Genomic DNA, 115,343 nt, shown 5'->3' on the forward strand with positions numbered 1-115,343 from the left:
ACTAATCAAAACGGTCAAGAAAAGGTAAAGCTTGTCGTGCAAATCGATAAACCCGACAAGTCCGATGTAAACCGCCAAATTATCGACAAGCTCGTCGGCGATTATATGAAAGAGAATCCGAATGTTACCATTGAGTTAGATACCTTGAATACGGATCAACAAAAATTGAAGCTGAAGACACAGGCGGCGGCTAATCAATTGCCGGATATTACGACCGTATTTCCCGGAGAGCAAGTGAAGCCGTATGTGGACGCCGGCTTGCTGGAGCCGCTGGATGACATTTTGGACAAAGATGGACTGAGAACCCGATTTATCCACGGCATGTTGGAGGCCTCCACCTTCGATGGAAAAGTGTACGAACTTCCGGTTAGCTCCGTATTCACAACTGTCTTTTACAACAAAAAATTGTTTGAACAAGCGGGAGTGCAGCCCCCTGCAACATTCGAAGAGCTGCTGGATGTGATCGGCAAACTGAAAGAAAAGAATATTACGCCTATGGTGATCGGTGAAAAAGAACCATGGACAGGCTCCTTGTTATTCATGCAGATATTGGCAAGAACAAGCGGCGGGACGAACTTTTTACAGGATCTAAAGGAAGGCAAAAAGTCCTTCACGGATCCGGGTTTTGTCAAGGCTGTTGATGCCTTACAACAATTGATTCAGGCCGGGGCTTTCCAAAGCGGTGTAACCTCGACGGATTACCCTACATCAAACACGATGTTCAAAACGGGCAAAGCGGCCATGATTTATGATCTCACATTTTTCTCCAGCCAATATGACACCGATATGAAAGGGAACATTTCCGCATTCAAATTCCCGACTGTGGGCGGACAAGGTGATCCTAATGAAACTTTGAGCGGTGCCAGTAACGGATTTGCAGTAGCTAAAAACGGAAAACACAAAGATGTGGCCAAAGATTTTCTTCATTATTACTTTATGCATTTGCCGGAAGTTGATTTCGAAATGAATAATGCGGGCAACAGCGCACAAATCATCGATAAAACGGAAGACGAGCTCAAGGCGGCCGGATATTCCGACTTCATTATTGAGCTAATGAAAATTCGGAACGGATTGAAAAAAGGATTTGGAGCTTTCGACACTACGATTGAACCGACGACCACACAGGTTCATTTGAACAGCCTGCAGTCCTTATTCGTGAAACCAATTGATTCTGAAGAGATCGCAAAACAGCATCAGGTAGCTTGGGAACGGTTTTTGTCCAGAAAAAAGTAAAGCCAGCTATTAAAGCTATGTATGAAGGGGGCTTCTCCCCCTTCGATTATTTAGCGAAACGGAGTGAACCTTAAGTGAACGGTGTGCTTAAAGTATCAAGAACGACGCTTGTTGTATTTATTGTCCCTTGTATGCTCTTTTATGCAGGATTGGTTCTTTATCCAATCGCAATGTCTTTGTGGTATTCCTTGCTCGACTGGAACGGGATCGGTACAGGCGAATTTATCGGTTTGAAGAATTATCAAGAGGCACTTATGAATGATCCGATTTTTTGGAATTCGCTCAAAAACACGCTCATCTACGTGGTTACAGCCATGGGGCAAGTGGCATTCGCATTGTTTATTGCGATTTTGATGAGCTTGTTTGTGAAAAGATCGAATTTCCTTGTATCCAGTTATTTCATGCCGGTTATCTTGTCGGTCGTGGTTATCGGCCAGCTGTGGAAATCAATCTATAACCCTGCTTCATCCGGAGGCATGCTGAGCAGCCTTTTGTTAAGTATGGGGTTGGATAGCTGGGTTAAAGATTGGCTCGCGGATTCGGCAACGGCTACGTATGCACTTGCTTTTGTGTTAGTTTGGCAATATTTCGGTTATCATTTGTTGATTCAGTTCACGGGCTTGCAAAATGTTCCGGAGGATTTGTATGAAGCGGCCAAGATCGACGGCGCCAGTGGATTTCAGACGGTTCGGAACATTACGCTTCCGCTCATGATGCCGGTGATCAAGATCTCCGTTGTGCTCGCGACGATCGGTTCGCTTAAGTCCTTTGAACTTGTCATGGCGATGACTGGCGGGGGACCGGCCAATTTGACCGAAGTGCTCTCCTCCCATTTCTACAACGTTTCGTTCCAGACATTCCGATCCGGCTACGGCAGCGCGATCTCGACCATTCTGATTATATTGTGTTTTGCTCTTACGTTTCTCGTTAACCTCTCGTTCAGACGTTCCGAAAAAGCGTTATCCTGATGCACCAATCAAGGAGTTGACTTTCAATGGAGAAAATATTAACCAAGCCGTTATCCAATTCCTCCCAAAGCTCACAACCATCTTTGAACAGATGGTCAAAACGGCTCGGGAGAACGTCGGTATGGCTGTTGTTCGGCATCCTCTTCGTCACACAAATTTACCCGCTGATTTGGCTGGTGATTTATTCGTTCAAAACGACCGACGAAATATTGGGAGGGACATTCTTTGATCTTCCGCAAGTTTTGCAATGGGTGAACTATAAAGATGCGTTTTCGTCCGGGAATTTCTTTACGTATTTGTTGAACAGCGTTATCGTGACAGCGATGACGTTGGTAGCGACGGTGGTGCTAAGCGGCATGGTCTCCTATGCGATAACCCGTTTTCGTTTCCGCTACGGAAATGCACTGCTACTTATCTTTCTTCTCGGCATTATGATTCCATACCAGTCAACGATGCTCCCGCTTATGGTCATGTTCAAAAAGCTGGGCATCCTGGATACGCATGTCTCTTTGATTCTGCCTTACATCGCTTACTCGTTGCCGGTCGCAGTCTTCATCTTTTGCGGATTTATGAAGAGTATTCCATACGACATTGAGGAATCGGCATTTGTCGACGGGGCGTCGGTATATCGGATATTCATGCAGATTATTCTGCCGATCATTACTCCGCCGATGATGACGGTCATCATCCTGACCTTCATTTCGATTTGGAACGAGTATATTATGGCGGCCACTTTTATTTCATCGGACATTCTCAAAACATTGCCCTTCGGCGTGTACAGTTTCTTCAGCCAGTATTCGACAAATTATGGTGCCGTAGGAGCGTTTCTCGTTCTTAGCGCCTTGCCGGTTGTTATCTTATATTTCTTCATGTCGCAGAAGATTACGAAAGGGATGGTCGCAGGCGCCGTTAAAGGTTAAGCAATTTGCAGAATGAGAGGATGAAAGAATATGAAACCAGATATCCAAGAACTGATTACTCAGATGACGCTGGAAGAGAAGGCCAGCCTTTGCTCCGGGCTTGATTTCTGGCATACGAAAGGAATCGAGCGGCTGGGCATCCCTTCGCTGATGTTGACGGACGGTCCGCACGGGTTAAGGAAACAGATGGATGGTCCTGATCACTTGGGGTTTAACCACAGTGTTCCGGCTACGTGCTTTCCATCGGCGGCCGGTATGGCCGCTTCATGGAACCGCGAGCTGATGGGCCGGATTGGTGAAGCACTCGGCAAAGAGTGCCAGGCGGAAAACGTCGCGGTGCTGCTCGGGCCGGGAACAAATATCAAGCGATCCCCGCTTTGCGGGAGGAATTTCGAATATTTCTCGGAGGATCCTTATTTATCTTCAGAAATGGCCGCAAGTCACATCAAGGGTGTGCAAAGCCAGGGTGTAGGTACGTCTTTGAAGCATTTCGCCGCGAACAATCAGGAGCACCGCCGCATGTCAGTTGATGCTGTTATCGATGAAAGGACGCTGCGGGAGATCTACTTGGCGAGCTTCGAGGGCGCCGTTAAGCAGGCACAGCCTTGGAGTGTGATGTGCTCTTATAACAAGGTGAACGGGGAATACGCAGCGGAGAATGAATGGCTGCTAACGAAAGTGTTGCGCGAAGAATGGGGATATGAGGGCTTCGTCGTGTCCGATTGGGGGGCCGTAAATGAGCGGGTTAAAGGGCTTCAGGCAGGCCTGGAACTGGAGATGCCGAGCAACGCAGGCAATTGGCACTTCCAAGATTATCGAAGCTGTGCGCAGCGGACAGTTGTCCGAGCAGACGTTAAACCAGGCGGCCCAGCGGTTGCTGAATTTTATCTTCAAGGCGGCTGAAAATCGGCGGTCTGACGCGACATGTGACACTGATGCACATCATCGTTTGGCACGGGAAGCCGCACAGGAAAGTATGGTCCTGTTGAAAAATGAGGATGGAATCCTGCCGCTTCAAAAGGCGGGGACAATCGCCGTTATCGGAGAATTTGCCAAAAAGCCGCGTTATCAAGGCGGTGGCAGTTCCCATGTTAATCCAACGAAACTCGACGATGCGCTTGAAGAGATGATAACCGTTGCAGGGGAGGAAGCCCGAATTGTATACGCTCAGGGTTATAACCTGGACAGCGACGAGTCCGACACCCTGCTTGAGCAAGAGGCAAAGAATGCGGCGGCCCAGGCGGATGTTGCGGTGTTGTTCATCGGCTTGCCGGAGCGATACGAATTTGAGGGCTACGATCGCACGGATCTCGCGATTCCCGCAAACCACAGTTCTCTGATAGACGCCGTAGCGGAAGTGCAGAGTAATCTTGTTATCGTGCTTTGCAATGGCGCGCCGGTCGAGATGCCTTGGATCAGCAAGACGAAAGCCGTGCTGGAAGGCTATCTGGGCGGTCAAGCATTCGGAGGTGCAGTGGCGGATTTGCTGTTCGCCCACACAAGTCCGAGCGGTAAGCTCGCGGAGACGTTTCCGGTCAAGCTCAGTGATAATCCGTCCTTCCTGAACTTCCCGGGGGAGGGCGATAAAGTCGAGTACCGTGAAGGCCTGTTCGTTGGCTACCGCTATTATGATGCCAAAGAGATAGAGCCGCTCTTTCCGTTCGGCTTCGGACTTAGTTACACGCAGTTTTCATACAGTGATCTTAAAGTGAACCGGACTTCCATGAAAGACACGGAGACGTTAACCGTTCAGGTTACAATAACCAACACCGGCAAGTTTACCGGTAAGGAAATCGTACAGCTCTACGTGCGTGACGTCGCAAGCACCGTCATTCGACCCCGGAAGGAGCTGAAAGGCTTCCATAAAGTAGAGCTGCAGCCAGGGGAGAAAAAGACCGTAGATTTCGTGCTGGATCGCAGAGCGTTCGCCTACTACAATATCGAGCTTGGCGATTGGCACGTGGAAAGCGGCACCTTTGAAATTTTGATCGGCGCTTCATCGAGTCAGATTTTGCTGCAAACAACGGTCGAAGTCGAAAGTATCACGGCTCAACCGATCAGATATCATCGTAATACGCTGATCGGTGACTTATTGGATAACCCGCAGACGACCGAAATGGCTAACTATTTTATAGGGAAATACGGTTTGGCTGATCTACTCGGTGATTACCCGGAGTTGCTTATCATTAGTATGAAGTATACACCGCTGCGACAGTTAATTGCTTTTGGGCAGGGAGACTATACGGAGGAGATGCTGGCTGAGGATTTGGCGAAGCTGAACGCATTGGAGACAGAGGCAGTCTGATACAAAGGCTCAATGCTCGATTGCGGTGCTGTATAATATATCATTTCAGTTAGGAGAGATAGTACATGTCAGCAAAGAATGAAAAAACCCTTCGGTTATTGTTTCCACAATGGCAAGGAGGAGGAAACAACCCTCCCTATATACTGGGAGCTCACTTATTAAACTGGCTTGCTCCCAAGTCAGACGGTCCCTTTGAAGAAGTACCTGTAGATTTAACTCTTGACATGGAAAAAGTGGATGGAATAGTCGCCAAGAGCACCGTGCTGAAGCAAGCTCGAGCTGCCAAGGAACTCATTCATAAGCACAATCCTGAGCGAATTGTCGTCTTGGGGGGAGATTGCAGCGTAGAACTTGCTCCTTTCGCATATTTAAACGAGAAATATAATGGAGATACATCCATATTATGGGTTGATGCTCACCCGGATGTATACATTCCTGAAGATTTCCCCAACCATCACGCTATGGTCCTTGCGAATTTACTTGGAGTAGGGGATAAGGAATTTGTAGCTGAGGTCCCTCGTATTTTTAACCCTGAACAAGTGTTATATGTGGGATTAAATGATCTGCTGGACTCCCTTAATTCTGAACCAATGCGAAACATGAAACTGGATAGCCTGGGGCCTGACGATATTAAACAAGATAGCTCGAAGGTACTTCAATGGTTGAGTGAACGAAAACCTTCAAAGGTCATCGTTCATTTTGATCTGGATGTACTGGATATGACGGAGTTCCGTTCGCTCTTAGTTTCCTATTATAAAACATATGAGGAATACAAGGATAAATTTCCGCGAGGTGTAAGCATGGAAACGATTATCCGGGTTTTACAAGATGTAGCTAAATCTTATGATGTAGTGGGTTTGGGGATTACCGAACACTTCCCTTGGGACTCCTATTTCCTGCAAAATATGTTGTCTCGCCTGCCTCTTCTTGGCGATATCAACAATGAACAAAGACCTTCTTTTATCGCGCTTTGAAACCAAATAACTTTACGTAAAGGTGGTTAAATGTATGAAAGGTGTTAATGTATATCCGGAAAATGGACATAGCATCGTGGCTGTCATTCGTAGAAAACCAGGGATGACGCTTGAAGAGTTTCACTATCATTATAAGAATATCCACGCTCCTCTATCTGCCCAATTACCAGGTCTCCTTTCTTATCGTCAGCATCCTACCCGAAAACCAGGACAAGGCGATGGACAATATATGCCTGACGAATTGCTATATGATGCTGTTTCTATATACATTTTTGAAAGTGCTGCTGCAGCAGAAGCGGCATGGCTCTCGCCGGAAGGTCTGTTACTGGATGAGGATACAGTGAAATTTATTGATACCGATACCCAAATTATTCTACCTGTTATTCCTCGTCAAGTTGTTTGAATTCATATGACAGGCATTCTATACTCGTTGCTGGCCGGCGCTATCCTCGCCATCCAGATCGTGTTCAACGCGAGAGTAAGTGAAAAGGCGGGGCTGTGGCTGACGAGCGCTCTCATGAATGGCTCCGGTTTCCTCGTATCCTTGATTTTACTCTGCTGGATTCGCGAAGGTCACGCAGGTAAGTTGCTCGAAGTAAACAGGCTGTACTGGTTAAGCGGGACGCTTGGAGTGCTGATCGTGTATTCTGTCACTAAAGGCGTTGGTGCGCTCGGCCCAGCTTATTCGATTACACTTTTACTTGCCGCCCAGCTTTTTGTCGCATTTCTGATCAACAGCTTCGGCTGGTTCGGCGTCGAGCCTACGCCCATCTCCTGGAGCAAGCTGGCCGGAGTCGGAATCCTGATCGCAGGTGTCCTGGTTTACCAGTGGAAGTAAATGAGTTACTCGAGTGTTGCAAAATATCGTTAGGGAAGCGAGAAGGGGACCTGTCAGGCGGCAGGTCTCTTTTTTATAAGGATGTTGCTAAACGAAACCCCAGCTTCTTCATTCGATATTCCTTTAGAGTCATTGACATATATTCATATAACTATATCAGCGGATGAAGCTGTCCATTTGCACAAGCTATTAGCTCACTTGTTCATAAAATATAGTATCTGACAATGAAGGAGCGAAAGACTAATGGCAGAGCTTCTGGATTATGCTTCGAATGTGCCTAGTCTAAATAGTGGTGACAATATGGATGCGTTAATGGAGTGACAAATTTATTGGTACATGTAAGGGGGTGAATGAAATGCATAAAGTAATAATCACCGGAGCAAATGGATTTATTGGTAGTTCATTAACGAATTTTCTTGCGAAAAAAGGAGTAACCATATTTGCTGTAGTCAAAAACAAATTCTCTAATGTTGAACCAATACTGAAACATGAAAACATTAATATCATCTACTGCGATCTTAATCATGCGGAGCAGTTACAGTATTTAATAGAAGATAGAGATATTGATGTGTTTTATCATCTTGCTTGGACGGGTGCGTCTGGACCGGAAAGGGCAAACTATAAGGTTCAAGTGGATAATGTATCCAACTCCATGGAGTGTGCTAAGCAATCAAAGCTTATGGGATGTAAGAGATTCATTGCAATAGGTACTATTGGAGAGTTCATGGCAGAGTTGGCACTAAAAAATAATATAATTTCAGAGCATTTCACCTATGCTATTAGTAAGAGCTTTTATCACTCCTTGTTAGACATATATTGCTATAACCATAACATTCCCTACACGTGGTGCACTTTCCCTGGTGTATATGGGATTGGGGATCGAACCTCAAATATTATTAATTATACAATCAAGAAATTATTACTTAAAGAATTGCCCGAATATACTAAAGCGGAGCAATTATTTGATTTCATTTATATTGATGACTGTATCAAGTGTTTGTATGAAATTGGATTAAAAAATGATTTAAAAAAATACTATTTTGTTGGAGGCCCTTCTCCGCAACCTTTGTATAAATTTATTGAAGCAGCTAAAAATGTAGTTTCTCCTGACTCACAATTAGGGTTAGGACTAAGAAATGAAGATGGAATTGTGTACAAGAAAGAGTGGTTTACAATGGATGAAACTATAAAACATTTGGGTTTTAAACATGAATACTCTTTTGAAGAAGGTATAAAATTAACTGCTGAATGGATCAAATCAACGGGCATCTAGGTATATAAATATCAGCGGATGAATTTGTTCATCTGCACAAGCCATTGGCTCACTTGTTCATAGAATACAGTATCTCACAATGAAGGAGTATTCCAGAACAAGGAGGCTCGTCTAATATGATTATCGGAACAGCAGTGGGCGCTTCGGGATTGCCACAAGCCAGGCTGATGGCGGCTTCGGTCAAGCGGGTAATGCCTCTAACAACGGTGGTCGTCTGCCTGGTGGAGCAATTTCCGATAGAACCGCAGCCGGATATCGACTGGATTTTTACGGCCAGAGATATCTCGGCTTATATAGGATTCCACGATTTTGACGGTTATATATTCAAGTTTGGCTCCCTCCAATGCGCCACGGCGATGAAGGCTCAGCTGACCGCTTACCTGCTCAAAGCCTTCCCGGAGGAGGAGCAGATTGTTTATCTCGATCCGGAGATGTACGTAATGAGGCCGTTCGATGAAATATGGGGAATGCTTACCTATTATGATGTGGTGCTGACTCCCCACCATCTTGAGCCCTCGCCCCCCTGGGATTGTTTCCGCGAAATCGGGACGCTGCAGGACGGGACCTATAACAGCGCACTGGTAGGCGTTAGAAACAGCGACGGGGGACGTCATTTTGCGGACTGGTGGGTGAAGATGACTTCAGGTGATTTTTACGGACAGCCGAAAGGACTGTATAGCGAACAGCCTTATCTGAACTTCGTTCCCACTTTTTATCACACAGGCATTCTTCGTCATCCCGGCTACAACCTGGCATTCTGGAACCTGCATGAACGCTGCAGAGAACTCTACTGGGTAGAAGATCAGTATGTTTTGACCGACTGGACTCCGCTTCGCTGCGTGAACTTCAACAATACGGCCGGGCTGCTAGACAGCTGCATGAACGCCTTCATTCCGGACAACTGGGTATATGCACAAATGTGGCAGAACTACAAGCAGGAACTGGAACCATTGCTTCCCTGGCATTCACCTTCCTCCTGGAGTTATGACTTCTTCTACAGCGGAGAGAAAATATCGGATGAGACCCGATTACGCTACCGAGAGGCCAAAATATACCGTTCAATAGAAATTAATCCCTTCACACTTTCTAATGAAAGTAAATTCTGATTACCGAATGAAGAGGAGGACCCGCCATGATCATCTGCTCGGTGACCTGTGCAGACAATCTGCATGAGGCTAAAGTGATGGCCAGAAGGGCAAAAGTTCAAATGCCATATGCCCGGGTTGTCATATGTCTATTGGAGAGGTCGATGCATCCGGCAGCGCTTAACGTTCCGTGGTTTGACGAAGTTATTTTGGCCAAGGATTTGGGAATCCCCGAATTTGAAACCAATCTTCTAAAATACCGACTTTATGAGGCGGTAACCTCCATTAAGCCGGCTTTTCTCCATTTTCTGTTTGACCGGTATCCGGATGAGCTCAACATCGTATTCATGGATACGGACGTCATCCCTTACGCTCCATTCGACGATCTGCTGTTTGCCCTGGAATATCATAACATCCTGTTGTTGCCTCACCTGCTGGAGCCGTGCGAAGATCCGTGGAGTTATTTATGGGTGGGCGCCTTTAACACCGGCTTCGTGGCGCTTCGGCGGTCGGAGGAAACTATGCGTTTTCTGGAATGGTGGAAAGAGCGGCTGTACAGCTACGGGTATTACCAAGCACCCTATTATTGTGATCAGAAATGGATCGATCTCGCGCCAGCTTACTTTAACGTTACAGTATGGGATCACCCGGGATACAATGTCGCCTACTGGAATCTGCACGAGTCTAGCCGGAAGATCATTTCGGCCGGGGAAGGGCGGTATTGGCTTGAAGGCGGCCTTCCATTCGTCTGCTTTCACTATTCCGGATTAAACAGGGCTCTGCAGTACCATTTGGGGATATGCATTCCCGATCATACGAATCCGCTGTATGAGCTGATCGGGCTCTTTCAGGAAGAACTGGAGGTTATGGGAAAAGAGGAGTTTTCCCAGATCCCCTGGAGCTATGACTATCACCTAGATGGCACTCCTATCACAGCGGAAGAGAGAAATAGCTATCGCTGCTGACGGATTGTCAAGCTAAGTGCGACTATTGTGGAGGATGCCGCCTCAGCTCTTTGGCAATAGCTCGGCTGGACCATCCTAGCCGGACTGGGCTGGGAGTTCTAGTTGACTGCGTTCGGTTATGAACCTCAAAAAATTCGACAATACCGGGGAAGACATGGAGGATTTAATCTCCATCGGGACAATCGGGCTCATCAAGGCCATTGAAAGCTACCGCCCCAATTAAGGAACCCAATTGGCTACGTTTGCAGCCCGCTGAATCGAGAACGAGATTCTGATGCACCTGCGCTTACTCGAAAAAACGCGTAAGGACGTGTCGCTACACGACCCGATCGGAACGGATAAAGAAGGAAATGAGATCACGTTGATAGATATCCTTGGCTCCGAGACAGACGATTTCCTTAAAGAGGTGGATCTCAAGATTGAGAAGAGCAAGATCTACCGCAACCTGGATATTTTGGATGACCGGGAAAAAGAAGTTGTCGTTGGCCGCTTCGGCCTTGACACGGGCGGTGAGGAGTGGACGCAGCGAGAGATCGCGAAAGAGCTGGGCATCTCGCGCAGCTACGTGTCACGGATCGAGAAGCGGGAGCTGGTGAAGCTGTATCATGAGTTTTATAAGCAGAAGAAGTGAAGAGATGAAAAAGACCTGCCTTCCGGCAGGTCTTTATTTGAACGATAAAGCGAAGACAAAATAGATAACCAAGCAGGGTCCGCTTGTTCTTGAGCATTAAGAGCAGTTAATAAGATTATGGCGTTGTCTCTAAAAATGAAGTGGTGAGACGAGGTGTGTTATCAGGTATGGTTCTTGCCTTAGTCGCTTGCTCAAAGGAATAGGCAAGATTTATTAAAGACTGTTCGCTGTAAGCCGTTCCCAAGAAGGAAATGCCTACAGGCACCTTAGCCTTCGTTACGCCAGCTGGAACCGTAATCTCAGGATAGCCTGTCGCAGAAGCAACATACCCTGCGGCGTAAGTATCAGATGCGTCGCATGCGTAGGTCGGATCCTGGATATCGAAACGAGGAGAGGCAGGGCAGGACATCGTAGGAAATACAATCGCATCCAGATTGTTAACCTTCATCAGCTTTTGTACCTCTGCTCTTGCAGCCGGAATATCTTTGCTTATGATCGATTTATAGCTTGCCGATCCTTTCTGGCTTGCCGCCTTGATTGCGTCTTTCATTCCTTCAAGGCGCGCAGGATTGACAGGTGTAGCCGAGCCCAGGACCTCCGGTGATTCACTGATCTGAATAATCTCCTCTAAAGTTTTTGGTTGATCTTTTGGGAGGAGGGAGAGATATTTCTCTAACTGAACCTTGAAGTCAGCATCGCCGATTGGTCCAAGAATTGGCGTCCACAAATACTGCGTCTTGTCAGTGAACGATACCGATACGAATTGAGCACCTTGTTTTTTCATAGCAGCTATAGCCCGTTTGGTTATCGCGTCAACCTCACGGTTGTCGCCAAAGAAGTCACCCGCAATACCGATACGAGCGGTTTTAAGTGCATCGGTACTGAGTGCTTTACTATAATCCGGCACAGCGAGTTTATCCGACATTCTTGTTGAATAATCATTCTTGTCCGTACCGGCCATATAGCTGAGCGCGATAGCTGCATCCTTGACACTCCGTGCCATTGGTCCGGTTGTGTCAAACGCCAGAGAAGAAGGGATGACGCCGCTGCGGCTGGTTAGACCAAGCGTAGGTCGAATTCCGACGAGGCCGGTGACGTTCGCCGGTCCGCGAACTGAACCTGAAGTATCCGTGCCGAGCCCGAAAACAGCAAAGTTGGAAGCGACAGCGGCGGCGGAACCGCTGCTGGAGCCCGATGCGTCGCGATTAAGATTGTACGGGTTCAACGTCAGCCCCCCGAGGGAACTATAGCCAAGTCTGCCGTAGGAAGCAGCAAATTCGGACATATTCGTCTTGGCAATCACGATAGCTCCGGCATCAATCAATTTCTGGACCACAAAAGAATTTTTAGAAGGATATGCGTTTTTCAGAGCAACAGAGCCGGCCGTAGTCGGCATGCCCACCACATCATAATTATCCTTAACGACGATTGGGATTCCGTGAAGCTCGCTTCTGGGGCCTTTCAACTTCCGTTCCTCATCCAGCTCCTTGGCCAATTCAATGGCTTTAGCGTTTATTGTAATGACCGCATTTATTTTTGGCCCCGCTTTGTCATAAGCTTCAATTCGATTCAGATAATATTGAACTAATTGTTCGGATGTGGTTTGACCACTATTCAGTGCATCCTGAATTTCCTCAATACTTTTCTCAAACGGGTCGAACGTATGTACCTCCGTCTCTTGCGCAACTGGTGTCGCTGTTTCCGCAAGAGCGGAATCGGTTGCACTTAAGCTGACCACGATCATCGAACCTACCATTATTGAGATCGATAGTACTAGCCTTGTCCATGTTTTCCTCATGCTAAGACCTCCTTGATGATGTTAATGTCATAATATCTATCATAGATTAAATCAATCACTCAAAATAATCAATGTTAAAAATTTATATATCAGGATAATGGGATTTAGCCTGAAGATAAGATCTATAATCATACTCTTTTATGCATCAATGTGATTTTATACTATGTATTATGATATGAAATATGACATGCTCAAATGCGCCTATAACCGGTCAAGAATTCATTATTGATGACGGCAAACATGTGTTACTTTGCGGCACGCTGTATCGAGAACGAGATTCTCATGCATCTTCGCTCACTTAAGAAAACCAAAAAGGACGTCTCACTGCACGATTCGATTGGGACGGACAAGGAGGGCAATGAGATTACCTTAATTGATATCCTCGGCTCCGAAACGGACGATGTGATCAAGGAAGTCGATCTGAAAATTAGAAGAGCAAGATCTACCGCAATCTCGATATCCTGGATGACCGGGAAAAGGAAGTCGTCGTCGGCCGCTTCGGCATTGACACGGCGGGGAGGAGCGAACGCAGCGAGAGATCGCTAAAGAGCTGGGCATCTCGCGCAGCTACGTGTCGCGGATCGAGAAGCGGGTGCTCATGAAGCTGTATCATGAGTTTTATAAGGCGAAGCGGTGAAATTGAAGAGAGGAAATATGACCAGATATTAATGGATATATGATAAACCCGCCTCAATGCGCAAGCGGCTGTATTCCCTCTTGAAGGGAAACAGCCGCTCGCTTTTTACTCGTCCGGGCGCTCGTCTATTCAGTCTCCGCCGCCTCCGCCGCAATCACCGCCGCCTCCGGCATCGCCGCCGAAGCTGTCTCCGCCGCCGTGGGAATGGCCTCCAACGTCGCCGAATCCGCCGGAATGATGCGTTCCCCCGCTATGCCCGCTGCCGCCATGTCCATGATTGTGAAATCCGTTATGATTACGGCCATCGTCGAAATTAGAGCCTCCATGATGATGCTGATGATTCCGCCCATGGGAGTCGCTAGGGGAAGAATGCCGGTTTTCGTCCTGCGAATTGTTGATCAGATCCGGGTTGGATAGCGCAAACAGGGAGGGGTCGTAGCCGTCGCTTCTGCCGGGGGGATTTCTGTGTTTTTCTTTACGGAATATATTGCCGACAAGAATAAAAGCTAATACAACAATAAATATAAGGCCAATGCTCATAAAAGGCATTCTCTCCTTACGATTGAAATATCTAAATTATACCAGCAGTGAAGGAAGATAGGAAGCCTGAATGAAGCACAGCTTAAAGCGCTGATAAGAATTACTGAAGGCAATGACTCTAATCCGGTGCGGCGGTTTGGCGGTTCTTCGGGAAAATATGGTATGCTTGCCGTAGTCCATACGAATCTGGAGGGATGATAATGATTGAACTGGCCAAAGACGCACTGGATTACATGAACAGTCAGCTAAATAGCATCGAAACAAGCCTGCTGCTTGTGTCGGATGAGCAAGTTTGGACAAAAATAAATCCTGGCATGAGCAGCATCGGTAATTACTGCCTGCACCTTGCGGGCAACGAATATCAGTATTTCGTAACGGCTGTTGGCGGCAGGCCGCTTATTCGGGAGCGCTCCAAGGAATTTACCACAGAGGGCGGCTTATCCGGGGACGAGCTCATAGCCAAGCTTAAAGAAGTGAGAAGTCAATCGGAAGCGGTTCTCTCTACCTTAACGGAGCAGGATTTGAACCGTGAGGTTACCGTTCCTTATGATCTTGGGGACTGGAACCGGATGAAGGGCGGTCAGGCTTCCGAAGGAGACGCCAAGGACGTCAACATCATTCGTACTCTTTTATTGAGGATATCGGCGCATTACGGCTATCATACCGGACAGATCGTTCTGTTGGCCAAAATTTTGTCCCGGACGGAGAAGCATATATCGGGAAAGTATCATTAAGAAAAGAGGCGCATACCGGTGAACAACTCCGTTAATGATGCGGGCAGAGCCGAAATCGAAGAGGCCAATTCCCGCAGCCGGATATCGCTACCGGATGGAGCCACTGTACCCCGAATCGGTCAGGGAACCTGGAATATCGGGGACAATGCTTCCCGCCGGAAAGAAGAGGTGGAGGCGCTCAGGCTGGGTATCGAGCTCGGGATGACTCTGATCGACACCGCTGAGATGTATGGGGAAGGACGCTCCGAGACGGTGGTGGGAGAAGCGGTGCAAGGCATCCGGGACAAGGTTTTTCTTGTATCCAAGGTATACCCGCATAACGCTGGCCTAAAGCGGATCGCCAAAAGCTGCGAGGATAGCCTAAAGCGACTGCGGACCGACCGCCTGGACTTGTACCTGCTGCACTGGAGAGGCCGCGTTCCGCTGGAAGAAACGGTGGAGGGCATGGAGCGGCTGGTGCAGCAGGGGAAAATTGCAAGATGGGGCGTATCCAATTTCGATACGGACGATATGGAAGAGCTGTTCCGGCTTGCCCGGGGAACACATTGTGCAACGAACCAGATCCTGTATCATTTGGGATCGCGCGGGATTGAGTTCGATCTGCTCCCCTGGCAGCGTAAGCGGCAAATGCCGATTATGGCGTATTCGCCGCTTGCCCAGGCAGGGGCGCTGCGGAAGGGTCTTATTCAGAATGAAGCAGTAAAGGAAATTGCTGCTGCACACGGCGCCACTCCTCTGCAGATTCTCCTTGCCTGGTGCATACGGGCAGGGGATGCCATTGCGATTCCCAAAGCTTCATCCCGGGAACATGTGCTGCAGAATGCAGCTGCGGGATTAATCACTCTGAGCGGGAAGGAGTTGCGGCTGCTCGATGAGGCGTTCCCCGAACCGGCCCGGAAAATGCCGCTCGACATCATTTAAACTCCATGGAGGAATGGATCGATGAAACCTACAGCGATTATATACAGCAAACTGCCCGAAGAAGTATTGGAATACGTTAAGGAGCACTGTGACGTGTCATATTTCGATGCTCCTGACAACTCTCCCGGCTCTCCATTCGCGGAGGCGCTTAAAGAAGCGGAGGGGCTGCTTGGATCCGGACTTAAGGTGGATGCGGCATTGTTGGACCGCGCCCCTCGGTTGAAAGTAGTGAGCAATATTTCCGTCGGTTACGATAATTTGAATATTCCTGAAATCAGCCGACGCGGCATAATGGCGACCAACACACCGGGAGTACTAAACGATACGGTAGCCGATACCATCTTCGGCCTGCTGGTGGCAACGGCGCGCCGGATGCCGAAGCTGGACCGGTATGTCCGAAATGGACAGTGGAAGGATTCAAGAGATGATGTCCAGTTTGGCCTTGATGTGCATCATAAGACGCTCGGCATTATCGGACTTGGCGGTATCGGAGAGAAGATCGTTCAGCGCGCCCGGTTCGGCTTCGATATGGATATTATTTATCACAATCGTTCGCGTAATCCGAAGCTGGAGGAACAATACGGTGCGGTCTACCGCACACTCGACGAGCTGCTGGCGGAGGCGGATTTTGTGTGCCTCATGACGCCGCTGACGCCGGCGACCCGGGGGATGATCGGTGAACGTGAGTTTAAGCTGATGAAGAAGAGCGCTATTTTTATAAACGGATCAAGAGGAGCCACAGTCGATGAAGAAGCGTTGATCGAAGCGCTGCGCAGCGGAACCATCTGGGCGGCTGGCCTCGATGTGTATGTGCAGGAGCCTCTTCCGGATAATCATCCGCTTCTTTCGCTGGATAATGCCGTTCTGCTGCCGCACATCGGTTCGGCTACACGGGAGACTAGGCTGAAGATGGCCTGGATGGCGGCGAGAAATCTGGTAGCCGGGCTTGAAGGCAAGACGCCTCCGAATCTGATTCAGGCATAGCAAGTACGAAGCAGACGTAATAACGAAGCAGACGCGAAAAATGCCCCAAAAGCCATTCGACGATGGCTTTCGGGGCGTTTTTGTTCATTGGCGCATCTTACACGCGCCCGCGATGCTTAAGATAATTGACGCCGGTTCGTCTCGATGCCGCCTGAACCATCCGGAGAGCCGCAACCCCTGCGGCCTCGGCAATCCGTTCTTCCTCGATATTAGCGAGCCGTCCGTCCTTTACGACAATCCGTCCGCCGACGACCGTCATATCCACGTTCTGGCTAATTCCGGTCACGACCGGCAGGGCCGTGTCGTTAAACAAAGCACCGGCATACTCCAGCCTGCGAGAGTCGATCATGAACAGGTCGCCCGCTTTGCCGACCTCTAGAGAACCGATCGCATCCTCCCAGCCGAGTACTCTCGACGATCCGACCGAACCGAGCCATAAGCTTTCTTCAGCCGTAGGGCCTGCACTTCCGGCGGTCAGCTTATGCAGCAGGTAGGCTTGACGCGCTTCTCCAAGCAGATTGGACGCGTCGTTGGACGCCGAACCGTCTACGCCAAGTCCGACGTGAACGCCCGCCTGCAGCATGCTCCGCACGGGGAATACCCCTGACGACAGCTTCATGTTGCTGCTCGGACAGTGGGCAACCCCGCAGCCGCAGGCGCCCATTCTGTGAATTTCATCGCCGCTGAAATGGATGCCGTGCGCATACCATACATCGCGTCCGACCCACCCCGTCTTTTCCATGTATTCGAGCGGACGCAGCCCGAGCTTCGCCAGACAGAAGTCTTCCTCATCCTTCGTCTCGGCCAAGTGGGTATGCATCCGAACGCCGTAGCTGCGCGCCAGGCGGGCGGATTCCCGCAGAAGATCCTCGGACACCGAAAAAGGCGAGCAAGGCGCGACGCCGACGCGAACCATGGCAAACTTCGAGGCGTCATGATAGGTTTCTATAACCCGGCGGGTGTCCCTCAGAATGACCTCGGCCGACTGCGTTACCTCATCCGGCGGAAGCCCTCCTTGCGACCTGCCGAGATTCATGGAGCCACGCGTCGGGTAAAATCGGATGCCGAGCTCTCCGGCCGCGCGGATTTCTTCATCGATCAGCTCGCCGCTGACACCTTCCGGAAAACAGTAAAAGTGATCGGAAGCGGTCGTGCAGCCGGTCTTGAGCAGTTCGCTGAGTCCTACCATAGCGCTTAAGTATACATCCTCCGGCCGCATATGGCGCCAAATCTCGTACAGCGTCAGCAGCCAGTCGAACAGCTCGCAGTCCTGAGCCCAAGGGATGTTCCGGGTGAAGGTCTGATATAAATGATGGTGAGTATTGATCAGCCCGGGATAGACGATCTTTCCAGCCGCATCTATGACGGTGTCAGCTTCTTCATAGGGGATGTCCGTCCCAATAGCTTTAATTTCCTGATCTTCGATGAACAGGCTTCCTCCCGGGTAACAGCGGCGCTCCGCGTCCATGGTGATAATATTGCGGGCATTCTTGATCAGCATTGTGCTCATGATGTACCTCCCTTGTTGATATGAAATGCAAAAAATCCCAACCGCGAGCGCAATATAGTTACATATTGCGTTCGTAGTTAGGATTTTACGGACCCCAGTAGAGCCCCCGAACCGATTATCGGGGTTATACGAACAATCTATGAAGTTGCTATAAGTATAAGTAGAACCTCAAAGAGATGTCAATCACTGCTCTTAAATCTTGTCAACAACATTCATGACGAAACCGTGTTTACAATTTGGTGACAAAGAAAGCGCTTCGATTTATGATGTGTTCATAGGAAATAACTTTCCTTCAAGCCTATTGAAAGGCTTTACATTCTATTGATTTAGGGAGGAAAAATACATGGCTACACTGGCAACGAAGCAATCTGCATCCGGCGGTGCCCGGGTAAAGGTACAGCAGCTCGGCCGTCTGTTAAGCGGTATGGTCATGCCGAATATCGGCGCATTTATCGCTTGGGGATTGATTACCGCTCTATTCATTCCGACAGGATGGGCGCCTAACGAGCAATTGGCCAAACTGGTAGGGCCGATCATCACTTATCTGCTGCCGCTGCTGATCGGTTACACAGGCGGAACGATGGTTCACGGTAAGCGCGGCGGGGTGATCGGCGCCTTGGTCACAATGGGCGTAATCATCGGCTCGGATATCCCGATGTTCCTTGGCGCGATGCTTGTCGGCCCCTTGGCCGGCTGGGTGCTGAAATGGTTTGACCGTATGGTGGACGGCAAGATTAAAGCGGGCTTTGAAATGCTCGTCAACAACTTCTCACTCGGTATCATCGGCGGGGCTTTGGCTCTGGGAGCTTACACAGGCGTTGGGCCCTTTATTCAAGGACTGACGAATATCCTGTCCAGCGGGGTGGAATTTCTGGTCAACAATCACCTGCTGCCGCTTGTCAACATTATCATTGAGCCGGCCAAGGTGCTGTTCCTGAACAATGCGATCAACCACGGAATCTTAAGCCCGATCGCCGTTCAGCAGGCGGCCAGCACAGGCAAGTCGATTCTGTTCATGCTTGAGTCGAATCCAGGTCCCGGTCTTGGCATTCTGCTGGCTTACTGGCTCGCAGGCAAGGGTTCGGCCAAGACATCCGCTCCCGGCGCTATCATCATTCATTTTCTGGGCGGTATTCACGAAATTTATTTTCCGTACATTCTGATGAATCCGCGTCTGATCCTGGCGGTTATCGGCGGCGGTGTGACAGGAACCTTCACCTTCCAGCTTCTTGGAGCAGGCTTGTCTGCTTCCCCTTCCCCGGGCAGTATTTTCGCCTATATCGCCATGACGCCTAAAGGTGGATATCTTCCGATGATTGCCGGTGTTATCGCAGCGACGGCCGTCTCCTTCTTTATTGCCTCGGTGCTGCTGAAGACCGTTAAGGAGAGCAAAGAGGAAATGGATCTGGAAGAAGCATCGGCCAAATTAAAAGGAATGAAAACGGCAGGCGCAGCGCCTCAAATCGCAACCGCTCAATCCGTTACAGCTCAAAATGCAATCGTTTCCAATACATCCGGGGCCATCCGCAGTAAAGGTGAAGTGCGAAAAATCGTGTTCGCTTGCGACGCGGGCATGGGTTCCAGCGCCATGGGCGCCTCCGTTCTAAGAAAAAAATTGCAAAATGCCGGTGTTCAGGTGACGGTCGTCAATTCTCCGGTCAGTGAAATTCCGGCCGATGCCGACATCGTGGTTACGCAGAAGACATTGACAGACCGGGCAATCGCGAATAATCCGAAGGCCGAGCATGTTTCAATTGATAATTTCCTGAAGAGTCCGAAATATGACGAACTGGTTGAACGCTTGAGTTAAGGCCTATGCAGGAGGGTTCGCAATGATAAGGAAGATTACCGCCAGACAGCGGCAGATGATTCAGCTGCTTCTCGACAATCGCGAGGAAATAACCGCTGCAGAAATCGCCGGGAACATCGGCGTCAGCGTGCGAACCGTCCACCGGGAGATGGAGGATACCGAACACATCCTTCAGGATTTCGGGCTGACATTAAGCCGCAAATCCGGCAAGGGTATCCAAATGAACGGCCCGGAAACCGGACTTGGGCAGCTTAGGCACTTTTTGCGGGCGGAAAAACCTGCGGAATATTCCGGAGAGGAACGAAAAATATTCGAGCTGTGCTCGCTGATTGAGACGGAAGAGCCGCTAAAGCTGTTCGCCTTGGCGCACACCTTGAAAGTAACGGTAGCTACCGTCAGCAACGATCTGGATGAACTGGAGCCGTGGGTGCGCAAATTTGGACTTCAGCTCGTTCGCAGAAGGGGATATGGCGTCGAAATCACCGGCGCCGAAGCCGACAAGCGGCGCGCACTGTGCAGGCTGGCAGCCGAGCATCTGGATCAGTCGGACCTGGTCGGCCGGGGGCCTCAACCTGAAGGGGAGGGAAGTCCGGTCTTCCGGAAGCTGCTCGCCGCTGTCGGACAGAGCAGACTGCTGAACGTGGAAAATCTCCTGTGGGATATGGAGTGGAACTGGACGGCTGAACTGCCTGAGAGTGTCTACATGGAGCTGCTGCTCGGCCTGTCCGTCGCCGTAAGGCGCTGGGAAATCGGAATGGTTATCCATGGCTCCGAGGATGCGGCCTATCCGCGAATATCCGATCACCGGAATATTTCCGGCGCGGAACAGTTCGTCAAGCGGCTGGAGAACGAGATGAACCTTGCGCTTCCGACAGCGGAGCACTTATACATCGCTGAATGGTTTGACAGGGCGCAGGAGTCTGGCGCGTCGGATGATTTTGTGCATGGGGACATCGGACTGATGGGGCTGGTATACCGTCTGACAGAGCAGGTCGTCAAGCGAACCGGGTTTCCGTTCCACAGCGACCGTATTTTGAGGGAGGGTCTTCTTGAGCATGTCGAGCAGGCGCTCAGACGAATCCACGAGGGCACCCGCATCCGTAACCCGCTGCTCGGACCGATCCGCAAGGATTACCAGTATCTGTTCCGCATGATCCGGGATGCGGTGGAGGAATTGAAGCTCGATCTGACCGTACCTGACGAGGAGATTGCTTTTCTGGTCATGCATTTTGGAGCGTCTACGGAGCGGCTGAGTCAGCTAAAGCGTAATGTGCGGGCAATTCTGGTCTGCGCGAGCGGTCTAAGTTCCTCCCGGCTGCTCGGGGAGCGGCTTAGAAAGGAAATGCCCCAGCTTGAGATATTGGGCAATGTCTCCTGGTACGAGGCGGCCCGGATGCCGAAAGAGGATTACGACCTAATCATATCGACAATCGATCTGCCAATGGAACAAGACAAATATATCCGAATTAGCCCGCTGCTGACGGCGGAAGAGACCGACAAGCTTCTGCACTTCATCCAGGACAAGGCTCTGGCGGAAGATGGAAGCGTTTCTGCCGGCGAAGAAGGCGAGCCGGTGACAGGGGAATCCGTTATAGGCAGATTAAGGAGCTATAAGGGACTGCTCGATGAAATTGATGGGCTGGTCGAACGCTTCCGGTACTATTTACTGAGCAATGAAGGGATGAATCTGGAGGATACCATCGGCGCGATGTTGGATAAGCTGCAAGGCAGCGGCGTAACCGATGATCCCAAGACGCTGCGGAATCGACTGCTGGAACGGGAAAAAATGGCCAGCCAGGTTATACCGGATACCCGTCTTGCGCTGTTTCATACCCGCAGCAGCCATGTGCTTATGTCCTCGCTGACGCTCTACCGGCTCCAGTCGCCGCTTATTCTGGACGGAAATACCGAGGTTAGCACGATTCTGCTGATGCTTGCCCCGAAGGTGCTGCCTAAGGAAAGCTTAGAGGTGCTTAGCGAGATCAGCGCGATGCTGTTGAATACGGAGCTTATGCGTCTGCTGGAAGAGAGGCCGGAACAGGAAATCCGAACCTATTTGTCCGCCGAGCTTCTCCGTTTTTTCGAAAATAAAAGATAAAAGAGGGAGAGACCCAATGAGCATACTGTCAGAAAATAAAATTATGATGAACGCCGCCGCCAAGGACAAGTACGAGGCCATTGCAATCGCCGGACAACTGCTGGTGGAGGGGGGGCATGTCACGAAGGATTATATTCCGAAGATGCTGGAGCGGGAAGAGGTCGTATCCACATACATGGGAGGCGGACTCGCCATTCCCCACGGAACAAAGGATGCGAAGCCATATATCAAATCCACGGGGCTGTCCATCGCCCGGTTTCCGGAAGGCGTCGACTTCGGAGGCGACGAGCCGGCGTTTGTGGTAATCGGCATAGCGGCCGCAGGAGAAGAGCATATGGAAGTCCTCACCAATGTGGCTATGATCTTCACTGAGGACGATGCGATCGAACGGATTATGAACGCCGCAAGCCCCTTGGATATTATCGGGATTTTTGAGGGAGGTGTGCAGGTATGAAGGCTGTTCATTTTGGAGCCGGCAATATCGGAAGAGGGTTCATCGGTCTGCTGTTGTCGCAATCGGACTATGAAGTGACCTTTGTGGATGTGAACGAAGCGATGGTTCGTGAGCTGCGGGAACGCGGCGAATATACCGTTACCCTGGCCAGCGAAGGACGGGAAACGGTGACGGTGAACCATGTAACAGCGCTCAGCAGCGCCTCCCAGGAAGAGGAGGTGATGCTGGCTATCGCCAATGCACATCTTATAACAACGGCAGTAGGTGTTTCTGTTCTGAAGCATATCGCGGGTGTTATCGCCCGGGGTGTGGCTCTTCGGGTGGCGGAGTCATCCGAACCGCTGCATATCATCGCCTGCGAGAATGCAATAGGCGGCAGCGAGCAGCTTAAAGAGCTTGTCTACGCGAGGCTTGACGAGGAAACGCGAAGCAAGGCTGATAAAATGGTCGCTTTTCCGAACGCCGCAGTGGACCGGATCGTACCGATACAGCAGCATAGGGATATTTTAAAAGTAGTTGTAGAGCCGTTTCATGAATGGGTCGTGGATTCCTCACAAATGATTCCGGGCTATAAGCAGATTAAGGGAGTCCATTACGTTGATAATCTGGAGCCATACATCGAGCGCAAGCTGTTCACGGTGAATACCGGACATTGCTCGGCGGCTTATCTCGGCTATCTTCGCGGTTGGGAAACGATCCAGCAGGCGATGGAGGATGAAGAGCTTACCGCCTCTGTGCGGGAAGTGCTCGAAGAGACCGGGGAATTATTGGTGCAAAAGCACGGCTTCGACCGAAAAGAGCATGGCCAATATATCGATAAAATTCTGGAACGCTTCCGAAATCCGGCGCTGACGGATGAAGTGGCCAGGGTCGGGCGTTCCCCGATCCGCAAGCTTTCACCGGGCGACCGTCTCGTCTCGCCTGCGATGCAGGCTTATGAGAGGGGCCTCAGCTTCTCGGCGCTGGCAAGGTCAATGGCGGGGGCCCTGCTGTTCGATGTGATGGAAGATCCCGAAGCTGCGGAGCTTCAGGCTTTCGTGGACAAAGCCGGAGCCCGCGCGGCAGTGGCAAAGTATACGAACATTCCGCCGGGACATAAGATTCATGAAGCGGTCTTGAAGCATTACGATGAATTGAACCGGGTTAACGAATTGAAGCTGCTAAATGTATTGAAGCAAGCTTAAGCTCCGCAAGCGGCTGCCAGGGAACTGAATAGGGTGCAGATAGGTAACTTCCTGGCATAATATATGATAAAATCATTATATGAAAAATTCATAATAATTGAATTGTATTAAAATTTCTGCCTTAATTGTGCGCTATGCAAGTCGACAAAAAAGGGGGTGTCCCATAAGCCATAGAAGGGCTAATGGGATACCCTCTTTTTTTAGGTGAGATTTAGGTAGGTGGAAGGTGGACGGGGCCACCCGAATGGAAGCGGGGGATTCTTCTTCAGTTTAGAGGTGTGAAGTAAATAATGCAGAAAACCTGAAATTGTGCATCTTTTGGTCGACTGAGAAAACCTATGTATAACACGCCTGCAAAAATGCAGGTTTGTTCCCATTCATCCTCAAATTCAGTCAGAACAGCCTAAAATCCCTGCATAAAAAAATCATAACAACCTGACCTGTCCTTTGATGTTAGAGCGATTGCCCTAAATCCTAACTTGGTTTGATGGAGGAATTGCCCAATAGAAAAGCAAAAGCCAGCAAGTCTCCAATAACCGAAAGACTTGCTGGCTTCTTAACTTTTTTAGGAAGGCGGCCGTAACGCCAGGTATATTAACTTATGGGACAGCTCCAACTGTTAGATCGGCATGTGTTCCAGTGCCGCCGACCCTATGACCTTAGCTGCGCTCAATAATGGTCTGCAGCGTCGTATGGTCAAGTCCTTCCACCAGCTTGATCAGCAGTTCTCTGGCCGCGTCGATATCGTCGGTATGGATCATGGATGTGGAAGTATGAATGTACCGCGAGCAGATGCCGATTACGGTGGAAGGTACGCCGATTCCGCTTACGTGAACCTGGCCTGCATCCGTACCCCCCTGGGAGACAAAATACTGATATTTGATCCGGTGCGTATCCGCCGTATCCTGCACATATTCCAGCAGTCCGCGATGGGTAATCATCGTCGGGTCTAAGATGCGGAGCAGCGCGCCATCGCCAAGCCGCCCGAACGCCTGCTTGTCCCCGGTCGTATCCGAGGCGGCGCTTGCGTCAAGTCCGAAGAAAATATCCGGCTGAAGAAGGTTGGCTGCCGTCTGCGCCCCCCGAAGCCCCACTTCTTCCTGCACGGTAGCGCCGGCAAAGACGGTGTTCGGCAGCTTTTTGCCGCTGAGCGCCTTGACCAGCTCAATGGCAAGCCCTACGCCGTAACGGTTGTCCCATGCTTTGGCCAATATTTTTTTCGGATTCGCCAGCGGGGTGAAGGGACAGACGGGAACGATTTGCTGGCCGAGAGCTGCGCCGAACTCCATCGCTTCCTTCCGGCTTTCCGCGCCGATATCGATGAACATCGCTTTGATGTCCCCGCCTTTTGCTCGCTCTTCCTGGCTGACCAGATGGATCGGCGTACTGCCGACGACGCCCGTAATCGCTCCTTTTGGCGTAATAATTTGCAGCCTCTGGGAGCTGACCGCCGAAGCGAGCCAGCCGCCAAGCGGCTGAAAACGGATCATTCCGTTATCGGTTATTCCGGTAACCATAAAGCCGACTTCGTCAAAATGACCGGCTACCATAATTTTCGGCCCGTTTACATCGCCGCGAAGCACACCGAACAGGCTGCCGAGACGGTCATGGACAAATTCATCGGTATACGGAGCCATGGCTTCTTTTACAAACTTGCGCAGTTCACGTTCGAAACCAGGGGCGGAAGGGAATTCGGTAAGGGTTTTGAACATATCAAGTGTTTCTTGGTTCATCTTGCCATCTCTCCTTTACTACCGTATAGTATGAACTTTCGCTAACGGGTTGTCCATTGGACCGGGGTCATAAAGTACCCTGGAACGCTCCGCACATAGGCATCCGATCTTTGAATATGCGTTTAGCATAGTTCATAAGTGCACACCCAGCGGGGAGGCGGGGAATATAATGCTGCCAGAGGCGTTAAAATGGCGGGATAGCCCTGAAAAGGAGCGGGAGAAGGATGAATAAATCTGAAGCGGAGCGGGAAGTTATTCTTATTTTGGCGCTGTTTTTGCTGCTTGTCATAGTGCTGCTGTATTTTTCCTGAATCTTAAATGTCATAAGGAAAAGCCGGACGGCGAACAATAAAGGAAAATCTTCTATGCGAAGCCGGTTGATCGTCCTGACTGCGTATTTGCGCAAAGGGACTTAAGTCTTCGCCAAACCTTTAGGAGGTGCCTTCATTGCCGGCAAAGACCAAACGTTCGGGGGTCAAGCTGCAGCTTGATTCCCTGAATAACCAAGTTTACAAGCAGATTGCCAAAAAACACGAACCTTCCAGGCCCGTACTTAAAAACTGCTTTCGCGCTTTCTTATCGGGCGGCCTGATTTGCGTGATTGGACAGGCTATTCAGGAAATGTTCATGGCTTACTTTCACATGAATGCAAAAGAGGCGGCCAGCCCGACCGTCGCGGTGATGATCCTGCTATCCGTCATTCTCACCTGCTTCGGCGTATATGACAAGCTGGCGCAGTGGTGCGGTGCCGGGACGGCAGTTCCCGTAACCGGCTTTGCCAACAGTATGTGCTCGGCTGCGATTGAACATCGTGCCGAAGGGATTGTGCTGGGCGTTGGAGCTAATATGTTCAAGCTGGCGGGCTCGGTCATTGTTTTCGGTGTCGTGGCCGCCTTTATTATCGGCATCGTCTACATCTTCCTTGGCCATGGGGGAGGACATTTATGAAGCAGCTGGGCAAGCAGACGTGGCAGTTCACCTCCCGGCCCGCCATCCTTGGCGCTTCGGCGGTAGTCGGACCGGAAGAAGGCGAGGGGCCGCTCGCTTCGGATTTCGACTTCGTGTACGATAATCTGAAGATGGACGAGAAGACCTGGGAGAAAGCGGAGCGGCGGCTGTTTGAAAAGGCGATCCGTCTCGCCTTGATCAATGCGGGAATTAAGCAGGAGGACTTGGAGTTCTTCGTAGGCGGCGACCTGATGAACCAGATTATCAGCGCTTCTTTCGCGGCCAAAAAGCTCGGCACTCCGTATCTCGGCGTATTCGGCGCCTGCTCCACCTCCATGGAAAGCCTGGCGGTCGCATCCATGATCGTGGATTCCGGAGGAGCGAAATATGCGCTGGCCGGAACCGCGAGCCATAACTGTACGGTAGAGAAGCAATTCCGCTATCCCACCGAATACGGCTCGCAAAAGCCGCCAACGGCGCAGTATACCGTTACGGGCTCCGGCTGCGCGGTGATTACCCGGAACGACGGAACTCAGAGCGGTCCGTTTGTTACTGCCGCAACCATTGGCAAAGTTATGGATTTTGATATCAAAGATCCTTTTAACATGGGCTCTGCCATGGCTCCCGCTGCGGCGGATACGATCACGGCGCATTTTCGCGATACGGGGTTGTCTCCGGGTTATTACGATTTGATCGTAACCGGCGATCTTGCCTCAGTCGGATTGCCCATAACAAAGGAACTGCTTGCTAAAGAAGGCATTCCGATGGAACAGACCGAATTCACCGACTGCGGCCTGCTGATCTACGACCGGGAAAGCCAGAAATATGTCATCGCGGGAGGCAGCGGGTCCGGCTGTTCGGCGGCCGTCACCTATGGGCATATCTTGAAACGGATGAAAAAAGGACAGCTGAAGCGCGTTCTCGTCGTTGCCACAGGAGCGCTGCTCTCGCCGCTGACGTATCAGCAGAGTGAGAGCATTCCCTGTATTGCGCATGCGGTTGCGCTGGAGAGCGGAGGTGAGCAAGCATGATTTATGTGTGGGCGTTTCTGGTTGGCGGCCTGATCTGTGTAATCGGCCAGCTGATGTTGGATGTAGTCAAGCTGACTCCGGCGCATACGATGAGCACGCTCGTGGTCGCCGGGGCGATCGCGGATGCGGTCGGAATATACGATCCGCTCGTCAAGTTCGCCGGCGCGGGCGCATCCATACCGATTACCAGCTTCGGCAACTCGCTGGTGCATGGCGCGCTTATCGAGCTGGAGCAGGTTGGCTGGATCGGTGTAGTCACAGGCATCTTCAACATTACGAGCGCCGGGATATCAGCGGCGATTGTGTTTTCTTTTCTGGCTGCGCTCGTTGTGCGGCCAAAGGGCTGACTGTTTGCGAAGAACCCGCCGGATGGTTTCGGCGGGTTCTTTTTACCAAAAAAGCTTTATCCTAATCTGCCTCGTTAACGCCGCCGCTTTAGCTTGCTTTTGATCCGCACCGCTTTGTTCAGGTGGACGAAGTTATGCCGCGATGCGGGCATCAGCATCAAACCGCCTATCGTTTTTCCGCTCCAGTAGTCGGTCAACCAGCCAGCTTTTTCCGTAACCGCCCCTTGATCCCGGACAGCCTTGATCCGGCCCGCATCCACTTTCTGTCTGAATTGTCCCGGCTCCATAGAAGCTATAATTTCATTTGTCCTCCGCCCGACCGCCCGCCGATAAGCAAGTAGACCCTCAATCGCGATTCCCGCGCTCAGCTCCGTCATTTCCTCCTCGGTCATCTCGTTGCCGGAATGGAGGAACCGGATATTCAGTCCCTGAGGCATTCCGTCTGTATCCAGAACCTGCCCCGTCTCGGCGACCAGCATGTTCATGGTGATATCTTCGATCCTGGCGCTGTGCCACAGATGCCAAACGATGGAATTCCGCGTATCGGGAGAATGGACTGGATAGCATCGCAGCGTCTCCTCCCGCTCGTTGGGGCGAACGTGTCAGCCACCTTCACCGAGCGTCCATACCATTCCGCTTTATACAAAATCTGACGGGCAAATTCACCCCAGGACGCATCGGCGATGGATTTGGCCAGCCGGTGATTTTTGAGCATGTTCGCCACGCTCAGATTTTCGATGCTGATCGTTTGGTTTTCACGAATCAGCTTCGTGGTGAGTTGATGCAAAACATCATGGCGGCTGCCCACGATCTTCTCATGGATTTGGGCAACCTTCTGTTTGGCTTTCTGCCAATTGGAGCCCCCTTGGTTACGGCGAGCCATGCGGCGTTGCCAAAATGCAAGTTTTTGTTCATATTTGCGAAACACTTTGGGATTGGCAACCCGCAACCCATCAGAGCAGACCGCTAATTCCTTGAGTCCAAGGTCAATGCCGATCTCCTTATCGGTCTGCGGCAGAGGATTCATTTCCACTTCGCAGAGGATGGATACAAAATATTTGCCTGCCGCATTTCGCCGCAGGGTAGCCGAAAGAATGCGGCCTTCACACGCTCTGGAGTTGGCAAAGCGAAGCCAGCCAAGCTTCGGAAGTTTAAGTCGGTTTCCGTCAATGGCAATATTGTCATTAGTGTATTTGGTGGTGTAGCTTTGCAGAGGATGCTTGCGGCTTTTGAAACGTGGAGCCTGATTTTGTTTCTTGAAGAAACGTTCAAAGCTGTCTGCCACGTTTCGCACCGCCGATTGCAAAGCAATGCTATCTACCGATTTCAACCATTCAAATTGCTGTTTGAGTGCAGGAAGCTGTGTGGCACAGGTGTTATAGGATAACCCTTTGCCGGTTGCCGCATAGGTTTCGTTCCATTTGACCAAGAAATGATTGAAGACAAAACGGCAACAGCCAAACATTTGATGGATGAGTTGTCGTTGTTCCGGGTTGGGATAGATGCGATATTTGTAAGCTTTATGCACCATCATGCCACAAAGCCTCCTTTCGTACAGGATAGTTTCATAATAGCACATATGTTCGCTTTAAGGCAAAAAAAACCGCCGATTCATCTCCTCCCTATAGAGGAAGGAGTCTTCTCGGCTTTTTAGATAAAACGGACAATCCGTATCTATGTACTCATCTTAACCGTTTTCATAACCGCACCGAATGTACTTTGTCCCTCTTAATCATGTAAAATAGTAAGTATACTGTTTATTTTGACTTAGGAGGTTTTACTCTATATGCCCGCAAGCCACGAATCGATGCAAATCGTAAATGCTGTCCGCGCCAATCTGGAATCCTGTATTCTAGGAAAAACATTTGAAATAGAGCTGCTGCTGACTGCATTGCTTGCAGGCGGCCATGTCCTGATTGAAGATGTCCCGGGAACGGGTAAAACCCAGCTGATCCGCGCGCTGGCTAAATCCATCTCCGGAGACTACCGCCGGATTCAGTGCAATCCGGACATTCTCCCAAGCGATATTACCGGCGTATCGGTGTATCATCCCCGGGATGAGATGTTCCACTTCCGTCCGGGACCTGTGATGACGAATATCCTGCTTGCCGACGAAATCAACAGAGCTACGACCAAGACGCAGTCCGCGCTGCTGGAGGTCATGGAGGAGCGCAACGTAACGGTGGACGGGGAGACCTATGAGCTTCCGCATCCGTTCATGCTGTGCGCTACACAGAACCCGATCGACTTTGAAGGCACGTACACGCTGCCCGAAGCACAGCTCGACCGCTTCATGCTGCGAATCAGCCTTGGCTATCCCGATGCGGCCACGGAAAAAAATCTGCTCCTGACCCATCAGGAAGGCCAGCCGGTGAATAAGCTTCAGCCGGTAGCGGGGATGGAAAGAATAGCGTCCATTCAAGAGGAAATCCGCGAGGTGTATATCAGCGAGCCGGTTCTAAGCTACCTGCTCGATATTGTCCGCGGCACCAGAGAGCACCCGCTGGTCCTGCTTGGCGCCAGCCCCCGTGCGGCGCTGTCTTATATGATGGCATGCAAGGCCTTCGCCTTCATGCGGGAGCGTGATTATGTGCTGCCGGATGATGTGAAGTCGCTGGCGCCATACACGCTCGGCCACCGAATTCTGCTGCGTCCCGAGTCCCGTCTGGACAACGTCAGCGCGGATACACTGCTGAACAATCTTCTGCAAAGTATCCAGGTGCCCGTGACCATGAGGCAATAAGATGAGACGGTATTTATCCGCAGCCGCCGTGAGGCTGCCGGCCAAGCTGGCCGGTATTGCCGCAGTTTGGTGTGTTACCCTGCTGTATGTGCTGTTTCAAGGCGGCAAAACGTCGTTCATGCTGTTCATTATGGTGTCGGTCCTGATGGTATATCTGCTCGCCGGCGGATTTACCGGAGTGCGTAAAGCCCGGGGCACCCGCACCCTTTTAACCGAAGGAGAGAAATCCGATTTGCTGTATGCCGGAGGCCACCTGCGTGTCAAGCTCGAAATAGCGCTCCCCGGCCTTCTGCCGATTCCTTTTGTTGTTGTTCGTGAAATGCTTAAAAGGCATAATGGAGAGTCCTGGATTTTTGAGGAAAGCCTGGTTCCGAACTTTAAAGGCCAGGGGGAACTCAGATTCCAGACGCCGCCGCTGGAACGGGGCCGCTATTCTTTTTCCGAGACGGGAATTTCCAGCGAAGATATTTTCGGACTGGTGGAGCATAAAGGAAGCTTTCTCGCGCAGGGACAGTTCCGGGTGCTGCCGCGTGTCGTCCACATCCCCAGATGGGTGCTGTACGAACGGAATTCGCGGCTTTCCGGGCCCCAGGTTTCGCTGGCTCAATCCCGGCGGGAGACGACGCAGATCAACGGCGTCCGCGATTACGTGTACGGCGACCGCTTAAGCCGCATTCACTGGAATGCGACGGCCAAGACCGGGGCATGGAAATCCAAGGAATTCGAGCATGAATCGCTGCCCAAAACGATGCTTGTACTCGACGGAACCGCCTCGGCTTACGCCTCTTCCGCGCAGTTCGAGCTTGCTGTCTCGGCAGCGGCCTCCCTGCTTGGGTTCGGGGTGCGGGAACGGATAGGTATCGGACTGTGCTGCCTCGACAAAAATACCAAAGTATTCGCCCCTGCGGAGAGCGCTGCGGAGCGGCAGAAGATGGTTCAATATCTGATCGACATCAACGGGGAGGGCAGAGGACCGCTTGTTCCCCGGCTGGAAAAAGGATTCCGCATGTTTCCAAAAGGAGTCTACTTCGTGCTGATCAGCCCGCAGACGGGCGGAAATGTGCTGCAGACACTGCAGTGGGCCGAGAGCAGAGGGATGACCCCCTGTCATATCCATATATTGAACCCTGCGGGTCCGCGGCGCGGCGATGAATGGTCCAGCGAGCTAAAATCCCGCGGTATCATGGGGCACAGGGTAAGCTTGCTTGGCGAGCTGCCTGCAGCGATTGGGGGGGATGGACGATGAAGAACTGGTGGAACCTAATGAAATCGTCCTGGCACCGGTCTTTTAGTCTGCTGTGGCTGATTATCATAGCTTTGCAGTGGCTTTCTTTCACCGAGCCGATCTGGCTGCAGCAGACGAGCGCTGCGGTATTGATCACGCTTGCTGCCGCAGCAGTGATTGAAATTTTGCTGCCGATTTCGATCCTGTACCGCATCGTAATTGAAGCGGCAGCGGTTCTGTACATCGTATACCGGACCATTCAATATTACGGACTTTATATCCCATATCCTTCGGCGCCGCTGGCCGAACGGCTGGCCGATACTTTTTCACAGATGACGCCGTATCTCTGGTTCGCTCTCGGTGGTTGGGCGATTATGCTGTCGGCCTCCTTGCTGGTGACGACCAAGAGCCGTATTTTACTGTTTCTCGGCATGAATATCGCGGCATTCGCGGCACTGGACTCTTTCACGCACTCGGTGCTCTGGCAGGAAGTCGCCTGGACGGTGTTCGCCGGGCTGGGTTGGCTGGTGAGCAATCATTTAAAGAGCTTTCAGCTGCGTTATCCCCGGGGTTGGAAATATCTAATTGATTATCCGCTAAAAATATCAGTGAATATCGCCGTTATTTTTGCGCTGGTCATTCTTACCGGCGTGAATGCGCCATCGGTCAAACCTACGCTTACCGATCCGTATACGGCCTGGAGGGAATGGAACGGCGGCAGTGCGCCGCAAATTAATAACACGGACGATACCGGAACCGAAACAAGCGGCACAGGCTCGTCCGGGACGGCTTCCGGATACAGCCTCAATGATAATAATCTCGGAGGAGGCTTCGCTTTTGACTACTCTCCGGTGATGTCGGTCACCTCGAATTCGCGCATTTATATGCGCGGGGAGACAAGAAGCGTATATTCCGGCACGGGATGGAGCGACAGCCTCCGCCGCAAACAAGGCAGCCTGGAGCCGGCGGAGGCGGGGGAGACGCTGGAGAACGACTATGCGTCGTCTACTCCCACTCAAGAGCTGCAGTATACCGTCCGCATGCTCAGCAATAACCGGTACCCGGTGCTGTTCGGCGCCTATTCCATTTCCAGAATCGATTCTATTAATGGTGAAAAAGAAGCCGGCGGGTTGTCGTGGCGCAGCCGGGACGGCGAGTTGTTGATTGATGGAGCCGAGTCCGCCCCATACCCGAAGTCGTATGTGCTGACTTCCGAGCTGCCCGTCGTTCCGGTTCAGGAGCTGAGCGCAAAGACCTTTTCCGACCTGTATGGCGGAAAGGATATCCCGAATCAGTTCCTTCAGCTTCCGGATAATTTTCCTGTAAGAGTGCGGAATCTGGCCCGTGAAATTACGTCTCAGGCGCAGACGCCGTATGAAAAGACGATGCTTCTGCAACAATATTTACAAGAAACGTTTCCGTACACCAATGAACCCGACCTGTCCCGCAAAAATAGCAAGGATTTTGTGGAAGGCTTTCTGTTTGAGATTAAGGAAGGCTACTGTGACTATTATTCCACGGCTCTTGTGACCATGGCCCGTTCGCTGAATATTCCGGCCCGTTGGGTTAAGGGCTATGCTCCGGGAGAACAGTCCCAGCTTCCCGACAGCCTTGCCATGCGGCAGGGAGAGGCCGTGAACAACAACTATACAATTACCAATGCCGACGCCCATTCCTGGGCGGAGGTATACTTCGGAGACTACGGCTGGATTCCGGTAGAGGCGACGCCCGGCTTCAATGCCTCGCTGCTGACGCAAAGCGAGTCCGATCCCCAGCCTGAAGCATCCGAAGCTCCGGACGTGAATACGCAGGACGAACAACAAGCTGCAGGTACGGGTTCCGAAGAAAGCAGCTTGTCCGTGGGAACATGGGTCGTTGCCGCTGCCGCAGTTATTGTGGCCGGCTGGGCGGCGTTCCTGCTGTGGCAGCACCGGTCCGACCTGCGCTTTCTGCTGCAGAGAATCCGCAGCGGACGGCCGCTGTCTTCCGCCGAGAAGATTGTGGCTGAGACAGAGCGCTGGATAGCGTTCATGCGCCGGAAAGGCTTCTCAAGAGACAAGCATGAGACGCTTAGAGAATCGGTTTCCCGGTGGAGAGGCGAGCGTCCGGGCGCGTCGGACAGTCTATCGGCGCTGCTCGGCTGGTTCGAGAAGGCAAAATACAGTCCCGAAGTAATTGAAGACAAAGACTGGCAAGCCGTGTATACTGAAGCTTTGCGGCTGCGCAAGAGTCTGAAGCTGACGAAATGAACGGCGGATAACCGACGATTTCTCTATCTAACAATCATTTCCGAAGAGTTAAGATTATGATATAGTTTGTCGTATGAAATCGAGGTGAACGTATGTTTGAAAGGCTTGTCCCCAAGCTGCGGGTAAATACGGTATTCGATATTAATCTCGAAGGTCTGTATTTGCAGGGTTACAGGGGGATCATTACCGATCTGGACAACACGCTGGTCGGCGCCAAGGCGCCGCTGGCTACGCCGGAGCTGGTGCTGTGGTTCGACAAAGTGAAGCAGCTCGGCTTTAAGCTGGTGATCGTGTCCAATAATAATATGAACCGGGTATCGCGATTTGCGGCGCCGCTGAATATCGAATTTGTCCATAGGGCGCGTAAACCGAGCAATGCTCCTTTTCACAAGGCGATGAAGCTGATGAATCTGGAACCGGAGAAGACGATCGTGGTCGGTGACCAGATGCTTACCGACGTATACGGAGGCAACCGGCTGGGTCTGTTTACCGTGCTGGTGCTGCCGATCTCCCTAGAGGATGAAGGACTTGGCACCCGCATCAACCGCCGGATCGAGCAGATTGCGCTGACCAGATTACGCAAACGAGGATTGTGGCATGAGGAGGAACAACAGGAATGAACGAACAGACTGAACGGCAGCGGCCCATAAGCTGCAGCGGCTGCGGCGTTAAGCTGCAGACCGTGCACCGGGACCAGCCGGGATATATGCCGGAGGCGGCTTATGACCGTGACCCTGTCATCTGCCAGCGGTGCTTCCGCATTAAGAATTATAACGAGGTCTCCTCGGTCTCCGTGGACCAGGACGAATTTCTGCGTCTGCTCTCCGGAATCGGGGAAAAGAACGCGCTTGTCGTCCATATTGTCGATCTTTTTGACTTCGAAGGCAGCCTTATCTCCGGACTCCAGCGGTTTGTCGGCAGCAATCCTGTCATTCTGGCCGTGAACAAATGCGATCTGCTGCCCAAGGTGACCAACTGGAACAAGCTGCGTAATTGGGTTCAGCAGCGCAGCAAAGAGCTTGGACTGAGAACTGCGGAAATCGTGCTTTGCAGCGCTAAGCGGGGACAGGGCTTCGACCGGCTGCTCGATTCGGTGTCCTCGCTTCGCGGCCAGCGCGATGTGTATGTTGTAGGCGCAACCAATGTCGGCAAGTCGACGCTGATCAACCGGCTCATTTCGGATTATAGCGATCTGGAGCAGGAGCTGACGACGTCCCGGTATCCCGGCACGACGCTGGATAGCGTCAAGATTCCGCTCGACGACGGCCATTTCATCATTGACACACCGGGGATCGTCTATCCTTGGCGGTACAGCGAATTGGTTGAGCGTCAGGACCTGGACGCGGTCATGCCCGCGAAGCCGCTCAAGCCTGCGGTGTACCAGCTCAATGCGGGACAGACCCTCTTTTTCGGCGGCTTGGGCCGGTTCGATTTCGTGCAGGGCGAACATCAGTCGTTCACCTGCTTCATCAGCGGCAGCCTCAAGATTCACCGCACCAAGCTGGAGCGGGCGGACGATTTGTACCGCGATCATCGCGGTGAAATGCTGTCCCCGCCTGCATCTGGCGACGTGGATAAGCTTCCGGCCTGGCAGCGGCACGAATTCAGAATAGCCAGAGGAAGCCGCAGCGATGTATTCATCTCCGGCCTGGGCTGGGTCAAAATGAACGGAACGGAAGGCGCGGTTGTGGCTGTCCATGTCCCTCGCGGCGTGAAGGTGCTGGTTCGCCCTTCGCTGATCTAGATAGAAGGAGGACAATGATGACGGCTTCAACGGAAACCTGGTCTTCGGCGAGCGGAAGTATTCTTTTAGGGGTAATAGGCTGCCCCATTTCACATTCCAAATCGCCCGTCATGCATAACGCGGGCCTGCAGGCGCTTGGAATCCCGGGAGCTTATGTTCCCTTGCACGTCAACCCCGATAAAGTTGGAGAGACGATCCGAGCCATACGGACACTGAATTTTCGGGGCATCAACGTGACCATTCCGCATAAATTGGCAGTAATTGAGCATCTGGACAGAGTAGACCCGGCAGCGGAGGCCATTGGGGCGGTCAATACGATTGTTAACGACAACGGGATTTTGACCGGCTACAATACCGACGGAATCGGATATGTGCGTTCTCTGAAATCGGAAGCGATCTCCGATCTCTCCGGACACAGGATTACGGTTATCGGTGCAGGCGGCGCGGCAAGGGGCATCATCGACGCGCTGCTTCAGGAGAATCCGGCCTCGATTCTTATTGTTAACCGCGATGAGGAGAAGGCGAAACAGCTTGCAGGAAGCTGGAGCAGCCGGGGCGATATCAAGGGTATTGGATTTGATCAGATTCGGAGTTACATCGGCGGTACGGATATTCTGATCAATACAACCTCGGTAGGAATGCATCCGAGTGTAGATGAAATGCCCGTAGACCCGGATATCATTCCGGAAGGGATCGTGGTCAGCGATCTGATCTACAACCCGCTGCATACCCGTCTGCTGCTGGAAAGCCGCAAACGCCGGGGCTGCATTATTCACGGCGGCGTGGGAATGTTCCTGTACCAAGGGGCTTACGCTCTCGAATACTGGACGGGAATGCCCGCTCCGATCGATGTGATGCGTGCGGCTCTGCTGAGCAGTCTAGGCGCCGATGAATCATCAGGAAGCAAGTAGATTTTAGGATAATCGGGTAATAATAGTTCATAAATAAGGAGTATGCATACATGACGTTAACCGGCAAACAAAAGCGCTATCTTCGCTCGCTTGCCCATCACCTTGATCCAGTGTTTCAGGTCGGGAAGGGCGGCGTTAACGAGCATCTGATCCGTCATATCGAGGAGGCGATTGAAAAGCGCGAGCTGATGAAGGTCAGCGTGCTGAATAACTGCGCCGAAGATCCGAAGGAGATAGGCAGCGAGCTTGCGGAGCAGTCCGGCTCCGAGCTTGTACAGGTCATAGGCAAGACGATTATCCTGTACAAGGAATCACGCGACAACAAGACGATCGAGCTGCCCAGATAAGATCAATATCCCGGAAGCGGATTAGGCGAAGCCGCTTCCATAAGTAAACAGTACGTAGTCAAGGCCTCAGGCGAGAGAGGCAAATTTGCAAGGAGGTGGGAGTGTGAAGGTCGGCATTATGGGCGGAACCTTCGATCCCATTCATATCGGCCATATGCTGGTGGCGGAGACGGCCAGGGATGCCTTCGGGCTGGAACAGGTATGGTTCATGCCTTCGCATATCCCGCCGCATAAGCATGCGGCAGGAGCCTCCGGTGAGGCGAGGCTGGCTCTGGTGAGCGAGGCGATCAAGAACGATGGATCTTTCCGCATTCTCGATTGGGAGATTGTGCGCGGAGGAGTATCCTATACGATTGAAACGGTGCGGCAGCTGCAGGAGCGTTATCCGTCCGAAGATTTTTATTTTATTATCGGAGCGGATATGGTGCAGTATTTGCCGAAATGGAAGGATATCGACGAACTGGTGCGGCGGCTTACCTTTATCGGTGTGGGACGTCCGGGCAATTCTCTTAATCTTGCGACGCTTCCGGTCAATATCGCCGAGAAGGTACTGTTGGCGGACATGCCGATGGTCGATATATCGTCTACTATGATCCGGGAGCGGGCTGCATCCGGGAAGTCGATCCGGTATATGGTGCCTGAAGCGGTATACGACTACGTGCAAAGGAGTGAGTTGTATGGGGTTCAGCCGCGAAGCGCTAATTGAGTCGGTATCCTCGCAGATGCCGAAGAAGCGCTGGAAGCACACGCTGGGCGTGGTGGAATCGGCGGGAGCGCTTGCTAGGAAGTATGGCGGCGACCCGGAGCGCGCCGAGCTGGCGGCGCTACTACATGATGTGGCCAAATATTGGCCGGTCGAACGCCAGCGCGAAATTATTGAACAGAATCACCTCTCGCCTGAACTGCTGTTCTATGACAAGCAGCTGTGGCACGCGGAGGTGGGGGCCTATGTGGCGGAAAAAGAGTACGGCATCACAGATACGGATGTGCTTGATGCCATCCGCTACCATACTTCAGGCCGGGTGGGCATGACCCTGCTGGACAAAATCGTCTGTCTGGCTGATTATATTGAGCCAGGTCGGGATTTTCCAGGTGTCGACCGTATACGCAAACTTGCCGCTTCCAATCTGGAAGAAGGACTTATCGCCGGATTCGATTCTACGATCAGCCTGCTGCTGGAGAAGCGGCGGATTGTATTCCCGCTGACGGTAATGGCCAGAAACGATCTAGTAAAAATATTGGAGGAAAATGAATGACCATACAATCCGAAGAGCTGCTTCGACTGACGCTTGAAGCAGTTGAAGATAAAAAAGCGATGAACGTCGTAGCCCTTGATTTGCGCGGCATTTCGCTGATCAGTGATTATTTCATTATCTGTCACGGCAACTCTGATACCCAGGTGCAGGCAATCGCTACCGAGGTTCGCAAGGTTGCGCAGGGAGCGGGGGCGGTTATCCGTGGCATAGAAGGAATGGACGCAGCGCGCTGGGTGCTGATGGATTTGGGCGATGTGGTCGTCCACATCTTCCACCGGGATGAGCGCGAATACTACAATATCGAGCGGCTGTGGTCCGACGCGAAGGTTGTGGAACCCGTATGAGCCTAATAGCCGGAAGCGTAGTAACGCTCGAAGTGGCGAGAGAGGTTTCACCCTACGGTTATTTCTTGAGCGCGGGCGATCAGGACGTACTGCTGCATTATACGGAGCTTACGGATAAGGTCAAGCCGGGAGACAAGGTCGAAGTGTTCCTGTTCTACGATACGGAGGACCGCCTTGCGGCAACGATGAAGAAGCCGTATCTCACGCTTGGCGAACTGGCCTTGCTGGAAGTGGCGGACGTTCATCCGCGGCTGGGCTGTTTTCTTGAAATGGGACTTGGGCGCCAACTGCTTCTGCCCATCCGCGAACTGCCTGAACTGAAGGAACTGCATCCGCAGGTGGGTGACCGTGTATTTGTCATTATGGAACATGACAAGCAAGGACGGCTGCGGGCCAAGCTGGCGGGCGAACAGGAGCTTGCCCCGCTGACGTTCCCTGCCCCTTCCAGCTGGAAGGGGCAGTGGTTGAAGGCCCGGGTGTACAAGCCTCTTCAAATGGGTACTTTTGTCATTGTGGATGGAGGCGTGCTCGGCTTCGGGGCAATCGGCATGATCCATTCCTCCGAACGGCCGAGGCTGCTTCGTTTGGGCGAGGAGTTCGAAGCCCGTGTAGCGTTCATTCGGGAGGACGGACGCGTCAACTTGTCCATGGCCCAGCGCAAGGAAGTGGGACGGGATATGGATTCCGCCAAGATTCTGGAATTTCTACAGAATCGTCCGGGCGGCGGAATGCCTTATTCGGATGCGACGCCGCCGGATATTATCAAGCAGCGGTTCGGAATCAGCAAGGCGGCGTTCAAGCGTGCGCTCGGCAAGCTGATGAAGGAAGGTCTCATCACCCAGAAGGAGAGCTGGACGTATCTGGCTCAGGGAGATAAGCCCGGTCAAGCTTCCGGCGAACAGAGCGGCGGCAGCCGCGGAAACTCTGCCGATTAGGACGGCTATGGAAAGTGCGGTGTTGTCAGTGTCCTCCTATGGGAAATTTGCATATGTCTACGACGAGCTAATGGCGGATATGCCGTATCCGCAGTGGCTCGCCTTCGCCGAAGCCGCGTGGGAGCGGGTGGGGAAGCCGAAGACCGTAGCCGAGCTTGGCTGCGGCACCGGCAGCCTTACCATTCCGCTGGCTGAGGCGGGATATCATATGACGGGAATTGACCTGTCTTCGGATATGCTTGCCGTGGCGCGCCAGAAGATGGAGGATCGTCCCCGGGGACGGCGGTTTATGCGGGAAGGCAGCGTCCATTGGATCAGGCAGGATATGAGGGAATGGGAGCTACCGGAGCCGGTGGACTCCGTGATTTCATTTTGCGATAGTCTGAATTATATCCTCGAAGAGAGCGATATTTCGGCCGTGTTCGAGCGTACCTTCAAGGGACTGAAGCCCGGGGGCAGCTTTCTCTTTGACGTTCATCATCCCCGCACGCTGATTCGTTATGAGGAGGAGCAGCCCTTCATCATGGATGATCTCTCGGTGTCTTACATTTGGACCTGTGAAATGGATAGGCCAAGAACCGAGATTGAGCATCATCTCTCCATCTTCGTCCGCGAAGAACCAGGCAGCGACCGGTATCGCCGGTTCGAGGAGACCCATGTGCAGCGCGCTTACGATCCGCAGTGGATGGAGGAAGCGCTCCGGAGAGCCGGATTCAGCGAGGTAAAGGTGTATGCCGATTTTGAATGGAGACCGGCCGGAGATGAGACGCAGCGGCTGTTCTATGTGGCTGTAAAGTAATTGGATGCAAAAAGGATATTCCTAGGGCCGCGATTGCAGCCTTCGGAATATCCTCTGTTCTCCTGCCCCTTAACGGTGCTCAATCAGGTCGATGGCGCCAAGCACAATATGGGCCAGACCGAAGCCGAGTACTCCTGACGCAACCAGCTTATATCTGCTGCCAAGCAAGGCGGCTCCTGAAGCGGATACGACGGTACCAAGAATGGTAGGAATCAAACCTTCGCGCATTTGAAACACTCCTTCTCGTTGGTTTGGGAGACGAGGATTAGTGTGTGTTCGCATTAGGGGAATTATGCGATAGCGGTAGCCTTCGGCAAATAACGGTTATAAGCAAACAAACGCTCCAGAAGGACGGATATTCCGTCTTTCTGGAGCGTTTTGGCATAAAGCTGTCGTCTTGTTTAGTCACCGCCTGGTCTAGCCTGGCTTAAACCGTATGAACCTCTTTGGCCTCGCGGACATCGTACAGCACGCGGGCCAGAAGATCCTGGCTGTAATTGCCGAAATGCTTGCCGTATATCGTCAATCCGCGCTTGTTGGCCGGCTTGTCGGTAACAGCGATGCGGAAGGCCAGCTCGCTTTTGTAATTCAGCTTCATATCATTTAGAGTAACATCCGAAATGCGCGAGCCGTCGATAAAGCTTCCTTCATCATTAATCCGGATCAGCTTCAGCATTCCGTACTGATTCAAATGGGGAGGCCACCAATCCGGGCTGAATGTACCGCGTGTATCGCCGAAATCACCGGGGCTTGTCCAGAAGCCGAGCTCCACGCCGTTAAGGTAAAAGTAAATATCCGAAGGATAATGATCAGCGCAGCCAGGCGCTTCCGACCCAAGCTCCAAGGAGAGTTGGATTTCACGGAAGCTCTGATTTGGCTTTAAATAATTCGGAATCCTGTATTCGAGAAACCCATCGGCTATCCAGATTATCTCCGACTTAATCCGCTGCGGATCGGCAAAATAGCGCGGTTCGTCGAACTCCCCGATAATGCTGTCCTTCGTCGCAAGACCGCACGTTGGAACAGCCGCATAGTTACTGTAATGTCCGACCGGAATCTCCACCTCATACAGATTACCGATATCCTTGCTGCGGAGTTCGACCATCAGCCGGTCTTTGTTCAAGTAACATACCTTCTGAATGCCATGCTTCCCGACGGAAGTATAAATTTCAATAAGACCGCTTTCTTCAAGCTTTTTAATATGCATTGTGATCGCGCCATTGCTCAGCTTCAGCCGTTTGGCGATTTCATTCAGGTTTAGCTGCGGGTTGGAGGCTAACATTTCCAGAATTTGTATTCTTATTTCGGAACTGAGCGCTTTGAAAATATCAATTCCGCTCTTCAAATCTTTAATATAGATCATGTTCAGCTATCTTCTCCCAGTGGCTTTGTGGAAACAATATTTTAGATCATCATAAACTTATTTGGGTAAAAAAGAAAGCTGCGATCATCGGTAGTGATATCTGGCTGCAAGCAGACGGACAGACGAAAAACGGGCCGAAGAGGGATGCCCCCTGTTCGGCCCGTTGTGTATATTGATTAATCCTGAAGAGAGGGCTTAAAACTCTCCTGTTTGTCACCGTGTTTTTTTTCCCACATCGCTTCAATTTCTTCAAGGGATTTGCCTTTGGTCTCCGGAATGACTCTCCAAGTAAAGAGGAGTGTAAACAGGGAGGTTGCGGCAAAAATCCAGAACGTTATAGCAGGTCCTGCGGAAGAAAGCAGCGGCGGGAAGGATTGGGAAACCGCGAAGTCGGCCCCCCAGAGAGCCATTGTGGCGACCGCCGTAGCAAGGCCGCGAATCCGGCTCGGGAAGATCTCGGACAGGATTACCCAAACGACGGCCCCGAGTGAAATAGCGAAGGCCGCAACATAGACCAGAATGCAGATCAGGACAATCGGGCCGTCCGTACGCCCGGTATGAAAAGCAAAGCCGATGATCGCCAGGCTGACGGTCATGAAGAACGAACCGGCCAGCAGCAGCACCTTGCGGCCCAGCTTATCGACAAGCCAGAGGGACAGCGCGGTGAAGATTAAATTAACAAGTCCGACCATAATGGTCTGAGTAAGAGAACCGCTGGCTCCCGCACCGGTCTGGCGGAAGATTTCCGGCGCATAGTACATTACGGCGTTGATACCCGTGATTTGCTGAAGCATGGCGACGATAATGCCTACGATCAGCACGGTGCGCAGGACCGGCGTCAACCTCCGACCGGAGGCAGCCTTGGCTTCCTCGTCCTGAGCAAAGCTCTGCTTGATATCAAGCACTTCTTTCTTGGCCAGTTCTTCTCCGTGAATCTTCAGCAGAATAGGCAGCGCCTCTGCGGCTCTTCCTTTCTTGATCAGCCATCTCGGGCTTTCCGGAACCAGGAACAGCAGAGTCAGGAACAGAAGTCCCGGCACGATACCGGTTCCAAACATGATGCGCCAGCCTGTGGAAACGTCCCATGCGTCATTGCCCATACTGGAAACGCCCAAGGCCAGAAAGGAGCCGAGAAAAATACCGCTAACCGTCGCCATCTGGTTCATGGCGACCAGCCGACCGCGAAATCTGGCGGGGGCGATCTCCGCATTATAGAGCGGGCAGAGCGTCGAGGTGATACCGATGGCGAGACCCTCGATCATGCGGGCTGTGATGAACATTCCCAGCGTTGGCGAGACAGCGGAACCGAAAATTCCGGCGGTGTACAGAACCGCAGCCGCAATCAGCACTTTTTTTCGGCCAAAACGTTCACCTATCGAACCGGATATCGCCGCGCCGGCCATACAGCCGATGATCAGGCAGGATACCGTCCAGCCAAGCATAAAGTTGCCGAGTGCGAACCGGGCACGCAATAATCCGTTAGCCCCCGACATTACCGCCGTATCGAATCCGAATAAGAAACCGCCCAGGGCCGCGACCATGGATACAAGCAGAACAAATTTTATACTGGTCTCCGACTCTTTGGCCGGATGTTGCAATAAATCACTCATATCATTTTCCCCTTTCCATCTGTACGCTAACAGCGGATACCGCCATCAAATCAGCGCAGCAGGTGTTTCTACTTAAAATTATAACATCACCTCTCTGTTCACAGAGGAGCTATCCCCTGCACGATTTTGTCCTCTTTTGCGCATTTCTTTAAGATGGGGAGGGAATGGCGGTGGGGAATGCCGATACTAGTACTATCTTGTCCTCGAGGCACAAAAAAATCCACGCCTGACGGCATGGACTGTATTAATGAATCTGTTCGCGATATTCGCTTGGAGTAACTCCGGTCACCTTCTTGAACACCCGGCTGAAGTAATTCGGGTCCTTGTATCCTGCGAGATAGGAGACTTCCTTAAGACTGAGATCTCCCTCTGCAATCAGTTCCTTGGCTTTGCCGATCCTTAGGCCGGTGAGATAGTCGATAAAGGTTGCCCCTGTTAACTGCTTAAAGATTTTGCTGAAGTAAAAAGGATTCAGATGCACATGATCAGCAACTTCTTCCAGCGAGAGCTCCTCCGTAAACTTTAAACCGATATATCGTTTCGCTTTATCCAGCACGCTCATCGTCTGCTGTTCCCGTTCTTCTCGTATACGCTCAAGCGCTGCGACGACATAGGAACGCTGGCCCGCCTGGCTGACCGCCGCAGGATTCCTGTCGGTAAATGCGAAGTCCTCCTTCTTCAAATCGCCAAAGTGGCAGATTTCTCCGTTTCGCGCGCCGAGAGTGGAGGCGAACACGGCTTCAAAGTAGGATTCATGAAGGCCTTCCGCGCCATCGCGAATCGTACCGATCCCAATTGCCGCAGAAAGGCCGAAGTGCTGCTCCACATGGGAGCGCAGCTTCTCTCCGTACTGATGCACTTCATCGTTGAACTCCGTTTCGGGCATACCCGGCGGCATACGCAGGAATACGGCGACATGGCGGTCGATGATCGAGCTGGAAATCGAGCTGCCGAAGGTTCTAAGCAGGCTGTGAATGACATTGTACACTTTCTGTCTTCCGATGTTCATTTCGTCATGGAAAGCCACGACGAGTCCGAGTCCCCGATCAAGCGGAAAATCAAGCCATTCCGAAAGCTTCTGGCTTTCTTCATCCGCGGCTTTGTTCATCATCAGCAGCAGAGCAAGCTCGTTCTCGGCGAGCGGCATCAGTTGGGACATCCGGTCGCGTATTTCCAGCTCTTCCTCGCGTCTCGCTTTTTCCTGATCCAACTCGTCCACCAGTCTATGCAGCAGGGACACCAATTCCTCCCGCTTGGCGGGCTTTACGATATATTCCTCTACTCCGAGCGAGATGGCCTCCTTGGCATAGGCGAAATAATCATAGGCGGTCACCAGCACCAGCTTGGCGTCCGGCATCCGCGCTTTGATCTCCTTGAGGGCCTCCAGTCCCTGAATGCCTGGCATATTGACATCCATGAAAATAATATGGGGCCGGTGCTCCTCGGCAAGTCCGATCGCCGTTCTTCCGTTCTCGGCGTGAATAATCAGGAAGGTATCCGGCATCGCCCGGCGGATAATCCACTCCAATCCCTCGCGCTCAAGCGCCTCGTCATCTGCTATCATCAGCCGATACACTGCTCATCCCGCTCCTTCCCGCCGGAATATTTAGCACTACGGTCGTTCCTTTTCCCGGTTCGCTCGTAATTTGAACCAAATCCTTCCGCCCGTAGACCAGTTCCAGTCTCCTGAACACATTACGGGTGCCAAGGCCGGTGGAGCGCGTCTGAATCGGCGTCTCTGCCGGCGGCACTTGCGTGTGGTTCAGCAAGGACGCACGTATATTCTCAGTCATCCCCATGCCGTTATCTTGTATAACAATCTTCGTAACCGAGGGCCCGCCGTGAATGGAAAGAGAGATGACAGCTCCGCTCTCCATATGACCGATGCCATGGATAAAGGCATTCTCGATTATAGGCTGTATGGTCAGGGAGGGAACCCTTACATCGAGCGCTTTTTCGTCGATATCGAGCTGGAACGACACCCGGTCACGGAACCGGGTCTGCTGCAGTCTGATGTATTCCTTTACATGCTCCAGTTCATTGCGTAAAGGCACCTGCCGATCCAGGTTCTGCAGGTTGTATCGCATAAAGTTTGACATCGAGACAATCAGATCGCTGGTTCGTTCCGCTTCTTCCAGCAGAGCAAGCTTCGATAAAGCATTAAGCGTATTGTACAAAAAATGAGGATTGATCTGGCTCTGCAGCGCCTGCAGCTCCAGAGTCTTGACCAGCCGTTCCTTCTCGGCGATATCCCTGTCTTTTTCAATAGATTCTTTCAGACCGGCCAGCATCCCGGTAAAGGCGGCGGACAGGGCGGCGAGCTCGTCCTTGCCCCCAGCGGGAAGGGGAGGGTCCAGATTTCCCCTGGATACGGATTTCGCCGAGCGGACGAGCGCGCTGACCGGAACCGTAATGCTGCGGGAAATCCAGACCGCAACCACGAGGCTGAGCGTCGTGCCCAAAGCGAATACGGCGACCCCCAGCTTGTAAAGCCGCGCATTTTCCGCCTGAATATTCCGGAATACCGGACGGTAATGATCCAATTCGCCTTCAACCAGCCGCTGTCCCTCGCTCCGGATAAAGGAGACGGTCTTTTCGGCTTCGAGATAATGCCCGAACGCATCCGAAGATCTGCCGTTCTCCGCGGCGGCGAGCGTCTGCTGCTCAAGCGACAGCAAAGTTCGAATCATATTCCCATACCCGGTTAAAGAGGAGGTCAGGGGCGGCGCGGAGCCCGTATCCATCAGGGTTGAATGAAGCCCCGACAGGTAAGTGATTGTCTCTGCCGCCTGCGTCTTTGAGTCTTCCGCCGGGTGAAGCAGATATGCGTACACTGCCTTGAGGCTGTCCTCGGAGGCTCCGGTGGTCTCTTTGTATTTGAGAATCCGGCCCATAATCAGGTCATAGCTATCCCGAACAATGGTCCCGCTTTGAAATAAAAAGTAAGTTACCAGATTCATCAGCAGAACGAGCAGGGGGATGAAGATCAGCAGTTTGCTTCGAATACTCATGGCGCACCCTCCCCGTCAGGCTTTGCAATGCCGCTGTCTCCAATCAAGCGGATAGATGTATAGCTGACATTCGGCACGGTTTTCCCCTGAAAATAATCATGGAGAAGTGTTATGGCTGTGCTGCCCATTTCCAGCGGCTGCTGGACAAGGGTTAGCTTAATTAGCCCTTTTTGCACGGCTTCCTTTGTCTCGTCCAAATCATCGAAAGCGAATAACAGCCGGTTTGTCCTCAGTTGACGCACCGCGTCCAGCGCTCCAAGGCCGTCCAGGGAGCTGAATCCGACGACCGCTTTCAGGTCCGGATGAGCGGCAAGCAGGCTTCGGGTCTGCTCGGAGGCCTGAAGCCGAGATATATCGGATGTCCGAACATCGGCAATGTTCATATCCGGGTATTTTGCGATAATGCTGCGCAGGCCCTCCAGACGGAGACGCTGGCTGTCGGCTCGGGCCGTGCCCAGCAGTACGCCGACTGTTCCTTTGCCGTTCGCGGCTTCCGCCACCAGCCGGCCCATCTCCTCGCCTGCCGCAAGATTGTCGGACCCGACGTAGAACAGCCTGCGGCTTCCGGGCTCATCGGCATCGACGGTCACGACGGGAATGCCCAGCGCCATCGCCCGGTCTATCAGCCCCTTGGAGTCGGCTCCGCCGGTGCCCTGCACAATGATGGCGCTGGGCCGTGAAGCGATTGCCTGCTCCAGCAGGGAGAGCTGTTCTTCCGGATTAATCCGCAAGGGCCCGGTATATTCGAGATCCATACCGTACTTGCCGGCCGCTTTACGGGCTCCTTGCTCAATGGACTGCCAGTAAGGGTTGTCGAGTTCCTGGGATATAAGCAGGATCCGGCGGGAAGGGACCGCTTGAGCCTGTCCGGGGAGCAAGTTATCCACCTGATGCTGCAATCGGTTCGTAGAGAGAATAAACTGGACCAGGGTATAAAGAAATCCGCCTAATAATATCAGTAGGGCAATGCTCCATTTCCGGTTAAACATCCAAGTCTCCTTCAATTAAGTTATCATCCATTTGCCTGACCCTTATTATACCGGAGAACGTGCTGACTCCCAAATGATAAATTATTGATCATTGGGGGGCGTAAACGCAAAACGGCCTGCAGGGAGAGCTCGTGTAACAGAGAGCTCTTCTGCGGGCCGATGTTAGACTTGAGATTTTCACTTAAGTTAAGGAATATACTGCTGAACGATAGCGGTCACTTTGCCGTCCTGAACCGTAATGTGATAAGGGAATTGGCTTAGATCCACCACATCCGTATCGCCGAACTTGTTCAGGAACGTATTCAAATCGACTGCTTCGTTCCAAATAATATCCAAATCGCCGGGGATTCCGGTATGGTCAAATATTTGCGTCTTGATGTCCACATGCTCAGCCAGCGGATACTCGGTAAGCGTATCGCTGTCGTTCACGATATAATAGCCGTCCGGCACGCCGTCAATCTCTTGCGCGGCTTCCGGTTCCCGCTGCGCAAAGACGCGGTCGGCTTCGGCTCCTTCATACCAATTAATCTCATCCGCCGTCAGAATCACTTTGTTGCCGTCAGGCTGCAATGAATGAATATATACGGTCAATTGCTGCGCCGGCCCGATGCTCTGGGCAACCGCCCGGGTTAAGGTTGTGCTTGCCGTACTGATGAGGGAAAGGAGCAGCAGCACAAGGACAGGCATTACAAAAGTCTTTTTCAACAACATGATCAATCTCCCCCTTGACTCTATAAAGCACAGTATAAGGCTATTTACCCTCTGGGTTATTTCTCAAACGATGCTTTTACTACAATTAACGGATTAGACGAAAAAAGGTTGCAAGGACCCTGCGGATCTTGTTCAGGCGGCCCTGGAAACCGAGAATATTTTTCCTTGGTTGAAGCATATTAAGCTTTTCTGCTGCTTCCCGCAGTTATCTGAAAAAATCTTTGCCCTTTGCCGCCGCGCTGAATTATTATCAATACAGATTAGATTAAAACGTAAAGGTACGGGAGACGTCATGAAACTTTATCTGGAGATTCCGGAGCTTGACAAGCATTTTCCGTTTCGCAGCTTTGTAAATAAGGGGAACCGGCTGTGCTACCCGCATTGGCATAAAGAAATCGAGATCATCTATATGGTTAAAGGAAGCGTGGACCTTGGGATCAACGATGTGCCCATCCATATGCGGCAGGGGGAAATCCAGTTTGTGGGTGGCGGGGACGTACATTATTTTCTGGCTTCGCCCGATAGTGAGCGGCTGGTCATTCAGTTCGATTTGAGCTTTTTTCAGGAAGTTTCGGTTCTGGACGCCAAGGAGCATTCGCTCCGCGACGCCTTTGCTTCGATGGAGCAGTCCGGGTGGAAATGGCCCGAAGTGCTGGCGGATAAAATGCGGGGGCTGATCGAGAGCATCCACGAGGAAAATGTCCGACAGGCGGAAGGGTACGCGTATCTGATCAAAGCCCGGCTCTTTGAAATGCTGACCTTGATTCTTCGCGAGGTACCGAGAAGCGGCGTGCATCGGCAGCCCAAAATTTCGGAGGAGTCGGCCACCAAATCCAAGGAAACGCTGGAGAAGCTGGAGCGGATTTTCACCTATGTCGAGGAGCACTACCGTGAGGCCATAACGCTGAAGGAAGTCGCGAAATATATGGGCTTCAGCCCGTACTATTTTACCAAGCTGTTCAAACGCAACACGGGCATGACTTTTGTGTCCTTCCTGAATGAATACCGGCTCAACAAGGCCAAATGGCTGCTGCTTAACGAGGACGCGCCGATTACGGCGGTTGCCGAAGCTTCGGGCTTTGGAAGCGTGAAGACATTTCATCATTTTTTCAAGGAAGCGACCGGCGTCTCGCCGATGAAATACCGGAGGACAATATACGGGAATAATTCAGCTAGAATGTAGGAAGAAAGCGCCTTCCCTGAATTGTATGATAAGGATGGTAAACGATTAACTTGGGGACAGGAGAGAGAGCAGTATGGTTAAAGTAACCGTATGGAATGAATACCGCCATGAGCGGAACGACGACAAAATCGCTGCTGTATATCCGGAAGGCATTCACGGTCAAATCGCCAGCTTTTTGAAAGACGCGGGCTTGGATGTCCGCACGGCGACCCTGGATGAGCCGGAGCACGGGCTGACAGAGGAAGTGCTGAACAATACGGATGTCCTCGTCTGGTGGGGCCATGTTGCCCATAAGGAGGTACGCGACGAGATCGTGGACCGCGTCCATCAGCGCGTTCTTCAGGGTATGGGGCTTGTGGTGCTTCATTCCGGGCATATGTCGAAGATCTTCATGAAACTGATGGGTACGAGCTGCGATCTGAAATGGCGTGAAGCCGGTGAGAAGGAACGTCTATGGGTCATGAATCCGAGCCATCCGATCGCGGAAGGCATCGGCGAATATATAGAGCTTGAGCATGAGGAAATGTACGGTACGCACTTTGATGTGCCTGCGCCGGACGAACTGATCTTTGTCGGCTGGTTCGAAGGCGGGAACGTCTTTCCGAGCGGCTCCACCTACCGGCGGGGAAACGGCAAAATCTTCTACTTCCAGCCGGGGCATGAGTCTTATCCGACTTATTATCATCCGGAGATCCAGAAGGTTATCGTCAATGGCGTAAATTGGTGCGAGCCGACAAAGCGCGCTTATCCGGTTTACGGCAGATCGCAGGAACTGGAGACGATTAAAAGGGAAGTGCTGCTGTAAGGAAAGCCGATTTGGAGAACAAAGGAGCCGGCCGGGGAAACTCCCTGGTGCGGCTCCTTTTTGCTGTTCATATCCGTGTGAAGCTTCATTTAATCTCTCCAAGGCGGTGCCGTAAGCGGGCGGACGGTGTTATACTTAGTTGAATCTAACATATATTTTGAAAAAAAACAGGCAGGTGTGTATCATTGACTCTTAAAGCTTCTAAAAATAGATGGCGCGCTGACAAACTGTCGAGTCTTGGCTCCTCCATCTTTCAGGAGGTTGCAGGCTGGAAAGCCGAAGCGGCAGCGGGCGGCCTTGAGCTTATCGACCTTGGCATCGGCAGTCCGGATCGCGGACCGTCTTCTGAAATTCGGCGCGTACTCAGCGAGGCCGTATTAAAGGAAGACAGCTATTCGTATCCGTCCTCCGAAGGCGGACTGGCGTTCCGCAGCAAAGCGGCAGCCTGGATGAAGTACCGGTTCGGAGTAGAGGTCGATCCCGAGACAGAGATGCTGACGCTGATGGGCTCCCAGGACGGACTGGCGCATCTGGCGCTGGCGGTCTGCAATCCCGGCGATGTGGCGATCGTACCCGATCCCGGTTACCCGATTTATTCCGGTGCTCTGGCCATTGCCGGCGTTACGCCTTGGCCGCTGCCGCTGAAGGCGGAGAATGGCTTCCTGCCGGATCTTAGCTCTATCCCCGAAGAAGTGCTGGAGCGCGCCGCATTTATTCTGCTGAATTTTCCCGGCAATCCGGTCTCCGTAAGAGCAGACTATGCGTTCTTTGAGCAGCTGATCGGCTTCGCCCGGCGGTGGAACCTGCTTGTCGTGCATGATCTCGCTTACTCCGAGATGGGCTTTGACGGATACCGGCCGATCAGCATCCTGCAAGTACCGGGCGCGCGTGAGGCGGCGGTCGAATTTCATTCCTTCTCCAAGAGCTTCAACATGGCCGGCTGCCGCATCGGCTTCCTGGCCGGGAACGCTGATGCTATAGGCGCCCTGCGAAGCCTCAAGGGCAACATCGACTACGGCGTCTTCGAGCCTGTGCAGGAGGCGGCGATTGCCGCGCTGGAGCAGGCGATGGGCGCGGACGCAGGCGAAGGCGTCGGCCCGCTGTACGAGCGGCGGCGCGATGCCTTCATCGGCGCGCTGCGCGGGGAAGGCTGGGATGTGCCGAAGCCAGCAGCGACAATGTTTGTGTGGGCGCCGCTGCCCGCTGCGGCGGCTGCGGGAGGCCTTGACTCGCGCCGCTTCGCCCGCGAGCTGCTGCTGGAGACGGGCGTCGCCGTCATCCCGGGCGACGCCTTCGGCGCGGAGGGGCGGGGCTTCGTCCGCATCGCGCTCGTCGAGGAGGAAGAGCGGCTCGCCGAAGCGGCCCGGCGGATCGGGCGGTTTCTCCGCGCCAAAGGATTGGCGGAGTAGAGGCTTTGCAAGTGCGGTCGGTGCTGAGCGGGAGCGGATTGGGTGGAGGCAGGCGCTGGTCAATCCGGCAGAGTGCCCCGGATGGCGTCCCGGCGAGTGGCAGGGGCGATAACGCCGATTCATCCGGCTGCCAAAATGATCAGGTGGAATCTCTATAGAAACTATGAACGGGAATTTCTCCCTCATATTTTCCCTTTAAGGCTTGAATTAGCTGGATGAATAGGAAAATCTCCATCTTATTCGGCCTGTTCCCGGGAAAATGATCTTAATAGATCTAATGTGAGGGAGAAATTCCCGCTTAATTATGATGTGGGCCCTTATTAGTAAAATAAGGGGGAGAAATTCCGTTTTAGCGGAACGAGCGTAGTCCCAGGGCTTGGGTGAGGGCGCGGGCCGCCTTGACAGCACGAGCCGCTGGGCTTGCAGGCGTCCCGTTTGCCGCACCGTCCCGCTTGCCGCACCGTCCCGCCTTGCCTCCGCTCGCGCCCACGCTCTCCCGCCCCTCTGCGGACCTGCTCTTACAGTGGCAGATCGCGCCGCTTGAACAGAACAATGCCGAGGGCGAAAGCGAGCAGGCCGACGGCCAGCAGCACAAGGGAGATTTGGCCCCATTTCGCTTGCCCGGTGACAATTTCGCTGGGCCGGTACAGCGTGAAGAGCGTCAGAGCCTTCATCCAGCTCAGCTTGTCGCTGATTTTGGCGACCAGATCAATGGTGAAGAAGCCGAAGGCGATGGCGCCGGAGATGCCGAGCGCTCTCTTCTCGTCGTTGGACAGGCAGGACACCAGAAAGGTCAGACCGCCGATCGCGAAGAACAGCATGAAGGCGACAATGTTTAGATGCAGAAACCGTCCGCTGTTGAAAGGGAAGGAGGCGTCAAGAAACCAGGCGTCTCCCAAAAATCCCGCCAAGGTCGTAACCCCCACGATTACGATCAGGGCCGTTACCAGCACAAGGGCTTGCGTCGCTGACACTTTGGCGCGGGTGGTCGGCGTGGACAGCAGATAGGCCATCGAGCCTTGGTCCACCATACCGGCCATCAGCCGGGTCGACATCTGGACACAGACAATAGCCAGAATCAGCACCAGAATGAGGCCGTAGTATTCGCCCGAGACGAACGCTTCCGCGCTGGCGAATCCGCTGTTCAGGCCGAAAGCGTTGTTCACGCCCTCCGGCATGGCTTTTACAATATCGTTCAGCGCCTGCGTGTTCTTCGCAATGCCCGGGTACAGCCAGAAGATCAGGAGAATATAGAAGGCAGAGCCGAAGGCGTAGTTCATGATGCCTTTGGCATTTACTTTAATCATTTGTTTATATAATGGGAAATTCATGGCTGGCTCCCCTCCCGGTCGTAATAATCCATAAAAATATCCTCCAGGTTCTGGGTAAATACATCCATACTGCGGATACGGTATTTCGCCGCCTCTTCGATGAATGTATTATAGTTGCCTTGTATGGCGACCCGGACGCGGAAATCATCGTAATTCTCGATGGACAGACCGGAGGTGCGGAACCGGAGCGCGTCCTCCTTGTTCTCGAAGACGACGTCGAACAGCTTCCGCTGCATCGATTGCAGCTCATGAATGTTCTTGACGGCGATGAGGCTGCCGTCCTTGATAATAGCAGCCCGGTCGCAGGTGCGCTCGATTTCGGAGAAGCTGTGCGACGACATTAAGAAGGTCGTACCCTGCGCTTTTTCTTCCAGCACCAATTCAATGAACACCTTTTGCATCAGCGGGTCCAGGCCGGAAGTGGGCTCATCGAGAATAATCACCTCCGGGCTGTGCATGAACGCGGCGACCAGGCCGACCTTCTGCTTCATGCCTTTGGACATCTTGCGGATTGGGGTATTCGCGTCAAACTGAAGGCGCCGGATCAGTTCGCTGCGCTTGCTTTTATCCTTCAAGCCCTGCATGTCTGCCATAAAATCGAGAAAGGCAATTCCCGTCATCCCGTCGACGAAGGCGATTTCTCCCGGCAGGTAGCCTACATGCTTCTGCACCGTGCCCTGCGCATTCCATACATCGAGTCCGCATATGGCCGCATGTCCCCGGTCGGGCTTCATAAAGCCCATAAGATGCCGGATGGTCGTCGACTTGCCGGCTCCGTTCGGTCCGAGAAAGCCGAATACCTCGCCCTTGTTTACCGAAAAGGTAATATCCCGAATTCCCTTCCCGTTTGAAAATGTCTTGGTCAATCCTTGGACAGTAAGCATACTGCCACCTCCGGTGTAAAATAATGAAATATTTTTGGTCAAATATTTCATGTGTTATAATAATCCCGATCAGGCTCAGCGTCAATATAATTATGAAATTATTTTAGTTGTATATTTCATGAATTACACTTTAATGCTAGATAGGATGAGTTTCAGATGAAAAAAATGAACGGTTTTGAGAAGAGAGCAGCGAAAATCAGGCAAAAAATTATGAGGGTGACTCTAGAATTGCTGAAGACATGGGAGCCCAAGCGGATACGGATTGCCGATATCGCCAAGGCGGCGGGCGTCTCGCAGGTAACGATCTATAACTATTTTGGCAGCAAAGAAGCGCTCATTGAAGCATCCTTAAAGGACTTTATAGACCGGGCGATTGAGGACTTTGAAGCTGTTCTGAACGGAAAGCCTTCGATCAAAGAAATTGTGGAGTATACCATTATTCAGGAAAAAGAAACGTATGCCGCCATCCCCCCTTCTCTGATGAAGCAGATGATGTTTGAGGATCAGGAGATGTTCCGCTATATTCAGGAACGGTACGAGCAGGCGATCCTGCCACTGATGATCCGGATGCTGGAGGAGGGGAAGGCGAGGAATGAAATCTCATCCAAGGTTTCTGTAAACTCCGTGCTAATATTTATGAATTTTTATATGCGGAATGCCGGAGAGATGCTGGAAATCGCCCAGAAACAGGAGAATAGGGACGCTTTTTTGGAGGAAATGGTGCATATTTTCTTTTACGGCATCTGCGGGCGGGAGGAGTGAAGCCGAAGACTGGGCCAATGTTTGTCCCGCTGCCGTGTCCCATTGTAAAATAAGAATAGGCTTTCACAAGCGGCTTCAGGCTAAATTCGGCAAAAAGGACGGGATGAAGGATGGAATTTCGCGTAGAAAAAGATACATTTGGCGAGCTGCAGGTCCCCGCGGACAAATATTGGGGCGCACAGACCCAGCGCAGCCTGCAGAACTTCAAGATCGGCGGTGAGAAAATGCCGCTTGAGGTTATTTATGCCTTGGCGCTGATTAAGAAAGCGGCTGCAAAGGTGAATGCCAGGCTGGGCCTGCTGTCAGGCGATAAGGCGGAGGCTATTATCCGGGCGGCCGATGAAATTATGCAGGGCAGGCATGATGAGCATTTTCCGCTTGTTGTCTGGCAGACCGGGAGCGGAACGCAGACCAATATGAACGTGAATGAAGTGATATCCCGCAGAGCGGGGGAACTGCTTCGGCTTTCGGGATCGGAAGAAGCCGTCCATCCGAATGACGATGTGAATAAAGGCCAGAGCTCCAATGATACCTTTCCTTCAGCAATGCATATCGCGGCATATCTGGCGGTTCGGCGGCAGGTGCTTCCAGCGCTGGAGCGGCTTAAGACCACACTGGAACAGAAAGCGGATCAGTACCGGTCCCTGATAAAAATCGGCCGCACGCATCTGCAGGACGCGACGCCGCTGACGCTTGGGCAGGAAATAAGCGCATGGGCCGCTATGCTGGAAAAAGGAAAGCGCTTTATCGAAAACAGCGCCCAGTCTCTGCTGGAACTGGCTATCGGAGGGACGGCTGTCGGCACCGGCCTTAACGCCCACCCGGAATTTGGGGCCGGGGTCGCCCGGGAAATTGGCGCTGAGCTATCTTTCCCGTTTGTCTCGGCCGATAATAAATTCCACGCTCTGACGAGCCATGACCAGATTGTTCATGTGCATGGAGCGCTGAAGGCGCTGGCCGCCGATCTCATGAAGATCGCGAATGATGTCCGCCTCCTCGCCAGCGGCCCCCGCAGCGGCATCGGCGAGTTGCTCATCCCGGAGAACGAGCCGGGCAGCTCAGTCATGCCGGGCAAAGTGAATCCGACGCAGAGCGAGGCGATGACGATGGTCGTCTGCCAGGTGATGGGCAACGACGTGACGATTGGTGTTGCGGCCAGCCAGGGCCATTTTCAGCTTAATGTATTCAAGCCGGTCATCATCCACAGCTTCCTGCAGTCCTGCCGCCTGCTGGCGGACGCCATGTCGTCTTTTGAGGAGCATTGCGCCAGAGGCATCGTTGCCAACGAGCCGGCCATTCACCGCAATCTGCATAACTCTCTAATGCTGGTGACCGCCCTGAATCCTCATATCGGCTATGAAAAGGCGGCTGAAATCGCCAAGCTGGCGCATAAGGAAGGCCTTACGCTGAAGGAAGCCGCGCTGAAGCTGAAGCTGCTGACGGAAGAGGAATTTGACCGGCTGGTTAGGCCGGAGAACATGGTATAACAACTTTTAAAATTTTCCTTACCGGGAACCGTGGAAAAATTGAAAAAACCGAGGAACTTAGTTGTTTCTCGGTTTTTTATATTCAATATGGAGACTCAGTTTTTATTATTCTAAATATTTCATTTAGATCAGACTCCTTGAAGAAATACCCACCGGTTTCAGGCGCATTTTTATAGTCGAAGGATTCAAAACCGATACCTTCAGGTAAAAAATGAAGCGATGAATAATCCCAAACATTGTCAATGGAATATTGAATTTTTTTTGAGGCGTCAAGAACTATAACAAATTTTGAATCAATAAGAACATACAACTTACCGTTGCTGAATCTAGTTTTATGGTTTTCCATAATCTATCTCCCATCATGGGGATTTAAATATTACTTATGGTATCATAAAAATTCTACACTTTATTTATATGACCATGGAGTCGCTGAAAAGCGGCTCTTTTTGTGCAGGGCTGAACTTCGATCTTAGACGATTCAAATGGCAGGCAGGGAAGTGATAATCTTACTGGATTTGGGCCGGTATTTACCGAAAAAAACTGGCTTCAGCGGCATTGGAGCCCCAGCAGGCCAAAACCGGGCTTCTCGTCTGGTATCCGCCGGAAATCGAGAATGAAGACCCCTATTTCCTGTATATCCGGCAAGGAGCGGAAAAGCAGCTGACGCAGCTCGGGGTTAAAGCTTCATGACCTAAAGGCTCAGCACCTGTTGCACCCAAATGAGTTTGGCGGCTGGAAAGAGTGGAGTAGGCGCTTAACCGACGAAACCGGAAACAACATTCATCCTGTCATCCGGGTCTTAACCTTGCGGCGCGGAGCCGGGAAGCGGCTTGCCGCCGCGTTTCAGGGAAGTGGTAGATCTAACTGAATGGTTTAAATAGGGCGGTTTTTCGGTTGTGTTGTTTCCGAAAAACCGCCCTTTTTTAATTAACTCCGTGCCGTTACCTTGGCTTCGCTGATGTTGCCGGCCATCTTCAGGCGGTTCGCAATCGACGTGAATTCCTCGGAAGAAATCCCCGGTGCGAACTCTTCCTCCACCGCCGGCGCTTCCGGAATCGGGAAGCCTTGAGGCGCTCCCGTAACTACCTCAAGCGGAGAATTATCCTCGGGATGGGTGCCTTTCCAAATTTGATTAATTGTCCCGAAATCCTTCTCACTCCACGTATACAACTTCGTATGCGCTCCCCTGGCCTCGTACTTGGCCGCTTCTTTGAAATGTTTGTTATTCAGCGATGGAATCGGTATCAGTCTCGTGACGTCGACGCCGGTCGCAACCTCCAGCGCTTTGGCGTAAGCCACAACGTGAACGCCACCGCGTACGAGCAGAAACCCGACCACCTCACGGGCGGATGGATGATCCGTCATTTCATATACCTTCATTTTATGTGTTCTGGCCCCGCACTCCAGGAAAAAGTTATGCAGCAGATCTTCCACCAGATTGCCGCTGTTAAATACATTTGCACCGGTCCATGGATTACCCATGGAATCGAAAGGCATCGCTCCCTGCGCTCCCGCGAGAAAGTGATAGGAAATACGCGCATCCTTGGCTGCTCCTAGTGGAGTGGCATCAGGCTCTAGGGTGGAAGTGGTGCCGCGCAGGCAGCAGTTGATTGCGTGGGATACCAGCTCCACATGGCCGATCTCTTCGGCCGTAATGCTCATAATCAGGTCGTAGAAAGGCTTCAGCTTTGTTTTGCTGCGGAAATTAAAGGATTGGAACAGATAGTTGTTAAGCGTAGACATCTCGCCGAACTTTCCGCCCAGCAGCTCCTGTACAGCGGCCGCCGCATTGGCGTCGGGCTGATTGACTTGAGGAATTTCAATCATGATTTCATCCATGCGTTTAAACAATGTGGATTTCCTCCTTAAGTGAAAAATGGAACATCGCCGTTATCATTTCCCAAAGCGGAAAGTTTCAACCGAATCCCAATGACCAATTTCCTATAAATTCCTTAAATGAAAATGGGCAACTGCGCCAAATGGATCATTTTTTTAGTAGATTTTCAAAAAAATATAATTTTATTTCGGCATTGGACGATAAAATATAAAATTTTGGAATTAAAGGGAGTTTGATGAGATGAAACCAAGGTCTTCGCGAGTCATGGGTGTTGTCATTGCCGTACTTGTTTTATCCGGTTTGACCTCGATATCCGCATCGGCTGTTCAATACGGCTATGACGGTCTTGACCGGCTGACTACGGCGGAGGACGACAGCGGACAAATGACGCAATATCAGTACGATGCGGCCGGAAATTTACTTAGCGTGTTGACAACGGCAAACCTTGCACAGATGAAATCGGCGAATTTATCCGGGGCCGCTTCTGAAGTATGGGAGGGGTGGACGCCTTATAGTACCGCGGATGTTAACGCCCAATATCATTTGATAGAAAATATGTCGATAACGGATGCCGTCTATGGAAGTGTCCCTGAACCAACGGTAACCGCCGATGTGTATATAGAGACAGGTCAATCGGACTCTTACCTCGTTCAGCAAATTTCGGCAGATACGAGTAGAGCTGGGGGCGCAAATGTATATAAGGATATAAGGATAACCGGCTCTCAGTCGTACTCCATCGCGGGCTGGATTGAAGGAGAACAGCTGCAGCATGCTGCCGCACAGGCAATCGTTAATTACTATGACGCAAGCGGCCGATTGATTGGTCACGAGAATGCCGCAAATGTGCTCGAATCCTCAAATTGGTCTCATTTTGACAAAATATTGTCACCGCCAGGCAATGCGGTAAAGGCGCGCGTACACCTGCAGCTGCTGCTGCTTGAAGCGGACGGCTCCGGGACGGCACGTTTTGCGGAAATCACATTTGAGCCTTACAAGGCCGCGGAATGAGGCGGAGATAAGATATGAATCGAAAAATTGCGCTGAGGTACGTTGTTGCGAGTCTGTTCCTGTTTTCATTTTTTTATATCATTAAGCTCCCGTTCGCCCATGCGGCAACCATGAGTTCCTACAGTCTGTCGCCGGGCGAATCGGCGCTGGTCACTTCATCTTATACAACAACGACCAACATTTATGTCAAAGGCCCGTCATTTGATTATGTAAAGTATTACGCTGATGGCGGCGTTGCCTATTATGGCCAAAGTACAACTTCAAATACATTCTCAATCATATCCGGACAACAGGTGATCGTCACGAATACCTCTTCGGGCACTGTCACGCTGGAGTCCACGACCCGAGTCCTAAACATGAGCTGGAGCTCAACGCCCGCGCTGCTGAAAAAGTGGCTTGCTCCCGGCCAGAGCATGACGGCGGTTAATGTAAGCGAAGATGCCGAGAGCATTAAGGTCGGCGGAAAAAACGATTATGCGGATTACGATGAATTCGGCTCGCTGCTGTCGTATGACACGGACGATATCGGCGGAAGCATGTTGATTTCCGCCGGAGAGCGGTCCGCAATCACGAATCGGAATACAGCCGGTTACGAAGTCATCGGCCCGTATGAGAGCTTTTCTTTTGCCGATCGCGAGACGCCTGCGGCTTTTCACTGGATACTCCAGCCGGGTGAAACGATGCAGGCCGTCAGCCATGCGACAAAAAGCTTTTATATCTCCTTCTATCCATATTTTTACGAATTTGCTCTCTACACTGCTGAGGGAGAGCTTGACTCTTACGGCAGTTCCAGCTATTCTTTACGGACGATTTCACCGTTGGAGCGAATAGTGGTCACCAATCCTGGGAATGAAAATCTGGAAATAACGGGGCCCTATGACGGCTTCACCGTTACGTCAAGATCGCTTCCGGCCATGTACTCCCGCACACTCCAAAACGGAGAGAGTCTACGTATCCAAAATACGAGCGATAAGGCGTATACCCTCGATTTCGATGGAACCTATGATTTTGCCGAATACTATGCATCCGGTCAAGTAGCCGGCTTCGGCAGAGCGGCCTTCACATCGACGAACTCCATCGCCGCAGGGGGATCGATTACTGTAACCCCATCCGGTTCGGGAACGGTTCAGGTCGTCGGTCCTTACGATGTTTTACAGTTTACCGGCAGCTTCTATCCGGCACTGTACACCCGGACGGTCAGCCCGGGCGAAAGCCTGGAAGCCGACAATCTGACTTCGGGCACCGCCGGCATTGTGTTGGGCGGCACTTTCGACTATGCCTTGTACAATAATCCGGGCGGCATCAAGAGCTACTATGCCAACCGTATCGTTAGTGAATCGTATATTCCCGCGGCGCAGGGGATCGCTTTTACGAATACGGGCTCTTCACCGGAAGAGATTTATGCTCCTTATGCCGCATTTTCCATCTCCACCCGATCGAATCCCGTTACTTTCAAGAAAACGCTCGCGCCGGGAGAAACGATAAAAGCGGACAATACGACGCTTTACAGCTTCACGATGACTGTAAGCGGCCAGCACCATTATGTCGTTTACGACAATGGCAGCGAAGTAAGTGAATACGGCCGTCCCGTGGAGGGAGACAGCTATACAATCGGAGATACGGAGGCGCTGGTTGTTACAAACAGCGGGCTTGTCAATTTGACCGTATCGGGGCCTTATGACGCTTTTCTGGTCAGCGGCCGCGCTAATCCCGCGCTAAGTAAGACGTATCTTCCTGACGGCGGCAGTTTGAAGGTAAGCAACCTTAGTCCCGGGGCATTCAGCCTTGATCTTGAAGGGACTTATGATCAGGCGAGCTATATGGAAGACGGATATCCGCGCTCTTTTGATCGCAAAAGAGCGATTGGCAGCTTGATACTATACAACGGCGAACGGGTGACATTGACCGGAGCGGGCGGCACGGTACAGGTGATCGCTCCGTATGACGTAACGCAGGTGCAAGCAAGCCCGACACCCGCCCTTGCATTAAGGACACTGGCGCCGGGGCAAAGCGCCCGGTTCGTTAATATTTCATCAGCAGCGCGAAATATTGAAATGACCGGAACGCATGACATGATGGAATACAGCGCCGAAGGCACTCCGGGCGATTATTCGAAAGACCGTACGCTGTCTTACGCAAGCCTAAGCGCTGGAACGGCAGCGGCCGTCGAGAACAGCGATGCCCAAGTGATCGACGTCTACGGAGCGTATGAGTGTGTTTCCGCAGCGGACCGAAGCGACCCGGTAACCTTTAAGCGGACGCTGTCAACCGGCCAAAGTCTGGATTTAAGCAATTCGTCGGCCAAGACGTATTATATATACAGCGACGGCCTCTACGATTTTGCGCAGTATGACGGCAATGGAGATGAGACGGATGCGGAACGCGAGTATGCGATCCAATCCAAAAGCGTATCCGGCGGGAACCGGCTGGCGCTGACAGCCGCAGCCTCCATTAAGGTTGAAGGACCGTTCGATGTCTTTGCGGTAACCACCCGGTCGAATCCGGCTTTATTCGAGTATGATCTCTCGCCGCGGCAAAGTATGGAAGCCGTATATACGGGCCCGGTTAAGGGCGATATTCATATGACGGGAGAGTATGATTACTCTCTCCGCACAGGAGAAGGACCTGTTGATACGTATGCGCGCAATCTGAGTGTAACGAGCATGGAGACGGTCGTAAACGGGCAGAGAATCGCAGTCGAGAACAGTGATGAGACAAGTATTACGGTTTATGGCGCCTATGACGTGTTTCAGGCGTCCTCCCGGATCAATCCGGTGACTTTTCATCGCACACTGGCGCCGGGAGAGAGTATCGAGGCCGTTAACAACGCGTCAAAGCTGTTCTATCTGTACACGAACGGCCTTCACGACTATGTTCAGTACGGCAGCGCCGGAGATGTGGAAGAGATGGACCGGGCGAATATCTACGGCACGAAATCGGCGGCGGCCGGAACGCGCACCCTGATTACTAATGCGGATGCTGTTCCGATATTAGTTGAAGGAGCGTTCGAGGTCTATACGCTGAAGGACCGTACCACTCCGGCGTTATTCGTTTCCGCCCTGCAGCCGGGAACATGGATGGAAACAAAATATACCGGCGATGGAGACGCGGATGTAAAGATAACGGGCACCTACGATTTTGCTTCATATGACAGCACCGGAACGCTCACACAATACGGGCATCATTATTCATCCGTGCCTACTCAAAATGTGGCGGCGGGGGAACACATCGCTATTCAGAACAGCGATGAAGCGGGTATCGAAGTGTATGGACCCTACGATTTGTTCCAGACGCAGACCCGGGACCATCCGGTTACTTTTGTAAAAACCCTCGGGGCGGACAAGAATGTAGAGATTCATGCCGTCACGGCCAAGCTGCTGTATCTTTATTTTGACGGGCCCTTTGATTATGCAAGGTATGACGGTGACGGGGGAGTGGCTTCCTTCAACACTTGGTACACGGCGACGGCCCAGCTTCTTCAAGGCGACGATAAGCTTGTCGTTTCTCCTTCCGAAGCACAGACGCTCACTCTTTCCGGCGCCTATGACGGTTTTTCCCTGACGGACCGGAATGAAAGGGCGGTTACAGTTAAAACGCTGCAGAACGGCGAGAGCTACTCGGTTCGCAATATTTCCCCGGATTCTTTCAGCGTTCACATTGACGGCCTTTACGATTATCAAATCTACGACCTGGCCGGGAATATGGAAAGCTTCGGAAATGACAGCTCGTTGTCGCTCCGGCCGCTGAGTCCGACCAAACGTATCGTTTTAACAACTGCTGACGTCAATCCGGTAACCGTGGCGGTGCCGACTGATGCCGTGCGGATAACGGACGGAAGCAATCCGGACGAATTTGTAAAAGGACTTGAATCCGGCGAGAGTCTGGAGGCGGTGAACCAATCCGGCCAAGCAGCTGCGCTTGCTGTAAGCGGCAAGTATGATTTGGCGATTTATACCCCCGGGGGAAATCCGTACAGTTTCGCCAGAGAGACGGCGAACGCCGCTATTTCGGTTCCGGCCGGTTATCGGGCCGTACTAACCAACGCGCAGACAGCCGGTACGGTGGTAAGCGGCAGTCAGACGGCTTTCAGCGTAGCCGACGTGGCCGACCCGGCCTTGAATATTGTGAAGCCGGGTCAGAGCAATACCGTGGAGATCCGGAATATCAGCGCTGCTTCATGGAGTCTTTCGGCTAACGGCAGTATGAACCGCGTAACGTATAGCGCAAGCGGAACAGTGCTGGATTACGCTTTGAAGGACAGTTCGAGTGCTCTTCCGATCCAGCCATCCGGCAAGATCGTTGTAACACAGCCGCTTCTTGACGGTCTGGCGCTATGGGGTCCTTACGATGCTATCTCGGTACAAAGTGCTGAACACCCCGCTCTGGACCAAAGAGAACTGAAAGAAAACGGGGCGCTGACGGCACATAATCTGACCAATCAGGACCAAACCGTGAAAATGGAAGGATCTTTTACGTATTCCATTGACCAGGGAACAGAGCAGCCCGGACAAAGCCCGCTCACTGTTCCGGCCGGAGCGGTCGTATTGATCCGTAATACTGAGCCTGCCGGTTACCAGGTTTACGCTCCGTACGGTATCTTCGAATGGAAGGAAGCCGGGGATGGAACGGGACCGATCTCCGGCAGCGGGGCAGCCGGGGAGATTGCCAAGCTGGACCCGGCGGATTATGATCCGCAAACGTTCTATTCCGATCCGGTCGATACGGCCACCGGCGCGCAGGTGATTAACCGGACCCTCTTAACCGCGCACGGAGCTGTACCGATTCCGTTCCAGGTACAATATCATTCCCTGTTGACCGGAGAGGGAGCGCTCGGCAGCGGATGGAGTCATAATTTTGCCATTCGCTTGAATGCGGATGCTAGCGGCGACACTGTAAAAGTAAACTGGAACGATTTCCGCGGCAATACGTTTATTCGGAATTCAAACGGTGTATTCTCTTCTTCGGATGAGGCCGCAAGACAGGATAGCCTGACGAAAAATCCGGATGGCACATATGTGCTTAACCGGGGTGACGGCACCGTGTATCGGTTTAATGCGTCGGGACGCCTCGCCTCTATGAACGAGAAAACCGGATTGCAGGTTGTATTCTCCTATTCTTCGGACGGCCGGCTTGCAGCGGTGACAGAGCCGCTTACCGGTGCAAAGGTCACTCTCGCCTACAATGCCGAAGGCCGCGTTTCCACCGTATCGGACCAGGCGGGCAGACAGGTTTCCTTTGCCTATGATACGGGCGGAAGACTGAATGAAATAACCGACGCCGCAGGCAGGACAACCCATTATAGCTATGACAGTAATAATAGGATTGTTTCAGCGGCAAGCGGCGACGTCCAATTATTTGGGAATGTGTTCGACAGCGAAGGAAGAGTTGTACAGCAGCAGGATGCGGTGGCCGGAGGCAATCCAACTAAATTTGCCTATGCGGAAACATCCGGTCAGCTTGTGACCACCATCACCGACCGTAACGGACATATCCAGAAACGGACGCATGATGCGAAATACCGTCTTTTAAGCGTAGAAGACGAATTAGGACGCACGACGGCATATGAGTACGATAATGACGGCAACCGGACCGGCGTAACGAATGCGCTGAATCAGACGGCGACCTATACCTATGATGCGCGGGGAAACCTGACCGGGGCAACCGATTATACCGGAAATACCATTCAAATGACTTACGATTCGGCGAATAAATTGTTGACGGCAACAGGTCCAGATGGGAACACGGTAGTGAACACCTATGACAATAGCAATCGGCTCTTGACGGTGACCGATCCTGCGAGCGGGACAACGACCTATAAGTATGACGATAACGGGCTGCTTCTGTCCGCAGCTGATCCGCTTAACGGTATCACGAGCTACACCTATACCGGAAACCGGTTGACGGGCGTGCAAAACGCAGAAGGTGAAACGGCGGTATTCGGTTATGATAGCGCCGGCCGGTTGGTAAGCCAAAAGGATGCGGAAGGCCATGAGACGGTGCTGGCCTATAATGCCGACGATCAGCTCGTGACGGAGACCGACCCGCTCGGGAATACTTCCTCTTACACGTATAACGATCAAGGGTTCCTGACCACCGAAACGGATGCGCTCGGCAACACGACAAGCTACGTCTATGACGGCAACGGCAACGTAACCGAAGTTTCCAATGCGCTGAATGAAACGATTGCCTTTCAATATGACGGTGAAGGCCGGCTTAGCAGTCTGAGCGATCCCCTTGGACACAGCATGACGTACACCTATGATGATGCTGGCAATTTACTCACGGAGACCAATGCGGCAGGCGAAACGGTGCGGTACGTCTATGACGCGCTGAATCGGGTGACGGAGGCGTACGACGCGGCTAACGTCAGGATTTATGCGGCTGCGTATGATGCAGCTGGCAATCTTAAGACGCTGACGGATGCATTGGATCACACGCGGACGAATGTGTACGATGGTTTGAACCGGCTGACACAGACAATCGATCCGCTTCAGCGGACAACAAGCTACGCCTACAATAATCTGAACCGGCTGATCTCGGTGACGGACCCGCTTCAAGGACAGGCTGGCCGCAGTTTCGATGCGCTGAGCCGGATCACGGCTGTTACCGATCCAAATGCGAATACGACCGGCTACACCTATGATCTGGTCGGCCGCCTAACCGGAGAAACGGATGCGTCCGGCGGCAGCCGGGCCTATCAATACAACGCGCTTGGTCTGCTTGCAGGGGAGACGAACGGACGCGGTCAGGCAACGGCCTACACTTATGATGCCGCTGGACGTCTTGCAGCATTTACGGACCCGGTTGGCAGCGTAACGTATACTTATGACGCCAACGGAAACGTGAAGGCTGTTACCGATGGAAGCGGCAAGACACTAACCCGTACGTTTGACAAGCTGGACCGGGTGGAGCAGTACACCGACGAGGACGGCAATGCGATTCGCTACACCTATGATGCGGCAGGCAGCTTGACTGCGATAACTTATCCCGACGGCAAAACGGTTACGTATACGTATGATGCCGCCGGAAGGATGAAGACCGTCACGGATTGGAATAACCGGGTAACAACCTACGGGTACGATGTAAACGGCCGGCTCGTGTCTACGGAGAGACCGGACGGGACCGTGGAGACCCGCACATATGATGCGAATGGTCAGCTGGCAAGCCTGTCCGATAAGAGAGCGGATGGCAGCGTCATTTACGGAGCCGGGTATCTGTACGATGCCGCCGGCAATGTGGTAACGGAAACGGTGGATGGGGCACCGACCGTAATCTCTAGTGTATATGGTTCCGAATATACGGTTGACATCAACGGTCCGGGCTTGTCGCCGAGCGCGGAGCCGCTCACCCCGGGCAATGCGGAAATGACCTACACGGCCGACAACCGGCTTGCGACTTATAACGGCAGCCCCGTTACCTATGATGCGGACGGCAATATGACGTATGGTCCTCTTCAGGGCATTCCGCAAGCTTACGAGTACGACGCGCGCAACCGTCTGACGGAAGCGGGCGGCGTGAGCTATGGATACAACAGCGAGAACAACAGAACATCGGTAACGGCAAACGGCGTGACCACCAAGTATGTCATTGATCCGAACGCGATGCTGCCGCGGGTGCTGATGGAGACGGACGGACAAGGACAGGCGAAAGCCCGGTACGTGTACGGTCTTGGCTTGATCGGCCGCGAGGATGCTTCGGGCGACTACCAGACCTATCATTACGACCGCCGTGGCAGCACAGTGGCGCTGACCGATGAAACCGGACAGACGACCGACACCTACACCTACGGCAATTACGGCGAACGGCTGGATCATCAAGGAACGCTGGAGCAGCCGTTCCAATACAACGGACGCGACGGCGTAATGACGGATGCGAACGGACTGTACTATATGCGGGCGCGGTATTATAATCCGGATATCAAGCGGTTTGTGAACCGGGATGTGGTGACGGGAACGATCTCCGGCGCGCAAACGCTGAACCGATACGCCTACGTGAATGGCAACCCCATCTCCTATGTCGATCCGTTCGGCCTCAGCCGGGACGGAGACTCGATCTGGCTGAAGGGCGCCAGCTTCCTGGCGGACCTGACGCCCGGACTGGGCACAGTGAAGGGATTCCAGCAGGCTTTCACGGGAAGGAACTACGTCACCGGAGAGCGGCTGTCCGTAGCGGACCGCTGGTCGGAAGGCATCGGCTCGACGCTGAGCCTGATCCCGATTCCCGGGCTGAAGTATGTCGGGAAGTACGGAACCGAGGAAGCGGTACTGGCGGGTAAAGGTATTCGGAAGTGGTTGGGGCTCGGGGGTAAGGGTGCGGGTAAATATCAAGTTGGAGCATATAAAGATATTAAAGGAGTAGAAGGACTAGATGCCCATCATGCAGGGCAGAAGGCAGTAATGAAGAAATTAGTGGATAATTATGATCCAAATACTGCTCCGGCAATAAATGTTCCAAAGGTAGGTCATACAATAAAAGGCCCTAATGGTATAGTTTCGAGAAGTACCAAAGGAATAGAAAATGCTAGACAGCTATTGGCAAGGGATATTATGGAACTAAGAAGAGTCTATGATGACATACCAAATTCTGCATTAAAAGAACTTATTGAACTAAACAAAAAAATGTATCCAGAAATGAGGAAATAAAATGAACGAGATTTTTGTTAAATCACTTTATGAGTCTATAGTTAGAGAGAACCTTCGACTATACAAAAACTTGTATGAAACAACGAATGTTACTCCTAAAACAGATGATTATTGGAAAAAAGCTATTGGTTTTTACGATAGTTTAACAGACGAAAATAAAGATACATTATTGAGGATAATTGAACAAACCATGATTGATACTATTTCAAACATGCTAGGAGTAATTGATGGAAGTTCAACTTTAAAAGATTGTTCGTTCGAACCTAAATTACTGCTTGATTCTATTGACACAGAAGGAGAACTGCAAGATTCGTTTTTAGAATTCATAGAAGAAAGAGATAGCAACAGCTAATTGAAATTTGCTTCCTCGGTGTTACTAATTAAAACGCCTGCTTGCAGGGGAGACGAACGGACGCGGTCAGGCAACGGGCTACATTTATGATGCCGCTGGACGTCTTGCAGCATTTACGGACCTGGTTGGCAGCGTAACGTATACTTATGACGCCAACGGAAACGTGAAGGTTGTTACCGATGGAAGCGGCAAGACACTGACCCGTACGTTTGACAAGCTGGACCGGGTGGAGCAGTACACCGACGAGGACGGCAATGCGATTTGCTACACCTATGATGCGGCAGGCAGCTTGACTGCGATCAATTATCCCGACGGCAAAACGGTTACGTATACGTATGATACCGCCGGAAGGATGAAGACCGTCACGGATTGGAATAACCGGGTAACAACCTATGGGTACGATGTAAACGGCCGGCTCGTGTTTACGGAGAGACCGGACGGGACCGTGGAGACCCGCACATATGATGCGAATGGTCAGTTGGCAGGCCTTGTCCGACAAGAGAGCGGATGGCAGCGTCATTTACGGAGCCGGGTATCTGTACGATGCCGCCGGCAATGTGGTAACGGAAACAGTGGACGGGGCACCGACCGTAATCTCTAGTGTATATGGTTCCGAATATACGGTTGACATCAACGGTCCGGGCTTGTCGCCGAGCGCGGAGCCGCTCACCCCGGGCAATGCGGAAATGACCTACACGGCCGACAACCGGCTTGCGACTTATAACGGCAGCCCCGTTACCTATGATGCGGACGGCAATATGACGTATGGTCCTCTTCAGGGCATTCCGCAAGCTTACGAGTACGACGCGCGCAACCGTCTGACGGAAGCGGGCGGCGTGAGCTATGGATACAACAGCGAGAACAACAGAACATCGGTAACGGCAAACGGCGTGACCACCAAGTATGTCATTGATCCGAACGCGATGCTGCCGCGGGTGCTGATGGAGACGGACGGACAAGGACAGGCGAAAGCCCGGTACGTGTACGGTCTTGGCTTGATCGGCCGCGAGGATGCTTCGGGCGACTACCAGACCTATCATTACGACCGCCGTGGCAGCACAGTGGCGCTGACCGATGAAACCGGACAGACGACGGACACTTACACCTACGGCAATTACGGCGAACGGCTGGATCATCAAGGGACGATAGAGCAGCCGTTCCAATACAACGGACGCGACGGCGTAATGACGGATGCGAACGGACTGTACTACATGCGTGCGCGGTATTATAATCCGGATATCAAGCGGTTTGTGAACCGGGATGTGGTGACGGGAACGATCTCCGGCGCGCAAACGCTGAACCGATACGCCTACGTGAATGGCAACCCCATCTCCTATGTCGATCCGTTCGGCCTCAGCCGGGACGGAGACTCGATCTGGCTGAAGGGCGCCAGCTTCCTGGCGGACCTGACGCCCGGACTGGGCACGGTGAAGGGATTCCAGCAAGCTTTCACGGGAAGGAACTATGTAACCGGAGAGCGGCTGTCCGTAGCGGACCGCTGGTCGGAAGGCATCGGCTCTACGCTGAGCCTAATCCCGATTCCCGGGCTGAAGTACGTCGGGAAGTACGGAACCGAGGAAGCAGTACTGGCGGGTAAAGGTATTCGGAAGTGGCTGGGGCTCGGGGGTAAGGGTGCGGATAAACTTGATTTTGTCGAAGAGACAGGTCGTCTTGGTGGTAAAATGTATAGTGAGAGAGATTTACAATTATTAGGTAAATATCTCAAAAAAGAGGAGTTAGATTAAATGTTGGAGATGAGTTTCTTGGGGTAGGAAAAGGTGGGGCTTTTGATGCTACAAATGGAGCGTTATATTTAAGAAGTAATCCTACACAATATGAAGTGTGGCATGAGCTATCTCACTACATTCAATATAAAAATCTAGGCAAGGAAGAATACCTGAAGCTACCTCGTACTCAGGGACAAATACCTATGGACGACTTAACAAGATTTAATGCACCTGAACAATTTGTATTCGACATGCTTTCCAATTCAAAGCGGTGGAATAAGTTAAATGAAGCCGAACAAAGGCATGCGAATTGGTATATCGATAATTTTGGAGGTATTCGATAAATGAGTGAATTAAGAAAAGAAGTTACAGAAGAAGAGGTTAAACAAATAGCACTTCAACATATCGCTCAAAATCCTTCCAATACTTTCAATTATCATTTTATGAGTATTAATAAAAGCATAAACCGATATCCTTGCTGGTCAGTAATTTTTGAGACACGGACCTTCAATGGAGATTTAGTAGATGGTCCCTTAGTATTAGGTATTGATGAATATGGGGAAATTATTTTTATCGGCTAAAGGTTTCATGAACCTCGATTGGCTTCAAGCCTATTCGGGGTTCTTTTTTGTGGGGCCACCCGTGTGACCCATGTATTACCCGTATAAAGATTTCGCCATTTCGTTTATGCGTACATCAACGCTTGAGTTTTATACCCTAAATAACGCCGTTTTCTCACAGTTTTTTCAATTAATACGCAACTTTTGAAACAGAAAGTGTTATGGATATAGTGTTAGGAAGCTTACCTGTTAAGCTTTCTTTTAGCGCAGAACTTATAGACACATGGTTGCTGGATCACTAAGGGACGAGGGGAAAAGGGGGGAAACCTAGATGACTTTGGAGGATAAATTAAAAATAGTCATAGATGGACAAACAGTTTATTTATTAGACCCAGTTTTATTTAAGAGTATAAAAGCAGACAAGGAAATAAATGCAATTAAAGTTAACAGTATGGATTTAGTAAGTGAAATTATACCGTTTATTGAAGATAATGCAGAATCTTCCTTGATTTGTTATCTGTTAGGCCGTAATTGGATGTTTTGTATTGTTTATCGTGTAGACAACACATGGAAAAGGGTTCAAATTGAGAACTTAACTTGTAATGAATGTGGATGGCAAGGGATATCGGCGAACCCTACAATTCCAGAATTGTATTTAGGGACACCAAATCGCTGGGAAACCTTAGAAGAAACCGATTTTATTTATTCTGTAAAATGCCCACAATGCAAACAAGAATTACCTAGAGTTTCTTTATGGACAAAAACTTTATAGTGAAATTTTCTTTAACCTTGATTGGCTTTATGCCTTTCAAGGTTATCTTTTTAACTCGAACTGATCGACATGATTGCTGATCACCAAGGAACGATGGAGCAGCCGTTCCAGTATAACGGACGCGACGGCGTAATGACGGATGCGAACGGACTGTACTACATGCGTGCGCGGTATTATAATCCGGATATCAAGCGGTTCGTGAACCGGGATGTGGTGACGGGAACGATCTCCAGCGCGCAAACGCTGAACCGATACGCCTACGTGAATGGCAACCCCATCTCCTATGTCGATCCGTTCGGCCTCAGCCGGGACGGAGACTCGATCTGGCTGCAGGGCGCCAGCTTCCTGGCGGACCTGACGCCCGGACTGGGCATGGTGAAGGGATTCCAGCAAGCTTTCACGGGAAGGAACTACGTAACTGGAGAGCGGCTGTCCGTAGCGGACCGCTGGTCGGAAGGCGTCGGCTCGACGCTGAGCCTGATCCCGATTCCCGGGCTGAAGTACGTCGGGAAGTACGGGACCGAGGAAGCGGTACTGGCGGGCAAAGGTATTCGGAAGTGGTTGGGGCTCGGGGGTAAGGGGACGGGAGAACTTAAATATTGGAACAAAGCAACAGAATTTAATGGGACAAAGGTTTACCAAAGGAATGACATAATCGACCCTAACTTGACAGATAAATTAGGAAAAACTAATCTGGAAAGGATGAAGCAGGGGCTTGCACCTATAGGGCCAGATGGTAAATCTATAAATCTACATCACACAATTCAGACTAATGATAGCCGATAGCAGAAGTCACCCAAACATTCCATAAGGACAACCATTCTATTATTCATATTAACCCGAACACCATTCCATCAGGGATAAATCGAGCGGAGTTTGACAAGTTTAGAAAGGCATACTGGAAGAACAGAGCTAACGATTTTATTGACGAATAGGAGGGACTTTTCGATGAGTTTGGATAGTTATAATAAGGCTCTGGAGCTATTTAACAAAAACAAAGATATGTGTCATTTTGCTGGGGGGCGAACCGAAGAATTGATTTGTCTTTCAGAGGAAGCAATAGGCTATAAGTTTTCTCCCATCTACCGTGATTTTATAAAAAAATTTGGGGCAGGGAATTTCGGCAGTCAGGAAGTTTATGGGGTTATCGACGAGGATTTTGTAAACTCCTCAGTTCCAGATGCTATTTGGTACTCACTAACGGAACGTGAAAAAATTAATCTGCCCGAAAATTTGCTTGTCATTTACGATACTGGTGGTGAAGAACTATTTTGCTTAGACTTCTCGAATCTTAACAAAATGAATGAACCTAAAGTTGTTTCCTTTATTTCTGGGCAACCACTAAGTGCTCAAAGAAATGAGACAGTAGCAAATGACTTTGGAGATTTCTTGCTAGATTTGGTAACAAAGGAAATTGAAGATTAGTATTCATAACTTTGACCTTGATTGGCTTAAGCCTTTCAAGGTTTCTTTTTCAATCCAAGGTATACCTGCCCGCCGCGCACCATGCACCTTAATTTTGGCGGGCGGGAGATAATGAAGCCAAGCAAATTTGAATATTCTTTCTCCTGAGAAGATAAAAACGAATCGAAATATCATCCCAATAGTGTGACGAGGTGCAGCATGTACCTCTGTCAATAGAGTAGACACAAAGAATTGAGAAAATCATGCAACAGACCGGTACATATGTTCGCACTCATTGGGCGTAAAGTACCCAATAGCCGAATGGATTCGTTTTCCATTGTAGAAACAGGGATGTATTTGACGGATGCGAACGGACTGTACTACATGCGTGCACGGTATTATAATCCGGATATCAAGCGGTTTATGAACCGGGATGTGGTAACGGGAAGCATCTCCGGCGCGCAAACGCTGAACCGGTACGCCTACGTGAATGGCAACCCCATCTCCTATGTCGATCCGTTCGGTCTCAGCCGGGACGGAGACTCGATCTGGCTGCAGGGCGCCAGCTTCCTGGCGGACCTGACGCCCGGACTGGGAACGGTGAAGGGATTCCAGCAAGCTTTCACGGGAAGGAATTACGTAACCGGAGAGCGGCTGTCCGTAGCGGACCGCTGGTCGGAAGGCATCGGCTCTACGCTGAGCCTGATCCCGGTTCCCGGGCTGAAGTATGTCGGGAAGTACGGGACCGAGGGAGCGGTTCTGGCGGGTAAGGGGATTGCGAGATGGCTGGGGCTCGGGGGCAAGGTTAATACGTATGGCAGACCATTATTATTTCGATTATAGAAATAGTAATTAGAAAGGTGTGTTATGAATATGCTTAATCAAGCGAGGATTATGAACCCAGAATCTTTAGTGAGTATTTTTGGTAAAGTGCCTGAGTTTTGTGGATCGGAGCTGCTCGATGTACAGCTTAGAAGAGATGGGCCAACTTTATTTGTTCGATTCATGACGAATGAACCAGTTCTTACAAAACCAAAGCGTTGGGATAAATGGGATGTCATATATATTGAGTTTTCCTTTTTTGCAGTACGTGATTTGATTGTTAACGGCTTGGGAACAGAAAATATAGTCAAGAAATTCGAAATAACGGATGGTGGAGAGGGTGCTATCTTACAAATTATTTGTGAGAATCCAATGCAGATCACATGCTCATTTGATTGGGCAAGGGTAGAACAAATAAGTCCAGGCTTAGTGGGTTTACCATAGAAGCCTGGATTAGGATAAATTGAAGCAAATCTTTAACCTTGATTGGCTCATACCCTTTCAAGGTTCTTTTTTTGGTTGGGTCACCCAACTCCTAAATGTGTGTACGGCATTCATTGACATGATTTTACATGAGTTATATACTTAGTTACATAAGTAACTAACCAATTATGTAGTTGGGAGGTGTCCGGGTGGATGACAGCCGTCCAATTTTTCAGCAAATTGCGGAGAAGATTGAGAATGACATTCTGGAGCTGAGGCTGCTGGAAGAAGGGCAGGTTCCTTCCACCAACCAGTTTGCGTCGCTGTATCAGATCAATCCGGCCACGGCGGCGAAGGGGATAAATCTGCTGGTTGACGAAGGTATTCTGTATAAGAAGCGGGGGATTGGCATGTTCGTAGCGGAAGGCGCGCGAGGGAAGCTGATGAAGAAGCGGCGGGAGCAATTTTTCGATCAATATGTGATGGCGCTGATGCAGGAAGCGAAGAAACTTGGAATCACCGTGGATGAAGTGGCTGATATGATTAGGAAAGGGGCGGAGAAGTAATGACGGCAGCAATTTCCGTAAAAGGACTGACAAAACGCTACGGACAGCTGACAGCGGTGGATAACATTAGCTTTTCCCTGGAACCGGAAAAAATATATGGGTTGATTGGACGGAACGGTGCGGGCAAAACGACAATTATGCGCATGCTCACGGCACAGACCTTTGTTACGGCGGGAGAGGTTATGATTTTTGGAGAAAGACCTTACGAGAACAACCTTGTGCTGCCGAAAATCTGTTTTATGAAGGAGAGCCAGCGCTACCCGGACCATTATAAGGTAACCGATGTACTGGATATAGCGTCAGTGCTGTTTCCAGAGTGGGATAAATCTTATGCGGACTCTCTTATGCGGGACTTCGAACTGCCGTACAAGCAGCTGGTGACGAAGCTTTCCCGGGGCATGCTATCAAGTCTAGGCATAATTGTGGGACTGGCGAGCAGGGCTTCGCTCACCATTTTTGACGAGCCATATCTTGGTCTGGATGCAGTGGCCCGCGAGCTGTTCTATGACCGGCTGCTTCAGGATTATGCAGAAAAGCCCCGGACCATTATAATGTCTACCCATCTGATTGACGAGGTAAGCCGCATTCTTGAACATATTCTGCTGATCGACAAGGGTAGACTCGTGCTGGACACGGACGCGGATAGCCTGCGCGGCAGCGCATATACGGTGATGGGACCGGCCGCTTCTGTGGAGACCTTCGTGCAAGGCCGCAATATTATGAGCCGGGAGACGTTCGGCGGTTATCTCAAAATATCTGTTCATGAACTGCTGGACACCGGAGCACAGCGCCGCGCCCAAGAACTGGGACTTGAGCTGTCGTCCGTGTCCCTGCAGCAGCTTCTTGTCCACCTTACCGGCGGGAAGAAACCGATTGTGAGAGAGGAAGAGGCCATATGAATCGAATTCAAGCGGTCTGGCGGCTTCAGGCAAAGGATCTGAGAGGAGGGCTGTTACGCCCGTGGCTGATCGTTCTGTCCATTTTACTCGTTCATTCAGTCATTCTAACCGTTGGCAGCAGCGAAGGCGAGCAATTTAACGGTTCGATTGTAACGCTGTATATTTACTCATTTGTGTTCAGTATTCTACTGGTTGGGCAGACTTTCCCGTTTGCCGTTGGTATGAACGTGCGGCGTGGGGACTATTTTACAGGGACGGCAATCTTTGTGGGAGTGATCAGCGTGTTGTCGGCGCTCGCGCAAACGTTTTTTGCCTTTGTGGAGAAAGAGTGGGCCAACTATTGGGGCAGCGGACTCCACTTCTTTCATTTTCCCTACCTGAGTGATGGAAACGTGCTGAAGCAATTCATTGTAATCCTGCTCACGTTGCTCATGTTTAACGTTTGGGGATTCTTCCTCGGCTCTTTGCACTTCCGCTTTCGCGCTCCGGGAGTGATGATATTCTTTGCGGCTTTGCTAGTTATAATCGGGGTATTCTTCTCTCTTCCCGGCTGGTATCCGCGGTTAGACGCGGTATGGGATTGGCTGTATGTCCGAACGGCCTTCGAACTGGCGTTATGGCAGATACCGGTCATTGTACTACTTGGCGTCGCTTCCCGGGCTCTGCTTCGGAAGGCAGAGTTGTAAGAGTTGATTGATCTCCTACAGCAGCTTTAAGATCTGCAATATGCGAGAATTATTATAAATAGCCGGAAAAATATAAATCTTAGGCCTCTTAGTCCTGAAGTATGGGAAAGAGGCTTTTTATTTTTTGACTCTATGAATATTTATGAACATTTTATTAAATTTAATAATGAAATCGTTATCAGTTTACAGCTAGTGTGAGAAATTTTACATAAAAAATACGTGTAGTTTATATTTTCCTGCTAGATTGGGATTTTTTTCTGTGATAAGATATCGCGGAAGTAGTTTAATTGATAGGAGGATTACTAGATGATGTGGAAGAAACGATGGAACAAGCCTCTCGCTTCTGTGCTGGCAACGGCCGTACTCTCGGCTCAGGTGCTTGGCGGATTCGTTGCCGGGGCATTTTGGAGTACGGACAAGGCGGAAGCTGCTGATGCCGGGGGCTCTTCACTGCCTTTAATTGACCTGCGGTTAATGAGCACGACGGATGTGCATACGAATGTATACGGCTGGGATTATTTCAAGAATGCGACGTCCTCTTCAGTCGGACTTGCGCGGACAGCGACCTTGATCAATACAGCGAGAAGTGAGCAACCGAACAACCTGCTGCTCGACAACGGGGACCTGATCCAGGGAACGCCGCTCGGTACATATGAGGCGAAGATTGAGCCGGTGACTCAGTCGGTCTACGATTCCAAGCCCCATCCGATGATTGCCGCCATGAATATCCTGGGATACGATGCGGCGACCTTCGGCAATCATGAGTTTAACTACGGTCTGGATTTCCTGGATCGGGTGGTCAACGGCAGCTCCACAGACGCTGCTAACACCAAAGCTAATTTTCCTTATATCAATGCGAATATTTATAAGCCGGACGGCGTAACGAACTATTTTAAACCTTATGAATTGATCACCAAGACGGTAAAAGACACGAGTGGACAAGACCAAACGATTAAAGTCGGCCTGCTCGGTCTGGTAACCCCCCAGATTATGGATTGGGACAAGGCCAATCTGGAAGGCAAGGTCGTGACCAAAGGCATTGTTGAAACCGCAGAAAAGTTTGTCCCTGAAATAAAAGCAGCCGGGGCCGACGTCATTGTGGTCATGGCGCATACCGGTTTCGATGCTGCAGCGGCAGGACCAAACGCCGAAAATGCCATCAGCGAGCTGAGTCAGGTTCCAGGCATTGACGCGATTACCTTCTCACACACCCACAAGGTATTCCCGACGAATTGGGATACTACGAAGCTGGATGCATCTTTTATAGATCCGGCAACCAAGCAGCCTTACAGCTATATTGACAATGTGAACGGCCATATCCACGGTGTTCCGGCTGTGCAGGCCGGTTACGGCGGCGGCTATCTGGGCCTTATTGATCTCAAAATCACTAAAGATGGCAGCGGAAAATGGGTGGTTGACAAGACGGCTTCCAAAGCTTCAACCCGGTCTGCCAAGGATGTTCCGGAGGATCCCGCCATTTTGGCTACCGTAGGGGGCGATCATCAGGCTACGATTGATTACACCGGCACACCGCTCGGTACGACAACGGCTCCGATGAACAGCTACTTTGCCCTGGTACAGGACGATCCGACCGTTCAAATCGTGACGTATTCGCAAAAACGTTATGTTGAGAACCTGATCAACACCGACCCTTCCCTGGCACCATATAAAGGCCTGCCGATTCTCAGCGTAGGCGCTCCTTTCAAGGCTGGACGCAACGGCCCTGGCGAATATACAAGCATTGACGCCGGTCCGCTGACGATCCGCAGCGCGAGCGATCTGTATCTGTACGACAACACGCTGAAAGTAATCAAGGTCAAAGGCTCGGTCGTCAAGGAATGGCTGGAAATGAGCGCAGGCGCGTTTAACCGCATCAAACCGGCGATTTCCACGCCTCAACCCCTGCTGAATCCGAAATTTGCCGTATTTAACTTCGACGTAATTGACGGCATCAAATACAAAATCGACGTAACCAAGAACGCTAAATACAATACGGACGGCACGATCAATGACCCGACATCCAGCCGGGTGGTCGAAGTGACCTATAACGATCAGCCGCTAGATCTGAATCAGGATTTCATCGTCGTTACGAACAACTACCGCGCGAGCGGCGGGGGTAACTTCCCTGGCGTCAAAGGCTCCACGATGATCATGGACACCCAAACCGAGAACCGTCAGGTTCTGATGGATTATATCAAAGAGGCCGGAGCGATTGACCCGACCGCCGACAACAACTGGTCCCTGGCTCCGATCAAGGGCAATGTCAATGTTACCTTTACATCGTCGCCTGACGCCAAAAATGTTCTTCCTGGCAACATTACGTATGGCGGTGCGCAGGATTCTAAAGGTTTCGGCATCTACAACCTGAACCTGAAAGAAACGGTTCCCGCTCCTACCGAGGACGTTGAAGTTCATTTGATCGGCATCAACGACTTCCACGGCCAACTTGACACGACTTCCGTTGTCAGCGGCAAGAATGTAGGAACGGCTGCGGTTCTCTCGACTTACTTGAAGCAAGCTCGCGCGAAATATACGAACTCCCTGCTGTTCCATAATGGAGACTCCGTTGGCGCATCGGCTCCGGTATCCTCGCTTGAGCGTGACGAGCCGACGATTGAATGGATGAACCTGATGGGATTCGATGTCGGTTCCTTGGGCAACCATGAGTTTGACCAAGGCGTTGAAGCGCTGAAGACGCAGCTCTACGGCGGAGCAGACCCTAAGAACAACAAAGTTGTTCACGGCGGCACGGATTTTGATTATGTCAATGCCAATGCGGTAGACAGCAAGACCGGCACACCGATTATCAATCCTTACGTCATCAAGGAAATCGGCGGCGTGAAGATCGGCTTTATCGGTGTTGTGACCAAAGCAACGCCAAGCAAGGTTTCTCCTGCAGGCACAGCGGGCGTCCGCTTCCTGTCTCCGGAAGAAGAAGTACAGGCCATCGAGAAGTACGCCGCCGAGCTTCAAGGCAAAGGTGTGCAAACCATCGTTGTGCTGGCGCATGATCCGGCGTCTACCAAAGGCGAGGCCACAACGGGCGAAGCCGCCGATCTGGCAAGTGCGCTTCCGGCTAACTCGCCGGTTGACGTTATTGTTGCAGGCGACAATCACGCGTTTGCAAACGGCGTCGTCAACGGCAAGCTGATTATCCAGGCTTATTCTTATGGTACGGCATTTGAGGACATCAAGCTGGTTATTGATCCCACTACAGGCGATGTCAAGACGAAGTCCGCTGTCGTAACCACCACCTTCCAAGATGGTGTGACACCAGATGCGGCAACGGTTAGTCTTGTTAACAAGTACCTGAATCTGCATCCGGAGCTGACCAAGCCGGTAGGTACGACGGACGGCACGATTACCCGCACTGACGCCTACAATAATGAAACGGCCCTTGGCAACTTGATTGCTGACGCTATGATCAATGCGGATTTCGGCGATGGCAAAAAAGCGGACTTTGCTTTCATGAATCCAGGCGGCATTCGCGCAGACCTTCCGAACGGGAATGTCTCCTTCGGCGATCTGGCCAAAATCCAGCCGTTCGGTAACACGCTGGTGAAGCTGACGCTCACCGGAGCACAAATCAAGACGCTGCTGCAGCAGCAATGGGGTGTGAAGGCTGACGGATCGCCAGACACCAAAACGCTGCAAATTTCCGGTCTGAAATACACGGCTAACATGTATCTGCCAGTAGCAAACCGCATTGCCAGTCTCACCAAGACGGACGGAACACCGATTGACCCGAATCAAACGTATACGGCAGTCGTCAACAACTTCATGGCGGCAGGCGGAGACAACTATAAAGTTCTGACCGAAGCCAGCGCTTCCGTTCCTGGTCCAATCGACCTCGACGTGTTCTATGATTACATCGTGAAGACGTTCAAAGGCGGGCTGATCACATCCAAAATTGAAGGACGAATCACCAACAATCTGAAACCGTCGGAGTCTTCTAATTCTGGATCTACACCGACGCCAAGCCCGTCCGCATCGCCAAGCCCGGCGCCTTCGGCTACCCCGGCTCCAAGCGCGACACCGGCTCCTGTCGCATCTTCGGCACCGGTCTTCAAGGATCTGGGCAAAGTTGCGTGGGCGCAGGAAGCGATCAATTCCTTGGCGGCCAAAGGCATCATCAAAGGCGTGGACGGCAGTAATTTTGCACCGGCCAAACATGTTACCCGCGCGGAATTCGTTGCGATGCTGGTTCGTTCGCTGAACCTGACGAATACCGGGGCAAGCAATGCATTCAAAGATGTTAAGCAGGGTGTTTGGTACTCGGATTCTATTGCCGCAGCGGTTAAAGCTGGTATTGTAAAAGGTTCCGGTAGCGGCAAGTTCGAGCCGGGACGTGAAATTACCCGCGAAGAAATGGCGATTATGATCGTAAACGCCCTTAAAGGACAACTGCAGCCGGTAGATAAGAACTCGGTGCTGCAGAAGTTCACCGACAAGTCCAAAATTGCGCCTTACGCGCAGGAAGCAGTCGCGCAATTGACTGAGCTTGGAATTGTGAACGGTGTAGATGCAGGAAAATTCGCACCGAAGGGCATCGCCAACCGTGCTCAGGCGGCGGTTATTATCTTCCGTATGCTGGAGAAGAAGGTATCTTAATATTCTAGTATCATCAAAAGGTGTTCCGCCCGTCATCTCCGGATGGCTGCGGGACACTTTTTTTCATAATATGGGAATTTATAAGCTAAGCGCTTAGAGCATTTCATGGCAAAGAACCTCCATTTAGCAATGATGTGAAGGAAGCGGTCATTTTCACCATGCTGGGCAATGATTTCATGCACGGTATCAGCAACCATCTCCCTTCCGCCACAGGCGCGGGCCGTTCAACGGTGCTGGGAAAGCTGGCTTTGCCGTAAGTTAATGGATATGATGTTGCAATATTAAAGCTTCCGAATCGGTGTGATCAAAGCGATCGTTACTTCCAAGATCTTGGCTGCTGCCGCAACGGCAAATACTGCCCGGGGATCGGTCCATTCGGAAAGCGCAGCGCCTGTCATTGCTCCTAAAGGCATAGCAAGGCGAGTCAATACTCGTGAAAAACCAAGAACCCGCCCGATCATATCCGAGGGAATAGTCTCTTGGCGAACGGAAGTGACGATCGTATTCCAGGCTGTGTTGCAGACCGTTACGGCAAAAAAAGCAATGCCAGGAGCCAGCCAGAATTGACTGACCGAAGCAAAAACGAACCCGGCAGTTCCAATTCCCAAGAGTACCGGAATCAGCTTTCCCCGGGGGAAATGATTTTCCAGCGGAACTGCAATAATACTGCCGACAATGCCCCCAAACCCCAGCAGGGTGTAGTTTAGACTGCTCTGCTGCGCGTTAAGATGAAGTGTGTTCAACAGATAGAACATCAGCACGCCGAAGGCTGCACTGTACCCGAAGTTTCCGATCATCGCTTGAAAAGAGAAGGATAGATTGATTTTGGAATGAATCAGCCAGCGGAATCCTTCACCAATGTCTTTGAAAATCTGCGAAAGGCTTGTCCGTGACTTGGATTTATTGAAACTGGGCATGACCATTAAGACAATAAGAGTTCCTGCGAATGAAACGGCATCTAACCAAAGCGAATGGAACCCGCCGATGGAAATAATCAATGCACCTGCAAGCAGCGGTCCCGCCAGCTCCGCAATTTGATTGGTCAACTGGTAGGAAGCATTGGCGCGGGTTAGCTGCTTGGGTGCCAATGCGGGAATGATGGCTACAGTGGATACATCAAACATGAGAGAAAGTATAGTCAGTACGAATGAGATTGCATAAAGCTCCCAAAGCTGCAGCAGGCCTGCGAAGTGAAGGAGAGGAATCAAGGCGACGAGCAGTGCTCTCGAAATATCGGTAAAGATCATAAGCTTTTTACGCTCCCAGCGGTCAACCAGACTTCCTGCTATCGGACCAAACAGGACAATCGGCAGTACGCTTACCGCATACATGGAACCCATGACAATACTGGATTGAGTTAATTTGTAGGAGATCCACGGAATAGCGAAAGTAAATAAAGAATCTCCCAATCTAGATATGAACATTCCTATTAAAAAACGGATATAGGGGAGAGGCAGCTGAAACAGTGCGGGAGCGGAAACTGTCTGTTCATCCGGATTGGGCTGTGGCGATGGAACCGAACTTGAATTTGTCATGAGTACCTCTTTCACCTTTTGAAAATTATATTATAATAATTGTTATATGAAGCTATTATCTATTGAACTATATAATATGATGATTTGAAAGGACGAAATTCATGAGTAACATGATTGAAAAAGATGAATTTGATTCGCAGTTTTGTAATGTAAAATATATAACTGAGGATAATATAGTTCTTCTCACATGGAAAAAACTTTGCTGCTATGATGACTATAGAAATCCAACAACATTTGCATTAGACCTATTGAAGAAGCATTCTAACAGTAATTTTGTTGTAGATGCAAGAAATGGATTTGAGGATGAAAAGGACGATGTTCACTGGGGTTTTTCAGTATTGTTACCAGCCATGTCAAGAACAGATTGTAAGATCGTTGTGTTTATTATGGAAGAAATAAATGAAATTGAAGAAGAGATGGACATGTGGACCAAAGAATTTATGAAATATTTTACGGTGAAAAAAGTTGTAAGATATGCAGAGGCCGTTAAGTATATTGCAGGACAATAATGAATACATACCCTTTGCAAAAAAAAGCCATCCCACTCGTAGATAATTCTACAATGGGACAGCCGCTTTCGTAAATGTTATTACCTAAACCCACTCCACGATTTGCTCGATCGATTGTCTTGTTTTTGGACGAGGATCTTGAAGACGGTAGCCGAATGCAACCATGCAGGCGATCCCGAAATTCCCCTTCAGGATTCCTTCTTCTTTCAGAATTTGCTCTGCTTTTTCTTTGTCGAACCCTTCGATCGGGCAGGAGTCGATTCCGATTTGTGCGGCGGCAGTCATCATATTGCCCAAAGCGATATATGTTTGTCGGGCGCCCCATTCAAAAGTAACTCTTTCGTTATCCAGCAGCTTGAAATCATTTTCTTGGAAGTTATGATAGGCTTTCCCTTTACCCTCCTGAACTTCCACTGGAAGCAGTTGAACTTCTTTCATCATCCGTTGGATATGTGCGGAATCTGCAACCATGTCGGCTTTGGTGCGGGAGAGAGCGATCACGAAATGGCTCGATGTCGGCAATTGCTTTTGGGCTCCCCATGTTACCGGAAGCAGCTTCTCACGGATAGCCGGGTTTTGGAGGACGACAAATTTCCAAGGCTCAAACCCGAACGAGCTTGGGGATAGACGCCCGGTTTCCAGAATAAAGTCAAAGTCGGCATCGCTTATTTTTTTTGTTTCGTCGAACACCTTACAAGCATGCCGAAATTGATAGGCTTCAATAATTTGATCTTTTACATTTTGCATAGGGAAGTACCTGCCTTTTCATGTATTTATTCGTAACTTACATACAAATTGTAATACATAAGTATAAACAATCATAGTACGCACATTAATGTTGTATAGTATCTTTTTATATACCATGAGCTCCTCAGTACGGCTGCCCGATTCTAAACAGGCATCAATTCCTGTACCACTTAAGATGGTGACAGGTTTTGAACCGGCGACCACTTGCTCCCGACTAAAATATTATTTTAAGCCGCACCTTACCACCCGATCACTTTAAAGACTCTACGGATAGACCTTCCAAAGAGCAGTATTTTCTGGAAATTACCACTAAATGTAATTAGAATTACACATATGATGATAATTGTATTTTTATTATATAGATATTGCATATTTATTAGACGAATGTATGGTATTCATGATTTCTAATAACTATAAAAAAATGTAAAGTGAGGCTAGGTATCATGGGATTTAAACTGGACAGAAGCCGAATGTTACATATTATATTTTATTTGTTGTTTGCTGCGTACGCATTATTCGCCATAAATATTATACTGTTCAAGACCATTCCTTTAAGGGCTATATTTGCTGCCCAACCAGTATCATTAAGAAGTATAAATATCATACCTTTTCACACGATTGGTGTTTATTTCACCGAATCCATGGACATTGAGAGAGCACTCACAAATATATTTGGCAATATTGTTATTTTTGTTCCTTTGGGAATTTTTGTATCATACATAGGCATGAAACGGTCGTTAGGTTTTAAGGCTTGCATTCTTTTGATGACCACTCTGTCATTTGAAATTCTTCAGTATGTTTTTGCTTTGGGCAGCAGCGATGTGGACGATATTCTTTTGAACTTCACGGGAGGGTTAATTGGCATAGCAGTATATGTTGTATTGAGTAAGATCATTCACTCCCCAAAACACCTCCTGATGGCCATAGTTGGCTTTTTTCTCTTAGCGGGAATCAGCGGGATAATGGTAATCTGGGTGGCTGACCGCAGTTTACTACCTTTTGCAGCTACTGAGATGGTATACGTAGATAAAAATAAGCAACTGATTGCTGGGCTGGACGAGAGAACAGCCGATCTATTTGGCGATTTGGTATCCGTTAAGGCGGGTGCGATCACTGTATATAGGAATCCCAAATATAATGTTACACTGGAAACACCTCAAACATCGGAAACCAGAGATGAATATAGCAGTATACCCTACGATGCCTCAACTAAAATTATCATCAGGCATATTAGTTCCGTTAAAGATCAGCTCATAAGTAGATATGATGAGGGAACAGCCTCTGGCTTGGCTTCTATTCTGGATTCAACAGATATCGTTCCTACAGTTAGAGTCTGGCTCCCAAGTGACAATAAACAAGCTGCCCAGACGCTGCTCATAAGTTTCATGGATTGAAAAATGCTGTACTAATATGAACTCCTCGTACCGCAGGCTAAGAGACGTCTTTCCATGAATCTATGGGAAGCGTCTCTTTTATTGCCGCGTTGACCCACATTCTGGGCTTGGCTTTTCTCTCTGGTCCCTAAAACCTGGACTCCCTATTCAGGCATCCGCTTCTGCTCTATTACCCAAACACCAACTCCCCAAAAAAACCGGCTCAGATGATAATCAGGCGAGGCGGAATCGACCCGGTTCCAGCAACCGTAATGGGGGAGCGGCGTTTCGTCTCCGCATTTATAGAAATTGCCTCGAAAGACTCGGCCGGATTCGGTCCCGAAGCCGGGAAACCGGCTCTGCATCCACTTGAAAGGAATAGCAAATGCCAGCTCCCAGTACGTATCCCCGCTATGTTCATCAATCCGGTTAAGCGCTGTTTCGATTTGAAAGATCGCCGGAGAATCCGCAAGGGTTGTCCGGTTTTCTCTTGTTTCACCCATTTGCAGCAGGAGCACGCCGGCCGCGTTAAACTCGAAGTTAAGATAACGCGAGTCGGAGCCGGGAAGCGGCTGCATGAAAAATTCGGCACAGCTGTCCGTGTAGACCGGGTCATTTTGCTTCTTATACCGAAAGAGCGGATCTTTTTCATATACCTTGAACTGGATGTGTAGTACAGCCGGACCTCGACCTTGGGAGTGTAGCCGTTGTCAAGCCAAAGATACCGGTCCATGGCAAGCGGGGTAATATCCTTCCAATCAGTTGAATCGGTATATTGTGCAATCGGATACGAGCGGGGGGAAATGCCCTCCTGAGCCGAAAACGTCCAATTATTTCCTGAATGCGGTCATCCATGACAAGCCCGTTGACGTCTGCACGCCCGAAAGCGCGGCGGAATCGCTGGAAGTCGTGGAAGCGGAGATCAAATCGGCGGATGCCCAAGGGGAATGGGTGAAGCTTCTTAGGTAAGACGAGAGCTGGCCGAAAGAGAGCCGAGCTTTGATGTGGGAGAGCTCTGTAAAGAATTTATAAGTTTCGGGGTCCCCGCAAAGTATTTGGAATCCGTTCTCGCTGGGCATCGATCTTGTCCTGCATTCCATAAGTAAATTTATCGGCGGGCACAGCGATGCAATCGGCGAGAGTCGCCATCGGCTCGAAGGAACTGATCGGGCGGATCAATGAGAGCGAGTATTTGCTGCTTGGCGGAGTCATGACTCCCCACACCGCTTCGCTGACCATGCGCGGACTGCGCACGCTGCCGCTTCGCATGGAGCGGTTCGAGAAGAACGGACTGCAAGTGGCTGAAGCAATGGAACAGCTCCCGCATGTCCTCAAAGTCCATCATCCGGGCCTGCCTTCGCATCCGCAATATGAGCTGGGCAAGGAGCAGATGTCCGGGTACAGCAGCTTGTTCGCATTTGAGACGGACCTGCCGGTCGATGTGATCAAAAAATGGGCGGATCACCTGGAATATTTCCGGATCGGCGTAAGCTGGGGCGGGTACGAAAGTCTGGTGACCGTTCCAGCTCTGCCGGAAGGCTATGAATCGGTATCCGGACCGGTTGTCCGGTTATATGTCGGCCTGGAAGATCTGGAGCTGCTGATCGAGGATATTAAGCAGGCTTTTGAGAAGGTGACTTGCGGGGACGAGCATTAATCTGTATTTTATCCGAAACATCCATCTAAATCATTAAAGGCACTCCGCCCATGAGTACGAAGTGCCTTTAACCCCTCCGGAAGAATCCTTAATTATAATAAGTAACAGTAGGAGCCGGTTCCGAACCACTTGAGTACCAAACATTTAAGTTGCTGGCAAAGTCGATGACTTTGTTGGTATTCAAGTCATAGACGAGAATGTCGGGATCTCCAGCCGCATCTATGAAATCAAGACGCCGGGGAGTTGTTCTTCCTGTGCTGTCAACGAAAGACATGTAATGATAAGTAGGCGGGCCTGACCGGAACTCGGATTCAAAATACGTAAACAGCGTATCTTCTTTCAATACGATGAGAACTGCATTATTGGAGCTGGCATAATGGGACGAATAATTGACCGGAGTGGTAACCGACGCAACCCGCGCATCGGAAATCCTATGATTTCGTGTCGAATAATTACCGTCCCAAGAAAAAGTATAATTCCGTTCCCAATTTAATTGAGGATTGGTATTCGCGGCGGGCGTCGTGTTGGCAATATAATTGCCGTTCAGTAACACATCGTTATTGGGATATTCCATGACTACATATAAAAGGGAGGTTGAGTAGGACATTACACTTGCTGCATAAGTTGGGTCCGAAGGGTTGGCGGCGTTCATATGGATACTGTAATCCGTTTCCACCGTTCCGGTGGAAGTGACCCGCAGTCCCCAGTCACCGGCACTTAAATCCGTAGCGAACTTTATCGAACCCGGGGAGCCCCAGAAATTCGTAGAAGTAGCCGTGCCAGTGCTCCAATCGATCGAATAAAGCTCAACTCTATAATCCGGATTGCTGGATTTGATCTCAAAGAGAATACTTCTATCGGTCGGAACATTAAAAAACCAGAAATCGGTCGGATCAGCAGCCGTAAGAGAATCATTAAAATTCATCAAATCGCCAGTTACATTATAATTCGACATAGTGGAGAATTCAGGTTGTTTAGGACGGCTTACCTTAATAGCATCCGCTTTGTCAATTTTAATTGGATCAGCTGTAAGTCCAGCTCCGTTAATATTAAGCTCCAGGCCGGGATTAATCGTTGAGGAGTCTTGTGAAGCAGGCTCTGCGGATGCCGAAACGTTAAAAGCGCCAAATGTAAAGAGTAGAAGCAAAACTAAGATCAAGGAACATCTACAATAGATTTTCAATTGTCATCTTCCTTTTCTTAAGTATTATATTTACAAACGTCCTGTCAAGCAGCCCCTACAGCTATGAAACACGATTTTGGATGCCTCCTTACAAAAATTAGGCTGACTACTTCAGGTATGTGTAAATATCAAATAAACCCATAATTTACATTATATTTTAATTTACTTACAGCTTATAACGAAGATGGTTATTAGTAAGTGAAAAAAGTTACTGACTATATGGATTTATCTCTCTATGGAGCAGAGTTGGGTTCGGTCAAGATATCGCAAAAAAAACAAAAGCCGGCAAAGTGATTTGCCAGCTTAAGGTGTGGATTATATACTGTTCGGATGTCCCGATCTTACTTCACACAAATCGCTACCGAATCCATTGACCGGAGCATTCGCCTTGAATGCCATGCTTACGGTCGTAAACCACTTTTCCCCGGCTTAGGGTCATTTGCACGGCGCACTTCAGTGTATGCCCAATATAAAGGCTGTGCGGATGTTTGGACAGCAAATCTTCCTGTTCAACTGTTCGTTCCAGATTCATATCCAACAGGACCAAATCGGAGTCAAAACCGACAGAAATGGCCCCCTTATGAGGATATAACCCAAACCGCATCGCCGGATTCGTGGATAGATATTTGGCGATTTGCGGCAGCGGCATGTTCCTGTTCAGATGAGCTTCGGTCACCATGGCCTCCAAGGAGAACTGGCCTCCTGAAATCCCGCCCCAAACTTCAAACATATTATCCGGATGATCAAATTTCATAAAGGATAGACAAGGAGAGTGATCCGAGGTAATCATATCGATTTTTCCACTCCCGAGCTTCTCCCATAATTGTTCCTTGGCTTGATCGTCCCGCAGCGGCGGGGCGCATTTGGCGGAAGGGCCGATCCGTTCAAAATCATCGTCTGTGAACAACAGGTAATGGGGACAGGTTTCGAGCGTCACGTTCAATCCTCTTTGCTTCGCATGTTCGATCAATTCCACGGTCTTCGGATGGCTGATATGGACAAAATGCAGCGGACAACCCGTCTCTTCAGCATACAGCAATGCGCGGCTGACCGCTTCCATCTCGGCAAGCGGAGGGCGAGACTCCACATAATCGCGGATCGTTACTTGCCCGTTTGAACATTTTTCCCGGGTCAATTCTTGGGTAATTGCCTCACTTTCCGCATGAAGCGCCAGAACTTTATTAAGCCTAGCTATTATTTCCATTCCCCGGTAAAGGGTCATTTCGTCCACTCGCCCAAACTCGGAGCCTGCGGAGGACATGAACGCCTTAAAGCCAATGGCCCCCTGTTCCGCCATTCCTTCCAGTTCATTCAGGCTCCCCGGGACTAAACCGCCCCACAGCGCATAATCCACGTAAGAATTTCCGTTAGCTAATGCTTTTTTTTCAATAAGCGTGGCTGCGGTCGTTGTGGGGGGATTGCCATTGAGCGGCATATCAAAATAGGTGGTAATTCCCCCTGCCGCCATCAGCCGGGACCCATTTTGAAACCCTTCCCAATCCGCACGGTTCGGCTCATCAAAATGCACATGAATATCGATCATACCCGGCATGACCGTCAGGCCGGAAGCGTCGATCACGTTCCCGCCCGCGTCGATATTTTCGCTTAATTCAACAATAATCCCATCTTGAATACCGATATCAAGAAGATGCACGCCGTCTTCCAAGACGACGTGCCCTCCTTTAACGACCAAATCATAAGCCTTCAATTGTGATCACCTCAAACTGTTTTTTCAATGAGGGACTCTTTGCTTTCATTTATCGCTATCGCAGCCGGCGGGTGCAATCTCATCAGTGCAATGTACGTGACGAAAGCAAACAATACCCCTACGAACCAGGAAATGTCATATAAGTATTTTAACGAAGGAACAAATTGCCCAATCAGGGATACGAAGGCTCCAATGGCGGTTGCCACAAATGCGCGGTAATTATATCCTTTATAATACGTATATTTCCCATTTAACTTGTAAAGCTCATCTACCTCCAATGTTCGCTTCCGGATGATGAAGTAATCGGCGAACATGACCCCGGCCACTGGACCGAGCGCTCCGCCAATTGTGCCCAAGAAGGCAAAGATACTGGTAGATTGCTCCATCATTTTCCATGGCACAGTCAACAAAGACAGGATAGCCGCTATATATCCTCCGCGCTTAAATGTGATCCATTTTGGGAAAAGGTTGGCCAAATCGTATGCGGGCGAGACAATATTGGCAGCCACATTAACGGAAACCGACGCCATACACAGCGTAATTACGGAAACGGCAATAATAAACGGATGGTTGAAATATTTGAGAATCTCCACAACATCCCAAATTGGTGTGCCAAAAGCAACCTGAGAACCAGAGGTAACGGTAATGCTCGCAAAAGCGAATAGAATGAAGGTCCCAGGCAAGCCCCAGAATTGCCCCTTGATTTGTTCCTTTTGGGATTTCGCAAAACGGGTAAAATCAGGAATATTTAAAATCAGGGTCGCCCAAATGCCGATGATCCCGGTAACAGATGCGACAAACACCCAAAAAAGGTCGCCGAATGATTGAAACTTACTCGCCTGAGCATAGATCGGGCCCAATCCGCCAGCGATGTCAATCGCCCACCAAACCATGCCGCCAAAGACAACATACACTAAAGGTCCTGCCCACACCTCAAACTTTTTGATCGACTCCATTCCATGATGGAGGACAAGAACATTCAAACCCCAGAACAGAAGGAAAGACAGCAGTCCGGGCAGGTGAAGACCAAGCAGGTTCCAGTCTCCTCCGAGTGTGCCCCAACCATCCCAGACGTTTAACAATAGGATGTTGAGCGCGGTGCTTCCGGCAAATGCTTGAATGCCAAACCACATAATGGCAACAAAACCGCGAAGGAGCGCAGGAACATTGGCTCCGAGAACACCGTATGACGAACGAATAAATACCGGAAACGGAATGGCGTATTTTGCGCCCGCATGCCCATTTAACGAAAGCGCTGCGTACAAAATCAGCGAAGCGACCAGGATTACCGCCAAAACCTGCCAAGGAGACATGCCGATGGCAATGAGTCCGCCAACCGTCGCATAAGTCGGTATGTTATGAATACAACCCATCCAGATGGAAGCAAAGTTAAATGCCTTCCAAGTTCGTTCTTCCGGTTTAACCGGTAATAAATCGGTATTGCTGAGGGACGGAGACAATTTATTGGTTTCCATTCCAACCAACCTTTCTTTAAATGTTAATTATGTTAACATGTTATGGCAAGAAAACTTTCTTAATGGCATTAGTATAAGGTAAAAAAAATAATTATTCATTATTAATATTTAACAAATATAAATCGAGGGATTGTTCACTTTAACTAAAAAAATCAGGGTGATTAGTATTTTTTTTGAAGATTGAGGGGAATGATGAATTTCAACGAAGGGTGAACGGCTCTTTGGATTGTAAGAAAAACTGCCGTTAAAAAGGGGTCTCTCTTTCGTGGGAGTAATGAAAATTGAAGCAGCAGGCCGATGGGCCTGCTGCCGGGGAATTCTTAGGTGTACTGTTGTCCTGATTCAGCCACACGTCAGCATGTCAGCGGATTTTGGCAAATGAGATCCAGCTGAGCAGGTTGATCCGTGATTTTTTCCCCTTATCCTTAACCATACCGTAGAACTGCCCTAAAAATTGCTCCCACTTGCCGCCGATCTCCTTACTGGAGGCTTGATTATCCATCACGCTATGTATGCTTTGATTGATGGCTTCCTCCAAATGTGTCAGCGCCTCCTGAAGATGCTGATCAATGACTTCATTCTGCATGCAGTGTGCCTCCCGTCTCTTCGGCAGAAGAGGATTCCTCGGAAATCTCCTGATCCAGCCGCTTTCTCATCCGTTCAAATTGCGCTTCGGCGACAATGTCTTCCATTTCGTCACGGGCGATCTGCAGGGCGTATTGAATACGGCCCGTCAAACCTGCGGCACCCTGCGTCCCAGTTTCTGCGAGCGGCTTCAAGGTATTTTTCACAATCGGCCAAAGGGTGGAGGCTGCAAAGGCGAGCGCGGTGCCCACGATAAATCGGTCTGTGTTTTTTTCCAGCATGTTCAGGTAACCTCCTTAAGTTGATAGAAAAAGCCTATCCCGCAGCTAGGCTGCGGAATAGGAGGGGGCCGCCGTGCCCGTCGTCTGATCCTTACTTTCGAGCAAGGACAGGATCGGCTTCGAGATCCAGGAAATCGAACCTGCGACGAGCAGAATAGGCCCCCAGAGATGCAGGGGAATTGGCGCGGTATGGAAAAACTGGTTGAGCGGAGGCACATACAGCGCGCCCAGCAGGGCGAGCCAAGAGATGCTCAATGCGCCGACCAGGAAGCGGTCTTTACTCCAATCGCCCACCGTTTGCTCGCTGTCTTCCTGGCGCCAAGAGAACGTTTGGATCAGTTGGCCTGCCACCAGCGTCGCGAAAGCGACGCTTTGCGCCACAGCCACGGGCTGCCCGGCGGCCAGAGCCAGACCAAACAGGCCGAGCGATCCCGCGCCAAGCAGTACTCCGCGCGTAATGACCTTGCGGTACAGCGGTTTGTCCACAATGTTCGCCCGTTTCGTCCGCTTCGCTTTACTGCCTGGGTTGACAGCCAGAACCATGGCCGGCAGCGCGTCCGTCAGCATGTTCATTAGCAGTATTTGAATGGGAACGAGCGGAATCGGCATACCTGCGATAACTGCAACGCTAGTTACGAGAATTTCCGCGAGATTGCCGGTGAGCAGACACCCAAGCGCCTTACGGATATTGCCGATAATTGTACGGCCTTCCTTGACCCCCTCTACGATGGAGCCGAAGTGGTCTTCTTTCAATACGATATCGGCGGTCGCTTTGCTGACCTCTGTGCCTGCCTGGCCCATCGCAATCCCGACGTCAGCCCGCTTGATCGCCGGACTGTCATTCACGCCATCCCCGGTCATGGCGACGATATGCCCTTTTTTGCGGAGCATGCTGACGATGCGCAGCTTATGCTCCGGCGTCATACGGGCAAAGATGGACACCCGGTCGACAGACTGCTCAAGCTCCTCGTCGCTCATACGGTCAAGTTCGTGACCGGTGAGGACTTGACCCGGCTGGCTGCCGCCTATAATGCCGATTTGCTCGGCGATAGCGATTGCCGTGATCGGATGATCCCCGGTAATCATGATAGGCTTCACGCCGAGGGAGAGCGCTTCTTCGATGCTTTTTTGCACATCATCCTTCGGCGGGTCGATCATGCCGGCCATGCCGACGTAGATCATATCCCGCTCGTCGAGGTCTGCCTGCTGGTCATGCTCATCGGCTTCCAGCGTACGGTAGGCGAAGCCGAGCACACGCAGAGCGCTGGAAGCGAGCCGTTCGCTTTCCTTCAGGATATCCGCTCGAAGCTGCTCCGTGATCGGATAGACTTCGCCGTTCTGCTGGTACTTGCTGCAGTGGCGGAGAATCGATTCTACGGAGCCCTTGGAGAAAATATAACAGGTCTGCCCGGACGTAGTGTCCTTGCATACCACGCTCATTTTTCCCGTGCCGGAGTCAAAAGGAACCTCCCCGCCGCGATGCCAGTGGGTCAGCTGCTCCGGCTTGACCCCGCCTTTATAGGCCATTGCCAGCAGCGCGCCCTCGGTCGGATCTCCTTGCATCGACCAGGCGTCTCCTTGCTTGAACAATTTGCTGTTATTGCACAAGCAAGCGATCTGCAGGATTCGCTGCAGTTCCGGCTGCGCGGCGGAGCTTTCATTCGCCGTGGAATCGGGCAGGCCGGAGCCATTGTCAGCCCGGCTCTTTTCTAGGAAACCGCCCGCCGGGTCATATCCGCTCCCGGATACCTCCCAGGTATGGCCGATGGCGGAGACTTGCTTGACTGTCATTTCATTTTTCGTCAGTGTGCCGGTTTTGTCCGTACAGATGATCGTCGCATGGCCCAGTGTCTCAAGTGCCGACAGCTTGCGGACGAGCGCATTTTTCTTGGCCATACGGAAAATGCCCGCACTCAGCGCGATCGTGATGGTAACCGGAAGCCCCTCGGGAATGGCAGAGGCAACGAGCGTGATCGAGGTGCTCACCAACTGAGGAAGCGGAACGCCGCGCAGAAGCCCGGATACAAATACGATACTTCCGGCGATAAACGCCCATTTGATAAATTTTTTACTAATGGACGTAACCTTTTCCTGAAGCGGCGTTGTTGTTTTCTCATTGGTTTTAAGCAGCGACATCAGGTGGCCGAATTCCGTGTTCATGCCGGTTTGGACGACGACACCCAAGGCTTTGCCCCGGGAGATATCCGTCCCCATATACAGCATACAGCTGCGCTCGGACAGCGGGCAGTCTCCTTCGGCCTCGGTCTCCCGCTTCACGACAGGGACCGATTCGCCGGTTAACGCCGATTCGTTCACTTCGAGGTTCCATGCGCGAATCAGGCGAATATCGGCAGGCACCCGGTCCCCCGGCTCGAGGCAGACGATGTCGCCCGGTACCAGGTCGATGGCGCTTATGTTTTGTTCCGCACCATCACGGATGACCTTGCTGGCCGGAGGCTGAAACTGATTCAAGCTTTCCACGATCCGCTCGGCTTTTCGCTCCTGAAACGTGCCGATCGCCGCATTGGCGAGCAGCACGGCGCCCATAGCGAGGCCGTCGAATAGACCGCCCGTAAACAAGGCGAGCACTGAAGTGCCCAGCAAAATCAGCGTCGTAAACTCTTTGAACTGGCTAGCATACGAGACAATCCAGGGGGTATGCTCCTTTTCGGCCAGCCGATTCATTCCATGCCGGCCGCGCGATTCGTTCACTTGAGCCGCCGTCAAGCCGCGCTGCGCGTTAACCTGAAGCTGCTGCGTGACAGACTCCCAAGGCATACCATGCCATATGGCGGCTTCTGCTGTCGCTGCCACCTCGTTATGGGCATGGGCGGCACTGCCTGCGTTAGCGGGAAATGCTTGCTGAGCCAGCTTTTGCGTACGGGAAACAAAAATCAGCGACAGGGCGTCGTTAGCCAGATTTGCAATTGGGGCGCTCAGTACGCCAAAGGCGGCCAGCAGAGCTCCGAATATATTCCATTTCTTCGTAATTTGGAAGTGCTCATTTATCGTATTCTCCAGCTTGTGAGCGGATTGTTTGGCGTCTAGTACCCGCTCAAGCTGATCGAACGCGACGCCGGGGACGCCTGCTTCCATTAAATAACGGCTGTACTCGCCGGAAGACTCGCTCACAAGGAGCACGCGGGCTCCTTGTTCATGAAGCTTGGCGATGCGCTCCACCGCCTCACTGATCGGAGTGTCCAGCCAATCCGTTTGCACGCCGAGTTGGTCTAGGGCATCCCGGCCAATGCCGGAGCTATCCTCCAGTACGGCGGTCTGAATGCCCTGCTGCCGCGCCCGCGAGAGCAGCGTCTTCCGCCCAGGCATAAGCTGCTGACCGCGATAGATCAGTCCTTGGCTTATCCAATTCCCGCCGATTTGCTTTGCCAGGAACAGCACCTCGCAGCCTTTGTTTTCGATCCGTTTAGCCTCCAGATAATACTGCTCGAAGGCAACTCCGTGCCGCTTGCAAAAGCCAAGATTGCCGATGGCATAAGACGTATTGCTGATCAGGCCGCTAATTCCGTCTTCCTCTTCGGCGACGTGAAAAGCCGAGCGTATCGTACGGCATGTTAGCTTTGCCTTCTCAAGCACTTCCTCTTTCCATGGATGCGCGGTTTTTTTCATCAACCCTGCTGTCAGACAAATGATCTTATCCGGGTCTTCCTCATGTGACACACATTCCGTCTCCTGAATATTCGTCTGCATAAGCAGAGAGGTGTCTTCCAGCAGCAGCGTGCCGGTTTGGGCCAAATGCGCAATCGATTCTCCTTGGGGAAGACCCAAATGAGCTTCTTTGGAGTAAAGCTCCGCCTGCTGCCAGGCCGTCTTCACCGGAATCGTCGCCGGCCTTGGATTAGCGGCGAGCAGCACTGCAATGGCCCGCAAAGGACTGCGGGTAAAGAGCCAGGTGCCCGCTGCGGCGGCTAACCCCAAGCGTCCGGCACGCTCGCTGTAGGCTTGAATTTCGGGAGACAGCGGATGGGCATCCGTATCGGCCAGCCCGATTCTGCTGCGCCGCCAATTAACATACTGAAGAATGCTTGATGCACCCAGCACGATGAGATTTTCCCGGACGAGCGCTAGTCCTAACGAAGCGATGCCGAGAATCAGGTCGGGACTGAGCTTGCCTTGCTTGGCGAGACGATTAAAGCCCCTCCGCAGATATGGGTACCCGGTAACGGCAGCGACCAGCCCGGACATGTAGAAGGGAACCGGACTGGCGGCCAATGCAGACTTGCCGAATATCAACTGCTTGGTTCCAAGCGCCAGGAGTCCGCCCATCGCTATCGCGAGCGGAAGGGGGATGCCTGGCGGCGAAGCGGATCGCGGATAGACCGGAGCCAGTTTTGTTCCTGGCGGTTGGGGCACAGCCTTTGAATTCTGAAAGGAATTCGCATCCACAGAAGACTGCTGCGGCAGCCGTCGCGTTTCCAAAGAGGCGGCTGTTTCGGCGTATGGCTCACACTCGGCAGCTGCATTATCAGGCACACCCTGGCAGGATTGGAGGTTAGCTTCCTTTTTATCATGGCCACCATACTTGCTCTCCAGCAGCTCCAGTTGACGCAGCAGCTGGCGTCCGGAAATTTGCCGTTCGTCATATACAACGAGAATTCGGCCGGTTATCGCGGATGCTTCGGCTTTAGTGACACCTGCCAGGAGCGCCAGGTCCTGACGCAAAGCCAGTTCTGTTGGCTTACTGTGCAGCAGACCCGCAAATTCCAGGCGAATACGCCCCGGCAAAAAGCGGATAACCCTGCTGCTATGAGCGGTAATCGACATGAAACTGCTCCTTTTAGGGGGATTTTTATCGCAAAAAGTAGTATTTGCAATTTAAACTAGGTTATGCACCGAATTAAAGGAGCTTCACGCATAAAACTCCGTGCTTTGAGGGATAATCTTATTTGCTTAACATAAGTTAATCCTTTTTTGGAGGGTTCTCATGATAAAATCACGTGTGGGTTTAATATTGGGCGCTGCGGCATTATGGTTGGCATTATCGCCGGAAGCTCGAAAAACCGTAAGGAGATGGGCGGTCAAGGGAACGGAGACCGTGCTTGATTTAACCGAGATGGCGAAGGATGCGGGTTCCGCGACGCAAAGCAGGCTTCAGTCGCTAACCACTCGAAATGAGGAGACAATTTCCAAGAATCCAGCTGATAACTAATAAGTGTTTTGGGCACAATCTAATGAGACCGCTAGATGCGGTTATTTAGATGAATGGAGGGCTTTCCTATGTTCCAAGGCGGATCGCTATGGGCAGGCCTTCTTGCCGGAGGCATGTCGCAGCTTCAGGACACCAAGAGCTTGCAGCAAGGGCAGCTGGGCAAGAAGGAGTATACGGCGCACACGGTGGAAAATGTGACCGGAGCGGTCGGAGTAATGGCCGGAGTGGAGTATGGAGCGGTGCTCGGTAGTACGGTGCTGCCCGGTGTGGGTACCGTTGTTGGGGCGGTGCTTGGCGGCGTACTGGGCGACCGGGTGGGCCGGGTTGTAGGCAATCAGGCGGGCAATCTGATCAGCCGGAACCCGCTGGTTAACCAGGCAGTAGAGCCGATTAAAGAAGCGGTTCAGTAACAAGAAAGGCGGGATGCGTTCCCGCCTTCTTTTTTTTGCTAAGAACCACCCAGTTCGACCGATGCGGACGGTTCTTTTTTGTAGAGGATGTTTTTTAGCCATTGACTCCGTGATTAAATGCAATGGCGGTGTCAGCCGATACAGTTGTTGTGGAAAAAGTAACTACGATACTAAGAAATGTTACGATTAACGTTGCTGTTAATATTTTTTTCATCGGAAAGCACTCCTTTTAAAATATTATCATACACGCCTTGTTGTTCCAGAGTTGCAAATGCACGTATAGTCTCATACATTGCAATAGTTGTAATAATTTCCCTGAATACATTCATTTTAACTGCTATTGTTAGATAATCAAGCATATAATTTATAGCATCGGGAAACCGCTGCTGATTCATGTGGTAAATGGATAGCTGGTGAAGCAATTTGATATAATACACACGATTTCCGGTATCTTCATAACTAGAAAAAGTATCTAATTCATGCGGAATGTAAGTATCAAGCAGTGGATCGATATTCCACTTATTGAGATTCGCTGCTTCTAACATTGTTATTAAAGGAGTCAAAGATGTACCCCAGCGTGTCATCCTCCATATTATTACAAATATATATAATAATTAACTAGAGGTCAATTCCCATTTTTTCGGGCTTTTCCGGTCGCTGGCCGAATCGTTTGCCCCCGGTATTGCCTCAATCCCCCCCGTTTTTAAACTCAATCTATAAATTTGGTGCATGATTATGTTAATTGACTATTAAATTTTATAAAAATTCAAATATTAGGAAGATAGTCATTGACACGAAATCCCAATAAAAAGTATATAGATAGTATGACATCAATAAAAATTAGTAGGGTTCTCATCTATATCCTGATCTTCATGAAAATGGATAGTGTATGGGGTTATTTGATGTTGGTCAAAGCGAATTTCACGATTTGGGGAGGATAGCTAATGAGCAAAATGTACGTTGGTCTTACAGATGAAAGCGGCAGTACAAAAGAAAAGATTTTTCAAACGGTTTCCAGTGTGACGGGTCACAGAATTGAAGACATTGATCTTGACATGTTTCTGGAAGATGATTTGGGTCTGGATTCCATTAAGATGATTTCGCTCATGAATGAAATGATGAAACTCATCCCTGAAGAAGAACTGGATGAGTTTAATGCTGCCCACCCTGTAGGGTCATTGCTCGTTATGCACACTGTCCGCGAATTGGTGGGGCTTTTTGAGGAGTGGGAAGCCGCACGAAGACAGGTTGTGGATTATCCGGAAATCGCAGTTACTGCCAGTACCCCATCCATAGCCGTAGAAACACGCGAACAATTGAGAACGGATATCGGCCAACTGATCTCTGAAATCACCGGCCATAACCCGGAGGATCTTCAAATGGATATGGACTTGGAAAGTGATCTGGGACTGGATTCGATCAAAATGATTTCGCTCATGAACGCTTTGATGAGACTTATTCCTGCGGACCAGGTAGACGATTTTACAAGCAAATATTCCTTCGCTTCGCTGCTGACCCTGCAGACCGTCGAAGATATTGTAGAGTTGTTTGCCGATTGGCGGAAGAATACCGGCATTGCTCCCCAGCCGAGCCTGAACGCCGACGCTCCTGTTTTGGTGGAATTTTCTGAAAATGATCCGGAATTACTTGAAATTTTACATACCCAGTATCTATTTCTGGTTACCTATTTGTCCGTAGCCAACCTCTCCATCAGCACGGGAGTAAAGGTCAAGGGTGAACTGAATCTGGGGAATCTGAGGGAGTCCTGGGGAGAGCTTATTTACCGCCATCCTATCCTCCGCGGCGTGTTTGCCATGGATCCGGATGCAAGCAGTCTGAAGGGCTACCGCCTGAAATTGCTCAAGGATGCCGTCCCACCGGAAATTTCCGTAGAGGATATCCGGCATCTGGACCAGCAGGCACAGCAGCAGGTGATCTCCCGAAAATTTGAAGACGCGCTGAATCGTAAATTTGATATTACAAAGTGGCCGCTGCACACCTTCTCTGTAGTACGTACCGCCGATGATGAATACGAGCTCATTCTGGACATCAACCATCTCATCTCGGACGGTCTGGGCAATCAGCAGATCGTGAAGGAATTGCTGGAGATTTATGGCGCGAGATCGCAAAAGAGAACGGCCCAATTAGGGCCTGCCCTGCTTGCCAAAGAATATAACGATATCGTTATGAAGCTAAATCAGTGGGAGTCTCCGGAGGAAACTCAAGTCCTGGACGACTACGTACGGCAGCAGGGAAGGGGAACCTATTTTTTCAACCCCTATAAATCCTTAGGCGCATCCGCACCTGTACGCACGCAAGAGCCTGTAATCCATAGCCGGAAATATTGGCTGGATGAGCAGACAACGACTCTCCTCATCCAGCGCACCAAAGCATGGCGAACTTCCTTGTTTGTTCTTCTGGTGAGCGCGTATTTAAAGACGATCAAACAGCAGGGGGAAGAGCAGAATAAAATTATTCTCAATCTGCCGACAAGCGGCAAGCTGTACCCCAATCAAGATGCAACGGACGTACTCGGCGCGTTTGCGCAGAATCTGGCCCTCACCTTTACTTGCGACGATGCCGGGGAAGGCTGGGAATCACTGATCGGCAGAACCAAAGAAGTCATCAACAGCAAGTTATCTTCAGGAATGGACCGGGCGCAGACCTCCAGAGCCGCACACTTCTCTAAAGACTCGATCCGCCTGCACAATGGCAGCATGCCGGAAGCGGCAGCTTCCATGATCCGCTCAACGTTGAAATCAAACCTTTACCTCTCCTTCGTAGGAAATACATCCATTGACAAGAGATACGGACAGTACGAAGTCTATGATTATGAAGCTTATACGGGAACCAACCCCGGAACGATAGACAATTTGGTTGAAATCTTTCAAGGCAGACTGATGCTCACATCGAACTATGACAGCACCTTTTTTGACGATGGCTACATCGACAAGCATATGGGAAGATTCATCGAAAATATTAACCGGCTCGCCGCTTTTGAAGTGAAGACCGCCGAGACTCTCTCTGTGGCGCCGAAAGTCAATACTGCTGGCAAAGTTGGAGAAACGGAAGAGAAGCTGCGGGCTATCGCCGAAGAAATCAGCGCAAGGAAGCTTGGGGCCGAAGACATGTCCCGGGATCTGGAAGCCGAACTCGGTCTGGATTCCCTGCAGCGTATCCGGCTCATCGCGCGGTTGGGCGGCGTATTCGGGAAGATCGATAAGGGAGCTTTGTTCGAATGCCGGACGCTGAATGAAATGGTTTCCAAACTGACAGGCGTAAGCACAGGCTCGTCTGCGGATAGCAAATCAGCGGCAGCGGAGGTCCCTTATCTGAAAATCTCCGAACAATCCAAGCTTACGCCGGATGCGATCGCTGTTCTAGACGGTGCACGAAGCGTCACTTACCGCGAACTGGATGAATTATCCAATCGATTGGCCCACTATCTTCGCTCACAGGGAGTGAAGTCGCAGTCGCTGGTCGGAATTATGACCCTTCCCGGTCATCTAATGCTGGTCGGAATTTTAGGAATTCTGAAGGCCGGAGCCGCTTATGTTCCTCTTGATCCAGTGTATCCGCCTGAACGGATCAAGTATATTACCCGGCACGCCCAGCTTCAGTTCCTGTTGACGGAACAGCTGCTCAAAGAGCAGGCCGACCACATCGCTCAGGAAAGCCCGTCTGTCCGGACATTGATTTATCTGGATGAAGCTGCAGGCAAGCATGAACGTCAAGTCCAGCCTGAATCGGCGCAGTGGAGGAACTACTCCGAGCGCGACCTTGAAGTTGTCAGCTCCCCGCATGACGTCATGGTCGTTCTGTATACGTCGGGATCAACCGGAAATCCGAAGGGAGTCGTGCTGAATCACCGGGGCTATATGAACCGGCTGGAATGGCATCAGGAAACCTTCCGAATCCAGCCCGGTGAACGGGTAGCGCAAAAGACGTCCTGCTGCTTCGATATTTCGGTCTGGGAGCTGTTGTGGCCGTTAATGTATGGCGGGACCGTATGTCCTGCAAAGAAGGAGGTAGTCAAGAATCCATGGAGCTTAGCCAAGTGGATGATCGATACCCGCATCAATGTCATGCATTTTGTACCTTCATTATTCGGTGAATTTGTAAATTCGCTTGAGGATGAGGAATATGCGTTTCCTGAGCTGCGCTGGCTCATTTTCAGCGGTGAAGGTCTTCCGCTCTCTCCTGTGCAAAAGTGGATGGACCGGTACGGGAAGTCCACCGGACTCGCCAATCTCTATGGTCCCACCGAGGCTTCCATTGATGTCACTTACCACATCGTTTCCGAAAGACCGGGGGCGAACGGTGAGCACAGCATTCCTATTGGAAAGCCCATCGACGGTGTGTTTATTAAAAATCTGGATGAGCAGATGCATGAAGTGCCCGAGGGCGAAATGGGCGAGCTGTGGATTGGCGGCATTCAGCTGGCAAAAGGATATTTGCATGATCCGGAGAAGACCCGTGCGGCCTTCCACCCGAATCCGTTCCCGGAAATTCCCGGGGAATTCATTTACCGGACGGGGGATTTAACGGTAAAAAGGGCGGACGGCAGCTATGAATACCATGGCCGTATCGACAATCAGGTGAAGCTCCGCGGCTTCCGGGTGGAATTGGGCGAGATTGAGGCCGTCTTGGATGCGCATGCCAATATCGACGAGGCAGCCGTCATTGTAGTCGAACCCGTTCCCGGACAGCAGACGCTGCTGGCCTGCCTATCCGGCAAGACGACCGAGGAAAAAGAAATCAAGGATTTCATTGGCCGGAAGCTCCCCTACTACATGATTCCGCATCGTTTGGAGTGGCTGCCGCGGCTGCCGAAGAATCCGAACGGCAAGCTGGACCGCAAAGCGCTGCGCGACCAATTCGGCGGACCGGGTACTCCGGCGGAGCCTTTGGAGAATTCTCATCTCATAGAGGCCAAAGAGGAGGGCACCCTCCCGCTGGCGCCAGCGCAAAGCTGGCTGATGAATTATTTTGAATCCCCGTATTGCTGGGCGGGCTTTACCCGGTTTGTATACAACCGGCCGCTGGATTTGCAGCGGTTCAAGAAAGCCGCCGCTTTACTGAACCAGCGTCATGATGTGCTGAGAAGCGTTCTGGTGCAGAAGGACTTTGGATGGGAGCAGCGTTTCCTGTCCGAAGAATTAGACAGCAATGTGGATTTCTACGATGGCACTCACATGGAGGAAGCCCAAAGAAATGAAGCGATCGAAGCAACTCTGACCGAAGCGATCAAGGGATTGCAGGTTGACCGGTGGCCTTTATGGAGAATTGTCGTCGTTCAGATTTCAGAGTCGTCGTACGATATTGCGGCGGTTGGTCATCATCTGATCTCGGATGTGATTACCAATCAGCTGTTGGTCCGGGAACTTTGGCAGATTTATGCCGGGCTCGGGTCGGAAGGGCAGCAAGCGCAGCTTCCGAAGCCCAATGCATATGCCGATTTCATTCAGGCCGTACAGGAACAAAAACGAGTTCATGGGAAAAGTTATGTGGATTACTGGTCTTCCCAGTTTCCGCCGGAGTCCGCGTTCAAGCTCCCCGCCGATTTTATCAAGGGGCCGAACGATGAGCAGTCCGCAAGGCTTATCCGCTTCGAATTTGACAAAGCACAGACTTCGACGATACTGGGCCAGGCCAAAAAGCACTTTGGCAGCAATGTATATCCAATTCTGCTGGCTCCGCTTTACCGGATGCTGGGCAACCTCTTTCAGCGCCCGAAGGTTATTGTCAGTCACCGGGTGCATGGGAGAGAACTGGGAAGCGAGCGGAGCTTTATGCAGACGCCCGGTAATTTTGCCGTCAATTTCCCGATGGGCATTCATGTGGAGGAGAACAGCAGCTGGCAGGAACTTGTCCGCAGCATTCGTCAAAGTCTGGAGGAGGTTCCGCTTGGCGGCGTGAGCTATGATCTCGTCTCCGAGAATTTGCCGATCTACATGTACCCGGACGTCAAGCTGACTCCGATCAGGGCCAATTATCTCGGAAACCGGGATATGCCGAAGCTGCCGGGCTTTGAATTCTCGAAGGAAGGGCTGGATCGCCGGTTCGCATTGCCGGAGCAAAAAAGAATATCCGTCATTGAATTCTTTTTCTCCATCGAGGATGGCAAGCTGGTTGCCGAAATTGAGTATTCGTCCAATCTTCATGCCGCAGCAACGATCAATCGCCTGGCGAAGCATTACACCGAAAATATGCTGAACCTGCTCTCGTCGATCGAATCGCCGGCACCTAAGCCTAGATCAAGAGAGGGAGAACTGGCCAATAAAGTGGCCATTGTGACCGGCGGCAGCAAGGGTATTGGACGGAGCATCGCGGAGTCCCTGGCCCGGGAGGGAGCCGATATTGTTCTCGTATCCAGATCGGCTGTTCAGCTCCAAGAAACGGCCGAGGCGATCCGCAAGTTAGGTGCGCAGGTTCTGGCGATATCGGCTGATGTCAGCGATATTTCGAGTGTATATAAGGCCGTAGATCAGGCCATGGAGCGTTTCGGCCATATTGATATTCTGGTCAACAGCGCCGGAATCACCGGAATGGCGGCGGCGGCCGATATGAGCCCCGAGATGTGGAACAAGATTATTCAAGTGAATCTGCTGGGGACGTATCACTTCTGCTATGCGGTTATCCCGCATCTGCTCAGACAGAAGCAGGGCAAGATCATCAATATCGGCTCAGATTCCTCATTTATCGGTTATCCGATGATGAGCGCCTATGCGGCATCCAAGCATGGTGTTCTCGGGTTGACCCGGTCTTTGTCGGAAGAGCTGAAGAACAGCAATATTCAGGTGAACGCGCTTTGCCCGGCGCTCGTGGATACCGATATGGCCCCCGCAGCGTTCAGGGGAAGAGCCATCCCTCCGTCCGGAGTTGCCGACACGGCGGTTTTCCTGGCTTCGTCCGCTTCAGATTATATTACCGGCGAAGCGCTGCAAATCTATGGCAAGCAGGATATGAACTGGTTCGGAGCACAGCAGATGCAAATGCTGCAGGCTGTTATGCGCAAGCAACCATCATTGTAAAAGGGGCCTAAGCGATAATGGAGCAACAATCGGGCAAACTTCATGAGCTCTTTGGCGGCGGCAAAGGGATCATTTACAGCATTGCCCTGCTGGTGGGGACTTCTATGGGTGTCATTACCCCGCTGTCTACCACCCATATGACCGCTAACCATGTTGATGAAATTTGGATTGGCGTCATTTCTTCCTCCTACTTTTTCTTTATGGCGCTTGGTTCGGTGTTTGTGGACAGAACGATGAGAGGAAGCAATGTGAAAAAGGTCATTACGACAGGTTTGCTGCTCACCGCCGTGTGCGGAGCCCTGTTCCCGCTGTTCACCCTGAATGGGGTCTGGCTGGGGCTGATGTCTTTAATGGGGATTGGCATTAGCTGCAATATGGTAGGGATGCAGACGGCGCTGCACAATCTTTCGGATACGAAGAGCCTGGGGATGGTCAACGGCATTTATAGCTTATGCTATGCCCTGGGACTAATTGTCAGTGCGGCGCTTGCGCCGCAGGTGTATAGCTATACAGTATGGCTGCCGTTCGCTTTCAGCAGTCTATGCCTGATACTTGCCGCGGGAATCATTCATTTTAAGCTACACGGCGTATTGGTCATTCCCGGGCGCGCCAGGGAAAAGGTCGTTTCCAAAATCAAACCGGCGCTCTTCGGCGCCTTTGTTTACGGGTTCAGTGAAACGATTGTCGTTGCTTTGTATCCCCTCTATTTAATAAGAGAGCATGTCGCGGTTTCCGAGACAGGATATGCCTTAAGTATCTTTGTGGTCGGCAGCATTATCGGCCTGCTTCCATTAACCTATCTGGCCGACCGGATGGGACGGAGGAAGTGCCTGGCTTTATGTGTACTCCTTTCCACTATGACTGTGATAGGCATAGTTTCCGTGTCGGATTTATCTCTTAAAATGCTATTTTCCTTCGCCGCCGGGTTGATGATCGGGCCGATGTATCCTCTCTCGATGGCACTTGCGGTTCAAGATTTGCCGCAAAGCGAGAGGTCCTCGGGAAATGCGTGGTTTACCACTTTCTACGGCTTTGGTTCGGCGGCGGGGCCATTCTTCTCCTCTGTCGTCATGGACATTTGGGGGCATCGGCATATTTTTACGGCAAGTCTGTTGCTGTTTGGCTTATTTCTGACCCATATGTTTGTGACAAGAAAAGGTTCAAAAGTACGATTAGCCAAGGAGGAAATGTTGTGAACAGAGTCAAAAGGAAGGGTAAAGAGAAGCTTTCTATTCTCAAAGGAAAAAACGCAACCGGCAAGTTCGCCAAGCTCGGAAATCTGGCAAATGCCCTCATTCAAGTGACGGGCAACCCGGAGAGAGGCATCACTTTTCTTCAAAATGATAACTCGGAGTTCTTCCTTTCGTATCAGGCGCTCTTGGACGGAGCAACCCGCCGCCTTGGGGGGCTGCAGGAACAAGGGTTTAAGCCGGGCCAGTATGCGCTCATCTTATTAGAAGACAGTAAAGAGTTCATTCTGACTTTCTGGGCTTGTATTCTTGGCGGCATCATTCCTGTTCCGGCATCCTACCCGGCATCCTCCAAGGTAATCAATACCTCGCTTAGCAAGCTGCTGGCGATATGGGAGGTTCTGGAGCGTCCCCGGATTCTGTCCGACCGCAGTCTTCTTGAGGCGCGTGAAGAAATGGAGACCACCCTCGGGATCAGCGGATTGCAGATTCTCGAGTCCTCAAGCCTGGATCAGGCGCAGCAGGACGGAATTCTTATGCTGGCTGACGCCCATTCTCCCGCGTTTATCCAGTTTAGCTCCGGCAGCACGAATATACCTAAGGGAACGATCCTGACCCATGACAACCTGTTAATTAACATTGAGGCCATTATATCCAGCAGCCAGATGTCGGATAAGGACCGTTCCCTCGGCTGGATGCCATACCACCACGATATGGGGCTGATCGGCTTTCACCTCTCCACCTTGGTCTGCGGCATCAATCAATTCAATATGACGCCAATGAAATTCGTCAAGCGGCCGACCCTGTGGCTCGATATGATCGACAAGCACCGGATCACCTTCACCGGCTGCCCCAATTTCGGACTTCGTCTCGTTTCCAGCAGGGTGAAGGAGGAGCAGCTGGGCTCCTGGGATTTAAGCTCGCTAAGATTGCTCTATAACGGCGCTGAACCCATTTCCGTCAAAACGATGTGGAGTTTTATGGATAAATTCACAAAAAGCGGATTCAATAAAAATGCGATGTATCCGGTCTACGGAATGGCCGAGGCCTGCCTGGCCGTAAGCTTTCCTGTCCCAGGAGAAGAGCCTTTGGTTCACACGCTGAACCGCGAATTGCTGGCGGGTGAATCGCGCGCCGAGGCTATTGATGAGGACGACAAGCGGGCAACTTTAATGGCCGATGAGGGCTATCCTGTGGTTGGCATGGAAATCCGGGTTGTTGAGGATGAAACGGGGGTTGTCGTTCCGGAGGGAACAGTGGGTGAAATTCAGATTCGCGGCCGGAATGTCACTTCCGGTTACATCAACAACCCTGAGGCGACCGCCAATTCCTTTCAAGACGGCTGGTTAAAGACCGGCGATAACGGCTTTATTTTGAACGGGCGTTTAACGGTCAGCGGACGGATCAAGGACATTGTCTTCGTCAATGGACAGAACTTTTTTGCCCATGATATTGAAGCGGTCATCGAAGAGCTGGATGGGATTGAACCCGGGAAAATTGCCGTTTGCGGTTGGCATGATGAGGAAGAGGGAAAAGAAAAGGTAGGGCTGTTCTCTACCCAGCGGCTGCAAGAGAAGGACGTAAAGCCGGTCTATTCCAAAATCCTTCGCCATATCAACGAGACGATAGGTATTCCTGTCGACTACGTCTCATTCATCCGCTCCATTCCCAAGACAACAAGCGGCAAAGTGCAGCGTTTCAATCTCGTCGGATCATTCAAGAAGGGCGAATTTCAGGATAAGACGTATCCGGCCTCTTATTTTACCGCTGAAGCCAAACCGCTCGAACCGGAGAGAAAACCGGTCAGCGAAGCCGTTTCCGGAGCATTTGCGGAGAACATTCGGAAGATATGGGCGTCTGTCCTTAATAGACCGGTTGAAGCTATACCGTACGATGAGCCCTTCCTGTCTTTGGGAGGCACCTCGCTCAAAGCAATGCAGGTTCTGGGAGCTCTTGAGGATGAGCTGTCTATGGAGCTGACGCATGATCTGTTAATCAAATGCCGTACCGTGCGTGAAATGGACAAGTACCTTGCCGACTGGGTTAACTTAAAGGGCAGCCCGTCCGAAGGCCGGAAAGAGCAGTCCGCTTCAAATGGCGGGAAGTCCGGCGGGGGAGATATTGCCGTGATCGCGATGGCCTGCCGCTTCCCGGGGGCTTCAAGTCCGGAGGAGTTCTGGCACAACCTGGTGCAGGGAGAGCAGTCTATCGGCGAAGTACCTGGAAGCCATTGGAATATTGATGACTATTACAGTCCTTATCCGGAATTTGGCAAGACCTACTGCCGTACAGGGGGCTTCCTTGACAATCCCTACGGCTTCGACGCCGGCCTGTTTGGCATCTCCGAAGAAGAAGTGGCAGTGATGGACCCGCAGCAGCGGATGGTCCTGGAAATGACTTACGAACTGATCGAACGGGCGGGATATTCCCGGCAGCAAATGAGCGGCAAAAAGGTTGGATTATTTGTTGGTGCGGGAGGAAATTCCTATTTCGAATACCATCTGAGTACCTTGAACCGGATGAAGCTGCAGAGCTTTGACAGCTTCACCGTGCTCAGCAGTGAACAGCAAGAGCAGATTATGGAGGAGTGGAGACGGAAGCTGGGAATTACGGGCGACCATTCCAATCTGCTGGTCGATAATATTATCAATATGATTCCGGCGCGAACCTCGCAGGAATTCAATTTCAAAGGGCCAAGCATGGCCGTGGATACGGCGTGCTCGTCGTCGCTGGTTACCCTTCACCTTGCCGCCGATTCCATTCGCAGAGGAGAGTGCGAATCCGCGATAGCTGGGGGAATCTCGCTCCTGCTGACGCCTACCTCGTATCAATATTTCAGCAATGCCGGCGCTTTATCTACAAGTGGCCGCAGCAGCGTCTTTGATGCCGACGCCGACGGCTTCGTGCCCGGAGAAGGGGGCGGGCTTGTAATGCTCAAGCCCCTTGAACAAGCGCAAAGAGATGGAGATTCCATCCTGGCGGTTCTGAGGGCCAGTGAAATCAACAACGACGGCCACTCCATCGGTGTAATGGCTCCTAACCCTGACGGGCAAAGAGAGTTGATCGAGTCCCTCTATGTACGCAACGGGCTGAATCCGGCGGACATTCAGTATGTGGAAGCCCATGGAACGGGCACGAAAATCGGCGACCCGAGCGAAGTCAGAGCGCTGGATAAAGCCTTTAAGCGCTGGGGGCTTGCCGCGCAATCGATTGCCATTGGTTCGGTAAAATCCAATATCGGGCATCTGCTCAGCGCGGCGGGAATCGCCAGCTTTATCAAGATCGTCATGGCCCTGCGGAATAAAACGATGCCGCCGCAGGTGAATGTCGTTCAGCCGAATCCGATGCTGAAATTTGAGCAGACCCCTTTCTATCTGCTTCCTGAAGCGAGCGAATGGAAAGTGGCGGATGGAGCGGCCAGACGAGCGGCCATTAACTCCTTCGGCTTTGGCGGGACCAACAGCCATATGGTCGTTGAAGAGGCGCCGCAGGGACACACGGTAAGCAGGGAAGCGTATCCGGAGCGGCCGCAGCATGTCATCGGTCTGTCCGCTCATACTCATTCCGCACTAGAGCAAAAAAAGGCCGATCTTGCCGCCTTTCTGGAACAATCCGGGGAGTATTCGCTCGCGGAGATTTGCTATACGGAGAACGTGACGCGTACAGCGCTGCAGCACCGTTTCCATGCGGTAGCGGATTCGGCCGAGGACCTGATCGGCAAATTGAAGATCACTTCGCCGGAGCAGGCCCCGGCTCTGATTTCGCCGAAGATTGCGCTCATGTTTACCGGACAAGGTTCGCAATACGCGGGAATGGGCAGAGCTTTGTATGATCAACTTCCCGTCTTTCGTCAAATTGTGGACGAGTGCTCGGAAGCCTTTTATCCCTATTTGCAATTGAAGCTGACCGACTTGCTCTACGGCGCGGAGGCCGATAATCAAGTTCTAGCACAGACGAACATCACTCAACCGGCCGTCTTTACGATGGACTATGCCTTTGGCAGACTGCTGCTCGATTTGGGCATCCGGCCCGCTTACCTGCTCGGCCACAGCATCGGGGAATGGGCTGCCGCTTGTCTCGCGGGCGTCGTCAGCCTTGCGGATGCGGCAAGATTGGTAGCCGCAAGAGGCAAATTAATGAGTGAGCTGCCAGCAGCGGGAGCTATGGCTGCGGTATTTACTTCAGCCAGCAAACTTGATGCCTTGCTGCAGTCCTTTGAAGGTTCCTTGTGGGTCGCCGGATACAACGTTACGCATCAGGTTGTGTCCGGAACGGCGGAAGCGGTGGAAGCATTTATGTCCGCGCTGCAGACGCAGGGAATCGGAGCCAAGAGACTGAACGTTTCCCAAGCCTTTCACACGCCGCTGATGGAACCGATGCTGGAAGCGTTCAAGAAGGAGCTGGAAGCCACGGTGTTCCACGCTCCGCAAATTCCGGTCATTTCCAATGTGAGCGCCGAAGTCATTCAGGAGCCGCCTACGGCGCAGTATTGGATGCAGCATATTCTGGATGCCGTTAAGTTTGAGCAAAGCATAACTTACGCGATTGACCAGGAGGTTACGGTTCTGGTCGAATGCGGACCGGACGCTATCCTTGCCGGGATGGCCGGAGGCTTGCAGCACGCAAGCAAACCGCAGGTACTTCATACCCTTAGCCGCAAGAAGGAAAACTGGGAGACCTGGCTCGGTACGCTCGGGCAATTATTTTCACTTGGAGCCAAAATCAATTGGACGGCGATGGAACCCGATCATGTCTACCGTAAAGTGGAGCTCCCGGTCTATCCTTTTGAGCATAAAACATTCAAGCCGGACTTTGGAGCAGGCTCGGAAGCTTCTTATGCCGTAAGTGGCAGCGGCTTGTTCCATGAATGGCAGTGGAAGCCTGCGGCCCTTGAGAGCAACACCAAGATAAATGAAGGGGCCGTGCTCGTATGGAACGGCAACCTGGAGATCGGCGGGGAACTGGAGCGCCTAATGGACGCTGAACGTAACCCGGTTTACTATGTTGCCTCCGGCGATAAGTTTCACTTCGATGGCAAGCGCAGCTTTACCCTGCGGTCGGGTAATGCGGAGGATTATGCGGATTTATTGGAACAGCTGCCAAGCAAGCTATCGGTTGTTATCCATTTATCCAATTATCTGCAGGATGAGCTTCAGACTGAAAATCTGTTGAATGACAATAGCATAAATGAAAATTTCTACAGTCTGCTTCACTTTGGACAAGGAATAGTCCGCCATGGGCTCAGCCAGGTGCATCTTGTAGTCGTTACTAATAAAGCTTACAATCTGCTGGCAGATGCAGGCGGAGGCAATCCAAATCAAGCGGCGGTCGCTACACTGTGCCAGGTTATTGATCTGGAGAATGATGGAATTCAGGTTTCGGTAATCGATATGAACAAGGAGGAATATTCGTCAGACCGGGATTTTGTCAAAGCATTGACGACTGCCATGAAGCAGAAGGCCGATGAGGAGTCGATCGCGGCCATACGCGGCGGAGTGCGTTATGTGCGCACCTTGGAGAAAATGCCTGCGCCAGCCGTCGGAAAAGGGATTGAACTTCACGATGGGGAAACGTACCTGATCACTGGAGGCACTGGGCTCGTGGGAGGCCAAATTGCTCTGGCGCTTGCGCGGCAAGCCCGGATCAATGTCGTTCTTACCGGCAGAAGACAGCTTCCGCCCGATCATCGCCTCCTGCCGAAACTGGAAGAGCTGGGCGCTCAGGTTATGTATGCGGCCGTAGATGTTACGGATCAGGCCCAAATGGAGGAGCTGCTGCGTAAGATTCACGCCTCCTATGGCGCTTTGCACGGAGTCGTTCATGCCGCTGGACAACTGGAGTATACGCCTCATAAGCTGTTAAGCCGGAGTGTAAGCGATATTGACAGCGTTCTGGCTCCAAAATGGAAAGGTACCATTATTACGGACCTCGTAACCCGTAAGGAGCCGCTGCGATTCTTCGCGACCTTGTCTTCGGTTTCGGCCACCCGTAAAGCATGGGCCTCGGGTCTTGGTGATTATGCCGCAGCCAACGCTTTCTTAAATGGCTATAGTTCTTACCGGACAAAGGAGCAAGCTCCGGGGCGTTCCTTGTCGGTCAACTTCTCGCTCTGGTCGGATACGGGGGCGGGAACGGAGTTTGGAGATATTCTTGAGCTGACGCTTAGATCACAAGGGCTGAAACCGCTTGTTCATTCGAAAGCCGCCGATGCTTTCCTGCGAGCCTTGGGAACCGCCCGGCCTGATGTCATTCATATACTGGACCGGATAAAAAGTGAAGAGAAGAAGGAACGCTCCACCGTGCTTAATGCAGAGCGGCAGCCCGCAGCCTCCGATTCCAGTTCCCATTCGCTTGTTTATCGTTCGGCAAAAGAAATCCGGGAAATGGTGTATCGGACGATTGCCGAGCAACTGCAAATTCCTGTCAGCCATCTGGAGACGGGCAGGAATTTCATGGAACTTGGACTCGATTCGCTCGGGGCGGTTCAGGTTGTTTCCAAGCTCGGCAGCCTGTTTAATACCGAACTGTACCCGACGCTTATTTTTGAATACCAGACACCGGAAGAACTGTCCGCGCATATCGAAGAGGTGCTGACGGCGGGCCCAGTGAAAATAACGGCTCACGAAGAAATAACGGCTCACGAAGAGAATAAGAAATCCGAGGACAGCAGGAAGGATGAAAAACTGCAAGATATCGCCATTATCGGGATCGGTCTGCGCATACCTGGAGCGGGCAATCCGGAAGAATATTGGGAGCTGCTGCATAATGGCCGAAGCGCCATTCGCCCCGTCGATCCCGGAAGATGGTCCAAAGATGAGCATGTGAATACCGATTCATCTATGCTTCATACGACCTATACAAGCCGGGGAGGTTTTATCGACGCTCCGTACGACTTTGATCCGTTGTTCTTTGGAATGTCGCCGAAAGAAGCGGAGGCCACCGATCCCCAGCAGAGGATCTTCCTGCAGATTGCCTGGGAGGCCTTGCAGCAAGCGGGATATGGAGGGAAATACCGCACCCGTAAAATCGGCGTGTTCGCAGGCTGCGAGCAGAACACCTATATGGAGCACTTCGCCAATTACCGTTCCTATATGCTGATTAAAGACCGTTTGGTGAACAGCCCCGCCTTCAACCGGATGCATCCCGAAGAACGGCGGGAAATTCTCGCCGGCATTTCCGGCGTGCTGGAGCCGGCCCGCCTCGTTGCCGATACGGTCGCCGGCAATGGTCTGAATGAGGTGGCGGCGCGGGTAAGCCACTGCTTGAATTTGACAGGACCCAGTCTGATCGTCAATTCCGCCTGCTCCTCTTCTCTGGTAGCGATTCACATGGCCTGCGAAAGCCTGCGCACCGGGGAATCGGAAATGGCCATTGCGGGGGGCGTGAACCTGAACTTAAGCCCGACGCCGTTTGTCTCCCTCAGCCGGGTGACCGCGTTGTCGCCGACAGGAGACTGCTATCCATTTGACCAGAGAGCTAACGGAATGGTGCTGGGTGAAGGGGCTGGAGCCGTACTTCTTAAGCCGCTTGAAGCCGCGCTAAGAGACGGCGATTACATCCATGCGGTCATCAAAGGCTCGGCCATTAACAACGACGGCCGCTCCCAGGGAATTACGGCGCCAAGGCCGCAAGGCCAGGCCGAGGTAATCAGGGAAGCGTTCCGGCGGACGGGAATTCATCCCGAAACGATTTCTTATGTCGAAACGCACGGCACGGCTACGCCGCTGGGGGACCCTATTGAAATTGAGGGAATGACTCAGGCGTTCGGCACCTTTACGGACAAGAGGCAGTTTTGCGGAATCGGTTCGGTCAAATCTTCGGTAGGCCACATGCTTTCCGCCGCCGGGGTAACGAGTTTGATTAAGGTGGTTCTTGCGATGAAGCATCAAACGCTGCCGCATACGCTGAATTATGAGCAGCCGAATCCGAATATTGATTTTGCGCACTCCCCATTCTACGTGGTCGATAAATATCCAAGACCCTGGAAGGCGGAAGGAAACACTCCGCTCAGGGCCAGCGTCAATGCCTTCGGATTCGGCGGCACCAACGCCCATGTTATTTTGGAGCAAGCGCCGCAGACTTCGGATGTTCTCCCTACCTCGGCGGACAACGGGCCTCATCTGCTGATGCTTACAGGCAGAAATGAACAAGGTATCCGGGCCGTCGCCGGAAATCTCAGAGCGCATCTTGAGAAGCATGCGGAGGTTAGTCTAGCTTCAGTATGCTGCACAATGAATCTTTCACAGAAAGAAATGTCCATCAAAGCGGCGGCCGTGATTAAATCCCGGGAGCATTTGACGAGCGTTCTTTCTGCGGTTGAAAATGGCGAGTCTTTTGCGGAAATTAGCAGAGGACGTTCCAATCCAAGCCGAACGGCAGCGGTCCATCTTATGCTGGACGGTAGAGCAGCCGTGAGCGGCAGCGAACTGGAAGTGCTTAGCTCCCGGTTCCCAGCCTTTGGCTCTGCCTATGTTACGGCGAAGCAAGAAATAAAGGATGCTGGGGCGGAGCTAGAAAGCTTTGCTGTTCAATATGCGACTGGCAAGCTGCTGCATGAATTAGGAATTCGTCCTGTCGGAATTTTTGCCGAGGGATCAGGTATACTCGCGGCGCTCGTTCTCACGGGCCAAATTCCGCTGCGGCAAGCCGCATTATTCATCCAGGACGGAAGCGGGCAATCCATGGAGACAACAGACGATGCCCAGGAATTTTTGAAATGCCCGGTGGTAACACCTTCAGGAGTGATAGACCGCCATCACACTCTCGAACTGTGGCCTTTCATTAAGAATGCTGCTCGGAATAAATTAGCCGAACAAGATTTTACGGATGCCTTGGGTGTGGGAGAAACGCTGCTTTATTGCGGAAGCCATTTTGTCAACTTGCCGATTAGTCATCGCGATAACTTGCAGACCGTTAACCTCGCCTTGGATTTGGACGCTGCGGAGAACCTTTTGCAAAGCTTGGCCAAGCTGTATGTCCTTGGAGTTCCCTTTGACCCGTCAGGACTCTTTGATCCTCATGAGAAAAAGGTTCTCTTGCCGACCTATCCGTTCGCTAATGAGACCTACAAGGTTTCATACGAACAAGAGACAGAAATACTGGAAACAGTTGTTAACCCGTATAAGGAAGCAGTCCAAAAGCCGGGGCTCAAAAAAATCGAGGTATAAAGGGAGAGAGGCATGAGCAAGGGCTACAAAATAACGAGGATCGTAATCCTGTCTGCCGTTGTTGTGCTCGCCCTGCTGGTCTTGGCCTTGTTCACTGCCAGCGGCGTGCAAAAGAAGGCCGAATATCTCGATCCCTGGAAGCGGGATTATGCCAAGCAGTTCGAGGACCCGCGATTGCAGCTCGTCGCTCATGGATTATTGGCCGCGAACAGCCACAACCTGCAGCCATGGAAGATCCGTTTGGACCGGCAGAACCCGCAGCTGTTCTACCTTTACACCGACAACGAACGGCTCGCGCTGGAAACGGACCCCTTAGCCCGGCAAACGCTGGTTTCACAGGGCACCTTTTTGGAATATATGCGGGTAGCCGGCGAGCAGTTGGGATATCCCGTCAAGATCGTGCTGTTCCCGGATGGGGAGTACGATGAACAGCATTTAAGCGAGAGTATGGAACGGAAGCCGGTGGCGAAGATTACGCTGTCCAAGGCGATCCCGCAAAATAATCCGCTTTATGAATTCATGTTCTTGCCGGATACGAACCGAATGGCTTACCGTCCGGATGAAGTAACGCCGGCTCAAATCCGGAAGCTGAGCGCAACCGACACGGAGCAAGACCTGATTCTAACCATCCTGAACGATAAAGCGGATATCGAGAACTTTGGAGCCTTAGGTTTGGAGGGTACGGTCATCGAAACCGGATTGCAGCGGATGAATGACGAGTCAGCCGGGATCTTCCGTTCCAATGAGTATCAGAAAAATAAATACCGTTTTGGATTTTCTTTCGAAGGCCAGGGAACCACGGGATGGAAAAAGCATCTGATGCAAGGATTAATTACGATTATTCCATCCTTTAACAATGAGGAGGCTGCGGCCAAACTGGCCGTCCAAGCGGCCCAAACCGCAGCCGGCCATACTCCGGCATATGCCTTGATCCTTAGCAAGGATAACAGCCGGACCAGCCAGGTTAAGGCGGGGATGCTGTACAGCAGGCTCG

General features: G+C 51.3%; 89 protein-coding genes, 5 pseudogenes and 1 riboswitch (2 of these 95 running past the window's edge). Of the genes and pseudogenes, 67 read left to right on the forward strand and 27 right to left on the reverse strand.

What is annotated here, in order from left to right; translation table 11 throughout:
- From VK70_RS04185 to sigK, 11 genes and pseudogenes are all read left to right on the forward strand, one after another.
- Positions 1–1,233: the 3' portion of an extracellular solute-binding protein gene (locus VK70_RS04185; RefSeq protein ID WP_025699996.1), read on the forward strand. The gene continues 120 nt to the left of window position 1, outside the view; the window shows 1,233 of its 1,353 coding nt (coding positions 121–1,353); its start codon lies beyond the left edge, outside the window; it ends in the stop codon at positions 1,231–1,233.
- 131 nt (positions 1,234–1,364) lie between these two features.
- On the forward strand, positions 1,365–2,201 hold the full coding sequence (locus VK70_RS04190; RefSeq protein WP_046724071.1) for a carbohydrate ABC transporter permease: 837 nt from the start codon (positions 1,365–1,367) through the stop codon (positions 2,199–2,201).
- A gap of 26 nt (positions 2,202–2,227) precedes the next feature.
- Positions 2,228–3,121 carry a carbohydrate ABC transporter permease gene (locus VK70_RS04195; RefSeq protein ID WP_025700000.1) on the forward strand — a complete coding sequence of 298 codons (894 nt, stop codon included), beginning with the start codon at positions 2,228–2,230 and terminating at the stop codon, positions 3,119–3,121.
- A gap of 30 nt (positions 3,122–3,151) precedes the next feature.
- Positions 3,152–5,426: pseudogene (locus VK70_RS04200) on the forward strand (beta-glucosidase family protein).
- A 65-nt stretch (positions 5,427–5,491) separates the two neighbouring features.
- The gene (locus VK70_RS04205) at positions 5,492–6,400 is read left to right on the forward strand and encodes an arginase family protein (protein ID WP_025700002.1); all 909 of its coding nucleotides are present in this window, start codon (positions 5,492–5,494) and stop codon (positions 6,398–6,400) included.
- A gap of 34 nt (positions 6,401–6,434) precedes the next feature.
- Positions 6,435–6,803, forward strand: coding sequence for an EthD domain-containing protein (locus VK70_RS04210; RefSeq protein ID WP_025700004.1), 369 nt, complete (start codon positions 6,435–6,437; stop codon positions 6,801–6,803).
- Positions 6,804–6,809: 6 nt separating this feature from the next.
- Positions 6,810–7,238: a DMT family transporter gene (locus VK70_RS04215; protein ID WP_025700005.1), complete on the forward strand. Its 429-nt coding sequence runs from the start codon at positions 6,810–6,812 to the stop codon at positions 7,236–7,238.
- Positions 7,239–7,593: 355 nt separating this feature from the next.
- Positions 7,594–8,511 carry an NAD-dependent epimerase/dehydratase family protein gene (locus tag VK70_RS04220; protein WP_025700007.1) on the forward strand — a complete coding sequence of 306 codons (918 nt, stop codon included), beginning with the start codon at positions 7,594–7,596 and terminating at the stop codon, positions 8,509–8,511.
- A 116-nt stretch (positions 8,512–8,627) separates the two neighbouring features.
- Positions 8,628–9,617 carry a hypothetical protein gene (locus VK70_RS04225; RefSeq protein ID WP_025700008.1) on the forward strand — a complete coding sequence of 330 codons (990 nt, stop codon included), beginning with the start codon at positions 8,628–8,630 and terminating at the stop codon, positions 9,615–9,617.
- A gap of 26 nt (positions 9,618–9,643) precedes the next feature.
- Entirely contained in the window at positions 9,644–10,561 is a 918-nt protein-coding gene (locus VK70_RS04230; protein WP_025700010.1) for a hypothetical protein, read from the forward strand.
- A gap of 124 nt (positions 10,562–10,685) precedes the next feature.
- Positions 10,686–11,192 (forward strand): annotated as a pseudogene (gene sigK / locus VK70_RS04235) (RNA polymerase sporulation sigma factor SigK); the annotation flags it as partial.
- Positions 11,193–11,307: 115 nt separating this feature from the next.
- Here the strand turns inward: sigK and VK70_RS04240 are convergent.
- Positions 11,308–12,990 (reverse strand): amidase family protein, encoded by a 1,683-nt coding sequence (locus VK70_RS04240; RefSeq protein WP_025700012.1) that lies wholly within the window; start codon positions 12,988–12,990, stop codon positions 11,308–11,310.
- Positions 12,991–13,239: 249 nt separating this feature from the next.
- Here VK70_RS04240 and VK70_RS04245 point away from each other — a divergent pair.
- Positions 13,240–13,627, forward strand: a pseudogene (locus VK70_RS04245) (sigma-70 family RNA polymerase sigma factor); the annotation flags it as partial.
- A gap of 129 nt (positions 13,628–13,756) precedes the next feature.
- Here VK70_RS04245 and VK70_RS28210 read toward each other — a convergent pair.
- Positions 13,757–14,167 (reverse strand): hypothetical protein, encoded by a 411-nt coding sequence (locus VK70_RS28210; protein WP_025700016.1) that lies wholly within the window; start codon positions 14,165–14,167, stop codon positions 13,757–13,759.
- 200 nt (positions 14,168–14,367) lie between these two features.
- Here VK70_RS28210 and VK70_RS04255 point away from each other — a divergent pair, with 200 nt between their 5' ends.
- Genes VK70_RS04255 through VK70_RS04265 form a run of 3 tightly spaced genes read left to right on the forward strand, consistent with a single transcriptional unit; the run spans position 14,368 to position 16,806 of the window.
- Complete coding sequence (locus VK70_RS04255; protein ID WP_025700017.1) at positions 14,368–14,901, forward strand: DinB family protein; 534 nt, start codon at positions 14,368–14,370, stop codon at positions 14,899–14,901.
- A gap of 18 nt (positions 14,902–14,919) precedes the next feature.
- Entirely contained in the window at positions 14,920–15,822 is a 903-nt protein-coding gene (locus VK70_RS04260; protein ID WP_082210202.1) for an aldo/keto reductase, read from the forward strand.
- 21 nt (positions 15,823–15,843) lie between these two features.
- Positions 15,844–16,806, forward strand: a complete 963-nt coding sequence (locus VK70_RS04265) for a 2-hydroxyacid dehydrogenase (RefSeq protein WP_046722847.1) — start codon at positions 15,844–15,846, stop codon at positions 16,804–16,806.
- 97 nt (positions 16,807–16,903) lie between these two features.
- Here the strand turns inward: VK70_RS04265 and VK70_RS04270 are convergent, their stop codons facing one another.
- Positions 16,904–18,316, reverse strand: a complete 1,413-nt coding sequence (locus VK70_RS04270) for an 8-oxoguanine deaminase (protein WP_025699449.1) — start codon at positions 18,314–18,316, stop codon at positions 16,904–16,906.
- Positions 18,317–18,370: 54 nt separating this feature from the next.
- A riboswitch (purine riboswitch) is annotated at positions 18,371–18,468 on the reverse strand.
- A gap of 191 nt (positions 18,469–18,659) precedes the next feature.
- Here VK70_RS04270 and VK70_RS04275 point away from each other — a divergent pair.
- Genes VK70_RS04275 through VK70_RS04290 form a run of 4 tightly spaced genes read left to right on the forward strand, consistent with a single transcriptional unit; the run spans position 18,660 to position 23,862 of the window.
- On the forward strand, positions 18,660–20,126 hold the full coding sequence (locus VK70_RS04275; RefSeq protein WP_025699451.1) for a PTS mannitol transporter subunit IIBC: 1,467 nt from the start codon (positions 18,660–18,662) through the stop codon (positions 20,124–20,126).
- A 22-nt stretch (positions 20,127–20,148) separates the two neighbouring features.
- Positions 20,149–22,224, forward strand: a complete 2,076-nt coding sequence (locus VK70_RS04280) for a BglG family transcription antiterminator (protein WP_036642630.1) — start codon at positions 20,149–20,151, stop codon at positions 22,222–22,224.
- A gap of 16 nt (positions 22,225–22,240) precedes the next feature.
- The gene (locus VK70_RS04285; RefSeq protein ID WP_025699455.1) at positions 22,241–22,678 is read left to right on the forward strand and encodes a PTS mannitol transporter subunit IIA; all 438 of its coding nucleotides are present in this window, start codon (positions 22,241–22,243) and stop codon (positions 22,676–22,678) included.
- Positions 22,675–23,862, forward strand: coding sequence for a mannitol-1-phosphate 5-dehydrogenase (locus VK70_RS04290; protein WP_025699457.1), 1,188 nt, complete (start codon positions 22,675–22,677; stop codon positions 23,860–23,862). Before VK70_RS04285 ends, VK70_RS04290 begins: the two co-directional genes overlap by 4 nt.
- 659 nt (positions 23,863–24,521) lie before the next feature.
- Here VK70_RS04290 and VK70_RS04295 read toward each other — a convergent pair.
- On the reverse strand, positions 24,522–25,595 hold the full coding sequence (locus tag VK70_RS04295) for a M42 family metallopeptidase (protein WP_025699459.1): 1,074 nt from the start codon (positions 25,593–25,595) through the stop codon (positions 24,522–24,524).
- Between the two features lie 447 nt (positions 25,596–26,042).
- On the opposite strand from VK70_RS04295, the gene spoVAC reads away from it, so the two are divergent.
- The 3 genes from spoVAC to spoVAE are packed head-to-tail and all read left to right on the forward strand — an operon-like array spanning position 26,043 to position 27,921.
- Positions 26,043–26,543 carry a stage V sporulation protein AC gene (gene spoVAC, locus VK70_RS04300; RefSeq protein ID WP_025699460.1) on the forward strand — a complete coding sequence of 167 codons (501 nt, stop codon included), beginning with the start codon at positions 26,043–26,045 and terminating at the stop codon, positions 26,541–26,543.
- Complete coding sequence (gene spoVAD, locus VK70_RS04305; RefSeq protein WP_046722854.1) at positions 26,540–27,574, forward strand: stage V sporulation protein AD; 1,035 nt, start codon at positions 26,540–26,542, stop codon at positions 27,572–27,574. The genes spoVAC and spoVAD overlap by 4 nt, the downstream gene beginning before the upstream one ends.
- Positions 27,571–27,921: a stage V sporulation protein AE gene (gene spoVAE / locus VK70_RS04310; protein ID WP_025698186.1), complete on the forward strand. Its 351-nt coding sequence runs from the start codon at positions 27,571–27,573 to the stop codon at positions 27,919–27,921. Before spoVAD ends, spoVAE begins: the two co-directional genes overlap by 4 nt.
- Positions 27,922–27,995: 74 nt before the next feature.
- Here the strand turns inward: spoVAE and VK70_RS04315 are convergent, their stop codons facing one another.
- Together VK70_RS04315 and tnpB are read right to left on the reverse strand one after the other, a co-directional pair.
- Complete coding sequence (locus VK70_RS04315) at positions 27,996–28,406, reverse strand: hypothetical protein (protein ID WP_025698187.1); 411 nt, start codon at positions 28,404–28,406, stop codon at positions 27,996–27,998.
- A complete protein-coding gene (gene tnpB, locus VK70_RS04320; protein ID WP_052755977.1) occupies positions 28,403–29,455 on the reverse strand; it encodes an IS200/IS605 family element RNA-guided endonuclease TnpB in 1,053 nt (350 codons plus the stop codon). Before tnpB ends, VK70_RS04315 begins: the two co-directional genes overlap by 4 nt.
- 252 nt (positions 29,456–29,707) lie before the next feature.
- Between tnpB and VK70_RS04325 the strand changes: the two genes are divergently transcribed.
- The 12 genes from VK70_RS04325 to VK70_RS04380 all read left to right on the forward strand — a co-directional run bounded on the left by VK70_RS04325 (position 29,708) and on the right by VK70_RS04380 (position 40,474).
- The gene (locus tag VK70_RS04325) at positions 29,708–30,664 is read left to right on the forward strand and encodes an AAA family ATPase (RefSeq protein ID WP_025695032.1); all 957 of its coding nucleotides are present in this window, start codon (positions 29,708–29,710) and stop codon (positions 30,662–30,664) included.
- Between the two features lies 1 nt (position 30,665).
- Positions 30,666–31,910, forward strand: coding sequence for a DUF58 domain-containing protein (locus VK70_RS04330; RefSeq protein WP_046722859.1), 1,245 nt, complete (start codon positions 30,666–30,668; stop codon positions 31,908–31,910).
- Complete coding sequence (locus VK70_RS04335; RefSeq protein WP_025694924.1) at positions 31,907–34,138, forward strand: transglutaminase TgpA family protein; 2,232 nt, start codon at positions 31,907–31,909, stop codon at positions 34,136–34,138. Before VK70_RS04330 ends, VK70_RS04335 begins: the two co-directional genes overlap by 4 nt.
- A 92-nt stretch (positions 34,139–34,230) precedes the next feature.
- The gene (locus tag VK70_RS04340) at positions 34,231–34,758 is read left to right on the forward strand and encodes a YqeG family HAD IIIA-type phosphatase (RefSeq protein WP_025694925.1); all 528 of its coding nucleotides are present in this window, start codon (positions 34,231–34,233) and stop codon (positions 34,756–34,758) included.
- On the forward strand, positions 34,755–35,882 hold the full coding sequence (yqeH, locus tag VK70_RS04345; RefSeq protein WP_025694926.1) for a ribosome biogenesis GTPase YqeH: 1,128 nt from the start codon (positions 34,755–34,757) through the stop codon (positions 35,880–35,882). The genes VK70_RS04340 and yqeH overlap by 4 nt, the downstream gene beginning before the upstream one ends.
- A 17-nt stretch (positions 35,883–35,899) precedes the next feature.
- Positions 35,900–36,793, forward strand: coding sequence for a shikimate dehydrogenase (locus tag VK70_RS04350; RefSeq protein ID WP_025694927.1), 894 nt, complete (start codon positions 35,900–35,902; stop codon positions 36,791–36,793).
- 50 nt (positions 36,794–36,843) lie between these two features.
- Positions 36,844–37,140 carry a ribosome assembly RNA-binding protein YhbY gene (gene yhbY, locus VK70_RS04355; RefSeq protein ID WP_025693178.1) on the forward strand — a complete coding sequence of 99 codons (297 nt, stop codon included), beginning with the start codon at positions 36,844–36,846 and terminating at the stop codon, positions 37,138–37,140.
- 103 nt (positions 37,141–37,243) lie between these two features.
- On the forward strand, positions 37,244–37,846 hold the full coding sequence (locus VK70_RS04360; protein WP_025694928.1) for a nicotinate-nucleotide adenylyltransferase: 603 nt from the start codon (positions 37,244–37,246) through the stop codon (positions 37,844–37,846).
- Complete coding sequence (gene yqeK, locus VK70_RS04365; RefSeq protein ID WP_025694929.1) at positions 37,818–38,396, forward strand: bis(5'-nucleosyl)-tetraphosphatase (symmetrical) YqeK; 579 nt, start codon at positions 37,818–37,820, stop codon at positions 38,394–38,396. The genes VK70_RS04360 and yqeK overlap by 29 nt, the downstream gene beginning before the upstream one ends.
- Positions 38,393–38,740, forward strand: a complete 348-nt coding sequence (gene rsfS / locus VK70_RS04370; RefSeq protein ID WP_025693175.1) for a ribosome silencing factor — start codon at positions 38,393–38,395, stop codon at positions 38,738–38,740. The genes yqeK and rsfS overlap by 4 nt, the downstream gene beginning before the upstream one ends.
- The gene (locus VK70_RS04375; protein WP_046722864.1) at positions 38,737–39,675 is read left to right on the forward strand and encodes a CvfB family protein; all 939 of its coding nucleotides are present in this window, start codon (positions 38,737–38,739) and stop codon (positions 39,673–39,675) included. Before rsfS ends, VK70_RS04375 begins: the two co-directional genes overlap by 4 nt.
- A 28-nt stretch (positions 39,676–39,703) precedes the next feature.
- Positions 39,704–40,474: a class I SAM-dependent DNA methyltransferase gene (locus VK70_RS04380; RefSeq protein ID WP_046724075.1), complete on the forward strand. Its 771-nt coding sequence runs from the start codon at positions 39,704–39,706 to the stop codon at positions 40,472–40,474.
- A gap of 69 nt (positions 40,475–40,543) precedes the next feature.
- On the opposite strand, the gene VK70_RS04385 is transcribed toward VK70_RS04380, so the two are convergent.
- The 7 genes from VK70_RS04385 to VK70_RS04415 form a co-directional block, all read right to left on the reverse strand.
- The gene (locus VK70_RS04385; RefSeq protein WP_025693761.1) at positions 40,544–40,702 is read right to left on the reverse strand and encodes a hypothetical protein; all 159 of its coding nucleotides are present in this window, start codon (positions 40,700–40,702) and stop codon (positions 40,544–40,546) included.
- Between the two features lie 199 nt (positions 40,703–40,901).
- Positions 40,902–41,837 carry an ArsR/SmtB family transcription factor gene (locus VK70_RS04390; RefSeq protein WP_025693762.1) on the reverse strand — a complete coding sequence of 312 codons (936 nt, stop codon included), beginning with the start codon at positions 41,835–41,837 and terminating at the stop codon, positions 40,902–40,904.
- Positions 41,838–42,013: 176 nt separating this feature from the next.
- Positions 42,014–43,447: a sugar porter family MFS transporter gene (locus tag VK70_RS04395; protein WP_025693763.1), complete on the reverse strand. Its 1,434-nt coding sequence runs from the start codon at positions 43,445–43,447 to the stop codon at positions 42,014–42,016.
- A 244-nt stretch (positions 43,448–43,691) separates the two neighbouring features.
- Entirely contained in the window at positions 43,692–45,023 is a 1,332-nt protein-coding gene (locus VK70_RS04400; RefSeq protein ID WP_025693764.1) for an AraC family transcriptional regulator, read from the reverse strand.
- Positions 44,998–46,458 (reverse strand): sensor histidine kinase, encoded by a 1,461-nt coding sequence (locus VK70_RS04405; protein WP_025693765.1) that lies wholly within the window; start codon positions 46,456–46,458, stop codon positions 44,998–45,000. Before VK70_RS04405 ends, VK70_RS04400 begins: the two co-directional genes overlap by 26 nt.
- Positions 46,455–47,447 (reverse strand): substrate-binding domain-containing protein, encoded by a 993-nt coding sequence (locus VK70_RS04410; protein ID WP_025693766.1) that lies wholly within the window; start codon positions 47,445–47,447, stop codon positions 46,455–46,457. The genes VK70_RS04405 and VK70_RS04410 overlap by 4 nt, the downstream gene beginning before the upstream one ends.
- Positions 47,448–47,633: 186 nt before the next feature.
- The gene (locus VK70_RS04415; protein WP_036637989.1) at positions 47,634–48,158 is read right to left on the reverse strand and encodes a hypothetical protein; all 525 of its coding nucleotides are present in this window, start codon (positions 48,156–48,158) and stop codon (positions 47,634–47,636) included.
- Positions 48,159–48,450: 292 nt separating this feature from the next.
- Here VK70_RS04415 and VK70_RS04420 point away from each other — a divergent pair, with 292 nt between their 5' ends.
- From VK70_RS04420 to VK70_RS04430, 3 genes are all read left to right on the forward strand, one after another.
- Positions 48,451–49,341: a helix-turn-helix transcriptional regulator gene (locus VK70_RS04420; RefSeq protein WP_025693768.1), complete on the forward strand. Its 891-nt coding sequence runs from the start codon at positions 48,451–48,453 to the stop codon at positions 49,339–49,341.
- A gap of 73 nt (positions 49,342–49,414) precedes the next feature.
- Positions 49,415–50,146, forward strand: a complete 732-nt coding sequence (locus VK70_RS04425) for a ThuA domain-containing protein (RefSeq protein ID WP_025693769.1) — start codon at positions 49,415–49,417, stop codon at positions 50,144–50,146.
- A gap of 185 nt (positions 50,147–50,331) precedes the next feature.
- Positions 50,332–51,555 carry an aminotransferase class I/II-fold pyridoxal phosphate-dependent enzyme gene (locus VK70_RS04430; protein ID WP_046722870.1) on the forward strand — a complete coding sequence of 408 codons (1,224 nt, stop codon included), beginning with the start codon at positions 50,332–50,334 and terminating at the stop codon, positions 51,553–51,555.
- Positions 51,556–52,073: 518 nt separating this feature from the next.
- Here VK70_RS04430 and VK70_RS04435 read toward each other — a convergent pair.
- Complete coding sequence (locus VK70_RS04435) at positions 52,074–52,886, reverse strand: ABC transporter permease subunit (RefSeq protein ID WP_025693880.1); 813 nt, start codon at positions 52,884–52,886, stop codon at positions 52,074–52,076.
- Positions 52,883–53,770 carry an ABC transporter ATP-binding protein gene (locus VK70_RS04440; RefSeq protein WP_025693879.1) on the reverse strand — a complete coding sequence of 296 codons (888 nt, stop codon included), beginning with the start codon at positions 53,768–53,770 and terminating at the stop codon, positions 52,883–52,885. The genes VK70_RS04435 and VK70_RS04440 overlap by 4 nt, the downstream gene beginning before the upstream one ends.
- A 156-nt stretch (positions 53,771–53,926) precedes the next feature.
- Here VK70_RS04440 and VK70_RS04445 point away from each other — a divergent pair, with 156 nt between their 5' ends.
- Positions 53,927–54,532, forward strand: coding sequence for a TetR/AcrR family transcriptional regulator (locus VK70_RS04445; RefSeq protein WP_233277765.1), 606 nt, complete (start codon positions 53,927–53,929; stop codon positions 54,530–54,532).
- Positions 54,533–54,642: 110 nt separating this feature from the next.
- The gene (fumC, locus tag VK70_RS04450; protein ID WP_025693877.1) at positions 54,643–56,019 is read left to right on the forward strand and encodes a class II fumarate hydratase; all 1,377 of its coding nucleotides are present in this window, start codon (positions 54,643–54,645) and stop codon (positions 56,017–56,019) included.
- A gap of 82 nt (positions 56,020–56,101) precedes the next feature.
- On the opposite strand, the gene VK70_RS04455 is transcribed toward fumC, so the two are convergent.
- Both VK70_RS04455 and VK70_RS04460 read right to left on the reverse strand, forming a co-directional pair.
- The gene (locus VK70_RS04455; protein ID WP_025693876.1) at positions 56,102–56,365 is read right to left on the reverse strand and encodes a hypothetical protein; all 264 of its coding nucleotides are present in this window, start codon (positions 56,363–56,365) and stop codon (positions 56,102–56,104) included.
- Positions 56,366–56,946: 581 nt separating this feature from the next.
- Positions 56,947–57,870, reverse strand: coding sequence for a manganese catalase family protein (locus tag VK70_RS04460; protein ID WP_025693875.1), 924 nt, complete (start codon positions 57,868–57,870; stop codon positions 56,947–56,949).
- Positions 57,871–58,096: 226 nt separating this feature from the next.
- On the opposite strand from VK70_RS04460, the gene VK70_RS04465 reads away from it, so the two are divergent.
- The 17 genes and pseudogenes from VK70_RS04465 to VK70_RS27740 all read left to right on the forward strand — a co-directional run.
- Complete coding sequence (locus VK70_RS04465) at positions 58,097–58,864, forward strand: RHS repeat domain-containing protein (protein WP_081754707.1); 768 nt, start codon at positions 58,097–58,099, stop codon at positions 58,862–58,864.
- Positions 58,865–58,878: 14 nt separating this feature from the next.
- Positions 58,879–67,506, forward strand: a complete 8,628-nt coding sequence (locus VK70_RS26295; RefSeq protein WP_052755978.1) for an RHS repeat-associated core domain-containing protein — start codon at positions 58,879–58,881, stop codon at positions 67,504–67,506.
- Between the two features lies 1 nt (position 67,507).
- Positions 67,508–67,858, forward strand: a complete 351-nt coding sequence (locus tag VK70_RS04475) for a hypothetical protein (RefSeq protein WP_025693947.1) — start codon at positions 67,508–67,510, stop codon at positions 67,856–67,858.
- Between the two features lie 163 nt (positions 67,859–68,021).
- Entirely contained in the window at positions 68,022–68,459 is a 438-nt protein-coding gene (locus tag VK70_RS29430) for a hypothetical protein (RefSeq protein ID WP_158454048.1), read from the forward strand.
- A 340-nt stretch (positions 68,460–68,799) separates the two neighbouring features.
- Entirely contained in the window at positions 68,800–69,603 is an 804-nt protein-coding gene (locus VK70_RS29435; RefSeq protein ID WP_233277825.1) for an RHS repeat-associated core domain-containing protein, read from the forward strand.
- Positions 69,576–69,929 carry a zincin-like metallopeptidase toxin domain-containing protein gene (locus VK70_RS29440; RefSeq protein WP_081754930.1) on the forward strand — a complete coding sequence of 118 codons (354 nt, stop codon included), beginning with the start codon at positions 69,576–69,578 and terminating at the stop codon, positions 69,927–69,929. Before VK70_RS29435 ends, VK70_RS29440 begins: the two co-directional genes overlap by 28 nt.
- Positions 69,930–70,166, forward strand: coding sequence for a hypothetical protein (locus VK70_RS04490; RefSeq protein ID WP_025697166.1), 237 nt, complete (start codon positions 69,930–69,932; stop codon positions 70,164–70,166). It begins immediately after the preceding gene.
- 310 nt (positions 70,167–70,476) lie between these two features.
- Entirely contained in the window at positions 70,477–70,917 is a 441-nt protein-coding gene (locus VK70_RS04495) for a hypothetical protein (RefSeq protein WP_025697165.1), read from the forward strand.
- 93 nt (positions 70,918–71,010) lie between these two features.
- Positions 71,011–71,852 (forward strand): annotated as a pseudogene (locus VK70_RS28670) (HNH/ENDO VII family nuclease).
- A gap of 13 nt (positions 71,853–71,865) precedes the next feature.
- Positions 71,866–72,342, forward strand: coding sequence for an SMI1/KNR4 family protein (locus VK70_RS04505; protein WP_025697162.1), 477 nt, complete (start codon positions 71,866–71,868; stop codon positions 72,340–72,342).
- Between the two features lie 336 nt (positions 72,343–72,678).
- Positions 72,679–73,164 carry an RHS repeat-associated core domain-containing protein gene (locus tag VK70_RS28215; protein ID WP_201778745.1) on the forward strand — a complete coding sequence of 162 codons (486 nt, stop codon included), beginning with the start codon at positions 72,679–72,681 and terminating at the stop codon, positions 73,162–73,164.
- A 30-nt stretch (positions 73,165–73,194) separates the two neighbouring features.
- Positions 73,195–73,587 (forward strand): immunity 50 family protein, encoded by a 393-nt coding sequence (locus VK70_RS04515; protein ID WP_025697159.1) that lies wholly within the window; start codon positions 73,195–73,197, stop codon positions 73,585–73,587.
- A 188-nt stretch (positions 73,588–73,775) separates the two neighbouring features.
- A complete protein-coding gene (locus tag VK70_RS04520) occupies positions 73,776–74,132 on the forward strand; it encodes a GntR family transcriptional regulator (RefSeq protein ID WP_025697157.1) in 357 nt (118 codons plus the stop codon).
- Positions 74,132–75,031, forward strand: a complete 900-nt coding sequence (locus tag VK70_RS04525) for an ABC transporter ATP-binding protein (protein WP_025697155.1) — start codon at positions 74,132–74,134, stop codon at positions 75,029–75,031. The genes VK70_RS04520 and VK70_RS04525 overlap by 1 nt, the downstream gene beginning before the upstream one ends.
- Positions 75,028–75,717: a hypothetical protein gene (locus VK70_RS04530; RefSeq protein ID WP_025697152.1), complete on the forward strand. Its 690-nt coding sequence runs from the start codon at positions 75,028–75,030 to the stop codon at positions 75,715–75,717. Before VK70_RS04525 ends, VK70_RS04530 begins: the two co-directional genes overlap by 4 nt.
- Positions 75,718–76,023: 306 nt before the next feature.
- A complete protein-coding gene (locus VK70_RS04535; RefSeq protein ID WP_233277766.1) occupies positions 76,024–80,328 on the forward strand; it encodes a bifunctional 2',3'-cyclic-nucleotide 2'-phosphodiesterase/3'-nucleotidase in 4,305 nt (1,434 codons plus the stop codon).
- Between the two features lie 122 nt (positions 80,329–80,450).
- Positions 80,451–80,585, forward strand: a pseudogene (locus VK70_RS27740) (anhydro-N-acetylmuramic acid kinase); the annotation flags it as partial.
- A gap of 24 nt (positions 80,586–80,609) precedes the next feature.
- On the opposite strand, the gene VK70_RS04540 reads toward VK70_RS27740, so the two are convergent.
- Complete coding sequence (locus VK70_RS04540; RefSeq protein WP_201778746.1) at positions 80,610–81,863, reverse strand: MFS transporter; 1,254 nt, start codon at positions 81,861–81,863, stop codon at positions 80,610–80,612.
- A 101-nt stretch (positions 81,864–81,964) separates the two neighbouring features.
- Here VK70_RS04540 and VK70_RS04545 point away from each other — a divergent pair, with 101 nt between their 5' ends.
- The gene (locus tag VK70_RS04545; protein WP_025697148.1) at positions 81,965–82,372 is read left to right on the forward strand and encodes a hypothetical protein; all 408 of its coding nucleotides are present in this window, start codon (positions 81,965–81,967) and stop codon (positions 82,370–82,372) included.
- Positions 82,373–82,456: 84 nt separating this feature from the next.
- Here VK70_RS04545 and VK70_RS04550 read toward each other — a convergent pair whose 3' ends face one another.
- Positions 82,457–83,119: an NAD(P)H-dependent oxidoreductase gene (locus VK70_RS04550; protein ID WP_025697147.1), complete on the reverse strand. Its 663-nt coding sequence runs from the start codon at positions 83,117–83,119 to the stop codon at positions 82,457–82,459.
- 443 nt (positions 83,120–83,562) lie between these two features.
- Here VK70_RS04550 and VK70_RS04555 point away from each other — a divergent pair, with 443 nt between their 5' ends.
- A complete protein-coding gene (locus VK70_RS04555; protein ID WP_025697145.1) occupies positions 83,563–84,513 on the forward strand; it encodes a VanZ family protein in 951 nt (316 codons plus the stop codon).
- 143 nt (positions 84,514–84,656) lie between these two features.
- Here VK70_RS04555 and VK70_RS04560 read toward each other — a convergent pair whose 3' ends face one another.
- Positions 84,657–85,160 (reverse strand): carbohydrate-binding family 9-like protein, encoded by a 504-nt coding sequence (locus VK70_RS04560; RefSeq protein ID WP_081754928.1) that lies wholly within the window; start codon positions 85,158–85,160, stop codon positions 84,657–84,659.
- 109 nt (positions 85,161–85,269) lie between these two features.
- Here VK70_RS04560 and VK70_RS28840 point away from each other — a divergent pair, with 109 nt between their 5' ends.
- The 3 genes from VK70_RS28840 to VK70_RS04570 all read left to right on the forward strand — a co-directional run bounded on the left by VK70_RS28840 (position 85,270) and on the right by VK70_RS04570 (position 86,149).
- The gene (locus tag VK70_RS28840; RefSeq protein WP_233277767.1) at positions 85,270–85,461 is read left to right on the forward strand and encodes a hypothetical protein; all 192 of its coding nucleotides are present in this window, start codon (positions 85,270–85,272) and stop codon (positions 85,459–85,461) included.
- Between the two features lie 84 nt (positions 85,462–85,545).
- Positions 85,546–85,674 carry a PLP-dependent transferase gene (locus tag VK70_RS29315; protein WP_324607996.1) on the forward strand — a complete coding sequence of 43 codons (129 nt, stop codon included), beginning with the start codon at positions 85,546–85,548 and terminating at the stop codon, positions 85,672–85,674.
- Positions 85,619–86,149 (forward strand): PLP-dependent transferase, encoded by a 531-nt coding sequence (locus VK70_RS04570; protein WP_051505150.1) that lies wholly within the window; start codon positions 85,619–85,621, stop codon positions 86,147–86,149. Before VK70_RS29315 ends, VK70_RS04570 begins: the two co-directional genes overlap by 56 nt.
- A gap of 88 nt (positions 86,150–86,237) precedes the next feature.
- Here VK70_RS04570 and VK70_RS04575 read toward each other — a convergent pair whose 3' ends face one another.
- The 6 genes from VK70_RS04575 to VK70_RS04600 all read right to left on the reverse strand — a co-directional run bounded on the left by VK70_RS04575 (position 86,238) and on the right by VK70_RS04600 (position 96,163).
- On the reverse strand, positions 86,238–87,332 hold the full coding sequence (locus VK70_RS04575; protein ID WP_155986942.1) for a hypothetical protein: 1,095 nt from the start codon (positions 87,330–87,332) through the stop codon (positions 86,238–86,240).
- A 358-nt stretch (positions 87,333–87,690) separates the two neighbouring features.
- Positions 87,691–89,040, reverse strand: coding sequence for an allantoinase (locus VK70_RS04580; protein ID WP_036641466.1), 1,350 nt, complete (start codon positions 89,038–89,040; stop codon positions 87,691–87,693).
- Positions 89,041–89,051: 11 nt separating this feature from the next.
- Positions 89,052–90,515, reverse strand: a complete 1,464-nt coding sequence (locus tag VK70_RS04585) for an NCS1 family nucleobase:cation symporter-1 (RefSeq protein WP_025697139.1) — start codon at positions 90,513–90,515, stop codon at positions 89,052–89,054.
- 361 nt (positions 90,516–90,876) lie between these two features.
- Entirely contained in the window at positions 90,877–91,101 is a 225-nt protein-coding gene (locus VK70_RS04590; RefSeq protein WP_025697137.1) for a hypothetical protein, read from the reverse strand.
- Positions 91,091–91,381 (reverse strand): hypothetical protein, encoded by a 291-nt coding sequence (locus tag VK70_RS04595; protein ID WP_025697135.1) that lies wholly within the window; start codon positions 91,379–91,381, stop codon positions 91,091–91,093. The genes VK70_RS04590 and VK70_RS04595 overlap by 11 nt, the downstream gene beginning before the upstream one ends.
- Before the next feature lie 45 nt (positions 91,382–91,426).
- The gene (locus VK70_RS04600) at positions 91,427–96,163 is read right to left on the reverse strand and encodes an HAD-IC family P-type ATPase (RefSeq protein ID WP_025697133.1); all 4,737 of its coding nucleotides are present in this window, start codon (positions 96,161–96,163) and stop codon (positions 91,427–91,429) included.
- A gap of 160 nt (positions 96,164–96,323) precedes the next feature.
- On the opposite strand from VK70_RS04600, the gene VK70_RS04605 reads away from it, so the two are divergent.
- Positions 96,324–96,548: a hypothetical protein gene (locus tag VK70_RS04605; protein ID WP_025697131.1), complete on the forward strand. Its 225-nt coding sequence runs from the start codon at positions 96,324–96,326 to the stop codon at positions 96,546–96,548.
- Between the two features lie 68 nt (positions 96,549–96,616).
- Positions 96,617–96,958 (forward strand): glycine zipper domain-containing protein, encoded by a 342-nt coding sequence (locus VK70_RS04610; protein WP_025697129.1) that lies wholly within the window; start codon positions 96,617–96,619, stop codon positions 96,956–96,958.
- 170 nt (positions 96,959–97,128) lie between these two features.
- On the opposite strand, the gene VK70_RS04615 is transcribed toward VK70_RS04610, so the two are convergent.
- Positions 97,129–97,542 carry a hypothetical protein gene (locus tag VK70_RS04615; RefSeq protein WP_025697127.1) on the reverse strand — a complete coding sequence of 138 codons (414 nt, stop codon included), beginning with the start codon at positions 97,540–97,542 and terminating at the stop codon, positions 97,129–97,131.
- Positions 97,543–97,902: 360 nt separating this feature from the next.
- Here VK70_RS04615 and VK70_RS04620 point away from each other — a divergent pair, with 360 nt between their 5' ends.
- The 4 genes in view from VK70_RS04620 to VK70_RS04635 are tightly spaced (at most 17 nt apart) and all read left to right on the forward strand, a layout consistent with a single transcriptional unit that may run on beyond the window.
- On the forward strand, positions 97,903–103,992 hold the full coding sequence (locus VK70_RS04620; protein ID WP_233277769.1) for a non-ribosomal peptide synthetase: 6,090 nt from the start codon (positions 97,903–97,905) through the stop codon (positions 103,990–103,992).
- Positions 103,993–104,009: 17 nt separating this feature from the next.
- Positions 104,010–105,188 carry an MFS transporter gene (locus VK70_RS04625; protein WP_025698011.1) on the forward strand — a complete coding sequence of 393 codons (1,179 nt, stop codon included), beginning with the start codon at positions 104,010–104,012 and terminating at the stop codon, positions 105,186–105,188.
- The gene (locus VK70_RS04630) at positions 105,185–114,349 is read left to right on the forward strand and encodes a type I polyketide synthase (protein WP_036641850.1); all 9,165 of its coding nucleotides are present in this window, start codon (positions 105,185–105,187) and stop codon (positions 114,347–114,349) included. The genes VK70_RS04625 and VK70_RS04630 overlap by 4 nt, the downstream gene beginning before the upstream one ends.
- Before the next feature lie 12 nt (positions 114,350–114,361).
- On the forward strand, positions 114,362–115,343 hold the 5' portion of the coding sequence (locus VK70_RS04635) for an Acg family FMN-binding oxidoreductase (RefSeq protein ID WP_025698015.1). Its footprint extends 209 nt past the window's final position; only the first 982 of its 1,191 coding nucleotides appear in the window; the start codon lies at positions 114,362–114,364; the stop codon falls past the right edge of the window.

Origin of the sequence: Paenibacillus durus ATCC 35681, assembly GCF_000993825.1 — a bacterium.
Classification (GTDB): domain Bacteria; phylum Bacillota; class Bacilli; order Paenibacillales; family Paenibacillaceae; genus Paenibacillus_AQ; species Paenibacillus_AQ durus_B.

Coding starts and splice junctions, on each gene's coding strand:
- VK70_RS04280 (WP_036642630.1), top strand. CDS start 20,149: ATGATAAGGAAGATTACCGCCAGACAGCGGCAGATGATTCAGCTGCTT.
- VK70_RS04455 (WP_025693876.1), bottom strand. CDS start 56,365: ATGGAAAACCATAAAACTAGATTCAGCAACGGTAAGTTGTATGTTCTT.
- VK70_RS04515 (WP_025697159.1), top strand. CDS start 73,195: ATGCTTAATCAAGCGAGGATTATGAACCCAGAATCTTTAGTGAGTATT.
- VK70_RS04210 (WP_025700004.1), top strand. CDS start 6,435: ATGAAAGGTGTTAATGTATATCCGGAAAATGGACATAGCATCGTGGCT.
- VK70_RS04505 (WP_025697162.1), top strand. CDS start 71,866: ATGAGTTTGGATAGTTATAATAAGGCTCTGGAGCTATTTAACAAAAAC.
- VK70_RS04585 (WP_025697139.1), bottom strand. CDS start 90,515: ATGGAAACCAATAAATTGTCTCCGTCCCTCAGCAATACCGATTTATTA.
- VK70_RS04215 (WP_025700005.1), top strand. CDS start 6,810: ATGACAGGCATTCTATACTCGTTGCTGGCCGGCGCTATCCTCGCCATC.
- VK70_RS04350 (WP_025694927.1), top strand. CDS start 35,900: ATGACGGCTTCAACGGAAACCTGGTCTTCGGCGAGCGGAAGTATTCTT.
- VK70_RS04335 (WP_025694924.1), top strand. CDS start 31,907: ATGAAGAACTGGTGGAACCTAATGAAATCGTCCTGGCACCGGTCTTTT.
- VK70_RS04495 (WP_025697165.1), top strand. CDS start 70,477: ATGACTTTGGAGGATAAATTAAAAATAGTCATAGATGGACAAACAGTT.
- VK70_RS04325 (WP_025695032.1), top strand. CDS start 29,708: ATGCCCGCAAGCCACGAATCGATGCAAATCGTAAATGCTGTCCGCGCC.
- VK70_RS04290 (WP_025699457.1), top strand. CDS start 22,675: ATGAAGGCTGTTCATTTTGGAGCCGGCAATATCGGAAGAGGGTTCATC.
- VK70_RS04535 (WP_233277766.1), top strand. CDS start 76,024: ATGATGTGGAAGAAACGATGGAACAAGCCTCTCGCTTCTGTGCTGGCA.
- VK70_RS04270 (WP_025699449.1), bottom strand. CDS start 18,316: ATGAGCACAATGCTGATCAAGAATGCCCGCAATATTATCACCATGGAC.
- VK70_RS04265 (WP_046722847.1), top strand. CDS start 15,844: ATGAAACCTACAGCGATTATATACAGCAAACTGCCCGAAGAAGTATTG.
- VK70_RS04465 (WP_081754707.1), top strand. CDS start 58,097: ATGAAACCAAGGTCTTCGCGAGTCATGGGTGTTGTCATTGCCGTACTT.
- VK70_RS04435 (WP_025693880.1), bottom strand. CDS start 52,886: ATGAATTTCCCATTATATAAACAAATGATTAAAGTAAATGCCAAAGGC.
- yqeH (WP_025694926.1), top strand. CDS start 34,755: ATGAACGAACAGACTGAACGGCAGCGGCCCATAAGCTGCAGCGGCTGC.
- VK70_RS28210 (WP_025700016.1), bottom strand. CDS start 14,167: ATGAGCATTGGCCTTATATTTATTGTTGTATTAGCTTTTATTCTTGTC.
- VK70_RS04275 (WP_025699451.1), top strand. CDS start 18,660: ATGGCTACACTGGCAACGAAGCAATCTGCATCCGGCGGTGCCCGGGTA.
- VK70_RS04195 (WP_025700000.1), top strand. CDS start 2,228: ATGGAGAAAATATTAACCAAGCCGTTATCCAATTCCTCCCAAAGCTCA.
- VK70_RS04240 (WP_025700012.1), bottom strand. CDS start 12,990: ATGAGGAAAACATGGACAAGGCTAGTACTATCGATCTCAATAATGGTA.
- VK70_RS04190 (WP_046724071.1), top strand. CDS start 1,365: ATGCTCTTTTATGCAGGATTGGTTCTTTATCCAATCGCAATGTCTTTG.
- VK70_RS04440 (WP_025693879.1), bottom strand. CDS start 53,770: ATGCTTACTGTCCAAGGATTGACCAAGACATTTTCAAACGGGAAGGGA.
- VK70_RS04395 (WP_025693763.1), bottom strand. CDS start 43,447: ATGAGTGATTTATTGCAACATCCGGCCAAAGAGTCGGAGACCAGTATA.
- VK70_RS04550 (WP_025697147.1), bottom strand. CDS start 83,119: ATGCAAAATGTAAAAGATCAAATTATTGAAGCCTATCAATTTCGGCAT.
- VK70_RS04255 (WP_025700017.1), top strand. CDS start 14,368: ATGATTGAACTGGCCAAAGACGCACTGGATTACATGAACAGTCAGCTA.
- VK70_RS04445 (WP_233277765.1), top strand. CDS start 53,927: ATGAAAAAAATGAACGGTTTTGAGAAGAGAGCAGCGAAAATCAGGCAA.
- VK70_RS26295 (WP_052755978.1), top strand. CDS start 58,879: ATGAATCGAAAAATTGCGCTGAGGTACGTTGTTGCGAGTCTGTTCCTG.
- VK70_RS04525 (WP_025697155.1), top strand. CDS start 74,132: ATGACGGCAGCAATTTCCGTAAAAGGACTGACAAAACGCTACGGACAG.
- VK70_RS04230 (WP_025700010.1), top strand. CDS start 9,644: ATGATCATCTGCTCGGTGACCTGTGCAGACAATCTGCATGAGGCTAAA.
- VK70_RS04375 (WP_046722864.1), top strand. CDS start 38,737: ATGAGCCTAATAGCCGGAAGCGTAGTAACGCTCGAAGTGGCGAGAGAG.
- VK70_RS04555 (WP_025697145.1), top strand. CDS start 83,563: ATGGGATTTAAACTGGACAGAAGCCGAATGTTACATATTATATTTTAT.
- spoVAE (WP_025698186.1), top strand. CDS start 27,571: ATGATTTATGTGTGGGCGTTTCTGGTTGGCGGCCTGATCTGTGTAATC.
- VK70_RS04600 (WP_025697133.1), bottom strand. CDS start 96,163: ATGTCGATTACCGCTCATAGCAGCAGGGTTATCCGCTTTTTGCCGGGG.
- VK70_RS04390 (WP_025693762.1), bottom strand. CDS start 41,837: ATGATCTATATTAAAGATTTGAAGAGCGGAATTGATATTTTCAAAGCG.
- VK70_RS04610 (WP_025697129.1), top strand. CDS start 96,617: ATGTTCCAAGGCGGATCGCTATGGGCAGGCCTTCTTGCCGGAGGCATG.
- spoVAD (WP_046722854.1), top strand. CDS start 26,540: ATGAAGCAGCTGGGCAAGCAGACGTGGCAGTTCACCTCCCGGCCCGCC.
- VK70_RS04285 (WP_025699455.1), top strand. CDS start 22,241: ATGAGCATACTGTCAGAAAATAAAATTATGATGAACGCCGCCGCCAAG.
- VK70_RS04620 (WP_233277769.1), top strand. CDS start 97,903: ATGAGCAAAATGTACGTTGGTCTTACAGATGAAAGCGGCAGTACAAAA.
- yhbY (WP_025693178.1), top strand. CDS start 36,844: ATGACGTTAACCGGCAAACAAAAGCGCTATCTTCGCTCGCTTGCCCAT.
- VK70_RS04385 (WP_025693761.1), bottom strand. CDS start 40,702: ATGCGCGAAGGTTTGATTCCTACCATTCTTGGTACCGTCGTATCCGCT.
- yqeK (WP_025694929.1), top strand. CDS start 37,818: ATGGGGTTCAGCCGCGAAGCGCTAATTGAGTCGGTATCCTCGCAGATG.
- VK70_RS04545 (WP_025697148.1), top strand. CDS start 81,965: ATGAGTAACATGATTGAAAAAGATGAATTTGATTCGCAGTTTTGTAAT.
- VK70_RS04625 (WP_025698011.1), top strand. CDS start 104,010: ATGGAGCAACAATCGGGCAAACTTCATGAGCTCTTTGGCGGCGGCAAA.
- VK70_RS29435 (WP_233277825.1), top strand. CDS start 68,800: ATGGAGACGGACGGACAAGGACAGGCGAAAGCCCGGTACGTGTACGGT.
- VK70_RS04415 (WP_036637989.1), bottom strand. CDS start 48,158: ATGTTGTTGAAAAAGACTTTTGTAATGCCTGTCCTTGTGCTGCTGCTC.
- VK70_RS04405 (WP_025693765.1), bottom strand. CDS start 46,458: ATGAGTATTCGAAGCAAACTGCTGATCTTCATCCCCCTGCTCGTTCTG.
- VK70_RS04605 (WP_025697131.1), top strand. CDS start 96,324: ATGATAAAATCACGTGTGGGTTTAATATTGGGCGCTGCGGCATTATGG.
- VK70_RS04595 (WP_025697135.1), bottom strand. CDS start 91,381: ATGCTGGAAAAAAACACAGACCGATTTATCGTGGGCACCGCGCTCGCC.
- VK70_RS04570 (WP_051505150.1), top strand. CDS start 85,619: ATGCAATCGGCGAGAGTCGCCATCGGCTCGAAGGAACTGATCGGGCGG.
- VK70_RS04330 (WP_046722859.1), top strand. CDS start 30,666: ATGAGACGGTATTTATCCGCAGCCGCCGTGAGGCTGCCGGCCAAGCTG.
- VK70_RS04490 (WP_025697166.1), top strand. CDS start 69,930: ATGAGTGAATTAAGAAAAGAAGTTACAGAAGAAGAGGTTAAACAAATA.
- VK70_RS04295 (WP_025699459.1), bottom strand. CDS start 25,595: ATGAACCAAGAAACACTTGATATGTTCAAAACCCTTACCGAATTCCCT.
- VK70_RS04315 (WP_025698187.1), bottom strand. CDS start 28,406: ATGAACATGCTGGTCGCCGAGACGGGGCAGGTTCTGGATACAGACGGA.
- VK70_RS04530 (WP_025697152.1), top strand. CDS start 75,028: ATGAATCGAATTCAAGCGGTCTGGCGGCTTCAGGCAAAGGATCTGAGA.
- fumC (WP_025693877.1), top strand. CDS start 54,643: ATGGAATTTCGCGTAGAAAAAGATACATTTGGCGAGCTGCAGGTCCCC.
- VK70_RS04340 (WP_025694925.1), top strand. CDS start 34,231: ATGTTTGAAAGGCTTGTCCCCAAGCTGCGGGTAAATACGGTATTCGAT.
- VK70_RS04590 (WP_025697137.1), bottom strand. CDS start 91,101: ATGCAGAATGAAGTCATTGATCAGCATCTTCAGGAGGCGCTGACACAT.
- VK70_RS04225 (WP_025700008.1), top strand. CDS start 8,628: ATGATTATCGGAACAGCAGTGGGCGCTTCGGGATTGCCACAAGCCAGG.
- VK70_RS04475 (WP_025693947.1), top strand. CDS start 67,508: ATGAACGAGATTTTTGTTAAATCACTTTATGAGTCTATAGTTAGAGAG.
- VK70_RS04425 (WP_025693769.1), top strand. CDS start 49,415: ATGGTTAAAGTAACCGTATGGAATGAATACCGCCATGAGCGGAACGAC.
- tnpB (WP_052755977.1), bottom strand. CDS start 29,455: ATGATGGTGCATAAAGCTTACAAATATCGCATCTATCCCAACCCGGAA.
- VK70_RS04615 (WP_025697127.1), bottom strand. CDS start 97,542: ATGACACGCTGGGGTACATCTTTGACTCCTTTAATAACAATGTTAGAA.
- VK70_RS04420 (WP_025693768.1), top strand. CDS start 48,451: ATGAAACTTTATCTGGAGATTCCGGAGCTTGACAAGCATTTTCCGTTT.
- VK70_RS04205 (WP_025700002.1), top strand. CDS start 5,492: ATGTCAGCAAAGAATGAAAAAACCCTTCGGTTATTGTTTCCACAATGG.
- VK70_RS04410 (WP_025693766.1), bottom strand. CDS start 47,447: ATGTTTAACCGGAAATGGAGCATTGCCCTACTGATATTATTAGGCGGA.
- VK70_RS04540 (WP_201778746.1), bottom strand. CDS start 81,863: ATGACAAATTCAAGTTCGGTTCCATCGCCACAGCCCAATCCGGATGAA.
- rsfS (WP_025693175.1), top strand. CDS start 38,393: ATGACCATACAATCCGAAGAGCTGCTTCGACTGACGCTTGAAGCAGTT.
- VK70_RS04220 (WP_025700007.1), top strand. CDS start 7,594: ATGCATAAAGTAATAATCACCGGAGCAAATGGATTTATTGGTAGTTCA.